Genomic DNA, 113,702 nt, shown 5'->3' with positions numbered 1-113,702 from the left:
GGCTTCCACCTGTGTTAGGGCCGGCATGCGCCATAGAGAGAGCTCCTTTAACGTGACGGTGGGTATTGAGTGCCGTTTCACACGGAATCGCCCAACCCGGTCCGCCGGTACCTGTACCGTGAGGACACCCGCCCTGAGCCATGAATCCCGGAATAACGCGGTGGAAGTTAAGGCCGTTGTAGTATCCGTCGTTTACGAGTGCAGCGAAGTTGGCTACGGTATTTGGGGTTTCATCGTTATACAGTTTAATCCACATAACCCCTTTAGCGGTTGTCATTTTCGCCCATTGGTAGCTTGCCATCTCTTCGGCAGTAGGGGTGTAGGTTTTAAGTTCTTTTCGTCCGAACATGTTTGTGAATCCTTGAGGGAATTTTTTGAAATTATAGTGGATTTATCTTAAGAGGCTTGGATGAACTTGTTATAATGCACGCAATTAATTTATGTAAAGCGGGAAGAGCATGGGAGATTGGTTTAGTCGCAGATGGTCACAAATCAGTCTGAATCAAGTCAATTTTTATACGATTGTTTTTATTTTGCTTTTTACGGTCGTTTTTGCCTCTTTGCTGATATTTGACGAGTATAAGGGATTTGAGAAAACGGTTCATCTTGAAATATTGGTGAATGACGATATCAATGTAAGCAAGCCGGCGGCGTTGAGCCATGATGCGATGAAGGGACGATTGATTAAAATCGTCTTGGAAATTTCGACATTGGCGTTGATATTATTCGGATTTATCGTCGGAATCTCTAAGATTGTCAACAGTATGATCGCTCAGGATATCGAGAGGTTTCTGAAATTTTTTGAATCGCTGCATGATAAGACAAAACCGATTGAGATGGATGAACTCTATTTCGGTGAATTTCGGCGGATGGCCGGATATGCCAATGAGATGGCGCTAACGCTCGAAGAGCAAAAAGAGTCGCTGCAGCAGCTCAATGCAAGTCTTGAAGAGAGGGTGCGCTACAAAACACAGGCGCTTCAAATCAAAAATGACGCTCTGGAAAAAGAGCAGAAATTTTCACAGGAGCTTCTCGAATCACATAAACAGTTTATCCGCTATGCCATTCATGAGACCCATACGCCCCTCTCGGTGATTATGGCCAATATCGAACTTTTTTCGATGAATGAGGGGCGTAACCGCTATCTTGCCAAGATCGAAGCGGCGGTCAAAAATATTTTCAGTATATATGATGATTTGAGCTATCTGGTCAAAAAAGATCAGATCGAGTATCCGCAGCGCCCTATCGATATGGGAGAATATGTCGAAAAGCGGCTTGAATTTTTTGATGAGGTAGCCCAGTTTTCGAATCTCAGTTTCGACTTTGCCAAACCGGAGTTTCCTGCATGGATCATGTTTAACGAGACGAAGCTGCAGCGTGTGATCGATAATAACATCACGAATGCGATCAAATATACCAAAAGCGGCGAAGTGATCCATGTCGGAGTGGAATGCGATACACAAAAGTGCCTTTTTTGGGTCGAGAGCAGGTCGCAAAAAATTCATGACGAGCAAAAGATTTTTGAGGCATACTATCGGGAACGGAAAAAAACAGACGGTTTCGGGTTGGGGCTGAGTCTGGTGAAATCGATTTGCGATGAAGACGGAGTGGAAATCAAAATCAGTTCGGACAATTTGTCGACACGTTTTGAATATCATTTTATAAAGGGGAACGGTGAAAATACTTCTGCTTGAAGACGAACAGATGCTCAGCGAAGCGATACATGAATATCTGTTGTCGCTGGGTCATCGTGTCGAGCTGTTTTTTGACGGTGCAGAAGCATTGGATGCGCTGAAAAAAGAGACGTTCGATCTGCTGATACTTGATATTAACGTTCCTGGTATCGACGGATTGGATTTACTTGAACAGCTGCATGCACTAAAAATACGTCCTCCAGCCATCTATATCAGTGCATTGGTCGATATCGAAGGGATCAGTCGAGCGTATGACCTAGGGTGCTACGATTATCTTAAAAAACCGTTTCATCTTAAAGAGCTCGCACTCCGTATCGATAAAGTGATGCAAAGCTGTGCTATTCCCCAAAATCATCTCCGTCTTTCAAAAAGTTACGGTTACGACGCATCGACATCGACCTTGATGTGTGATAACGTAACACAAACCCTTACTAAGCGGCAGCTTCAGATTATTGATCTTTTAGCGCGCAATCGAGGCAGAGTGGTCGATTTCGACCAGTTTCGTGCCTATGTATGGGACGAAGAATACGTAGATAACGCGACTATACGGGCTGAAGTGAGCCGATTTAAAAAATCTCTCAAAGAAGATTTCATCCAAAATATCCGCGCATTAGGTTACATGATCGATATTCCACGTACTCAGTAAGTTACTTTTTTACACATCTCTCTCTTTTCTTTTCACTTTCTGACGATAATTTTTTCTAATTTAACAATTGCTACGTTCATGCTACGTTTCGTTTTCATAATGACAGTGACGAAAAATTAGTTCAAGGAGTCAGCATGAGAGGTACAGTATCTCTATCGCTTTTAGCGTCGGCTTTGGTAGTCAACGCTTTTGGAGCGGATGATGTAATCGGAATGTTTAATGAGGGAAAAGTAAGCGGACAATTCCGTGAATTTTCAATCAGCAGAGAAGTAGACGATACCCGTCCGGCTGCAAACAACGATTATACGCGTAAAGCAAATACGATCGGCGGTTATCTTAAATACGAAACCGGCGCATGGAATGGCTTGAGCCTCGGTGCTGCCGTATACGGAACAATCGGTGTCCATTTGGGGAACCGCAGCAATGTAAACGACGTTGACCCGACGTTGCTAAGCAAAGACAACCAAAACGATTTTTACTTAGGCGAAGCGTATCTCCAATACAAAAACGGGAATACTACCTTTAAAGCGGGACGCCAAAAACTTGATACTCCGATGGTGGGCAGCGATGATGCACGTATGCTTCCGAACCTTTTTGAAGCGTATGTATTGACCAATACGGATGTCAAAGATACGACATTGGTTGCGGCTCATGTAACTAAATTTGCGCAAGGTACGTTCGGACGTGCTTACACAAGCGGAATTCTCAGTGCGACTTCCGGATACTCTTTGGTTGATGCTCGCGGACAAACCGGTGATTTTACCAATATGGGTGAATACGCTATCGGCGAAAAAACAGACGGTGTAAGTGTTGCCGCAGCGATCTACAGCGGTATCCCGGGGCTTAAACTCCAACTTTGGGACTATTACGCGCACGATATCTTGAACGCTGTATATGCCGAAGCAAATTACGGTTTTTCTATGGGTAACGGTGTAGCACCGTACGTAGCGGCACAATGGATCAACGAAAGAGATGTCGGTTCCAATAACGTAGCGGCACTTAATAAAGTTGAAAGTGATTTCGTTGCGGGAAAAATAGGGGTAAAAGTAGCAAACTTCGATGTTTACGCTGCTGTCTCACATAACAGTAAAGACTCTGCTTCTGATAACGGGACACACGGCGGAACTATTTCTCCATGGGGCGGAATGCCGGCATATACTCAAGGAATGGTAACGCGTCATCAGTTTATGGCGGGAACCGATGCTTGGAAAGCGGCAGCGAGCTATGACTGGAAAAATTTCGGAGTTAAATTGAATACAAGTGTTTACTACGCTGAATTTGATATGGACAAATTAAACGGTTATGCGGCAAACCATGCATGGACGGCGAAAGAAAAAGGGTTTGATGTCATTTTCAATCCGGAAACCATTAAAAATCTTCAGCTTCGCCTCCGTGCAAACTATACAGACGATTTTTATGATGTTACAACCGGTTCAGTTAGCTGGGACGAATATCGTTTCATCCTCAACTACAACTTTTAAAGGAGGTTTATTATGAAACAAGAGATGGTTGATCGTATTAAGAACGATCCTGATTTTATTCATCTTGTCAAAACACGCAGTAAATTTGCATGGACATTAACGATCGTTATGTTGGTTATTTACTTCGGATTCGTTTTGACAATCGCATTTGACCCGTCGATCTTGGGGACTCCGTTGTCTGCCGGATCGGTTACTACCGTCGGAATTCCGGTCGGTGTCGGCGTTATCGTCATCGCATTCGTATTGACGGGGATTTATGTCCGTCGCGCAAACGGTGAATTCGATGAATTGACCGCAAGAATCAAAAATAAAGCAAAGGGAGAGTGATGAAAGCGTTATTCTTAGCTCTTTTCTCCGTCGCTGCGTTTGCCGGTGAGGCACTCAGCGGTGCGGTAGAGAAACAACCGCTTAATATGTCGGCTATTATCATGTTCTTGATCTTCGTTGGGGCAACTCTCGGGATCACCTATTGGGCGGCAAAACGCACCAAAACGGCAAAAGATTTCTATACAGCCGGCGGCGGAATCACAGGATTCCAAAACGGTATGGCGATCGCGGGTGACTATATGTCAGCAGCATCATTCCTCGGGATTTCTGCTCTTGTTTATGCAAAAGGGTATGACGGTTTGATCTACTCTATCGGATTCTTGGTCGGTTGGCCGATTATCTTGTTTATGGTAGCTGAACAGCTTCGTAACCTCGGTAAATATACGTTTGCGGACGTTGCGTCGTATCGTTTGCGTCAAACGCCTATCCGCACATTGGCGGCATTCGGGTCTATTTTGACGGTTGTTTTGTATTTGATCGCTCAAATGGTAGGGGCTGGAAAATTGATTCAGCTTCTTTTCGGTTTGGATTATGAGATCGCGGTTATTTTGGTCGGTGTATTGATGATTCTCTACGTAACATTCGGTGGGATGCTTGCGACAACGTGGGTTCAAATCATCAAAGCATTCTTGTTGCTCTCGGGTGCGACATTTATGGCGGTTGCGGTTATGGCACACTATAACTTTAACTTCGAATCGTTGTTTGCAACGGCTGTAAGTATGAAAGATCAGTCCATTATGGCTCCGGGTAAATTGGTCAGCGATCCGATCTCGGCAATTTCACTCGGTATTGCATTGATGTTCGGTACGGCGGGTCTTCCGCATATTCTTATGCGCTTTTTCACCGTCAGCGATGCGAAAGAGGCACGCAAATCGGTTTTCTATGCGACAGGATTTATCGGGTACTTCTATATCTTGACGTTCATTATCGGTTTCGGTGCGATCGTTATGGTTTTCCAAAACCCGCAATATCTTGACCTTGCGAAACAAGCGGTAGACGGCGGTGCTCCGATTCTCGGCGGCGACAATATGGCGGCAATTCACTTGAGCCATGCGGTGGGTGGAGACTTCTTCCTCGGATTTATGTCTGCGGTAGCGTTTGCAACCATCCTTGCGGTTGTATCGGGTCTTACCTTGGCGGGTGCTTCGGCTATTTCACATGACTTGTATGCGAGTGTTCTTCGTGCAGGACGTGCGGACGGGATGATGGAGATGAAAGTTTCTAAAATCTCTACGGTTGTTTTGGGTATCGTTGCGATCTATCTCGGTATTGCATTTGAAGATCAAAACATCGCGTTCATGGTCGGATTGGCGTTTGCAATCGCTGCGAGTGCGAACTTCCCGATCTTGTTCCTTTCAATGTTCTGGTCAAAACTCACGACTCGCGGTGCATTGCTCGGCGGATCATTGGGTCTTTTGACAGCCGGAGTACTGGTAGTTCTCGGACCGACCGTATGGGTAGACGTATTGAAAAACGCGGAAGCGATTTTCCCTTACAAATATCCGGCTCTTTTCTCTGTGAGTGCGGCATTTATCGGAATCTGGTTCTTCTCGATTACCGATAAGAGTGAAAACTCTGAAAAAGAGAAAGAGGCGTATGAAGCGCAATACATCCGAAGCCAAACCGGTATCGGTGCTGAAGGTGCTGTTGAGCATTGATAAGTTGCCGTGTCTGAAGATATCAGCCTCGAATGAGGCAAGCTTCAGTGCCACAGCGGCTAGCGTAGTCAAAGGGGGTTTGCTCCTTTGGCGTTTTAAATAGGAGTAGACTTGAGTCTTTTTGACCAAAAAGCACTATTGATGTCGATCCATCCCTTTGACTTGCTAGGGGAGAGGATGATCGAAAAACTGATGACCCAGATGGATATCGCCTATTACCCTAAAGAGACGGTCTTGATCGCTCCGAGGGTACGGGCGGAATCACTGTACATCATCATCAAAGGCGTTGTCAACGAAACCATCGAGGGTGAACTCCAAAACGTATACGGGGAGCGCGACAGCTTTGACGCGAACTCCCTGATATACGGAAATACCCAAAGCACCTTTATCGTTGCCGAAGATCTGATCTGCTACGAACTCCCCAAAGAAACTTTTCTCAACCTTCTTCAAGATGTCGAACCGTTCCAAAACTACTTTATGCAAGATTTCATTACCAAACACCAAAATCTTAAAGAGCGTCAGCACCAAAACGAGCTTACCCCTTTTATGGTTTCCCGTGTCGATGAAATCTATCTGCATACTCCCTGTTTCGTAGATGCGTCGTTGAGCATCAATGCTTCATTGCGAAAAATGAGCGAGCAGGGGGCAAAGGTTATTTTGGTCCGTCGGGGGGAAGAGGATGGAATCGTCACCGATACCAATCTTCGCGAACGTGTTCTTTTGGCAGGAAAAAGTACCGCAGAGCCGATCGGAGATATTGCGACTTACGGTCTTTTGACGATTGAGCGGAGCGATTTTCTCTTTAACGCATTGCTTCTTTTCACCAAATACGGTATCAAGCGGCTTGTGGTAACGGAAGGGGATGCAATTGTCGGTATTTTGGAGCAGATTGACCTATTAAGCCATTTTGCCAACCATACCCATCTGATTGCCGCATCGATTGAACGTGCAAACAGCATTGACGAGCTTCACAGTGCTCAGCGTTCGTTGACGCACTTGGTTCGCTCACTAACGAACAAAGGGGTGCGTGTACGATATGTTTCTAAACTGGTCAGTGAGCTGAATGCAAAGCTGTATCACAAAGTTTTTGAGATGGTCGTACCGGCATCGATGCAAAATAAATGTGCGCTGATCGTCATGGGAAGCGAGGGGCGCGGAGAACAGGTTCTTCGTACCGATCAGGACAACGGTCTCATTTTCCGTGACGGAGAAGATGAAGAACAGTTTGCCCCGTATATGATGGAGTTAAACCGTCAACTGCTGCAACTCGGATTTCCCGAATGCAGCGGAAACGTTATGGTTTCCAACCCGTATTGGCGCCGCAGCGTAGCGGATTATAAAAAATTGATCTCAGAATGGATCGAGACGTTCAATGAAGAGAGCCTGATGGGCTTGTCGATTTTCCTGGATGCGCAATGCGTCGCAGGAGATAAATCGCTGCTGGATGAGTGCCGTGAATATCTGTATGAGCACTTTGAAGGGAGAAGCGACATTATGGCCCATTTGGCAAAAGTGACGCTGGCATTTGAAACGCCGCTAAGCCTTATCGGAGGTTTCGTCTTCGGAAGAGCGGAACACGGCAGTGAACTTGACATCAAAAAGGGGGGGATTTTTGCGATCGTACACGGTATCCGTGTGTTGGCGCTGGAACATAAAATCAGCTCAACCAATACTACCGAACGGATCAAAGAGCTTAACAACATCGGTTTGTTTGATAAACGGTTTGCGAGCGAGCTGATAGAAGCGTATGATACACTGCTTAGTATCCGTTTGCGGGTGCTGCTCTCGCAAAAACAGATCACCGATATTCAAAATTACGTCAACCCGAAACTTCTTGCCAAGGCTGATCGCGATTTGCTCAAAGATGCGTTTAAAATCGTCAATACGTTCAAAAAATTTCTGACCTATCATTTCCATTTGGGGATGGTGGTCTGATGTTTGAGAACTTCAAACGTTCATGGTGTCGGCGTTCACTCAAAGATGAGTCGTATGCATGGCTTTTTGAGCCCTATGAAGGAGACGAAGCGGTCGTATTTGATACCGAAACGACGGGATTGAATACCAAAAAAGACGAAGTCCTCAGCATCGGTGCCGTCAAGATAAAAGGGGATAAAATCCTTACGTCGGAGAGTTTTGAACTCTTCTTGAAACCTTCACGCGAAATCAGTGTCGAAAGTATCAAGATTCACCATATCCGTCCGTGTGATCTTGAGAACGCGATCGAACCCGTCGAAGGGGCGAAAAAGTTTCTCGAATTTGTGGGAAATCGCCCGTTGATAGGGTATTATTTGGAGTTTGATATGGCGATGATGAATCGCCTCATAAAACCCTGGATCGGGGTCAATTTGCCGAATCGTCAAATCGAAGTCTCAGGACTCTATTTTGATAAGAAAATTGAGCTTATCCCGCAAGGAAATATTGATCTACGTTTTGATACAATTTTACGTGATTTAAACATCCCTCGGATGGGACAGCACAACGCGTTGAATGACGCGATCATGACCGCAATGGTCTATATAAAATTACAACACATTACTAAACTACATTAAGGAGCCTTACTTATGAGCGATATCGTCAAACCGACTTTTCATCCAAACCGAGAGTTTGCTAAAAATGCACGCATTAAAAACATGTGCGAATACCACGATTTACAAGCGTGGGCAGAGGAAGATTATGAAGGATTCTGGGCCCATTTTGCCAATGAAAAAATTGACTGGTTTAAACCGTATACTCAAGTTCTCGATGAGAGTAACGCACCGTTTTACAAATGGTTCGTGAACGGAAAACTTAACGTTGCTCACCAATGTATCGACCGTCACCTCACTTCACGCAAAAACAAAGCGGCGATCATTTTCGAAGGCGACCGCGGTGACAAACAAATTATTACCTATCTTGAACTTTATTACAACGTCAATAAGTTCGCAAACCTCCTTAAAAACGAGTTCCATGTCAAAAAAGGCGACCGTGTTGTAATCTATATGCCGATGATCCCGGAAGCGGCGTATGCGATGCTTGCGTGTGCCCGTATCGGAGCGATCCACTCGATCGTTTTCGGCGGATTCTCATCCGAAGCGCTGAAAGACCGTATCGAAGATGCGCAGGCTAAATTGGTAATCACTGCAGACGGTGCATACCGCAAAGACAAACCGTACATGCTCAAACCGGTCGTTGACCAAGCGATCGATGCCAATTCTCCGGTGGAAAAAGTTCTCGTGGTCGAGCGTAACAACGAAGACGTTACCTGGGTAGCGGGACGCGATTACTCGTACAACGAATTGATCAAATCTCAATCAAGCATTTGTGAAGCCGAAGAGATGGATGCGGAAGATCCGTTGTTCCTCCTCTATACGTCAGGTTCTACCGGAAAACCGAAAGGGGTACAACACAACTCTGCGGGGTATATCCTTTGGGCTCAAATGACGATGGAATGGGTATTCGACGTCAAAGAAAACGACACTTACTGGTGTACTGCCGACGTCGGCTGGATTACCGGACACACCTACATCGTTTACGGACCGCTTGCAATGGGTGCGACGACGGTCATGTTCGAAGGAGTTCCGACCTATCCGGATGCGGGACGTCCGTGGAAAATGGTCGAAGAGTACAAAATCAACCAATTCTACACTGCTCCGACGGCAATCCGCGTATTGCACAAAACGGGTGAAGATGAGCCCTCTAAATACGATCTCAGCAGCCTGAAAGTCCTCGGAACCGTCGGTGAGCCGATCGACCCTCCGGCATGGAAATGGTACTATGAAGCGGTCGGCGGAAGCAAATGTGCGATCGTCGATACCTACTGGCAAACCGAGACGGGGGGACACATCGTTTCTCCGCTTCCGGGGGCAACTCCGATCAAACCTGCGTGTGCGACATTCCCGCTTCCGGGGATCATCGCTGAGATCCTTGATCCGCAAACCGGTGTCAAAGTACCGGCGGGCGAGGGCGGTTATATGTGTGTAACCCGTCCTTGGCCGTCAATGATCCGCGGCATCTGGGGCGATCCTGAGCGTTTCGTGAAATCGTACTTCGGCGATGTTAAAAAAGACGGTCAGCCGGTCTACTTCACCGGTGACGGCGCAATCTACGACGAAGAGGGCTACATCACGATTACAGGACGTACCGATGACGTTATCAACGTATCCGGTCACCGTATGGGAACTGCCGAAGTTGAAGCGGCATGTAAAAAACACCCTAACGTTGCTGAAGTAGCCGTTGTCGGTAAACCGCACGATATCAAAGGTGAGGGGATCTTCGCCTACATCGTTCTCAAAAGCGAAGATACCGTCGGTGAAGAGATGGAGATGGTCAAAGAGATCAACAAAGTGATCATGAAAGAGATCGGTAACATCGCTATCTGTGATGACATCGTTTTCGTTCCGGGCTTGCCGAAAACACGTTCAGGAAAAATCATGCGCCGTATCCTCCGCTCAATTGCGAAAGGCGATGCGATTACTCAGGATATCTCGACTCTCGAAGATCCGTCGATCGTTGCTACTATCGAAGCGAAAGTCAAAGGCTAATAGCTTCTTTCTCCCTCCCGCTTCGGCGGGAATCCACTCCCATTATTTTTCTTAAAAACTATTTTCTTCTGACATGCTATAATTCTCTATCGATAGAGGAGTCATAGAATGCAATCATTAACGATTAATTTTCAAAACCCGCAAATATTTGACAAATTTTTATGGCTGTTAGAGCACTTTAAAAAAGACGGTGTAGAAGTCGTTTCCAAAGACGATATCGAAGATTTAAAAGCATTGTCAAAAACACGTGAGGAAGAGAGTATCCCGTTTGAGGAATATTTAAAAGATGCGCATTGAGATTCGCAAAAGTGCGATCAAAGACCTCCAAAAAATAAACGAACCTTTCAAAAGTAAACTCCACGAAAAAATCATCTCTCTCAAAAATTTCCCTGATGTTTCCAATATTAAAAAACTGACCAATTTCGAACCTGCGTATCGTATGCGAGTAGGGGATTATCGGGTTTTGTTCGATGTAGTTGAGGATACGATTTTTATCGGTCGTGTGTTGCATCGGCAAGAGAGTTATGAATAAAGTTTAAGGTACGATTGTGAAATGGAAATATAAATATTTTTTTGCAGCGCTTCCTCCATTTTTACTCTTCGGTGGTTGGAAATTATCTGACTGGGCATATCACTATTTTGGTTGTCAAGGGGGATTGAAAAATCTTCAACATTGTTATGTTGGAACGGTTGATATTATGCCTTATTTAGGATTTGGACTTTTTTGGTGCCAGCTTTTATGGATACCAGCGATTGTTTTTTCTGCTTGGTTGTTATTACGAATAAAGCATAAAGAAGAAGAATTTAACAAAGAAAGGTTCTAAGCCCCCTTATGCCATAATTCGACATTTACAAGGGAGTTCTTATGGCCGCAGGTTCCACGATCTACAAAGCACAGCTCAGTATTTCCGATATGGATCGCAACTACTACGAAACCCATGAGATTACGATAGCCCAGCACCCCTCGGAAACCGATCAGCGTCTTATGATCCGTCTCGCTGCTTTTGCCCTGAACGCCAGTGATCGCCTGATTATTACCAAAGGGATCGGGGGAGACGACGAACCCGAACTGTGGGAGAAAAACTACGGCGGAGAGATCGAGCTGTGGATCGATCTGGGACAGGTGGACGAGAAACGGCTGCGCAAGGCGTGCGGACGCAGTGAACAGGTAATCGTCTACACCTACAACTATAAAAGTGCCGTTGCATGGTGGAAACAGTACGGCTCCACGTTTGCACGGTTTAAAAACCTTCGCGTTATCCATCTGCATGCCGAGGGGATAGAGACACTGTGCGAGCGCTCCATGCGGCTTCAGTGCAACATCAGCGACGGTGAACTCAGTTTTCACGGCGACTCGGGAGATGTTACGATAATGCAAGAAGAGTGGCAATAATACGTCACTATTCTTCACACAGGTTAGAGCTTTATCTCTAAATCTGTTACCTTTGGCTATACTATCTCACTATTATCTCCCTTAACGGATAAACCTATGAAACGAAAAATCGGAAAATTTAAAAGCTCTATCGCTACCCTCGAACTTCAAGACCGTGTATTACGCGAAAATACCCTTATTCTGGCAGAGCCGGGTTCAGGAAAGACCCATTTGGCCAATAAAATCCGCGAATTTGTCATCGCAGCCGGTATTCCGACCCTGTATCTTGATTTCTCAAATCCTACCCCGGACGAGGTAGAGGAAAAATTCAAAAAAGGGAGCGATTTTCACTACATGTGTTTTGAGGAGAGTGAAGCGTTCAACACCGCTTTGGATGAAGCGATCGCACAGCGCCAGAACATTTACATGGCGGTCAGCCCTTCGTTTTTTGCCAGCAAACGGGAGATTAAAAGTAATCTCTCAAAAATGATGCAAAAGCGCGAACTCTTGGAAAATTACTATTACATCATGCAGGAAATCGCGAGTTTGGAAGGGTTCTATACCAAATTCGAAGACTTTATGTTCTACATCTTCGACCTTGTCAATCTCAAAAAATTCGGCCTTACCTTTTTGGCGCAGCCGCATGAGATGTTTGAAAATCCGCGTATCAAACTGCTCTTTTCATTCCTCTTTATCGGGCGCTGTTCGAACGCCTATTATTACAATACGACTGTTTTGCGTTCTATGGAGCCGAATACGTTCTTATATCAGCACCGGGTAGATAACCGCTCGCTCCTCTTTAACAACATCCAAAGCGATATCGTTTTTATCGACGATTAAACCTCTGCCTTGATTCCCCTCCCTTTTTTAATGATCCTTGCGATGATGCTCTGGGGAGGGGGATGGCCCGCCCTTAAAATCCTCACCGAAAGCGTATCGTGGGAAGTGGCGACATTTTGGCGCTTTGCGCTGATGAGTATTGCATTTCTCCCCGTACTGTGGTGGCACAAAAAACCTCTTCGCGTCTCTTTACATGCTTTAGGATGGGTCACTCTCAGCGGACTTTTAAATGCCGTTTTCATGGCCCTCTCTTTTTGGGGAGTAGCGGCTGGGACTGCCGGAGCGGGAGGGGTGATTATCACGACGCTCAGTCCGGTCATCACGGTAGGAATCGCCGTGGCATTTTTGGGCTTTAAACCCTCACAGCGCCATGTTACGGGCTTAATGATCGGATTGGTCGGCGGGGCGGTTATGCTTCAAATCACTAACAGCGATCTGCTTTTTCACGGGGGGAACCTTATTTTTCTTTTGAGTGCGTTGGTATGGGCCGTTTTGACCCTCTCCGCTCAGCGTTCCCATCTGCATCTCGATCCGATCCACTATACCTTTTTTCTGGGGCTTATCGCTACCGTTTTTATGTTTTTTATAGCCTATCCTCTAGGAATCGGAAGCGTCTTTAACCAAGACCTCCGATTCTGGGGCGCATTGCTGTATCTGGCGGTATTGGGCCAAACGGTCGCTTCGAGTATCTATTTTATCGCTTCGGGGGCAATGGGATCATCGAAAGCGAGTTCGTATATGTTCTTAGTACCGGTCAGTGCTCTGGGGACGAGTTATCTGTTATTGGGCGAAATACCCTCATTGACGTTGATTTTAGGAGGGCTTATCAGTATTGCTGCTGTTTATCTCATCAACAATCCGCTCAAAAGGGATTTGTCTTAATCCCCTAAAACAGGTATAATTCGCTAATTTTTTTGAGTTAAGGCAGAGGAGCATACCGTATGGGAAGAGCGTTTGAATATCGTAAAGCGGCAAAAATGAAGCGCTGGGGAAATATGTCGAGAGTATTTCCTAAACTGGGTAAAATCATCACAATGGCGGCAAAAGAGGGCGGATCAGATCCCGATATGAACCCGAAACTCCGTACGGCGATTTTGACCGCTAAAGCGCAGAATATGCCCAAAGACAATATCGACGCGGCAATCAAACGGGCGACCGGAAAAGATGCGATTACCCTCACCGAAGTCAATATCGAAGGGAAAGCTCCTCACGGTGCATTGATCTTCGTTGAATGCGCGACTGATAATAATACCCGTACCGTTGCGAATATCCGCAGTTATTTCGGAAAAGCCAAAGGTGAGATGCTCAACAACGGCTCTTTGGAATTTATGTTCAGCCGCAAAGCGGTATTCAGTTTCCCGACACCGGAAATGGATCTCGAAGAGCTTGAATTCGCATTGATCGACGCAGGGCTGGAGACACTCGAAGAAGAAGAGGGGGAAGTGACGGTATACGGTGATTACACCGCATTCGGTACCCTCTCGACTGCCCTCGAAGAGTTAGGGATCGTCCCGGGCAAAGCGGCGCTGGAGCGTATTCCGAATACGACGGTAGAGTTTACCGACGAACAGATGGTCGATATCGAAAAACTGATCGATCGTATCGAAGAGGACGATGACGTCCAAGCCGTTTATACCAACATCGGTTAAAACTCCTCTTTTCTCCCCTCGGGGATCCCCCTTAAATGTCACATCATTATCACAAATTGTAATATCTTTTGCTATACTTATTATGTAATAGTTATTGAAGAGGAGAAAGAATGAGATTTTTACCGTCCGCTAAAGCGGCCCTTTTGGCATGTGCGCTGATCGGTTCTGCCGCAAGTGCAAAAGAGTTTAAAATGCTTCCGATTTTGGATAAAAACTTTTGTCCGAATATTCAAGTCGGGGTATCAATGGGGTATATGAACCTGAAAAATATCAGTGCGGCAGGTATGACGGAAGGGATTGAAATTTCACTGGATTGTCCCGTTTTTACCCTTCCGTGGGATAATCTTAGACAGCAAATCATGTTAAATCATTTTAACAGCGACGGCGTAGAGATGACGAATCTCGAGTTTAACCCTTATTATCTTATTACATTGGACAACAATGTGGAGTGGGGATTCGGTCCCGGGTTCGGAGTTATTTTTTCGGATGCGCGGAAAGACGATACGGTATTTACCCTGCAAGCCGGAACCGGTTTAAAATACAACATCAGCAAGAGCGTGTATACGGGTGCGGATGTCCGGTATCAATGGACGCAAAAAGCGGATCTGTCTACCGGTTACAAAGAAGACCTGGATAACTATCGTGCACAAGTTAAAATCGGATACCGATTCTAAAGACTTCCTAATACTCTCCCTTTCCGTGGGAGAGAATCACTCAGCCGCTTTTTCGTTTCCTGCGGGTTTTGCATAATGGATTTTAGCGTCCAGCAGCAGCGTTTTGGCAAAATGGGCTTTTGTCCCTGACGGGAAATGGGGATCTTTGAGGAGTACCGATATTTTCTTGCTTCCGTTTCGCTGAATAAGGCGGCGCAGTGTCCCTTCTCCCATCGCATAGGCAAAATCTGCCAAATACCAGCTTCCGAATTGTTGTTTCAAACTTTTGATATACCGTATCGCCGCATCGGTTGAACGGTCGGCATCGAGCCTCTCATCATTGTTTTTGGTTACACACAGCCCGAAATTTCGGGCACTTTGTTTACTGAACTGCCATAAGCCGGCTGTGCCGTAGCCGCGGGAAGATGGATTAAATTTGGATTCGGAATAAGGAATCAGGGCAAAGAACCGGGGAATTCCCTCTTTTTCAAATTTGGCTTCGATGCGTTGATACTCTTCGGTCGTCGCCAGATAGCGTTTATACAAAGGGGATATGGTTCCGCGATAGTTATCGAGCGTATTGTCCAATACGGACGTATCCAGAAGGGTCTCCTCGCTTTGGAGCGATAGGAGAGAGAGATTGATGGCTTCGACATCGCTGCGCCCGTATAGGATGAGTGAACAAAACAGAATGGAAATTAAGAAAGAAAATTTCATCAGACTAAAGACGGTTAAAAAGGGATCCGGGTATACAAACCGACAAAATTCCCGTTCATCCCATTTTGGCTTATGACAGGCGTCAGCAAGTATTTATCCGTAATGACAGCGCCAAGTGCCGATCCGGCGGTATGCGCGGCAACATCTAGTAGGTTGCCCCATAAATTTCCGTGTTTAGCCGTCACGACTATCTCTTCGATGGCAAATCCGACACTGCTTACCCCGAAACCGAACATTGCACGATTTTCGGGATAGTAGCGATCTCCCACCGCTGTCAACGCACCGGCAATAACAACACCTCCGCCGAAATGGCTTATTTCACTGTTGAAACTCTCATTGGCCGTAAGCATTGTTGCGAACATTAGCGGGATAAGGATAAGTTTCTTCATTATTTTTCCTTTTGGAACTTTATAAATTATTATAGTATATTGATTATTGTATTTTAGTCGCGGTTAAAAACAGGTACTCTTTTCCGGTTACCGTGACCCGAAATTTCTTTTGCTGCAAATATTTTTTGCAGTAGTAGATATCTTTGATGAGAATTGACATCTCCGAGTAGGGATAGTTGGGTGCTTTGGCTCCGTAGATCATCTCTCCGTCCATCCAGCGGCAGTTTGGAAATCCTAAAATGAGCGATCCCTCTTTGGTCAGGTATTCTTGGACTAAAGACATAAAAAGAGGTTTGAATTCCAGAGTGCTGCTCTGGAGCGTTCCGATCGTGATGATGAGGTCGAAACGGCCTAATGAGAGCGATACGAGATCGTTAATGTCATGGACGTAAAAGGTTGCATTTCCTTCCTTAAACTGTTCGCGGGCAACGCTGATGGCGCTGTGCGAATGATCGATGCCGACAAGGGAGAGGTTCATATACTGATCATGCGGAAGGATACGGCGGATCAGGTCGAACTCTTCCCCCGTATTGATCCCCAGATTGAGAATCCGTAAACGCTCGCCGACACGGACACTTTTCAGTGCGCGCAGATAAGCACTTAAAAATGCGGGTTCTTCGTTTTTATGTACTCGTGCAAAGGACGAATCGGTACCGTATTTTTCTTCGCTCAAAACAGCATGATGAAATGAGTCGCTGAGGTCAAGTTTCTCATAAGTGATCGCAACGGTATGCTCGCTGAGAGGTTTTGGGGTCAACATTCGGCAAAACAGGAGTTCTCCGAGATCACTGAGGGCTTTATAGCTGCGGTAGAGGTAGGTGATGCCGTCGAGAGTAATCTTTTCTCCCGCGTACCACCCTTGCCGAATATCCGGATTGAGAACTTCGAAGGTGATCTTGTCGGAATGCTTGAGCGACTCCTGCGCCCAGGAGAAGATATCGACCATAGCGTCACTCGAAAAAAGTTTCATTATGCGGTGGCTGCAGTGTTGCTTGAAGCGATTTTATTCGGAAGCAGGGGGATATGCGAAAGCCAAAAGTCTCTGTTTTTTGGGGTCAAATGCGATTGGGAGAGATCGGGAACAACCTCTTTTTGTTTGGCTTTTTTGAGCAAATTGCGCAGTTCCGTGTCGATGCCGAACAGTTCGCAGTAGGTGATGATACCGGCACAGAAAGCTTCGCTATCCGTTTTGAGGAGTTTTTTGAGCTGCACGTGATAGGCCGTTCGCAAGATGTCTCCTATCCGTCCGTATCGATGCGGGAGATCAAAAAGATCGCCCAGCTCGTTTTTGATGTAGGAAATATCTCCCTTAATAGCGTATTGTTCGGCTAATGAGAGTTTTTCATTCCATTGTGTATTGAGCTCTTCGCCCCACGGGAGCATCAAAAGTTCGTGGTGGTTATCGATTAAGTGATAAGCGGAACGCAACTGCTCGTGGGTAAGGGCCCGATGCAGATTTTTGGCTAATGAATAGAGTTTTTTGAGCTGAAGATATTCGGATTCGTATTGGACGACATCTTTCAGTTCGTTCAACAACAGTTCCGCCTGTTCAAATGAGCGTTCATTGAGTGCCTTGATCGTGGCACCCACGATCTCTCCGGTCTCTTTGATGAAATTTTGGTAGGAGGGGAATTTTCGAAGCAGAGGAAAACTTACCGTCAGGTTGCGCAATTGGTAATAATTTTTGGTTTGAATCGCTTTGGAATAGATTTTAAGAACGGCGGAATTCTGAAGAAGCAGGAGAATAAACGGCCGTTTGGAACTGACCGTCGTAAACAGGTGAAGTTCCTCTTGAATCTCCCTCTCTTTATTAAGAAACATCAGTCTTTGGGCATTCATAAATTTTTCAGCCCACAGTTTTTCCGCTCGCTGATAAACCGGAGTCTCTTGCAAAAGAGGGTATTGTTCGGCATGGCCGTAAAAGGCCGCTAATTTGTTTTGCTCAAAAAGATTGGTAAATCGGTCCATAAACGAGTAGACTTGAAATACCTCGGCTATCTCTTTCGCCTTTGCGGTTTTGAACGGTTCCAAAACGAGTTTGGCGTCCGCGATCAATTTTTGGGTCAGATACTCTTTCGCTTTTTTTAAATGTTCGTCATAAATCGACTCGAGTTCTTTATACAGGTCGCTTTGCAGCAGCAGCGGCTCATTCGTGCAATAAAGATAAGCCTCGGCGTACTCATGATCTTGAATCAGTTTTTCAAGATGCTCAAACGGCTGAAGGTCGAATTTCAGGAGTTCATTGTTTTGGTTCGCGGCGATTAGAGTATTGTCGCGGTCGAGTACGCATAAAGCGCTCAACGGTCCGTCCAGCTCAAGATAACGTTCCTGAATAACTTTAAAAGTATCCCCGTTTATGAGGGTGACATACGGCAAATCGGAAGCGACGATCATATACGGTTCCGGCCCTATCCGTTTCAAAAATCGGATATTTTTATGGGATGTTCCGAGTCGTTGATTCGGAATACTCCCTTTTTGATCGATTTTGATTAACGTCCCTTCCTGATTTCCGGTGATGATGGTATTGGCGTTATAAATCAGCAGAGCCGTATTTTTTAAATAGCCCGGAGAGTAGCGCTTTAAAAACGTTTGGGTACGGTAATCGGTGACCACAATGCTTCCGCCGTATCCGGTCGTGGCCAACGTCATCCCATCAAACGTCAATGCCGAGACATAATTCGTTTTCGGTTTCGTATAGGCACTGGTGTATTCGGGAAAAGAGTGAAGTCTCGAAATCAGGGTATTAGAATCGCAGCGCCATAGCAGAACCCGCCCCTGATCGGTTCCGCAGACGAAATACTGGCCGTCGGGAGAAAAAGAGATAAAGGTCGGCGTCTGTTGGTCGAGATCATATTGGTTGATAACTTTTTTTTGATTCAAATCGATCAGATTGAGGGCTGAGGCTTTATCGCTCCCGAAAAGGAGACGATTGTTGTGCGAATCAAAAGCGCAGATAAGGGTAGTCCTCTCAGCGATGTTGAGGTGAAATACTTTGGTCGATTCTCCGCTTTCGAGATCGTAGGTATACACCGTATTGTTTTGCGTAACAAGACCGATTTTCGGATATTCTAACGGTTGGATCAAAACGATCGGCGAATCAAATTGGGTTAAAGAAATTTTTTGAGGCATTGAATCGAGCCTTATCTTCTACATTTTATGACAAAGTATAACATGTTTTAATCTAACAAAGTTACGCCTCAGAGATAAAGCCAGAGACTTATCGGTAAAAATCATCTCCCGTAATAGGAGACAATGGTCGCTTTTGCAATCGAATGGGCATTGATCATATACCCGACGAGGGCAGGGGAAGCCTTTTCATCCAGATCGATGTGAGCGACATTCAGCGCATGGACGGTAAACATATAGCGGTGAGGACGATCACCTTTGGGAGGGCATGCCCCTCCGAAACCGGCTTTGCCGTAATCGGTGATACTTTGGGTGGCTTGTATGAGGTGTTTTTGGGCGGTATCGCCGAAACCTGATGGAAGCGACACGGTAGAAGCGGGGATGTTAAAGACGATCCAGTGCCACCATCCGCTTCCCGTCGGAGCATCCGGATCGTAGACGCTGAGCGCAAAACTTTTGGTTCCTTTGGGTGCATCACTCCAATGCAGTTCGGGAGAGATGTTTTTTCCGTCGCATCCGAATCCCGAAAACTCCTGTGTTTTAGTGAGTTGACCGGAGAGGTCGTTGCTGTGCAGGGTGAATTCTCCGGCGTTAAGAGATAGTGCTCCTAAAATCATCAGAGGAGAAAGAAGAAGTGGTAAACGCATATCGGCTCCTTGAAATGAGTGAGATGATTGTATCATTTTTTAATCGCCTCTAAATAAAATATTATATAAGAGAACGATTTTTGCTTGTCTATAGCATTAAATTTACTGTAGGAGCTTAGTATGAATGTAGCCTCTGTTTCCTCACATACAGCGACAACGCCGTTTTCTGCGACGAAAGACGAGAGTGTCGATCAAAATTATGCGGCACTCATTGCCCAGTTTTATAATGTTGAAGAGTATAAAAGCCGGGATGAGATCAGTTCCGATGATACCGAACTTCAAAAGTTCAAAGACGATTTGATCACAAAAGGGGCGGCGATTTTCCTCAAAGATCTGAATGAGGAAAAAATTGACGCATTGGTCGAAGAGTATCGGCAAAAACTGCTCAAAGAAAAAGAGAGCAATCCCGATCAGCCGATGGATATTAACCAAATGGTGAGCGATTTTAGAAAGCAGCTCCTCAAAGAGATGATGGAAGCGCAAAAAGCCGAGCAGCAGGATAAAAATAATCAGGCTGCGACATTGACGAGCAGCGATATTCTCGAGAATATCAAAAATGTTAAAAGCGATGACAAAAAGTCGGCTCAGAATACGATAGGGTTTTTGGAGCAGATGTTAAATCCCAATCATTCTGATACCCGAAAAAGATCCGACATCATTAATTAGTATAAGTTTTTTTATGTTTATGATGTATTAAGAAATAGAATACTACTATGTAAGCCAAACTCGCTTTGTTGAGTAAAAAAGGTGGAGGGGCTTATGAATATTTATAAACAGTTAGTCGTATTGGTGAGTGTTGCGTTAATCGGGCTGATCGGCGTTTCAGTATTGGCGATCGTTAAACTCGATTCTGTCTTTGAAGAGACCAATTTCGGTAATGTTAATTCGATCCCCTCATTATCGGCATTAAACGAAGCGGTTGATCAAATTGCCGCAATGCGTGTAATTGCCTATAAATACCATGTTGAGACCAATCCCGAACAAAAAAAGAAAAACGAAGAGAGACTGTTCACCGCACAGGCTGATTTGGAAAAGGCGTTTAAAACCTATGAACCCTTAGTTGCGGGAGAAAAAGACAAAGCGATGCTGCAAGCCGACAGAGAAGCGGCAAAAGAGTATATGGCTTTGTTGACCGAGATTATGAATTTGAGCAAAAGCGGCCAAGAAGAAGAGGCCAAAGCTTTATTGCTAAAAAAACATAAAGAGACGGTAGCCACACTGAATGATGCTATAAAAAAGCATGTGGAATTTAATGCAGAGTTGGCAAAAAATGAAGCCAAACATGCGGAAGAAGATAAAAAGAGCGCCGATGCGACGATGATCGCTATCAGTCTGATTGTGATTGTCTTCACTTTATTTTTGAGTATTTCGATTGTGAAAAGTATTCTAAACGGTGTAAATACTATTCATGACGGTATAAAACTGTTTGTTCAGGATAAAGAGCTGACCTTTAGAATCAAGTACGACCAGAATAATGAGATCAAAGATATCGTAAACAGTTTCAATGAATTGGTCGAAACACTAAAAGCGATGATTGATGACGCAAAACAGTCTTCCAATGAAAATGCGTCCGTTTCACAGGAACTCAGCAGTACCAGTCTGCATATCGGGAAAAATGCGGAAGAGAGTGCCAAAATCGTCAATAAGACGATAGATGATATGAGTTCTATCAAAGCATTCGTACAGCAGACGGCGGAAATGTCCGAAGAGACGAAAAAAGAGATCGTATCTGCCGGAGAAAAGCTCGAACGCTCCAAGAATGAAATTATTACGCTCCGCGGAGAGGTAAATTCGGCTAGTGAAGCAGAATCGGCATTGGCGCATAAACTCGAAGAGATGAGCCGGGATGCCGAACAGGTTAAGCAGATTTTGACGGTTATCTCAGATATTGCCGATCAGACCAACCTGCTGGCGCTTAATGCGGCAATCGAAGCGGCACGTGCGGGTGAACACGGACGCGGATTTGCCGTTGTCGCCGATGAAGTACGAAAACTGGCGGAACGGACTCAAAAGTCTCTATTTGAAATCAATGCAACGATTAACATCATTGTGCAATCCATTATCGATTCGGCCGAACAAATGGGAAAAAATGCCGAAAATATTTTACGTTTGGTAGAGGTGTCTGCGAATGTGGAAGAGACAATACTCGATACCAGTATTATCATGAACTCAAGTGTTGAAGCGGTATCCGTGAGTGCCGTCAATGCACTAAAAATTTCCGATGATACCGAAAAAATTATGGAGATGGTCTCTAATATCAATGATTTGACCAATCAAAATGTCCGTAGTGTTGAAGAGATCGCTTCCGCGGCGGAGCATTTGTATCAGTTGACAGAGGGATTAAACGGTAAGCTTAACCAGTTTAAATCGTAGTTTAAACGGAAGCGAGATGTTTGCGCATAACGACGAGCGCCAATTTGTCTACTTGTTTCTCCCACAAATCGGATTCGGGAAACGGGATTATTTCCCCGGTTTTCCGGTAGCCTCTTCGTTCATAATACTCGATTAATTCCGTACGGTGGGTAATCACTTCCATAACGGCGGTATCGATTCCCCAGCGCTTATGGGCCTCAGTCTCTGCATAGGATAAAAGCACTTTTCCGATTCCGTTGCCTTGTTGTGTCGGCTCAACGGCGAACAGCCCGAAATGGACGCTATCAGCTTCACGATGGGCATGGAGTGTAGCTGTAATCGTTTCGTCGGATCGGGCGATCAAAATCAGAGAATCAGGGTCATTCAGCAGTTGAAGCAGCCCTGTCTCATCGATCCGCTTACCGCTGAGAAGATCGGCTTCGGTCGTCCATCCCGCGCGGGAACTCTCACCGCGGTAAGAACGGTTAAGAAGAGACGTAATAGCGGGTATATCTTCTATCTCTGCGTTTTCATAAATCATGATATTATTCTATCACAATTGATACGGCTGATTTTGCGTATCGGATAAGTGAGATTGAAACCGAACATGGATAATACGAAAAACACGACGAAATACATCCTATGGATGATCATCGCGATGCTCTTTTGGGGGTTTGCGTGGACGGCGGGCAAGGTTGCCGCGGAACACTCCAATGCGCACGTTGCCGCTTTTTGGCGCTATGCGATCTCTTTTATCAGCATCATTCCCGTTATTTGGTTCTTAAAGACGCCTCTTAAAACGGATCGGATCGGATTTTTGTATATGCTCGGGGCGGGTGCGTTAACCTCACTCTTTAATTATCTGTTTTTTGCCGGGCTTGCCCACGGCCAAGCGGGGTACGGCGGTACGATGGTTACCTCGCTCGCTCCGATCATCACCTATATACTCTCGATCTCATTTCTAGGAACCGCGGTATCGTCGCGTCAAATCGGAGCGCTTTTTATCGGAATTTTTGGAGCGTTGATTTTGCTGCGTGTTCCGTTTGAGGGATTCGGATTTTTAAATATCGACAGCTCCTATTTTCTCGGGTGTGCGTTCGTCTGGGCATTGGTTACCGTAATCGCTCAAAAGGCGGCCAAGCGGGCGCATCTGATGTTTTATACGCTGGTCGTATTCGGTATCACCGCGTTGATCAATATGCTGTTTGCTATGCCGTATCGCCCTTTTGATTTCAAAGCCTACGATGAGACATTCTGGATCACTATATTTTTGATCGGGGTGCTTCCGGGGACGTTTAGCACGGCGCTTTATTTTGTATCGGCGGGAAAAATCGGTGCGCATCGGACAGGGGTATTCATGTTTATCGTCCCCGTAGGGGCGATTGTATCGAGCTGGGTTGTGTACGGCGAGGCATTGGAGATGACGACGCTTATCGGATGTCTGATGGCGTTTGCGGCGGTGATCTTGTTTAATATGAAAAAAGCGAAAGGAGCTATGTGAGTATTTATGCTTTGCAATCGCCGGCAGGCGGATTTTTAGATGAAGATCTGAACCATTTTAATAAAGTTTTTGATGATTGGTGCGTACAGTTTGATAATTTTGAGGATGCTGCCACCATTGCGAGTACATTGGATAAGAAAAGGTATTCTGAGGTCGTCGAAATCACTCCTCTGAGCTATCCTAAGTATTTTTTTCATAATTTGCAGGGGATAATACACGCGACACGCGAAGTAGAGGGGAATATTGTCTGTATTGTGGAACCTTTTATGGGATCGAATTTTCGTATCGCGGTTTGTAATCTGGAGACAAAAGCGGTGAGATTAACGGCAACAAAGTATAAAAATACGATGAGTGTCGAAGGTGCATTTGCGAACTTTTCGATCAGAGATGAAAAAGATTTTTAAGGAAAGAGTATTACGTAAGTGAAAAATTTTGCAGCGTGTGGGAAATGTCGGAGGCAAAAAACCAGATCGTTTCAAAGAGGATAAATTGAATTGTTAGTATGGTCCAGAATGTATAACGGTATTTTGTTGATTTGTGACGAAAGATTTTTTGGGCGAAAACAGCTCCCACACTCCCCCCGCAAAGAGCGAGATTCAAAAGCGTTTTTTCACTCACCCGCCGACGGTTGGACCGTGCCAGATATTTGTCATACCCAAATACAAAAAACGTAAAGAGATTAAAAAGTAAAAAAAGAAGAACGAAAGCTTTCATTGCCGGGGATTATAGCATATAAGGATTGTCGATTGTAGGAATGTGATTTGCTTTGGATAATGAATACCAAGGAGAAAGAATGCGAGCCGTCTATAACTCTTACAATACTGCCAATACTGCTAATGTAGCAACCAATTCCTATCAACAAGATAAAGATCAATTGAATACCTATATGGACAAAATGAAAAAAGCGATTGAAAAAGGTGATTTTGACACCGCACAGTCGTTATTGGAAGAAGCTTCCAAATTGGTAGAATCGAACACTACCCGAAAAAGAAGCACCAAGATAAGTCAACAGCAAGAGGAACTCAAAAGCCAGATGGATACACTCTCCGATACCCTCAACAAACAAGACAAAAAATCGGCGTTAGAGAGCATCGCGAACATCAAAGATGAGCTCAAAAATAATAAAAATCTTGTCTTGAAAACGCATAACCCATCGGACATGATTGCCGAGATTCGATCGCAATATTTATTTTCGGCATACGCGTAGGATATGCACAGAGAAGATTTCGGAAATTTATGATGTGATGTTGGGTTTACAATTAAACAACATCAAATGAATACATAATCTATTTTTTTGTTCATAGTGTTGGATAGGACAGTTTCTCGTTGTGAGATTGAGCATCATCTTCCCAAAGTAGTCGAACAACATGTTTTCGTTTTGTTTGCAGATGCACTGTAGCTATGAGCTCGACAGACTGGTGCCTTTCCAAGCTTTCCATTGGGAATTTATCTGCCACTTCTGAATCAATTACCACATCGTTTCCGTCAGGAAACTCAATTCTTACGTTTCTAGCGGTCGATGCACCTTTGTTCCATATCTTTAGCCGATATTTAGTACTACCTATTTTTATAAAAGATGCTCCGAGATCAGCTCTTTTTTCTTTTAATGAATCCTCGTTTTCTTTTTCCATCAGAAGATAATTCAGCTTCTCTTGGCTTTCAATGAGTGACTTCTGCTTTTTATTAAAACTGACCGTTTGCCAAGTTGCATAGCCAGATAACAAAAATGCAAAACCAGCTATTATATCCCCAGCATCAATTATTGCTGGCATCATTTGATCCTAATATTTTTGCTACCAGAAAATGCCTTTATCAAAGACTTCCGAAGTTTATCAGCTATATCTTTTGTAACTTCTTCCTTCATTTCAGAAAGATGTTCATCAATATTTTCACTATTCTCGCGGATTAGTTCATCTTTATTGAACTCTCTTTCGCATGAGGAACAGGTCATTATCTGGATCGTTTCATCTACACCATCATAGTATGAAAAATCAGAACACCCACATGTGGGGCATAACATCTTTACACTTCTATTGTATTTCTCAGGGTTCATTGAGTCTTTCCTGTTTGTAATGATATGTAACTTTATATTTGTTTCAAAATATACCATTATCCTAGATAAATCAATCAGTATCTTACAAATTGACATATTTTTAAACATTTTACGTTGTTATTCTTAAAATTATCTCCGCAACCCCTTTAACACGAGCCAAAGCGAAAAAAGAGGACAATTTCCCCATTAGTTAGATACAGGAACCCCCAAAAAAATGAAAATGACAGCCGAAAACTTTAACCTCTCCGACTACCTCTCCCGCATCGGCTATGAGGGGGAAGTGCGTGCCGATCTCGCGACATTGACAAAGCTGATGCAGTGTCAGCTCCGAGCAATCGTATTCGAAAACACCGAGGTGCAGGCGGGGAGAATTCCCTCACTAGTACCTGAAGATATCGTGAAAAAAGTGATTATCAATCGTCGCGGCGGGTACTGCTACGAGATCAACGGCGTGTTTGCGATGGCGCTCACGGCTATCGGGTTCGAGTGGTATTTCGCGGGGGCGCGCTCGATGCTCTATCCGACCCGCCGTCCCAAAACGCACATGGTTTTGATCGTCCGTGTCGAGGGAAGAGACTACCTCTGCGACACCGGATTCGGCGGATACGCCCTGCGCGCACCGATGGTGATCGAAGAGGGCGAGGCCGTTCAGGACGGTGATCGTTTTCGGCTCGAAATACTCGATGGCGAGTACGTCCTCGGTGCGATGGTGCAGGGAGAGTGGCAGCGTCTGTACGGCTTTGCATTACAGCCGCAGGAATGGATCGAGTTTAGCCTCGCGAACTATTTCAACGCTACAAGCCCCGATACGGTTTTCACGCAGAAAAAGCTCGCTATCATGCAAACCCCGCAAGGGCGTAAAATCCTCGTGGATAATGAGCTAAAGCTGATCGAGAACGGCAAGCTCGAAAAACGCGAAGTTGAGTATGCAGACGCACTCAAAGTGTATTTTGGATTGGAAGTATTTAAAATATGACCCCCGCCATCAATATCGCCAAAAAAGCAAAAATCGCTTTTCAAATCCATTCGTATACGCACGATCCCTCAAACCAGTCGTACGGTCTGGAGGCTTCAGAGAAGTTGGGACTTGAGCCTGAGAGAGTGTTTAAAACACTCATCGTGACGGTTGATACCAGAGAGCTGGTTGTGGCTATTATCCCCGTATCATCTATGCTCTCGATGAAACAAATCGCCAAAGCCGCAGGGGGCAAAAAAGCGGAGATGGCTGCGGGAGCGGATGTTGAACGCTCCAGCGGATATATCCTCGGTGGGGTGAGTCCGTTGGGGCAGAAAAAGAGACTCAGGACATTTATCGATAGCTCGGCGGAAAATTTCCCGACGATTTATGTGAGTGCAGGGCGCAGAGGATTGGAAATAGAGTTATCGCCTGAGGATTTAAAAACGGTGTGTTCGGCAGAGTTTTACGATTTGAAGGCTTGAAAGAGAAAAGTTAAAAGTCTTTGCATTTCGTATTTAATAGTGTATTGGTCGGGGCGGATTCCGTTGCGATCACGTATACGTCGGTATTGGATAAAAAGGCGGTGGAGGTTTTCTTTTTCGATGGGAACGGTAAAGTGGTGAAAGCAGCGGCGCATTATTCATTCCCATTGTTAGATTGATTTTTAAGACAATCTAGGTCTATGGAATGAAAAAATTCTTAAGGATTTTATTTCACCAAAATCATCTTAAAAATAAACTATAATTTAAATAGACCAATAGTTTAAATAATAATTAAGGCTTATTTACTTAATATTAGACCACTAGTCTAAAAAGGTTTGGAATGCCAAAAATAGTTGATTTCGAAAAGAGAATTGAAGAAATATGCGATTTAGCATATTTCACATTTATAGAGGTAGGTGTTAAAAACTTTTCATTAAATAGTTTTATTTCGTCTCTCAAAATGTCCAAAGGACAATTTTACTATTACTTTAATACAAAAGAGGATTTGGTGTTTGAAGTAGTAAAACGCAAAAGTTACAAACTAATAGAGCATGCGAAAGATGAAATAGCAAAGCAAACTAGCTTTAGAGATAAACTATTTAAGTTTTTTACACGCCACATCGATGATGTGGGTCAGGCACATCAAATGTGTAACAAAATTATCAACGATGTATTGCATATGTATCTTAATACTACAAACCCTCAGATAAGAAAATTTAACGAAGAGATTTATGCCGTTATGTTTGAGATAATCGACAAAATTTTTGAAGATGAAATTATAAAAAAGGGGTTACCGCAAGAATACAAAAAACATGCCAGAATAGCCATGGCTGTATCAGATGGGATGTACTTACAGTCACTAATTCTAAGGGATTATGATGTTAAAAATGAGTTTGAAAACTATCTAAACTACATAGTAAAAATATTTGAAGGATAAGAGTTGAAGAAAATCGTTTTAGTATCACTTGCAGCAGTTGTTTGTGTTTTTGCACAAGATTACACAAAAGTAGGATTAGGTATTGCATATATGCAACAACCTTACAAGGAAACAAAAAGTAAAGTATTAGCGATTCCGTACCTTGAAGTGAAATATAATGGATTCTATTTAAGAGGAATAGAAGCTGGATATGAGCAAAAAATAGATGACTATTTTAGCGTAGGTGCATTTACAAAAGGCAGGCTAGATGGCTACAAAAGCTCAGATTCCGATTATCTAAATGGAATGCAAGAGAGAAAATATGCCGTTGATGTAGGTGCAAAAGTTACATTTGAGAAAGATAAAATAGGCAAAATATCGGCTTTTGTGCTGAATGATATTTCAGGTACTTATTATGGATATGAACTTGGTATAGAGTACTCAAGAAGGTACACCTATGAAAAATCGATATTGATCCCGTTTATATCGCTGAAAAAAGAGAGTAAAAAGCTAACCGACTACTACTACGGTATAAAAAAATCGGAAGAAACGCTACAACGCCCGGAATATTCGACTAATGGGGCTATAAACACAGAAATAGGCATCAGGCATATATACACTATATCAAAAGATATGGAGCTTATAAGTGTGGCATCATACACAAAATTAGATGAGTCGATATACAACAGTCCAATTGTAAAAGACAAAGAAATACTCAAAGCTTTTATTGCATGTAGTTATAAATTTTGAAACGTTGATTCAGATTTAACATATACAAAAAAAGTTATATAGAATGGAAATATCCTCGGCGGAGTCAGCCCTCTGGGACAAAAAAAGAGGCTCAAAACATTTATCGATAGCTCAGCGGAAAATTTCCCGACGATTTATGTGAGTGCAGGGCGCAGAGGATTGGAAATCGAGCTAAGGGCGAATGATCTCGCAAAGCTTATTGATGGGGAATTTGCATCGTTGTGTTGATAAAGATATATAGGATATTGAAACCATGTTAGAGAATATTTTAAACTATATGCAGGTTACGGAGAACATAGCATCATCGGGACAGCCTAATGCGTGAAAGTTTGGGTACATTGTGTAAAAAACTACAGAGCATCGGCTTTTTTGTATCATTATTTACGTAAATCACGAGGTCTTAACTCTACGGAAGCACAAAAAGCGATACTTCCGTCATGGAACCGAATGAAATATGGCAACGGTTTATGAATCTTGATCAGGAATAGAAAAATAAGAAGAAGAATACGATGAATCTGAAAAAACTCAAAGAGGCCGAAGCCAATTTTTTCGCCTTTTATCCCAAAGGGTTTGAAGATGAAGCACTGCTACCGATCATCAAACGGCACAATACCGAGGGGATAGGCAAAAGTGTGCGGGAACTTTTTGCACAGGAGAAGTTCCGAAATCCTGACGAGATATGCGAGAGTTTTGCGAAAATCGTTTCCAAATCGTCCCTCATTTCGCTGTTTGAAAAACCGAAAGTACGCGATATGATCAAGCAGATGAGGATGGATCAGCGCGATATGCTCTCTATCGCTCTGTATGAACTGCTGCACGGCAAACAAGAAAAGGGATTTGAGATGATCGTCGAAGTTCTCGCGATCTACACTCTGGCAAAATGGTCGATCGTGACGCTGATCCCGTACTATTACGACCGAGAAAAGAACTTTTTTATTAAACCGACTACCACAAAAGACATCATCAAATTTTTCGAGATCGACGGACTGACGTACAAACCCCGTCCGACGTACGAGTTTTATGATAGATATACACAGGTACTGGGAGAGATGAAATCGCATGTCAGTCCAATGATCGGCGAAGATAACGCGGGATTTACCGGATTTTTGATGATGGCGATGAAAAGAGAATGAGTATACTAGAAAGGTTACGAAATAAATTTGCAATCTATGAAAAAAAGAGAGACAATACTACTCAATACAACTGATTATTTTAGGAGTCAATATGTTTATTATCTCATTAAACTATATAAAATCGCTTGAGGAGGTGGATAGCCTGCTTGAAGATCACGTCGAATATCTCAAAGAACAGTATAGACTCGGAAATTTTCTCGCATCGGGGCGAAAAGTTCCCCGTGATGGAGGGATAATTTTAGCACGCGCCGTTTCCCGCGAAGAGATCGAGACGATTATCACCCTCGATCCGTTTTATCGCCATCAAATCGCCTCCTATGAAATCACCGAATTCAATCCGACGATGACCGCGGATGAATTGGCCTGTTTGAAAGAGTAAAAGTTTTTACGTTAAATTGATACTTCTTGTATACGATTTGACAGACTATAAAAGGAGTTCATATGTTTCAGCGTATCATGACATTCTCCGCGGCTTTTTTGTTTATCTCGACACTTTCTGCCGCATCGCTCCCGGATATCAAAATGGCCGATACGGGGTTGCCGTTTCAAAAAATCGAGGGGTATGAGGACTATCGAATCGTTGCAACCCACTGGCGCACGGATAAAAAAGAGCTTCGCTATGTTCTTGCCAATCCGATTGCCTATGATGCCATCAAAGCCAAGAAACTCCCTATGCCTGAGGGGAGCATCATGGTTAAGATCGGATGGAGCGTCAAGCCGATGGGTGCTTTTCCGCTCGCTCTTGAAGCGGATAAACTTCAGCGGATCGAATACATGGTCAAAGACTCCAAGCATTTTGATCAAAACGGCGATCACTGGGGATATGCACGATTTGTCAAAAAGGGCGACACTTATGTACCCTATGCGAACGGCTCCGCGGAATGTGTCGCCTGTCATTCTTCAGTCGCTTCGGATGATTACCTGTTCTCATCCTTTCAGCCGACGTTTTAAGATTGCTGTTTATGAAAGAATACCTAAGATTGGTAGCCTATAATATAGCCTTAAAATTTTTACGAAGCAAAGGACTTTAATGGCACATATAGCATTACCCGAATTTGAAGAGATGTCTCCCGCAATTGCGGAGAAAGCACGTCCTATTTTGGAAAAAACGGGGAAACTCGGTGAAATTTTCAAACTGTTGGCATTGGATGAAAATATCTATTTCGCAACGGACGGGATGGTTCAGGGGTTCTTGCTCAATCCAACACACCTCTCTTACGATATCAAAGAGGCGATTGCCCTTTTGATTTCAAAAGAGAACGGCTGCAAAATGTGCGTTGACGTCCACAAAGGAATCGCCAAAATGCTCGGGCTTACTGAACAGCGGATCGAAGAGATACTGCAAGGGGTTGATGCCATTAGCACAAGCGATGCGGAAAAAGCGCTTTTGAACTTTTGTATCAAAGCCTCTAAAAAAGATAACTACAAAATCCTCAAAGAGGAGATCGATGAACTCAAAGCGCTGGGATACACCGACGTTCAGATCGTCGAAGCGGTAGCAATTACCGGCTATTTCAACTACATCAATACCCTCTCCAACGTCTTCGCTCTGGGGCAATAGCCCTAGCGAGAGCTTTGGTCGCTCTCTAACCGCAATAAAAACTCTTTTTTCTCTATTCCCCCTCTGTAGCCGCCGAGCCCTCCGCCCGTAGCGATAACGCGGTGGCAGGGGATCAAAATAGCGATGGGATTGCGGCCGTTGGCATTGGCGACGGCGCGGATCGCTTTGGGATTTCCGAATTTTTGCGCTTCCTCGGCATAGGAGATCGTTTTTCCGTAGGGAATACTCAGGAGGGTTTTCCAAACTTCTTTTTGAAACTCAGTGCCCTCTGGATTAAGCGGGAGGGTAAAATGATCCCTCTCTCCTGCGAAATACTCTGCCAGCTCTTTTAAGAGCTGACGCAGCAGAGGATGCTCAATGGGCTCGATTGTAGGATCATCATCTACAAAATCCACAGAGGTGATCGCATTTCCGTCCGTAATGGCGAGCACAGTAGCAATCGGCGTTTTGATAAAGCATTTAGATGGTTTCATAATTTAATTATAGTGATTTTTTAAAGACGTTGATCCGATTCATGTCATAGTGTCATACAAATGATCGGTTGAATCTCTTATGCTATGATATTTATAAATAAAGGGGTGGAGATAATTATGTCTGTTTCACGATGCGGATGGGTCAAACTGAGTGATCCGGTGTATGTGGCATACCACGATGAAGAGTGGGGGAGAACGTTGCACGATGATCGTAAACTCTTCGAACTTTTTTCTTTGGAGACCCAATCGGCGGGGCTTAGCTGGCTGACGATCCTCAAAAAATGCGAAGGGTATCGCGAAGCGTTCGAGGGGTTTGATCTGTATAAAGTCGCCCATTACGGCGAGGCAGATATTGAGCGTATTCTCAACAGCGGACTGGTGGTCAAAAGCCGTCCGAAAATCGAGGCAATTATCGGTAATGCACAGGGGTTTTTAGAGATTCAAAAGGAATTCGGCTCGATAGACAACTATTTTTGGGGAAAAGTAGGCGCAAAAGCGATCGTCAATGATATACCTGATTACAAAAAGGCGGCATGTACCTCTGAAATTTCCGATACGATTACCAAAGGGCTCAAAAAGCGCGGATTTAAATTTATAGGATCAACAACGATTTACGCATTTATGCAGGCGTGCGGGATGGTAAACGATCATGAGAACGGATGTATATGCAAAAACCGATGAACCGAATAGTTTTTTTCGAAAATGTCGAACTTCGATATGAGACAAGTGCCGTATTAAAAAATATCTCACTGCAGATTGAAGCGGGTGAACATTGCGTCATTTTGGGGGCGAACGGTTCGGGGAAATCGACATTGATCAAGCTGATCAACTGCGAGCTCTACCCTTCCTACAAAGACGAGACGTTTAAACGGGAGATATTGGGCAATGAGCGGTGGGTCGTATCCGAACTGCGCAAACACCTCGGAGTCGTAACGAACGATCTGCATACGAGGTTTGCGTTGGACGGAGGATATCTCAGCGGTTTTGAGACGGTGCTGAGCGGTTTTAACGGGACGCTCGGATTGTTTGATCATTTAGAGGTGACTCAGGAACAGATCGAAGCGGCTGAGGGCGCTCTAAAACGGTTGGGGATTGAGCATTTGAGGGATAAGCGTTTGTGCGAGATGTCGACGGGAGAGCTGCGCAAATGTATCGTGGCGCGCGCACTCGTCCATCCGGTCAAAGCGATTTTGCTGGATGAACCGACGGTAGGACTGGATATCAAAGCGCAGCTTGATTTTATCGAGATGATGCGTTCCCTAGCACGCAGCGGAACGACGGTGATTCTGGTCACCCATCATATCGAAGAGGTCTTCGAGGAGATAAAAACGGCCGTGCTCATCAAAGAGGGGACGATCTATGCGGCGGGGGAAAAAGAGGCGGTGTTAAGCAGCGCCAATCTATCCGAAATCTTTAATACGCCGCTCGACGTCCAAAAGCTGCAAGGGCGTTATTCGATCCATCCTGTGAGATAAAGGAGAATAGATGAATCCCGCTAAAGTTATCCGAGAAAAAGTCGAAAAACTGACCGACCTCCCCAATATCGGCAAGACGGTGGCAAACGATTTTGCGCGTATCGGCATCACGTCACCCGATCAGCTCAAAAATCAAGACCCTTACGATCTGTACATACGGTTTTGCGAAGCGTTCGCAGAGTTGCAAGACCCGTGCATGCTGGATGTGCTGATGTCGGTGACCGACTTTATGGACGGGGGAGAAGCGCGTGTCTGGTGGGACTACACGCCTGAGCGCAAACGGCGCTACGGAAGCGGAAGAGTAGAAAAATAAATTACTTTGCTATCGGTGCGTCTACCGCTTTTAAAAATGCGATCAGTTGATCGAGTTGTTGCGGTGTAACGGATGAACGGCTTTGGTATTTGACCATGATCTGCACCGCTTCTTTCAGTGTCGCGACGTTGCCGTTATGAAAATACGGAGCGGTTCGGACAACGTTTCGCAGCAGCGGGACGCGAAAATAACGGCTCGGCTTCTCTTTCCCCAAAAATCCCCCTTTGTTTTCAAAGGCAAATGCCGTCCGCTTTAAGATGGCATTTTCGACTTTGAACGTTTTATCCAGATGGCACTCGAAGCACCCATTGGCGCTCATGATACGGCTGCTCTCTTTTTGATTGTAATGTTCGAAATACCCTAGACGAAGCAGCTCCGTATCGTCATTCCCCATGGTTTGGATCAAGGCGTCATAACGGTTGAGTGCGCCGGATGGCGGAGCGGATAAAAAGGCGAGATATTTTTCGCGGAGCGCATTGATTTTTTTCTGCTTTGCCATACTCCAGATCGGATGGTGCAGCAGAGGAAATTTACGAATCTCCTGACCGCCTAACCCGATTCCGTTATGACAGCCGATACACCCTTTTTGAATGAATAGATTGAGACCCGCTTGTTCATTTTCATTCAACGCACTCAGATTTCCTTCTAAAAAACGGTCATAGCGTCCGTGGGTCACCAGTGTATCTTCGTAGGCGCTGATCGCTTCGACGGTTCGATCAAATGTGATAGAAGAATCGCCGAACACTTTTTTAAATTCATGAGCATATGCGGGTATCTTGGAGAGCCTTTTTTCGATAAGTTTTGGGTTGGATGCCATTTCAAACGGGGCTTGAAGCGGCCCTTTTGCCTGATCGGCGAGACTCGCACTTCGTCCGTCCCAAAAATAGTGTTTTGAAAATGTCGTGTTTAATACCGTAGGGGTATTGAGATGATGGGGATTGCTTTGCCCTTTATCTCCGATGGCGGTAGGGCGTCCGTCCGCACCGCCGTGTTTGGTACTGTGGCAGCTTGCACAGCTGATATCACCATTCAGCGATAACCGTTTGTCAAAAAAAAGCTTTTTGCCCAACTCGGCTCTCTTATTTTGCTCTGCTGCGACGGTGTAGCTGTAGGGTATCGGTTTGAGACCGTGTTTTAGCGCCGTCTGATGCAGGGCTTCGTTTGCATGAAGCAGCGTTAGTGAAAAAAGTCCTGTAAGTATCACAATAGCTTTCATAATTGTTTCTCCTTATGAACGATGCATACGGCAATTCCCGATGCGATAAAGACGATGTTTTTGATGATGTATTGTCCGACAATCGTAAGTGTAAACGGCGGTTCGGTAAAACAGATGTCGGGAAATAAAAACAAAGGGGTAAAGGTCAGTACCATGTGCAGCATAAATATCCGCACGAAAAACGGGATAAAACGGCCGCTTAAAAAACCGATTCCGATCAGTACTTCCCATATCGCAAGCAGTTTGACGGATAATGGCGGAAGAATAAGTCCCAGAGTCAATTTTTGTATGGTCAATGCCGCCAAAGTTTCAGCGGGACTGACCCCTGGGAAAAATTTCAACATCCCGAACCAAAAGAAATTGACCCCTAAAAAAATACGGATCAAATTCACGGATTTTTCTATTTTCATGTTGTCTCCTTTTTAGAGACTATTGTAGAAAAACAGGATGATCGGGGTATGTGACCAAAGTCACATAAAAGCTAGATCGGTTCGATAATTTTGATCGAACCGCGTCCGAGGGAAATAATTCCCTCTTTTTCGAGATTTTTAAGGATACGGCTGATCACTTCGCGGGAAGTGCCGAGGATTTGGGCGATTTGTTCATGGGTGGTGAGAATGGTATCGCGTCCTTGGACAAAAAGCCAGTTTAGGAGGCGCTGATCCATCCGTTTGAAACGAAGCTCTTCGACGAGATGCATGATTTGCGATAATCTTTCCGCACAAAATGAAATTTTGAAATTGCGGTATGCGGGAGAGTTGTCGATGAGCCAACGGATCGTTTCGGCGGGAACAAGCCATCCTTCGATACTTTCATCGACGATAGCGGTAGCGGTAGCCGGAGTTTGGGAAACGGTACTGAGGGTGTTGACAAGACACTGCTCGCCCGGAGTGATATAGTAAAGGGTGATCTCCCCTTTGCCGATATCTTCGGCATGTAGGAAGACTTTCACACACCCTTTGGTCAGAAAAAGAATGCCTTGATTGACGTCCCCTTGATAATATAGAAAGGTTCCGACGCCAAGAGAGACTTTTTTGGCTTCTGAACGTACTTTCTCAAGCGATTCAGGTTCCAATGATTGAAAAAACCGGTAGTGATCCAATTCCATGAAAACTCCCTTTTCTTTTGAAAAAGTATAGCTGAGTGCGATTAAAATGTCATTGATTGCGCATTCGGTGCGTATAAAGCACCTGCAAGATCGGCCGGAGCCGCGATCTCGATCCCCTCAATGATGTCGGATTGTTTGATGTTGCCTAGTTTGACGAATCCTTCGCAGATTTTGACGTGTCCCCCTTTACGGATCAGTCCGCCCATCAACTCTTTGGGGGTTGATCCGGCAAATTTCGGCTGATCTCCTTTATTGAGTGCGAAATTAACAGCGTCGGCTGCGATGAAAACGGTGCTTTGCACTCCCGCATCTTGCATTGCATTGGCCACTGCAAGAGCGAATCCGGCTTTGACGATGGAACCTTCCGTAATCGTGATTACGATGCTTTTGGATGCTTCGGTATTGCACTCGCCTGCTTCGGCGCTTGAAATCGCCAACATCATTCCCAACATTCCCGCCACTAACGTTTTGAGGTTCATAATACCCCTCCTGATTTAAATTAGCATTTTTAATGCAGTTGAATTGTAGAGTAGAGGGGCAAGCAAATTCTGTGACGAAAGTCACAGAGACGGAGAGATTTAGAGGTACGTTTTGTAAAGGGTTCGGAGAGAAGATAAAAATTTAATTAAGCATTTTGGAGTATCTCTGCGATGGTTGCAGCGGAGTAGTCTTCGCCCATTCCCCACAATAGTGCTAATCCATGCGCATTCTCGGCAATGTCGCCGATACGCTCACGAGAAATATTTGCCGCTGAGAGGGTCACCGGTGCGCCGATAGAGTCAAACCAGTGTTCCAATGCAGCGATTCCCTCATCTGCGGTCTTCAGGCCGAAAACCTCTTGGGCAAAGCGTTCAAACTGAGCCGGATTTTGCCCTTTATACCATTTCATCCATGCCGGAATGACGATAGCCAAACCTGCGCCGTGGGCAATATTAAAGAGTGCGGAGAGGGCGTGCTCGATCATGTGGTTAGGAAAACTTCCGCCGCCCGTTCCGGAGTTCGTCAACCCGTTGAGCGCTTGGGTGGATGCCCATGCAAACTCGGCGCGTGCGTCGTAATTGAGCGGATCTTTCAGGAGAATTTCGGTCGTTTCGATAACAGTTTTGATGATAGATTCGACGAGACGGGATTGAAAACGGGGATGCTCGGTGGCGGTAAAATAGACTTCGATCGTATGGGCGATGATATCGGTTGCCGAATAGGCGAGGTATTCGGGGGTTACGCTCATCATCAGTTCGGGATTGATGATGGATATTTTCGGATTGACCAGTACGGAACTGATAGAGTATTTTTGCTTAGTGGCGTCGTTCATGACCACGGAGTTTCCGTTCATCTCGCTGGCGGTTGCCGCGAGCGTCATAACGGCATAGACGGGAAGAGCAGCTGTAATAGAGGCTTTTTGGATGAAAAAATCCCATACGTCTCCTTCGTACAGAGCTCCTGCCGCGATCGCTTTTGCCGAATCGACGACTGAGCCTCCGCCGACTCCGAGAACGGCCTGGAGATCATGCGATTTTACCATTTTGATGCCGTCATGGACACGGGAGAGGAGGGGATTGCTTACGACGCCGCCCAGCTCTTCAAAAGCGATTCCCGCTGTTGTGAGACTTTGAATGACTCTGTCGTACAAGCCGTTTTTTTTGATCGAACCGGTTCCGTAAACGAGAAGAAGACGTTTTATTCCCAGTTCGGCGATCATTTCTCCGATATTGTTTTCTTTGCCGCGTCCAAATTCGATACGGGTCGGATTATAGTAGGTAAATGTATTCATAATATTCCTTGTTTATAGATAGGTAATAAGCTCGGAAAGTTCACTGCGATGGCGGCTTTGCTGCTCTTTGACGCGGTATCCGAACGGGATCAGCAAAGGGATACCGTAGGTATCGGTATCTATCCCCATGATTTTTTCCACCGCGTCCCGGTCAAATCCTTCGATCGGACACGAATCGATACCGATGGATGCGGCGGCGCTCATCATGTTGGCAGCCGCGATGTAGACCTGTCTGGATGACCAGCACTCAAGCGCTTCATCACTTCGCGGGTCCATAAAGCTGGCGTAAAGCTGACGGAGAGGTTCGGGAAAGTGAAATTGGTTGAATTGGCTTTGGATATAGCCATCAGTGCTTCGGACCTTTTTTTTGTATCCGATCGCGATCAGTTCGGACGCGGTCGTAATCTGAGGCTGATTCCATGCGACGGTTCGGATTTCTTCTTTCATTTCGGTATCGCGGATTACGAAAAATTGCCATTGCTCCATTCCGAACGAACTGGGGCTGAGGCGTCCCGCTTCGAGGATAAATGTTAAATCTTCGTTACTCATCGGTTTGGTTGCATCGAACAGTTTGCACGCGTGGCGGAAGTGCATCGCTTTTTCAAAATCGTTTCGCATAGGGTTCTCCTTAGAGGGTGTTTTTTAAATGGTCTTGCAATCCGTTTAGGGCACCGTTGATGTCAAAATCGGATTTATAGATATCGTGTACCGCATAGCTCGGGTACGGTGTTACGCCGCAGAACTGGAAGGTTTTATGGAGGGCGATATTGGCTTCATCGACACTCATTCCCTCGAAAAATCCTTGGGGATTGTTAAACTCGCTCTCGGGACAGTTGTAGGTGAAGCTCAGCATATAGTGCTTTCCTCCCATCAGCCCGCCGCTTCCGTAAGTTTTTGACGGATCGTTTCGGCTCCGTCCGTCGCTGGTGTAGGTAACCGTATTGGCTCCGCCGGAGAAAATATCGTCGATGTATTTTTTGCCCAGCCACGGCAATCCCATCCAATAGACCGGAGATTGGACGAAAAAGAGATCGGCCCATTGGAATTTTTCCAACTCTTCGGCGACATCGTATCCCTCTTCGATAGTTGTCTCCCGGACTTCATATCCGTGATTGAGAAAAAATGTTTTCGCCTCTTTGAGAAGATCTCTCGTCAAATTCCCATTGGCGAATCCTTCGTATTTTTGGTGCAGGTTCAATAGTAATACATGTTTCAAAACAGTTCCTTCAAGGTTGTATCAGGTGAGATTTTATAGAATACAGTATATTTAGTCAAGAACGCACTAAAAAGTACTGTACATACTAAAAGGTAACTATAGATGATCAACTCCCCTTTTAATTGCCACTTTGAACTTACCCTCGAACTGATCGGCGGAAAATGGAAAGGGCTTATATTATGGCATCTGCACGATAAAAAAGTGTTGCGAAACGGAGAGATGCTTCGTCTCATGCCCCGCATCACTCAAAAGATGCTGACACAGCAGCTGCGCGAGATGGAGGAAAACGGTCTGATCCGACGTGTCGTCTACGAGCAGGTTCCGCCGAAAGTGGAATACTCTCTGACCCCGCACGGAGAGGCGATTCGTCCTATTTTGGAGATGATGATCGATTGGGGCGTAGAGTATGCGCGGGATAAAAATATACTCATCGCCTGTACACAGCAAAAAGGCTAAAGCCGCTTTTGCCCGTAAACAGGCAATGAAGATCGCATTCAAAATGTGACATCGTTGTTTTAAGAGGCGGGAAGATCCTGATAGGTATCGATTATGAGTAAAAACTGATCTACGTTAGCCAAAAGCAATTCTACTAACTTCGGTTCAAACTGCTTTCCGCTTTGTTGACGGAAATACTCTAAAATTTCATCGATTTCCCATCCCCGTTTGTAAACTCTTTTGGTTCCCAATGCATCGAATACGTCGGCGATTGCCGTAATTCGTCCGAATATATGGATATTTTCTCCGCTGAGTCCTCGGGGGTATCCCAGACCGTCCCAACGTTCATGATGTTCGTGGGCAACGATGGCTGCCGCCTGAAGCAAAGGACGGGAAGAGTTTTTGAAAAACGAATAGCCGGTTTCGGCATGCGTTTTCATAATCTCAAACTCTTCATCGGTCAATTTGCCGGGTTTGTTCAAGATATGGTCAGGGATTCCTACTTTGCCGATGTCGTGCATCGTTGCGGTAGACCATAGGGTTTCGCATTCGGAGGGGCTTAATCCATAGGCGGCGGCAAGAATTTTCGCGTATTCGGCGACACGTCGGACATGTGCCGCCGTCTCCTTGGAACGGTTTTCTCCTACATTACCCAACATCAAAATCAACTCTTTTTGGGTTGCTTCGATCTCCTCTTTTAGTTCAACAAGCGGAGTGATGTCTTTACGAAGGCTGATATATTCGACGATTTCGTCTTTGCTGTTTAGAATAGGGCTGACAACGGCATCGACAATATAGACTTTTCCCTCTTTGGTAAGATTTTTGACGATTCCTTGCCATGGGCGTTTTTCACGAATCGTATCCCACATCTCTTTGTAAAAAGATGATGGAACTTCGGGATGCCGAACGATGCTATGGGATTTTCCGAGAAGCTCGCCATGCGAATAGCCGCTGATAGTGCAAAAATTATCGTTCGCATAGGTAATGCGGCCGCTTGGATCGCTTTTGGTGACGATTGAGCTTATGTCGACGATCTCTTTATACTGTTTGAGCAGTTCTTTGTTTTCGGAGAGTTCAAAAGAGAGCGTTTTTTGTGCCGATCGGAGATTGAGATGGGTAGTGACACGGGCAATAAGTTCACGCCGCAAAAACGGTTTTGAAATGTAATCTACCGCTCCCGCTTCAAATCCTTTTATAAGGCTCTCTTCATCGTTTTTTGCAGTGAGAAATACGATAGGTATGGAGCTGTAGCGTGAATCGGCTTTTAGACGTTTACAGGTTTCAAGCCCGTCTAGAAGCGGCATCATCATATCAAGCAAGATAAGATCGATCTCGTTTTTTTCGACCCGCTGTAATGCCTGCTCACCGTTGACTGCATAGATTATATGGCATTCATTTATCTCTTTTAGGACGTTAGATACGACTTGAATATTACGCGGTTCGTCATCGACGACTAAGATGGTCGGTACGGATGAACTTATCATGAAATGCTCCATAGTTTTTGGTTCTTTTGATACTCTTTTAGCAAGCTTTCGACGCTTTCTATGTTGAAGCTTTCGCAATTTTCTTTAAGTAATGACGCATACTTTATAATGGCTTTTGTTTCGAATTCGTTTCCTATATTAAACAGCTTATCGGCGAATCCTTCGGCTAATTCGATATCCCCGGATTCCAAAATGGCATCTACCTCTTTAGCGCAATCGGAAAGGCTGTTTTTTAACCGCTCCTGCTCATCGGGGGTAAGTCCTGAAATGGCAAAAGAACTCTCTTCCTCCGGCAGAGGTATATTTTGCGTGTAAGGTAAAAAGCGTTGAAGTGTTGAGATCAGTAATGATTTATTGACCGGTTTTTCGATAATTCCGTCAAAGACTTTCATCAGGTGTTCATAATCTTCTTTCATCACCGATGCGGTGACTGCGACTACGGGGAGGGTATGATTGCTTAATTCATCTCTAATAAAGCGGATAGCCTCCCATCCGTCCATACGCGGCATACGAATATCGGTCAATACGAGATCATAGGCGTGTTCACGGATGAGCTCGGTTGCCTCCAGCCCGTCTACCGCTTCTTCGATCTCGAATCCGAATTCGTTCAAAAATTCATGAAGCAATATCCGGTTTTCTTCAATATCGTCGACAATCAGGATTTTGGAGGATGAGAAGGTGATGGTGTTTTTCGTCGGTGCTTCTTCTGCCTCCGCGAACAATGCTTCCGAAATTTCGATATTTGCTATTGTGAACGTAAATTCGCTCCCTTGGCCCAGTTGGCTCTCAATGGTAATATCCCCTTTCATAAGCTGTGCCAGTTTGCGGCAGATGGCAAGCCCTAAACCGGTTCCGCCGAATTGTCGGCTGTCTTGTCCGTCATTTTGGATGAAAGCATCAAATATTTTTATTTGATTTTTCGGCGAAATACCGATTCCCGTATCTTTGATCGAGAAAATGAGATCAACAAAGCCTTCGTTTTTGGAAGGGGTAGACAATACACTGAGGCGAACGGAACCTTTTTCGGTGAATTTGATGGCATTGGAGATGAGATTGAATAATATCTGTCGAATACGGATTTCATCGGCAATAATCCATTCGGGGAGATTCTTTTCTATTTCATAGGTGACTTCAAGCCCTTTTTTCTTTCCGGGCTCGATAAACATATTCATGATTTCTCGAAGAAACGGTTTGAAATGGAGCGGATGCAATTCCACTTTCATATGTCCCGATTCGATTTTGGAGAGATCCAAAATATTATTGATCAACGAAAGGAGGGCTTTTCCCCCGTTTTTGATGGCATGCAGATACTGTACCTGCTTCGGCTCCTTGACCTCTTGTTCCAGCAAATCCGAAAATCCGATCACCGAATTAAGGGGCGTGCGGATTTCATGGCTCATATTAGCCAAAAATTCAGATTTAAGCTGGTTTGCCGAGACGGCTTCTTCTTTGGCCATTTTTAAATCTTCGGCCATCCCGATGTGCTTTTGAAGGGCAGATTCAAGCTCCTGCGTACGCAAACGTACTTGCTCTTCGAGTGTGATATTGAATCGGCTTAGCTGTTGATTGGATATATCAAGCGCTTCTTGCGCTCGGATCACTTCGATAAATTGTTGGGCTGAATTTTTGATGATATAGGTCAGGAGAACCGTTTCTGCAATGACCATTACCCCGTGTAAAATAACATATTCTGTCCCGCACCCGTAACTGAATATCATCACCGGCTCATTGCCGAGTATAACGTGGAGAGATTGCATCCAGTTGAACAGCAGATGGTGAATGAGAATCGCCGCAGTCGCGATAAACATCGGCACTACATCTTTGTAAATGGTCAATATGGCCAAACCGATAAAAACATGAAAATGCATCTCTATCCGACCGAGATGCTGTTGTATGTAGATAGCGGAAAAGAGCATGATGGCAACAGCGGCAATCAGACGAAACCACAGTGTTCCCCGCAGCAGAATGAACGCTGCACTGCACAGGGTAAGAATAACGGCACTTCCGACTATTCCGAGCCAGTAGGTATTGTAATAATTGGCTGTTACGAAAATCGCGACAAATGCATGAATGAGTAAAATCCACATCATCAGTTTGTCTGCTTCGTAATAATGCGATTGTAATAACAGGCGCTCTTTAGTCCCTAAAACTGTAAATGGAATCATACGATTAAGCTTTCTAAATCATCGATGATCACATCTTCAGAATAGGGATGGGTCACATAGATTCGTTTCAAAACATAGTGATTTTGTTCACGGATCAATAGATAAAGGTTAGAGGAGTGGGACATCTCCTCATTGTACGGTGTGAGGGCAAGATGAAAATTGCGCTCAAATCGGTCAACTTCGGATGCGGTTGCATAGATGCCGTGAAATGTCGGATCAAAACTTTTTGCGAACGGCTCAACCCATTCCTTCGGCTGTGTCGGATTAAGATTGACAAAATAAAATGCAGTATCGGGATAGTGTTCATGTATTCGGCGGTACATAGGGGTGAAATCATTGAGTGTCGGGATACATATGGCGGTGCATCCGACATATCCGAAATAGACAAAAACCGCCTTTGTCGTCTCGTGTTCCAAAAACGGCACAAAAATATCCGATTGGTTTATTTTGACCGAGCGGGTCTCTTCGGTAAAAAAATTGGCAGTCAGAGGAAAAATCATCAACAGAGAAAGCATTAAGAACAGAAGTATAAAGCCTGCAATATTTTTTTTCAAATGAAACCTTTGCTTTTGTTTGTAAAAGTGTAATATAGAAATGTTGGGTGAGTGTTTGATGGAGAATGGATATTTACAGTTTTCGAAGACGATAACCGACTCCTCGGACGTTGACAATCATACCGCTTTTGAGTTTTTTCATCAGACGGTGAACCCAGTAGCGCATGGTTGAAGGTGAAATCTCTTCGTTGTTCCAAACATAGTTTTGTATGGTATCCGAGCCGACGACATTGCCGATATTTTGTATCAGAACACGGAGCAGAAGAGATTCGATTCGCGTCAATTCGACAAGGATATCATGGTAATAAAGTTCGCCGGTGATCAGCGAATAGGTATATCCTTGCGAAAGGGCAAGTCTATCGTCCCGCTGCTGCGGATTTGAGAGGCGTAACGCATTATGAATACGGATCATGAGTTCTTCCATCTCGAAAGGCTTTTTGAGGTAATCGTGGCAGCCAAGGGCGAATCCTTTTTTGAGGTATTCGATTTCCGAATGGGTCGTGATAATGAGTGCGGGAGTGTTCGCATAGCGTTCCCGGATATATGTGAGTACTTCGAAGCCGTTGAAGGAGGGAACATTGATATCGATTATATAGAGGTCATGCTGTTGTGTATAAACGGCGTTTATGGCGCATTCTCCTTCGAAACACGAATCGACTGAAAACCCAAGACGTATCAGCTCTTCGGCAATGAGAGTATTGAATGCATAATCGTCTTCAAGAAGGAGTGCTCTCATCGTTTTTCTTTCATTTCCTTGCTTCTATTTTGCGGAGTATAGCATCGGACTGTTTGATGGATGTTTGACGTATGAGTGTTTCGGGAATGTTGTAAGTAAAGGAACTGCCTTCCCCTTTTACGCTTTCAACACGGATGGAGATGGCGTTGGCGTCACAGATATCTTTGATAATACTCATTCCTAACCCCAATCCCTGATGATGGGCATTTCCGCGATAGTAAACTTCGAAAAGTTTTTGCCGCTCTTCTTCGGACATACCGATACCGTTGTCTTTGAATGTGAGCAGAAGTCCATCGGATTCTTTGGAGATGACGATGATGATAATTTCGCCGTGTTTCTGCGTATATTTGACGGCATTGGAGAGATTGTTGTCGATGAGTCTTTGTAGTTCCGTACGGGACATATGAATTTCATACCCTTCATCGATCTCCATTTCGATCACGATCTCTTTAACCGAGAGCATGGCATCAAAATAGAGGATGCGGTCCGCAATAAACTCTTCGATATTGATCCATTCGGGTACAGGGCAAAGGAATTCTTTTCGGGATAAAAAGGCAATATCGTCATAGATCGTCGATAGAATACGGGCTGAGCTTTTGATCATCTCAAGATTGCGCACATTGGGATAGTCGCGCATCATGACGGAAATATTGAGCTCGATTGCACTGAGAGGCGTGTTCATTTCGTGAACCATTTTGCGGATGAAAAAATCCTGCTGTTTCTGTAAAATATCCCTCTCTTCCAATGCCTGTTGTTTCTGTGCAATTTCCCCGCGCAACCGCCCATTCCAATAGATTAACATTGCCAGTAAAAGAAGAATGATACCTATCGAATAGGTGATTGTTAAAAGCGTTAAATCCAAATCAATCCTTTGCTCTACATATAATACGTTTAGTATACACCCAACACTCATCAAACATATCTATTTTATACTTGCATGAATACTAGAGTGTATTTTATGTTTCCTAAAATAACGGGATAACAATACAACAGTGGTAGCCGCAAGAGATGAAGCACCGCATTGGATCAATCGAGAGGATATGGCAATGATAAAAAATGTACATGAACAACATGTTCAAATTACCGAAAATATTAAAAATAAAATTAAAGCGCTCAAAGTTGTTTTTCCGTCTTATTATGGGAAATTGTATGCAGAGGAGGCCCATTTACTGAATCTTGATCTTCAGCCTGAAGAGCTTCTTGATGCTGATATGCTGGATGAAAAAGTTGTCCATCATGTGCTTCGATTATCCGCCTGTGCTGAGCAGGCTATTGAAGCGATTGAGTCTGAGGACAAAAAAAAGCTCTCTGCCGTTTTGTCTGAAACAAAGGTATTGCGTGATGAGATTCAAGCACTTCAGCAAATTATCTATGAAGACGCCCTGACCAAAAGCTATAACCGTAAATGGTTTGAAGATCATTATCTTAATAGCGATAAACACACTATGCGCGGAAACGGAGTCATGGTGATGATTGATTTGAATAAATTTAAAGAGATTAACGATACTTATGGACATATTATCGGTGATAAAATTTTAGTACACATAGCGCATAAACTTAAAGAGATTGGAGGAGATGTCATCCGATTTGGAGGAGATGAGTTCTTAGTCATGTTCGGCAGCGGCGAACCGGTTGCTAAGATAGAAGAAAAAATTGATCATATGCTTATGAACTGTGGAAAAAAATCTTTCAAAGTTGAAGAGGATACCTTTAAAGTCAGTTTTGCTTATGGTGTTGCTTCATTCAAACAAAGAGATGAATGGAGTTCGGTTATCGATACTGCCGATAAAAAGATGTACCAACATAAAAGACTATGAGATCACCGTAGACCGGTGATAAAGATTACGGTGATACTTTAAAGGAGAGGTTTATTATTTCAAATAGGAATTACTCAATATTATTCATAATTGTATAAATCTGTTTGTGGGACAATAGTCTCACAATCTTTGATGAGGAGTATATTATGGATCTGTTCTCTCCTGTAAAAATCGGTAATTACACTTTGCAAAATCGGATATTTATGGCTCCGATGACGCGGTGTCGAAGTTCGGAGGGGAATGTTCCCAATGATATGATGGTACGCTACTATGCCCAAAGAGCCTCTGCAGGACTCATCATCACCGAAGCGACCCAGATTTCGACGCGCGGGATCGGTTATCCGCATACTCCGGGTATTCATACCCAAGAACAGGTAGAGGGGTGGAAAAAAGTGACCAAGGCGGTGCATCAGAGCGGGGGGAGAATCTTTTTGCAGCTTTGGCATGTCGGACGAATCTCGCATCCCGCATTTCATAACGGCGAACTCCCCTTTGCCCCTTCGGCTATCAAGCCCTCCGGCAGTATCTATACTCCCGAGGGGATGAAAGAGTTCGTAACACCCCATCCGCTCACTATCGAAGAGATCAAAACGGTTGTTGCACAGTATGTTCAAGGGGCCAAAAATGCGATCGAAGCAGGATTTGACGGGGTTGAAATCCATGGGGCCAACGGCTATCTGATCGATCAGTTTTTACGTGACGGTACCAATCACAGGGAGGATGCTTACGGCGGTACGATCGAAAAGCGTGTTAAGTTTCTTTTGGAAATCATCAGAGGGGTGATTTCTGCGGTCGGTTCGGATAAAACGGGGGTGCGACTTTCTCCCAGCGGTACGTTTAACGATATGAAAGACTCCGATCCTGCGAACCATTTCTCGTATATCTGTGAACTACTCAATGAATTTGATCTCGCCTACCTGCATATCGTCGATGCGTTGGAAGGAGATATCCGTCACGGGGCGAATGTCGTTGACTTGAGTGTGTTGAGCGAAGCGTATAAAGGGGTCTTAATAGCCAACGGCGGCTACACGAAAGAGAGAGGAAACAAAGCTATTCAAAGCGGACTGGCGGACGCGGTCGCATTCGGAGCGCTCTTTTTAGCCAATCCCGATCTTCCCGAACGCTTTCATGCCGATGCCGAGCTGAATGCGCCGAATCCTGAGACTTTTTATACTCAGGGGGAAGAGGGGTATCTGGATTATCCTACGCTCTAGAGATTTTTTAGACTTCGCTCCCCATTTTTAAATGTGGAGTTTGTATGCTTTTTCGAAGCAGTCAAACGGTATTAAAAATGTATGGTGATTAGGTGTTTTCATTGATAATTTGAAGTGAAGCTGCATTCAGATTATTGGCACTTACCCCTATTATTTTTACGGCGAACTGCCAGTTATTAAGAACAGAGCTACCATCGCTGTCATAGAAAATATTAGTGTTTCCTCCCCCGTCATTCACGGCAATCAGATGGCCTACTCCTGGACCAGCCAGGGTGCCGGCCAAACCCAATATGGTGTCATAGCCTATTGATGAATCGTTAGCTGAAGCGGCATCACCTCGAATAAACGAGTTATCCGTCAGGATTAGGATACCGCCAGGTGCGGCGGTACTCATATTGAATCCGGCTATTCCTGCACTGCTGATAGTAGCAATGCCGTTTGCAGCAGTAATGCCGGTAATCCCTGAACCGCTTATAATGGATTCAAACTTCAGTACATCATTGGCACTCTCGAAACCTACGATAACATTTGGGCCTCCGATGAGGGCAGTATCCGTTGTAAATTTTATTACGTCGGTTGCACCGTCTGTTGTAGAAGGCGAGGTACTGGAGTAAAGACTGATAAAGTCCGTATTATTATCAACAATAACAGTGTCTGCCCCATCGCCAGGCATTATAAAATCTTGTCCCGCTCCACCTGAAACCGTGTCGTTTCCGCTTTGAGTATTGATAAAATCGTTACCGGCTAATCCATCAACCGTATCGTTACCCTCATCACCGGCGATAAAATCACGTAATGCTCCACCTGTAATCGTATCATCACCGGCAGCTCCAGAAATAAAGTTGGTGCCGTTGCCGCCGATAATGGTGTCGTTATAACTGCCACCCCGTAAAAATGCAGAATTATTGCCAGCCATAATGACATCGGATGCGGTCTGTGAACCTAAATACAGATTCATGGTGGCGACATCAAGGTTTACGGTGTCCTGTGTAGTATACCCTGGTACGATTGCTAAAAGAGTATTCATTGAATCAACGAGAGAGGCTACACTCGTAACAACCGTATTAAGATGGGTTATTACACCGCTCATTTGGTCTAGGGTACCAACCGTCACACCATTCGCATCTTTGACACTGCCATCTCCGTAAACAGTTTTGCCGGTAAAATCAAGAGACCCTTCATCAGCTTGAATATAGGCATCACTGTCGACTGCAACCGTTCCTATCTGGTCAAGTCCCAATTGTGAAATTTGTGCCGTTAAACTTTGTGCCAAATCAAATTGACCGATCGCTTGAAGTTGTATATTGGACATATCTGCTGTAGCACCGGGAGCTCCTGTGACTCTCATGATACTGGAGCCGTCACCTTCGATAGAAGCTCTGGCTGCATTTAATGCATTGATTTGCTCATCAGTAAACGTGACATCAGAGTGTAGTATGACTTTTTGAATATTAGTGAGAGTTACCCCGCTCAAATCGGCAATTCCATACACATGCAATACATTGTAACCGGCTCCGCCGTTGAAAGAATCACCGCTATTTATTTGCGATGTACTAGAATTGTTTATAGTTGTTAAATCGGTAAAATTGGTATCGGAACCGGAATATTGTCCCGCAGCAGTAATCCCAACGGCTACAAATACATCATTTGCGGCTGTTCCTGAAATAGTGTCTATCCCTGTTGTTGCCTGTGTGTGTATCAGTGTTGCTGTTGATGCTGTTTCTATAGCCGAATCGATTGTACTTGGAGATGTAACACTGCTCGTTCCTAAACTGATTGCACTTCCTAAAATAGTGGTGTCTATCGCCGCACTTGCTGTAACAGAAGTAACTGCATTTAAGACATCTGCAATAACTGCTGTCGGATTGGCTGTGATTTGTGCCACTACGGTCTCAAGGTATTGGACCATATTGGTAATGGCGGTAGGTGATGCAGCAATTAAATCTGCCACATGATTGATGATTGAAGTAATGGCGGTCAAGTTAGCCGAGGTTGGATCGGCAGGGACCAGATTGATGATAGCAGATGCAGCTGCTGTTGTTTCTGGATCGGATGTAACGATTGATTCAATATCGCGTGCCACGGTGGCATCGTTTAAGTTCGCTGCGGCAAATGCGAGACCCACTTCGGCACGATTATTTAAGTAGGCTGCATCGGTGGCGCTTCCCGAAGCCGCTTTGGCGCCATTAATGATGGCGTTGACAAAAATGCTTCTGGTAACATTGCCGTTTTCTAGCTCTCCACTCCAGTAAATGAGCCCTGCCGCTTCTGCACTTCGTCCCAAAACATTTTGATAGATAGCATCAATAAAAGAATCGGTGGCTAGAGTTGATGGGTATAATGCTACCACCTCCGGCTGTTCGTTCATCCAGTTGGAACCGAGCTGTTCCAATGTTATCGTACCTTGAGTAAGCTCATTCACCCAATAGGCCAGTCCGGCAGCGTCCGGTGCCCGATTTAATATCGAAACATAAAGTTCGGATAGCAATAAATCATTCATATCTAAATCCTTCCTCATTCCCATTAAAATTTGACATTTCCAAATATACACCAATAAGTATAAAAAAAGTTAGAATTTTTAGAAAAACGTCATCATGGATGTCACCCTAAAAAATATGAACTGATTTTAAGAAATAATTTGGAAAAAAAGCATATTATTTAAGTAAGGTTCATAAAAAATTCAAAGTAGAAATAAGGATTTCAGATGGCTTCTTTAAATGATGTTACAAAACTATATGTTGCTACCTTTAATAGGGCACCGGACTCAGCAGGGCTTGATTACTGGGTCTACAGCTCAGGATTGACGTTGGAACAGATAGCTCAAAGCTTTTTCGATCAATCTGAAACTCAGAGTGCCTACCCTGCAGGGACATCCAATAGTACGTTTGTAAATACTATTTACAATAACCTTTTCAATCGGGATGCTGAGCCGGCCGGCTTGCAATATTGGGTTGGAGAACTTGACGCAGGGCGGGTATCGAGAGATACGGCAATTTTAGCCTTTATCGGAGGCGCTCTTGGAGATGATGCTACGATTTTAACTAATAAACAGACGGTTGGTCTGAGCTTTTACAACAATAATTTAAATGATACTACATTGGCACGTTCAGTAATGTCAGGAATAGATGCAACTACGGCATCGGTTACGAGTGCATTGAATATGATTTCACAAAACAGCGGAAACGGGAATGCTACCGATATTTCTCTCGTTTCAATTACAGCGGATGGAACGATTGGAGATTCCAGTTCGTTGTCTTCATCTATTTCGTCAGATGGCAGATATATAACATTTGAGAGTTATGCCACAAATCTTATTAACGGTGATACTAATGCCAAGGAAGATATTTTCCTAAAAGATACGCAAACAGGGACGGTCTCTCTTATATCCTCCTCTTCAAGCGGAACAATCGGAAATGACGCCTCTGTATCTCCTGTTATAAGTGCGGATGGCCGATACGTTGTTTTCGAAAGTTACAGTAGCAATTTGATATCGGGAGCAGGGGGAATCAGCGATGTTTTTCTAAAAGACACACAGACTGGTATTACAACGTTGATCTCTCAGAGTATTTATGGTTACGGTGGGAATGATGATTCATACAATACCGCTATCTCTTCGGATGGCCGATACGTCGTATTTAGAAGCGATGCTTCAAATCTTGTGAATGGTGATACTAACGGGTATGGGGATATCTTTTTGCGAGATACGCAAACCGGCATTACGAGTTTGGTATCATCGAGTTCAAGTTCAGAGATAGGGAACCGTGCTTCCTGGTATCCGGACATATCGGCAGATGGTAATTTTGTTGTCTTTGAATCTGCTTCATCAAACATTGTAGCAGGTGATGTACCTCAAATATTTGATGGAATTGAACTATGGTTTTCGGATATTTTTCTCAAAAACACTATAACCGGGGCGGCTACTCTGATATCATCGAATTCCAGTGGGGCGTTTGGAAACAGCGATTCATTCAATGCATCCATCTCTTCGAATGGGAGATATGTAGTATTTGACAGTACTGCCACCAACCTCGTCAGCGGCGATACGAATAGTCAGTCGGATATTTTTTTAAAAGATACGCAAACCGGAATTACCACTCTTATCTCTTGTACCGCAGCGGGGGAACAGGGAAATAACGGTTCTTATAGCCCATCTATCTCGGCTGATGGTAGATTCGTAGTCTTTTATACGTCTGCTACCAATTTTGTTAGCGGAGATACTAATGACAATGGTGATGTTTTTCTTAAAGACACTCAAACTGGAGCATTGGAACTCATCTCAAAAAGTTCTAGTGGAGAGATTGGAAATAACCGTTCGATATATCCATTTATATCTGCAGATGGTAGCTATATCACATTTAGCAGTGAAGCTTCAAACCTTGTCAGCAATGACACAAACGGATCATTCGATGTCTTTATTGTCGGGAATCCACTTTATGTTGATACTTTAGTATGAAAAAAATTTCAACCAAGTAGAAGTTAGTTGATAATTTGGCTTCAGGTGACGATCCAAATCAACCTCTCGAAATAGATAGGGAGATCAGGGAGTAGCTGCGACAATAATTATGGTTCTTTTTTAAAAACCAGATTTTTCAGGCTCCGCTCTTCCTCTTTTTCGGGGAAGCTGTCCAAGTTTTTCAGCCTTTCAACATAGCGAAACTCGGGTGCATTGTCGCAAAAAAGGGTTTTGATAAATCCGCTGTTTAGTTCGGGAGCGTTGAGTGCCGAGAGGACGATGCACTCCTCTGCGGCGAACTCATGAAGCCGTCGGATGATTTTCTCGTAATCGGACGTGGCGGCAAACGAACCCTTCTGAAAGCTGGGGGGATCGATGATGATCAGATCGTACGGCCCCTCTTTGCGGATACGGCTCCACGACTTGAGGATATTGTAGGGCATAAATTCCACTTTCTTCGTATCAAGGGCGTTGAGACGGTGGTTTTCCCGTCCGACGGAGAGGACGTTTTTGTTCATGTCGACATTAACGACCGATACCGCACCTCCCGATATTGCGGCCACGGAGAACGAACAGGTGTAGGAGAAGAGGTTTAAAACCTTTTTCCCTTGGGCATGGTCACGGACAAATTCCCTTCCGAGTTTCATGTCAGGGAAAAATCCGATGTTTTGGGCATTGAGAAAGTTGATACGGTATTTGAGGCCGTTTTCAATCGCATAGGTTTCGTTTGGAAACTCTCCTTCTATAACACTCGACGGGGAAGAGGGGAGATAGCGCTGCTGTACTACAAGCGCTTCCCATTTACCCTCAGCGCAAAAGAAATCACGCAGTATCGATACGATGGCATCTTCCTCGTCGCAAGGCTCAAACAACACGGCAAACAGCACTTTGTCGACACTGTCTACGGTAAGAAACCGATACCCCTCGTAGGTATTTCCCCGACCGTGAAAAATACGCGTGTACTCTTCGTTTATGCCATGGGAATTTGAGACTAATAACTCTTTTAAATCGCCTAAACTCATATGCATCAGGCGGTAAGATCGAGTAAATTACCCCGCCGCTCTTGATTCAGAGCCATAGCCGAAGGATTGGCTGTTAGATAATTCTGCAATGCCTTAATAGAGTTCTGCTCCTCCTGGGAATCGGGCGGATACAATGTTGCCAAATCCTGAACAAGAGATTCACCCGTGAGGGTATCTGCGTTATTGTCGTGATATATACCTGCCGCTCGCATAAATCCGACCGTCACTATCCCTTTTGCGGCTTCATAATTTTTTTCGCTTAAAAGGGTGTTATAGAGTTTCCGTTCAGAGGGGTTCAGCTCTTGGGAAATCATACTGAAGTCGTCTTTGAGTTTGTCGAGTTCCCCGGTTTGGGATATCTCTTTATAAGACGGCGGAGGCGAATAGGAGGATGTGCCAAAAGGGTTTGAAAACGGATATGAACTGTTTGATAGAACCTGCATTTGTACTCCTTATAAATATTGTTATAAAAGTACTAGCAAAAAACAGTCCATATAGGGGTTTTAGCCTCGAAGAGGCTATTTTTTAATCGTATAGAGCTTACGAATTTTATTATCCAGCGGTGCAAGGACTTTATAGAGCGCCGGAACGACGAGGAGACTGGTCAGCGTCGAGAGGAGCAGTCCGCAGATAACGGCAACCCCCATCGGCCCCTTGACCCCCGAACCTTCCCCGACCGAGAGGGCGAGGGGGAGCATCCCGAAACACATCGCCGTCGTGGTCATCAGAATCGGGCGCAGACGTGCCACCCCCGCCTCGACGATCGATTCATCAAGCTCATGACCGCTGTGGTAGAGACGGTTGGCGGCATCGACGACGAGGGTGGAGTTTTTCCCCACCAGTCCCAGCAGAAGCATCAGTCCCATCATACTAAAGAGCGACATATTCATCCCCGCAGCCCACAGACCGATAAACGCCCCCGTAAAACTCAGCGGCAATGCGCTCATGATGATGATCGGCTGCAGCGGCGATTCGTACAATGCGGCGAGGATCAGATAGATCATCACGAGTGCCGCCCCGATCGCGACCCCGAACGCTTCGTTACTCTCCTGCATATGTTTGGCATCGCCGTCGAGTTCGAATGCTACCCCTTTACCCAGCCACTCACCCTGACGCTCGTTGACGATACTGACCAGTTTATCGAGCGGGAGGGCTTTGGTGATGTCGGCTCCGACGATCACTTTTTTGAGGCGGTCGAACCGTTTGATCGTCGTCGGGGCGTAATCTTGGGTGATCGATACGACCGCAGAGATCGGTACCGTTCCCCCTTCTGAAGTACGGACATTGAGGGAATTTAGGGTGTCAATGCTCATCCGTTTGGTGTCATCCAGACGCATTACGACATCGTACTCTTTGCCCCGCTCTCGGATAAACGTGATGGTTCCGTCCCCGGAGTACCCATCGGCGATTACGCGGGCTATCTCATCGACATTGACCCCGAGCCTCGTAGCGTTTTGGGTGAGGACGGTGATATTCAGCTGCGGGGCCTTGGGTTGGATGTTGCTTTGGACGTCGGTTGTCCCCTCTATGTTTTTGAGCAGTTTCATCAGCTTTTTGGCAGAGGCTTCGGCATCGTCCATGTTCTGGGCTTTGAGGATCACCTGATAGGGGGTGTTGATCTCGTAGCCTCCGATATCATTGACTTCGGTGACGCTCGTCATCGTAAATCCTTTGAGGCTACCCAGCATGGTACGGGTCTCTTTCATGATCTCGCTTTGGCTTCGGGTACGCTCGTGCAGAGGTTTGAGGCGGACATACAGCGCCGATTCGTTTGCTTTTTGATCATCGCCACGCCCGACGTAGAGGGTGCAGTACTCCACTTCGGCAATTTTGCCGATGCGGCGCTGAACATCGAGCGAGAGATGTTTCATCCCTTCCACACTCGTCCCTGCCGGAGCTTTCAGCGTAATATCGAACTGGCTTTTGTCTTCTTTGGGCATGAATACCATCCCTAGCGTCCCCGAGAGGATGATGGAGACGATAAAGATACCCAATGCACTGAAGAGGGTCGTCTTTTTGTATTTTAAGACGGCGTGAATGAGGAGACGGTATCGCTCTTCCATACGGACAAAGAAGTGTTCCGTTTTGTGATAAAAAGGGCTGTGCTCCCCTTTGGCGATCTGCGAGGCGATCATCGGGATGAGGGTGACCGCGATGACGAAGGAGACGACGATGGCGGCGATGATCGTCACGCCGAAGCTGGTAAAGAAACGCCCGACGATCCCGCTCATTTTGGCGATCGGGACAAAAACGGCGAGGAGCATCGCGGAGATGGCGATGATGGAAAACAAGATTTCGCTCACCCCTTCGATAGCGGCATTGAGGCGGTCGCGCCCCGCTTCGAGACGCTTGAAAATATTTTCGATGACGACAATAGCATCGTCGATGATGATCCCGATAGCGAGGGTGAGGGCGGTAAGGGTGAGGAGATTGAACGTCTGACCGCTCCACCCCATGATCGCAAATACCCCGAAAATCGATACGGGGAGGGAGACGGCGGCGATAAGGGTGAGGGTAAAGTTGCGCAAAAAGAGAAAGATGACGAGCGAGGCGAGGAGTGAGCCTAGCATAAGGTCGAATTGAACGCCGTGCAGGGTGTCGCGGATATATCCTGTCGCATCCTGCAGGGGTGTGAGGCTCATCGTCGGTTCCAATGCCGCCAATGCGGGAAGCTGTGCACGCAGTGCATCGGCGATCGCGATTTCGTTGGCTCCCGTCATCTTTTTGACCATGAGCAGAACCCCGGCTTTGCCGTCCAGCGAAGCGTAGCTGCGCTCTTCGGCCAGCGTATCGCTCACCGTGGCTACATCGCCCAAGCTCAACCCCTCCCGTATCCGAAGGTCGCTGAGAGCTTGCACCGTTTTGCTGTCGTTGTCGATGAGTATTTGATATTCATGACGCGGATCAACGGTTTTTCCGCCGTCCATCCGGATGTTTTGGGCTTTGATGATGTTGGTCAGGTCGTTCATCGTCAATGAATATTTGGCAAGAAGGGCGGGATCGGGGGAGATGAGAATCTGCTTTTTACGCAAACCCTTAAGGGTGACTCCGCCGACCCCTTCGATGCGCTGAAGGCGGGGTTTGAGTATCTCATCGGCGTGTTTCATCACTTTTTGGCTGTCGGTGCCGGCTAAAAAGAGGGTGATGACGGGAGAAGAATTGAGGGCATATTTATCGACCGAGGGTTTATCCACTTCGTTGGGGAGCTGAATACTGGAGACTTTATCACGGACGTCGTTAACCGCTTCGTCGAGGTTTTTAGAGAGTTTGAACTGAGCGACGACGATACTGATCCCTTTGGAACTGTCCGAGCTTAGGGTATCGAGCCCCGAGATTCCGCTCACCGCCTCTTCGATCTTGTCGCTCACCTTGCTCTCGACGATGTCGGCATTGGCCCCTTTGTAGGTGGTGGTGACGATGACGATCGGGAAATCGACGTTCGGATAGAGTGCCGAGGGCATACCGTTGCGTTCAACCAGCCCGAAAAAGATCAAAGCGAGGGCGAACATAACGGTCGTTACGGGACGGAGAATGGCGGTTTTATGCATAGTATCTCCTATTTTGACATGATCATGCCGTCACCGAACGTGCCGGGACGGAGACCCGATCCGTCGGCTTCGGCGGTCATCTGACGGTTTTTGGTGTTGATCGAGGGGTAGATTTTAATGATTTTTGAACATTTTCCCGTCGGTTTGCCGTCGATGGAGCTGCAAAAACGGTCTCCTGCTTTGACCTGCGAAGCGAATTTGGAATCGTACTGGATGAGGAGTTTGGTCTGGTCGCTGATGAGTTTAAACAACGGCGTCCCCCCCATCGAAGAGACCATATCTCCCAGTTCGATATTTTTCTCGGAGATGCTTCCCGCAAACGGAGCCGTGAGCTTCATTTTGGAGAGCTTTTGTTCGGCATAGGCGATTGATAGACGGGCACGATCACGCTGTGCGAGCTTTGTCCCTAGTTCGGATTTGAGTTTGTCGAGGGTATTTTTATCGAATACCTGTGCGCTTTTTTCATAGCGGGCGTATTGATCGCTCAAAAACGTCGTCTCTTTGGAGAGTGCCTCCAAATCGGCTTTTGCCATCTGCAGCGAAAGCTGCTCTTCGGCACTGTCGAGTTCGAGGAGAAGGGATCCTTTTTTGACATGATCGCCTCTTTGGACATAGAGATTTTTAACAATCCCCGATGCGTTCATCCCCAGTGAGGCTTCGCGATACGCTTGCGCTTCAAAGGTGGCGTAGACATCGCCCCATAAGCTTAAGGCAGAGAGTGCCGTCATTAGTAAAAGTTTCATTGTTTCCCCTCGATTAGTGTCATAAGATCGGTTCCGTAGGCGTAGGCGAGATTGGCTTTAGCCATTTGGAGGCTGTGGCGTGCGCTCTGGACTTTTGCACGCGATAGGCTCAGGTCGCTGAGCTCGCTCAGATAGGTCGTGGTATTGACCAAACCCGCTTCAAAACGTTTTTTGACAAAGCCAAAGGCCTCGCTTCGCGCCTCTTCTTCGGACTTTGCCGCATCATAGGCACTTTGTGAGGCCTGGAGGCTGAGGCGGGCTATATCGGCTTCGTTTTGGATGCTTTTGGTTTTATATTCGATCAGTTTTTGCGCTTTGAGTGTCGATAGACGGGCCTGTTCGCGCTCTTTTGCGATACTTCCCATATCAAATAGGGTCATCGAGAGCGATGCGATAATCTCGTTTTGGCTTGAGGGTTGGATATTGCTTCCCCCCATCGTGTCGTAATCGTTGTAATCCATTTCACGGTGTTTCCCCTGAACGCTCAGCGTCGGCAGATAGGTGTAAAACCCCTCGGAGTGCCGGAGCGTTTCGACCGATGAGATATCCGCTTTTAGATCGTGACGATCAATCTCTCTCGTTTGCGGCGTAGCGAGTTCTGTGTATTCGAGGCTTTCGACGGAACTTCCGGTGAGGAGTTCGAGATTTTTGCGGCTCCGTTCCAGCATGACTTTTTGATTCTGTTCGTCATAATCGGCTTGGAGTTTGGAGGCGATGAGCGATTTTAGAATATCGGACGTGGCAAGGTCGTTTTGGACAAGGATGCTAAAGCGTTCAACCTGTGCGGAGAGTTCGGTCTTTTTGTCTCGGATGGCGTCGAGCGATGCTTTGGCGTTAAAATAGCCGTAGTAGGCTTGAATCGTCTCAAACAATACGTCCTGCTCTTTTTGCTGGAGGGATTGCTGTGCCGAATTTATCGAAGAGTGGATCGCGTCAATGGTCGATTCACGGCGCAATCCGTCGAAGAGGGTGATTTTTGTCCCTAGCTCCAATCCCTGGATCGTTCGAGGTTCAAAAGCGGTTGCTTTGTCTTTTTTTTGATACAGGGCGGTAGCGTCGAGCGTCGGGAAATAAGCGGTTTTTGCCTGTTCCAACTGCTCTTTTGCCCTCTGTGCTTCGATTCGGGCCGATTCAACGCGCAGATTTGATTTTGCCTGCGGTAATAACGTGATGAGGTCTGAGGCGATCAGCGGCAAAAGGGTGAAGGAGAGGAGAACAAACGGTCTCATGGTTATCCTTGACGAGTTTAATGTTGACAATGTTAACATTAAATGTGGACAATGTCAACATATGGGTGATAATCTGATACAATATCGTCATGAAAGAGAAAAAAGCCGCCCCCTATCATCACGGAAACCTCAAAGAAGAGCTGTTGCAAACGGCATTGGAGATGATCGACACGGATGGACTCGACAGTATTACCCTTCGCGATCTGACGCAGCGGCTCGGGACATCACGAACGGCGGTTTACCGCCATTTTGAGAGCAAAGAGGCATTGATACTCGGGGTGATCGAAAAAGGGTATGAGCAGCTGAATCTGATATTTACTCCTATTTTTCAGGATAAGAGCCGCAGTGTAGATGTTCGGTTTGAAGCGATGGGGAGGGCGTATCTCGATTTCGCGATCGAGCATCCGAATCTCTATCGTCTTCTTTTCGGGGAGATGTACCGAAAAGAACGCGCAGAGATCTGCGACTACAAAGACGAGACGCAGGCAACGGGACTGTATGCCCTGATCGGTCTTTTAACCGAGGCTCAGGAAGAGGGGATAATCGCTCGGGAGAATCCGATGGTACAGGCGGCAACGGTGTGGGCATCGATCCACGGCCTCGCGTCGTTGTTGATCGACGGCCACCTGCTGATGAGCGACAATCTTGAAGAAATCTATAGCTACAGCCAAGCGGTGTTGCTAAAAGGTTTGCGTTAAAACTTCTTATACTAAATCGGGGATGGAAACTTAGGTCAATGAGTACATCGGTAAAGCAGAAAAATTCTGTCAAAAGATTTTTTCAGAACAATGTGCTTGCTTTGTTTTTTATTCGATTGGGTGTTATCTCTGTCACCGTAACCTTATTAGGAATCAGCAGTATTTATTGGTACATTGAACGAGAAAATGCGAAACGGATCGATGCGCTTATCAATAAGGAGTTCATCGATTTTGAAAAACATTTAAAGGGATTGGAACTCGGCAATCTTGAAACCCGGAAGCTATTCATTTCCCGTATGAATGAATTGATGGAGTCTCATCAAATGTTAATACTGGATATACGTGAAACGGATGGAACAGAGCTGTTTGCGGTTGCCAAAACACCCGACACCGATATGGTGCAATTATTCCGCCGTTTTGATCCGGATGTTTCGGAAACAATTAGTTACCACTTGGTCCCTGCCGATCCCGACAACCTGATATTGATATTCGCAAAAAGTCTTCCGATAAATCATACATCGACGATTGTACTGAAAGCTGCCATTCCGTTGAAATCTGAAACCGTACTTGCGATGCGCAAAGGGATGAGGATCGTATTCATCGGTACGACGGTCATTTTATTATTGGTCATCGTGGCGATTTTTCCGATAATCTACCGGCAATATCGGCAGCTTCAATCGGATAAAACGGAGCTGTTATACAGCAATTTTAACTTAGTGCGGGTTTTAGGAGATGTGGTGGCTATGCGTGATAGCGATACATCGGAACACAACTATCGCGTAACCTACTACACCATCCGACTAGCGGAAAAAATGAATGTGCCGCCGGAAGCATTGCCTGCATTAATCAAAGGGGCATTTCTGCACGATGTCGGTAAGATCGGAATAAGCGATACGATTTTGTTAAAACCGGGCCGTTTGGACGAAAACGAATTCAGTATCATGAAACAGCATGTGGATTTAGGAACAGCGCTTATTCAAAAGATCCCGTGGTGCGATGACGCTTTAGCGGTTATCGGTTTTCATCATGAAAAATTTGACGGCAGCGGTTATCCCAACGGTTTAAAAGGGGAAGAAATCCCTTTGACAGCAAGAATATTTGCGGTCGTTGATGTTTTTGACGCACTTGTATCCGTACGGCCTTATAAACAGGCATTTACTTTTCAACACGCTATCGAGTCTATCCGTGAGGGGAGCGGAAGGCACTTTGACCCGATGGTAGTGATTTCATTTTGTGACATTGCGGAATGTATCTTGAATGATGTTTCCGATAAAAATATCGATGAACTTGAAAAACTGATACGTGAGGCTATTTCCCCTTACGCCCTTATATTGGGGTATGGAAGAATGACGGATTAAAACAGCTCCCACGGTTTATTCCATGTTTCTAGCTGACTTTTACACTCCACACTCATAAACCGTTCCCCCTCATCAGGGGGTGAGACAAAACAAAATTCCTCCTCACCCAGACGAAACCGCAGTGCATAGGCGTGCAGATACCCCCGATCCTCTTTGCGCGCTTCGTCGGCCTGCGCGTAGCGCTCGTCTCCCGCGATGGGAGAACCGAGAGATTTGAGAGCGACGCGGATCTGATGGGTCTTCCCCGTATGGGGCTTGATCAAAAATCCCCGTTCATGGGTCCGCAGTGCGCAGCTGATGAAGCGGGTTATGGCAGGGTTGTTCATCGTTACGAGGAGTTTATAGTCTCCCCGCCGCGCACTTGCCATGTCCCCTTTTATCCACCCCATTTTTTTCTTCGGTTTGCGCATGCTGATGGCAAGGTAGTATTTCTCAATCTCTCGGTTTTCAAACATTTTTCCGAACCGTGCGGCGGTTTCGGAGTTTTTGGCAAGGATGACGAGACCGGAGGTCATTTTATCGAGGCGGTGGACGGGAAAGAGGGGGCATCCGAGCTGTTCGGAGACTTGTACGACGAACCCCGCTTCGCCTTCGGAGTGGAAGTTGACTCCCTCAGGTTTGATCGCAACGACGAACGTATCATTTTCAAAAATAAGTCTCATTTTTTCCATATGAGAGTTTATCCAATCTCCCCTTTTGAAATTCGTATCGGCAGTTTTTTATTTCTTATATCTAGGGAATGTTTTTTGCTTAAATATAGAAAATTTATGATCCTTTAATCTATAAACAGATCGAGCGGAGTCTCTAAAAATGCGGATATTTGCCAATAGAAACATGATTCTGATCCATGCTAGACGTGATTCTATCCAAGAGAAAGTGATTGTCGATTTTGTAAACCGCCACTTCAAATACAAGGTTCAGGGCGAATCGGGTATTTTCATCCATCACTGCAATGAAGAAGTAAACAGTAAAAATAGGTTCTTTCATTGGCTCTATTGGAGCTATCAACAGATGCACGGCAAAGAGCCTAATGATTTGAGAGAAGAGATCGAATCAAAACCGCAGCGCCCGATAAAGATCAAGTGGATCGAAAAAGCGAATATCATCACCAATGTTCCGATTTCAATCGAGGTCATTAACAAGATTTATGTCAAGTTTGCTTTTAAACAAGAGAATGCCACAACGTATATGCATAACTTTTTACGCGCCTATTTTAGAACCCACATTATCAGCCTTGCAGGGGATAGAGATCACTATCTTGTTAAGGTGGACAGCGAAGCGGTTAAAGAAAAATTGCTCATACTTCTAAAGCGTACGCGCATCATGCAGTATCACGTCAGTTTTATGTATAACCGACAGCACATCTCGCAACTACTTGCATCCAATAATTATTTTGAGTCTCAAAAAGAGAGTGAACAATCGAAGATAGAAAAAGCCTATAAACTCCTGAATGTTTCACCGAAAGAAGAACTTTCCGAGATCAAAAAAAGATGTAAAAAACTTCTGCACAAATACCATCCCGATCGAGTGTTTAACCAAGGCCAAGAGATTATCGACAAATACACTCTCACCTTTCAATCGATCCAAGCGGCATTTGAAACTATTCAAACGGACAAAAACGCTCAGACAACACTGAGAGCGTCGTAAATCAGTAATATAAATTCTTTATGATCTTGACATGATGTGGCATTATGTATATAATCATTCCATACATTTTGAAAAAGGTGAGTAATGTTTGATTGTCTCGATGTCGAACGATTACGCGGGTTTGATTGGGATGATGGCAATATCCAGAAAAACAAACTCAAACACGGGCTTGATTTTTGGCTGATCGAAGAGATATTTTTCAACACCCCGTTACTCATTTACGAGGACAATGCCCATTCGGAGCAAGAGTGCCGATGCTATGCGCTGGGAAAGACCGATAATGGACAAATGCTGTTCGTCGCTTTTACCGTGAGAGGGCAAAACATCAGGGTGATTTCGGCACGACCTATGAGCAAAAAGGAGAGAAGCTATTATGAAAAAAATGCCTGAATTAAAAACCGAAGAAGAGATCGCAGAGTTCTGGGACGAACACGACTCGACCGAGTATATCGATTGGGACAAAGCCAAGCCGGTACGCCTCACAAAGCTGCAAAAAAGTGCGAAAACGATTTCGATCCGTATGCCCGTTGATATGATCGAAACGCTGAAAATTCAGGCGAATAAAAATGATATTCCCTATCAGTCGTATCTAAAGATGTTGATTGCGGACGGGTTAAAAGCGCATGGGTAAAGATGCCAATTCACATCTGAATTTTTAACATGATCCCTATCACCGACAACATGGACGTATTCGCCGAGAAGTTCGAGGGTATCGACCTGCACGGCAAAAAGATCACCAAAGCCGAATTCGATGACTGCACCTTCGTCTCTTGCGATTTCAGCGAAACTTTTTTCTCCTCCTGCAAATTCACCGAATGCCGTTTCGAAAACTGCAACCTGAGCGTCATGAAACTTACCAACACCAAAATGAGCGATGTCGATTTCGTCTCGTGCAAGATGGTCGGGATCGACTGGACGATGGCGGACTGGAAGAGTTTGCTCAATGCCGATCCGATCCTTTTTCGCGAGTGTATCCTCAATGACAGCAACTTTTTCGGTCTGAGCATAGAGGGATTGGTGATGCGGGAGTGTAGAGCCAAAGAGGTCGATTTTCGCAACGGAAGTTTTATCAAAGCCGATTTTAGCCGAACCGATTTCAAAGGGGCGCTGTTCGGCAACACCCATCTGGAGGCGGCCAACTTTACCGACGCTTCCAACACCTCTATCGACCTTCGCTCCAACCACCTCAAAGGCGCTATCTTCAGCCGCTACGAAGCGCTCTTTTTACTCGAATCGATGGGGATAGTGCTGGTTGATTAATGATTAATGTTCTCCCGTATCCGAAAGATACGGGTAGCTTTAGGGGGTTGTAGGGACATTTGTCCCTGCCACTTGATGGGCTTTGCCCAGAAAGTGCATAATATTAATTATTTTGACAGTGATTGTGCGTCGATGAGGCGGTATTCCCCCGCCTTTAAATCGCCGAGGGTAAGTGTCCCGAAAGAGCAGCGGTGCAATGCCGTGACATGATTCCCGACCGCCGCAAACATCCGCCGCACCTGATGATACCGCCCCTCGACGATCTCCAGTGTCACATGGGTATCATCGATGACGGTGAGTTTGGCGGGGAGGCACGGGGTTTTTTCGCCGTTAAGCATCAGTGTTCCCGAGGCGAATATCTCTGCTTCGTCCCCTTTGAGCGCTCTATCGAGTCTCGCTTCGTACACTTTCGGCACTTTATGTTTGGGAGAGGTGAGGCGGTGGAGCAGGGCGCCGTCATCGGTGAGGAGCAATAAACCGCTCGTATCCTTGTCGAGCCGCCCGACGGTGGAGATTTTCGGATCGCGAAGCCGCCACCGTTCGGGCAATAGATCATAGACAAGCTTCCCCTCGCCGTCGTCATGACTGCAGACCAGACCTGCGGGCTTGTGCATCAGGATCACGATCCCCTGCGGCGGATCGAGAGGTTCCCCCTCACAGAGGATTTCGTCATGGGAGACTTTCGTATCGCTTTTGAGGGGGAGATTGTGGGCATGGGTGATGATCCCCTCTCGGATGAGGAGTGCGACCTCGCGCCGACTGCAATACCCCAGCGAGGAGAGGAGCTTGTCGAGGCGGAGTTTAGAGCTCACTCAACTTTTCCTCGTATTCAGCTTCGATACGTGTGATCTCGTCGCTGGCGATCTCGAGCCGCTCGAACAGCTCTTCGATCATCTTCTCATCCTCACCGACCTGTTTGGAGAGTTCGAGGAGTTTGGATGTTTCTCCCTGATTGGAATAGGTCGTTAAAAGCTCATGGGAAGTTTTGAGCTTCTCTTCGAGTTTCATGATCGTGTTTTCGCAATGCTCGACCTCTTTTTTGAGGGGACTGAGGAGTTTGGAGCGCTCTTGGATGAGGGCGGCTCGAAGCTGTTTGTTCTCTTTTTTATTGACGTTCGGAGTCACTTTGGCAGGTTTCGGCGCATCGGTGATCTCTTCGTCCCATCCGATTTTTTCCAAGAACTCATCATAGTTTCCGTCGAAAAACTCGGCGTTCCCCTCACGGAAAATGACGAGCTGATCGGCAAGCTCGCGTAATAGCATCTCGGAGTGGGTGACGATGACGACGGAGCCTTCGAAGCGTTTCAGCGCGTCGCAGAGCGAATCGATCGACTGCATATCGAGGTGGTTGGTCGGCTCATCGAGAAAGAGGAGGTTGGCGGGGGTGGCGATGATTTTGCCCAGCATGACGCGGCTGCGCTCTCCCCCGCTAAGGATGGAGATCTTTTTATCGGCATCGTCGCCGCTGAACATCATCGTCCCGCAGATACCGCGGATACGGACGTTTTGCAAAGTGTTGTCGGCGCTTTGGATCTCTTCGGTAATGGTGCGGTTTTTATCGAGTCGGTCGATGTTCGTTTGCCCGAAATGGGCGATGGCGGTGGAGGGGTGAGCGGTAATCTCCCCGTTCGGTGTCAAAACCCCCGCGAGGGTGTTGAGCAGCGTCGATTTCCCTTTGCCGTTTTTACCGATGATGGCGAGGCACTTTTTTGCCTCCAGCGCAAACGAGAGGTTTTTGAACAACAGCTCATCAGGGGTATATCCGAACGAGAGATCTTTGACCTGCATGATCACTTTGGCGGGGGTAGGTTTATACGAGAATGAAAAAGAGAGGTCTTTTTCTCCTTCCAGATCTTCCATAATTCCCATCTTATCGAGCTCTTTTTGTTTGGACTGCGCGAGTGTCGCCGTAGAGGCGCGGGCTTTGTTGCGGGCGACGAAGTCTTCCAGCTCGGCACGCTTTTTATCGTGGTTGATTTTGGTCTTGACGTAGAGTTCGTCTTCCTGTGCCTGGTTGGCGTAATATTTGCGGGTGTCGCCTTTGATGATGCTGACACTTCGTCGGCGCAATCCCATCGTATGGGTTGTTACCGAGTCCATGAAATCGCGATCATGGGTGATGAGGATCACTTCCCCCTCGAACGATCTGATGAACGACGCCAGCCAGCGCAAAGAGACGATATCGAGGTAGTTGGTCGGCTCATCGAGGAGCAGGAGATTGGGTTCGGTGACGAGGAGTTTGACGAGGTTGAGTCGGATCTGATATCCCCCCGAAAAACTCAGCGGGTCTTTCTCCAGATCCTCCTGCGTAAACCCCAGACCGAAAAGGATCTTCTCGACCCGGTAGACTTCGTGCTCCATATCCCCCTCTAGGACGGAGGCACACTCTTCACGGACACTCTTATGGGTAAAATGCAGATGCTGGCGCAGCGTACCGATACGGTAGTTTTTCGGGATGATGATTTCTCCCGAATCGTAAGGCTCTTCGCCGAGGATAATTTTAAAAAGGGTCGATTTTCCGCTCCCGTTGCGTCCGACGAATCCGACTTTGTTTCCGGCGTTCAGTTTAAGGGAGAGGTTTTCGAACAGGAAGCGTGTCCCGTAGCTTTTGGTGAGATTGTTGATCTGAATCATAAAACGGTACTTATTCCTCTATTTTATGGGGGAGTTTTCCCGGCATCGCCTCTTTGTTGGAGAGCATATCTTCCATCTGCCGTTTCACTTTATCGAAGCGAAACTGCTCTTTGAACCCCTGGATTCTGCCGCCCGCCGCGTTCGGATGTCCGCCGCCGCCGACCCATTCGCCCGCCATGAGAGCCACGTCCACTTTATTATGACCGCGCAGACTCATCGTACCGCGTGTACCGACATCGACGATGAAGTCAAAATCACTAAATTCGGTCAAAAAGCCGTTTCCGATGATCGAGGTATTCCCCAGCCCGTAGCTCAAGAATCCTCTCCACCCTTTGTAATAGATGGTCATCGTGGATCGTTTGGTCCCCAGTAACGCGACGATATATTTGGTTGAGAGATTGTCGAGGGTATCATCGACACCGTCTTTGAAAAACTCTTTTTTCATTTTATGGAGCGCTTCATCGAGAATGATGTTGGCGTTGGTGACGTTACGCATTTGCGCCGCCTGCTCAAGCATAGCGAGCTTATAGGCGCGGTCTTCGTCGGCAAACATGACGCGGCTGAGTTCTTTGGCGTCAGAGATGAGGCGCATGCACACCTTGCCGTATTCGAAATCTTCCACTTCGTCCTGGTGCCACAGATCGACGGCATTGACCACTTTGACAAATGCTTCGAGCCATCCGCCCGCTTCCAGACCGTAATGTTCCATCGCGTATTCATAGACGATTTTCGTCGCGCAGCGCTCGGTATCGAGGAAATACCACGGATACTGTGCCGCCGTATCTTTCCCGCTGCCGTGGTGGTCGAGGAGGGTGATGGTGATATTCCATCCCCCCTCGTTGAGGCGGTTGACTTCATTATTCAGCCATTTGGCTTCTTCGGGGTAGAGGTTGAGATCGGTGATCAGGATAGTGGCGCTCTGTTTGCTTTTTTTGATCGTATCGATGATCTCTTCGAGGCGATCCATCACTTCGGCACCGTAGTTGGCGTTGTAGCTGAACATGGTATGTGAGGTTTGCGCCATGACGAGTTGGCAGCTGTAGCCGTCGAGATCGATGTGGGAGAGGTGGTAAAAAGTTTTGGTCATGGTTTTCCTATTTGGTATCTAAAGTGATGGAGCCGAGCACTTCGAATTTGGCGTTCGAATCGATTTCGGCATGGGAGAGGGTCACGATGTCGAGACTGAACCGTTCGTAAATCTCGGCCAGCGGGCGGCGGAGTTTCGGATCGACGATGACGATGATCGGCGAAATCCCTTTTTGGAGCAGTTCGGTCGCTTTTTGGCTGGTGGCCTGGATCAGCCCGTTGATCTCACCGACGTTGAGGAGGAGCTGGCGGGTTCCGTCTCGCTCTTGCGATTTTTCCAGCATCATCTGTTCGCTCATCGTATCGAACGTCAGGAGTTTGATGACACCGTCAGGACTGGTGTAGGCCTGTGTGATGATACGGGAGAGTTTGGCACGGACATGTTCGGTAATGATGTCTACGCTTTTGGTGTATTCGGCGACATCGGCCATCGTCTCGAGGATTGTGATCATATCTTTGAGAGGGATACGCTCGTGCAAGAGGGCTTTGAATACCCGCTGGATAAGACCGATATTTGCCACTTTGAGAAGATCGTCGACGACAACCGGATAGTCGTTTTTGATTTTTTCGATGAGCGATTGGGTCTCTTGGCGGGTGAGAAGCTCTTCGGCATGGCGTTTGATCAGTTCGCTCATATGGGTCGAAATGACGGTTGCCGGGTCAACAACGGTATAGCCGTTGATAATGGCGTCTTCTTTCAGCTCCGGGACGATCCACAGTGCATCGAGGCCGAATGCCGGCTCTTTCGTCGGTTCCCCGTCGATTTCGGCCATCGCCATGCCGCTGTCCATCGCGAGGTAGCGATCCGGCTGGATGAATCCGTCGCCGATATTGACCCCTTTGAGGAGAATTTCGTACTGGGTCGGTTTGAGGTGGAGGTTATCACGGATACGGACCTGCGGCATCAAAAAGCCGAAATCCGAAGCGATTTTACGGCGCATCGAGCGGATACGTTCGAGTAAATCACCCCCTTGAGCGCTGTCAGCCAAACGGATAAGCTGATACCCGAGGGTAAGTTCGAGCATCTCGATTTTGAGGATATCTTCGAGGGCGGCCTCTTCCTCTTTGGCGATCTCTTCGTTTGTTTTCTTCCTCGGTGCGGCAGCAGCGCCCCCTTCTGTAGCCCCTGGGACCCCGGCACTCGGCGAACCGTCTTTTTTCGCAACGGCGGGTGCGGAGGTGAGGACGAGTTCTCCCCTCTCATATTTATAGAGTGCGTATCCCAAGCCGGCGAAAACAAGCCCGACAAAGCCCAATGAGAGTGTCGGTAAACCCGGAACCAAAGCAAAAAGGAGCATGATGAATCCGACGATGATCATGACACGGGCATTTCCCATGAGCTGGTTGATACTGCCTTCGGCGAAGTTTCCGCCCGTATCGCTGGAACCGCGTGTGATCATAATACCGGTTGCGGTGGAGATGATCAGCGCAGGTACCTGCGCTACCAGACCGTCCCCGATCGTGAGGATCGTATAGGTTTGGGCACTGGTACCGACATCAAGATTAAATTGAAAAATCCCGATCAGAAATCCGCCGATGATGTTGACCATCGTGATAATGATCCCCGCGACGGCGTCCCCTTTGATAAATTTACTCGACCCGTCCATTGCTCCGTAGAAATTGGCATCCTGCAAAATCTCCGCACGGCGCCGTTTGGCTTCGGATTCGTCGATCAGTCCGCTGTTGAGATCGGCATCGATCGCCATCTGTTTTCCGGGCATCGCATCGAGGGTGAAGCGTGCTGCAACTTCGGCGACGCGGCCTGAACCTTTGGTGATAACCATGAAATTGATCAAAACCAAAATAATAAAAACGATAACCCCGATGACGATATTTCCGCCGACGACGAAATTTCCGAAACTGGTGATGATATCGCTGACCGCTTCGGGCCCCTCGTGGCCGTGACTTAGAATCATCCGCGTTGTGGAGATATTAAGCGAGAGGCGAAAGAGGGTGATGACCAGCAAGAGTGTCGGAAAGGTCGTCAAATCGGTCGGTTTCGGGATATAAAGCGATATTAGCAGGATAAGAACCGATATGGCGATGACGATTGCCAAAAGAAAATCGAGCATACTGCTCGGCATCGGGACGATAATAATCGCCAAAATCGCCATAACAAAAAAGACGACGCTGAGGTCACGGGAGGCAAAAAGTGCCGATAATACCGTTTTAACGTCGGGAGTTCTATTCTTTACTTTTGCCAAACATTACTCTTCTAAAATGGCTTCGAGGGTGAGGGTGCCTAAAAAGGCATCCACTTTTCCCTGCAATCGGTTTAGAAACGGCCATAATCCGCAACTCATCGCTTTATTGGAGGGGCAATCCTCCTGCGACGGGGAACAGCTGAATACCGCCGGGCTTTTCCCCTCGGCCGCTTCCATCACTTCCAGTACGGTGATTTCGCGGGAATGGCGGGCAAGTTCGAACCCTCCGTTTACCCCTTTGTAAGAGTTGAGAATTCCCTGCCGTGCCAAAGACTGCAGAATCTTCGCCAAAAAGCTTTTGGAGATATCGAGCTCTTTGGAGAGGGTGTCCGCATCGAGGGGATGCCCCGCTTTGGCTAAAACGATCAGAGACAACAATGCGTATTCACTCGCTTTAGTCATTAGCATCTAAAACACCCTCCTGCAATAAAAAGGTTATTATAGCTAAAAATCATAAGAGGCTACTTGCAGAATTTTTTAGCGTAAAACGTGATTTTTTTCGCTATAATTCCGACCCTGCTTGAACGGATTGTCTTTCAAGTAAAATTTTATACCCATCAGGAGGCTATTATGGCTTTAGATACGGCGAACAAAACGCAAATTATCAAACAATACCAAAGAACTGAAGGTGACACAGGTTCAAGCGAAGTGCAAATCGCGCTTCTTTCAACTCGTATCGCTGCTCTTACTGAGCACTTGAAAACATTCAAAAAAGACCACAGCTCACGTCTCGGTCTTTTGAAACTTGTCGGTCAACGCCGCCGTTTGATGCGTTATTTGAAACGTACAAACCGCGAAAGCTACAACAAATTGGTTGCTGATCTCGGTATCCGCGACAACATCTAATTCTTCTTCCCCGATCTTCGGGGATCTCCTCTCTTTACCCATATATTAAGCGCATACTATCTTTTTAATAACACTCTGTCTGTTTATTGTACAGCCGTTGTTTATTGCTTTAGTGTAAATTGTGTTATCCTTTGCCATCATCCAGTAGATTGCCTAAAGGAATCCGATGTCGCTCAAAGTCGTTCTCTCACACAAGACCCATTATGCTTTCGATAAACCGATCAATCTTTCTCCCCATGTGATACGTCTTCGTCCCGCCCCTCACAGCCGTACGCCGATTGAAGCGTATTCGCTCAATATAAAGCCGGAAGATCATTTTATCAATTGGCAGCAAGACCCGTTCGGAAACTATCTGGCACGGATCGTTTTTCCGGAGAAGACGACGGAACTCTCTATCGATGTGGAGGTTTTGGCCGAATTGGTCAGTATCAACCCGTTTGATTTTTTCGTCGAAGAGTATGCGACTGATTTTCCGTTCAAATATAAAAAAGAGCTCAAAAAAGAGTTATCCCCCTATCTGGAGATTACCGAAGAGGGTAAAAAACTCAAAAAGTTTCTCAAAACGCTCGATTTGACTCCCCGAAATATTAACGATTTCCTCGTCGATCTGAATATGGCGGTCCATAAATATCTCGACTACACAATCCGTATGGAACCGGGGGTGCAGAGCTGCGAAGTGACGCTGGAAAACAAGCTGGGTTCATGCCGCGATTTCGCATGGCTGTTCGTGCAGGTGCTTCGACATCTTGGGCTTGCGGCACGGTTTGTTTCGGGGTATCTCGTTCAGCTCTCCGCCGATGTCGCTTCATTGGACGGCCCTAGCGGCCCTGCGGAGGATTTTACCGACCTGCATGCGTGGACGGAGGTCTATATCCCGGGTGCGGGATGGATCGGGCTGGATGCGACGAGCGGACTGTTCGCCGCCGAGGGACATATACCGCTGGCATGTACCCCGAATCCTGAGAGTGCCGCTCCCGTCGAGGGGGCTATGGATAAGTGCGAGGTCGAATTTACCTATTCCAACACTGTTACGCGCGTTTTTGAATCTCCCCGGGTTACAAAACCTTACCGAGCCGAGCAGTGGGAAGCGATTGACAAACTGGGGCATCTGGTGGATCAGGAATTGGTGAAAAACGATGTCCGTCTCACGATGGGGGGAGAACCGACGTTTGTCTCCATCGACGATATGGAATCGCCAGAGTGGAATACCGAAGCGGACGGCCCTCACAAACGTGAGTTGGCGAATGTCCTCTCCCGCCGTCTTTTAAGATCGTTTGGAAAAGGGGGAATGCTTCACCATGCGCAGGGCAAATGGTATCCGGGTGAACCGCTTCCGCGATGGATGAGCACGATTATTTGGCGGCGTGACGGCCAAGCGATCTGGAATAACCCCGAGCTGCTGGCGAGTCTGGATCAGACGTTCGATTACACTCCCGAAGATGCACGGAAATTTTTAGCCAAGCTTTGTCTGAATCTGGGAATCAGCGATCAAAACATTCACGATGCCTACAACGACCCTCTCATCGCACTCCTGCAAGAATCGCTGCTGCCGATCGATGTCGATCCGATGAAAACATCGATGAAAGATTCATTAGAGCGGCGCGCATTGGCAGAGAATCTCTCCAGCGGCATCGATAAACCTGCCGGATTCGTCCTCCCGCTGAATTGGGGGACGACCCGCTGGGTAACATGCCGTTGGGAATTTAGACGTGCGCAGCTCTTTCTCGCACCGGGAACCTCTCCGGTAGGCTTGCGTCTGCCGCTTGATTCGCTGACCCATAAACCGCAGGTGGAGCTGGAACAGAGTTTCGAACCCGATCTTTTTGCCGCTTTTCCCTCACTGGGAGAATACCACAGTGCGGTAAAAGCACGTGCGGCAAAGGTGAAAAAAACGACGAAAAAAACACCGGATTACGAGGTGTTCGTCCGGACGGCTCTGAGTGTCGAGATACGCGAATCCAAACTCTTTATTTTCCTCCCTCCGATCACCGATACCGAAGCGTTTTTAGACCTGATCGCCTCGATCGAAGAGACGGCTGAAGCACTGAATATGGCGGTCATGATCGAGGGGTATGAGCCTCCGAACGATTTGCGTCTGGAGAAGATGCGGGTCACTCCGGACCCGGGGGTCATCGAGGTGAATATCCATCCAACCTCAAGCTGGGAAGAGCTCACGGATGTCATTGATACCCTCTATGAAGATGCCCATTTCTCCCGTCTGGGGACACTCAAATTTATGCAAGACGGCAAGCAAAGCGGAACGGGGGGAGGAAACCATGTTACGATTGGAGGGATTACACCGAGTGACAGTCCGCTGCTGCGCCGTCCCGAACTTTTGCGCTCGCTTATTACGTTTTGGCAGCATCATCCGAGTCTCTCATATCTGTTCTCAGGACAGTTTATCGGGCCTACTTCTCAGGCTCCCCGCGTCGATGAGGGGCGGTTGGAAAACCTGTATGAACTCGAGATCGCGTTTAACCAAATCCCGGAAGAGGGAGAGGTACCGTTTTGGCTCACCGACCGGCTGTTTCGCCATATGCTCACCGATTTGACGGGGAACACCCACCGAAGCGAGTTTTGTATCGATAAACTCTATTCCCCAGACTCCTCCACGGGGAGACTCGGGATTTTGGAATTAAGAGGGTTTGAGATGCCGCCGCACGCCCAGATGTCGTTGGTGCAGATGCTTCTGATCCGTACCCTCGTGTCGCTCTTTTGGAAAAAACCGTACAAACATAAATTGGTTCGTTGGGGGACACAGCTGCACGATAAATTTCTGATCGAACATTACGTCCGCGACGATATCCGTGATATCGTCGCATTTTTGCGTGCCGAGGGGTACGGGTTTGAGAACGACTGGTTCGATCCGTTTTTCGAGTTCCGTTTCCCGTTGTACGGGATGAGTACGATCGAGGGGATACATTGTGAACTGCGTGGCGGGATCGAACCGTGGAACGTACTGGGGGAAGAATCGAGTTCGCAGGGAACTGCCCGATACGTCGATTCTTCGGTAGAGCGGGTACAGATCAAGGTCAATGATTTCGTCAGCGAACGCTATGTCATCACCTGCAACGGGGTACGGGTCCCTCTCGTCTCGACGGGTGTGGAGGGGGAATTCGTCGCTGGCGTGCGCTACCGTGCATGGCAGCCGTGGTCGGCACTCCATCCGACGATTGGGGTCGATACGCCGCTCGTGTTTGATATCGTCGATACGTGGAACCGACGTTCCATGGGAGGGTTTACCTATTTTATCGCCCACCCTGGCGGTCGTGCCTACGATACGTTTCCGGTCAATTCCCTCGAAGCGCAATCACGCCGTATCAGCCGCTACTGGGGATTCGGACATACCCAAGGGGAGATCGAAGAGGTGCATGAACCGCTTATCCGTTCCCAAGAATCGGGTGAAGAGACTGCTTCGCGGGTTGTCCGAAATCACCCTCAGAAAAAAGTGTTCGCGTATCAAGAGCTTCCGGGGTCGCTGGAATATCCGCATACCCTCGATTTGCGCCGAAAATGGAGCCCTAATGCACAATAGGGTAAAATCCGCTACACACTTAATAAGTAAAAGGTAATCTGCTTTGGACTCTATCTTTGAACGCTATTCTCAAAGTTCATCGTACGATGAGATGTTTGACGCGGAAAAAAATATTCGCCCTCATTGGGAGAAACTGAAATCGAATCTTGAACGGATCGGTTTGGAACAGTTGCTCGTCAAGCAAAAAGAGATCGACTGGCGTCTGGAAGACAACGGAGTTACCTACAACGTTTACAATGATCCCGGCGGATTTAATCGCCCGTGGAAACTTGATCCGATCCCTTTGATTATCGAAGAGGAACAATGGAATCTGGTGGAAGAGGGGCTTAAGCAGCGGTGCAGACTGTTTAATCTGCTGCTGCAGGATATCTACGGCGAACAAAAAGCGATTCAAGAGGGCATTATCCCGATGGAAGTGATCTATGCGCACGGCGGGTTTATGCGCGAAATGCACGGGATGAAAATGCCGTTGACGATCTATGCCGCCGACATGGCACGCGGGCCTGACGGAAAAATCTGGGTGGTCAATGACCGTACACAAGCCCCTTCGGGTTTGGGATACTCGATCGAAAACCGCCTGACGATGAACGGGGCAATGCCCGATATGTTTGAGGGGATTTCGGTCAAACGGCTGTACGATTTTTTCGAAACGTTTAAATCGATTTTTCAAGGCGAGGGTTCCGGACGCCACAGTGAGACGCTTAACGTCCTTCTTTCGCCGGGGCCGCACAATGAAACCTATTTCGAACATGCCTATTTGAGCTCTTTTTTAGGGCTTACTTTGGTTCAGGGACAGGATCTGCTGGCTAAAAACGGAGCCGTCTGGCTCAAAAGTCTTAAAGGGCTCCGCCGTGTGGATACGATTTTACGCCGTGTGGATGAGAGCTACTGTGATCCGTTGGAACTGCGTCAGGATTCGCAGCTCGGTGTCGCCGGATTGGTTCAGTCGATCAGAGCGGGGGGGGTAGAGATGCTGAACCCGCTGGGAAGCGGCGTACTGGAAAATTTGGGGCTGAATCCGTTTATGTCCCATTTGGCACGCTACTTTTTGGATGAAGAGCTCATATTGCCCCAGATCGCCACATGGTGGTGCGGGCAGAGCAAGGAAAAAGAGTTCGTTTTGGATAATTTGGAACGTCTTATTATCAAAACAATCGATCGGCTGGGGGAAAAACACACCTATATCGGCAAACAGCTGAGTAAAAAAGAGCTGAAATCTCTCCGTCAGGAGATATTGGATCAACCTCACCGCTATGTCGGGCAAGAGGAGGTTGAGTTCGCGAGCTGTCCGACCCTAGTAAAAGAGTCGATTGAGCCTCGAAAAGCGGTTATCCGTGCCTATACGATTGTTCAGGATGATCGCTATACGGTGATGCCGGGAGCTTTGGTGCGGGTAGGGGCGGGGAATGATTCGCTCGTCGTATCCAACCAATTTGGAGGGAGCAGTAAAGATTTATGGGTTTTGGGAGAGTCTCAAAGCATCCCTCCGACCCCGCTGTTTCACTCCAAAACGGCTGCGGAAAATTCGTTGGAAAATATCCCGAGCCTTCGTGCGGAGAACCTTTTTTGGCTGGGACGCTATCTTATGCGCTCCATCATTACCGCTCGAATGATCCGTACAACTCTCAAATATATGACAAACGCTTCACGCTATGATCAGGTCTCCAATCATCAAACCTTGGAGATGCTCACCAAAGCGCTTACTCACGTGACGATGACCTATCCGGGGTTTTTAGATGAGGAGAACACTCCATCGGCGTTTGACGAGATTGCTTCGGTGAGTTTTAACGCGACAAGAGTGGGGAGTTTGGCGCAGATTATTACGATGCTCTCTAATGCTAACACGTATGCCAAAAGTATTTTACCGCTTGAAGCGTCCCGTATATATGAACGGATGAACCGTGAATGGAATCAGTTTTGTTCCGAAGCGACGGCGAATCCGCGATTGATGATTCATAATCTTGATCAACTGCTGATGCAGCTGATGGCCTATAAAGAACTGATTCAAGAGTCTTTATTTGTCGATCAGGGATCATTGCTGTACGAGATCGGAGCCCGGATCGAGCGTTCTCAGCTGCTTATCTCCAAAGCACGGGCGTTGCTTACCCCTGCCCATGACGAACTGAGCGAATATGAAATTTTAGAGACGCTGCTCAGTACGTGCGAAAGTCTCAATGCGTATCGTGCACGGTATCGCTCATCGTACGAGATGAGAAATATTATCGAGTTTTTGCTTCTCGATATAAATTTCCCGAAATCGTTGATCAGCGAGGTGGATGGATTGATGAAAATCCTCCCTCAACTGCCGAAATTTAAAAATGCCACCTATCTAAGCCGCTATGAAGAGCCTATTTTTGAAGTCTTTTCAATGTTGCGGCTCAGTAAAATCGATACCCTTTGTTCGTTAGGCGCTAATGAATATATTCGAAGCGAACTCGATTCGCTCCTCTCCGAACTCTCGGCCAAGCTGTTGTTGGCCTCTTCGGAGTTGTCCAAAACCTATTTTGCCCATTATGACGAGTAACCGATGATATATACCGTTTATCACAGCACCCGATTCATTTATCAGCATGAAGTCGGGTTCAGCCATAACCTTATCCGTTTGCAGCCGCGAAATACCGCTACCCAAAAAGTGCTCAATTTTGATCTCACGATCGAGCCGATTGCGGCAGAGATTGAAGGGTATGACGATTTTTTCGGAAATCATCTGCATCATCTGCTGGTGCGCGAGCCGCATACCGTTTTGAACGTTGCGGCTCAGTCGAGGGTAGAAATCGATTTTAACGCGATAGAGCGGCTTCAGGAAAATCGCCAGAGAGCCGCTTCGCTTACGTACGCGCAGGCACAGGAGAGGATGATGTTTCTTACCCCTGAGATTATCGAAGCCAAACAGTTCGCGCTTAAAAGTCCGCTGCTCCCTATCGCCTCCGCTGAGATTTTGCAGTATGTTCTGCACTCCATCAAGCCGGAGCGCTCTTTGTATGAGGGAATTATGGAGTTTATGGAACGGATATTTACTGATTTCTCGTTTGTAAGCGGTTTTAGCGATCTCAGTACTCCGGTTGAGCGGGTATTCGCCGAAAAAAAAGGGGTTTGTCAGGATTTTGCCCATTTTGCCCTTACCGCGTTGCGGGGAGCGGGTTTATGTGTCCGTTATATGAGCGGTTACATTGAGACTAATCCACAGGAGGGTTCGGAGAAACTATTCGGTTCCGATGCGTCTCATGCATGGATCGGGGTATTTTTCCCGGGATTCGGATGGTTCGAATTTGATCCTACCAATAATTTGGTTCCGATCGATCAGCATATTCTTTTGGGATACGGTCGTGACTACAGTGATATCTCTCCGATGCAGGGGGTCGTCGTCGGAAGCGGCTCGAGTCATTTAGGGGTGATGGTGGATGTTTCCAGAGAGTAGATTTTTATAAATAGGTTCTTTTTGCATGATTAATGCGTAATTGTATTTTTTTTAAGCAACCCATGAGATCAGATTAGGATATCATTGAATAAGTCCTAATTTTCAAGGGGTATTGATGCTCGAGCCCGTATGTCCTGAATTACAAAAGTTTTATGATATTTTTGATCAAGTCGATCAAAGTAAAGTCTCTGAGTTTAAAGAGTTTCTAGAAGCCAATGCGGTCAATTTCAATCTGTTTAAAGACGGAACTTTTATTGAACGCTCTTTCCCTTTCGATATGATCCCCCGTATCATTCCCAAGTCTGAATTCGACGAGTTGGAAGAGGGGATTATTCAGCGTGTCAAAGCCCTCAACGCTTTTTTAAACGATATTTACAATGATCAGAAAATTGTCAAAGACGGTATAGTCCCGCGTGAGTATGTCGATTCGGCAAAAGCGTTTTTGCCTGAATTTATGGGTGTCAATCCCCCAAAAGGGATTCGTACCCATATCAGCGGTATCGATTTGGTGAAAGACGCCGTGAGCGGTAAATGGGTGATTCTCGAAGATAACCTTCGCGTTCCCAGCGGAGTGAGTTATCCCCTCACTATCCGCCGTGCGTTTCGCCACACCTATCCCGAATTTTTCGAATCGATGAAAATCAGCAAAATCAAGCATTACGGTGATGAACTCAAAGCGGCGATGGATTACGTCAATACGGGGGGACTCAATGTCGTTCTCACCCCGGGTCGCTATAACTCCGCCTATTACGAACACAGCTACCTGGCAAAAATTACCGGAGCCACGCTCGCAACCGGGGATGATTTAATCGTTCAAAACGATGAAGTCTTCTTATGCTCGTACGACGGAGAACGCCAGCGGGTCGGAGCGATCTATCGGCGGCTGGATGATGATTTTCTCGATCCCGAAGAATTTGAACCCGATACCCTCATCGGGGTAAAAGGGATCACGCGCGCTTACCGAGCCGGAAACATCGCTATTATGAACAGCATCGGCAACGGCGTCGCCGATGACAAGGGTATTTATTATTTCGTCCCCCAAATGGTCAAATATTATTTGGATGAGGAGCCGATACTCTCGAACGCTCCGACCTATCTTCCGTATTATGAAAAAGACCGTGAATACGTTCTGGCGAATATCGACAAACTCGTTATCAAAGACGTTGCGGAAGCGGGAGGGTACGGCGTATTGTTCGGGAACCGTTTAACGAGCGAAAAACGCGCTGAAATTATCGAGATGATTTTGGCGGAGCCGCGCCGATGGATCGCTCAGGAGGTGATCGAGTTTTACGATCTGCCGTGTATGATGGAAGGGGGTATCGTCCCCCGCAAAGCCGATCTTCGCGCCTATGTCATCCATGGGGAAAAAGTGACCGTCAGTATGGGCGGGTTGACCCGCTATGCGATGGAAGAGGGGAACTATTTGGTCAATTCGTCCCAAGGGGGCGGCTTTAAAGATACATGGGTGGTGGAATTATGATTATCAACGGGATGGCTATTTCGGTAAATACCGCTCAGCGGCTCTATTGGTTCGGACGGTACGTTCAGCGTGCCGAGACAATGCTTAGAGAACTGGTCAACGCCTATGATTATATTATTGATCGGGATTTTGAGGAGGGGCATAAGCTCTATAGCAAACTGGGTGTTGAAATCGAATATAAAAATGCTCTCGATTTCCTGAAACAAGGGGTATACGGAACCTACGGCGGGAGTATCGAGCAGATTATCAGCTGGGCCAGAGAAAACGCGATTGAGACGCGCCACTTGCTTGATGAGAGAGGGTTTGCCACCCTCAATAAAATTTACAATCAATTGGTTGAGCGGCGAGAGCGTGCGGTGAGTCCGTCCAATCTCGAAGAGATTATCGATGACTGCAGCTTGATTTTAGGGATCTTTTCGACCGAGTTGGATCGTACGCGCGCTTATCAATTGATCCGTTTCGGACAGCAGATCGAGAGATTTGACCTTATTTTACGGCTCTACGGAGAGATTGAGATGGTGGCGGCCGATATTGATGTGATCAATGCGATCGCGCGTCAGTTGAACCGCAACTACCGTCCGATTAATGTGACAACGTCCGATATCTCGAAGTTTTTGGTATTTCTTAACGGCGTTGTCGATCGGGTGATTCAAAAAGATACCTGCGCTTCGGTATCGCTCCAAACACAATCATGATGGAGACATTATGGGCGTTATAGAAGAAGTTTTTTCGATCGATCTTCCCGTAGGGGAGCAGTTTCGGATCCAGCGGTGCCGATACACGCCCAAAGAAGGCGAAACGTCAAAGCGCATCTCCATCGTCAGCGGGATTCACGGAGACGAGTTGGAAGGTCAGTACGTCTGTTTTTTGCTCGGAGAGTGGCTTCGCGCTAATCCGGACAAGATCAAAGCGACGATTGATATCTATCCCGCCATCAACTCTTTGGGACTTGACAGTATCACCCGTTCGGTTCCTTTCTATGATGTCGATTTAAACCGCATTTTTCCCGGAAGCAAAAACGACTTCCTCCCCGCACAGATTGCCGATGGGGTCATCAGTGCGATGAGCGGATCGGAGATAGCGATTGATATCCACTCTTCCAATGTCTTTTTACGCGAAATACCGCAGGTGCGCATCGCCAAATCCCAGGAAAAAACCCTCGTCCCGCTCGCCAATAAGCTTAACATCGATTTTGTCTGGGTACACGATGCGGTCACGGTTTTAGAATCGACCTTTGCTCATGCGATGAATACGCTGGGGACGAAAACTCTCGTGGTCGAGATGGGGGTCGGTATGCGTTTGGGCAAAGCGTACGGGCATCAGCTGCTGGACGGTATTTTAAATCTGATGGCGGAAGAGGGTTTTTTGGCGATAGAACCGCTGAATGTCCGTTTTCCGATTCAGTCGCACGTCGGGGAAGTGGCATATCTGAACGCTTCACAGCCGGGATTGTTCGTTCCGTCCATCGAACACTGTCAGATGATCGAGAAAGGTTCCGTCGTAGGGACAATCGTCGATCCGCTCAGCGGCGCAACGCTCGATGAGGTGATCGCTCCGATCGGAGGGATACTGTTTACACTCAGGGCCTATCCTATCGTTTATGAGGGATCCTTGGTCGGACGTATATTTGGAGAAAACGGATGAAGCGGCTCGAAATACTTAATTTTAAATCTCCCAACCGCGCTCCGCTCAAAGTCGAGGGGTTTTTATTCGGTGAAGAATCAAAGGGCCCTTCTATCGCGATCGTAGGAGCGATGAGCGGAGATCATATTAATCAGCTTTATGTTGCTTCCCGTCTGGTCGATTATCTTCGTCAAAAAGAGGAAGAGGGGAAAATCATCGGCAAAATTCTGGTAATACCGGCGGTCAATACCTATGCTTTGAATATGGGGGAGACGTTTTGGCCGCTCGATAAAACCGACATCAATATGATGTTCCCCGGCTATGCACAGGGTGAGACGACACAGCGGATTGCCGCAAAGCTGTTTCAATCCCTTCAGGGATTCGATTACGGCATTATCTTGGAGGGGCGTCGGGATCAGGGGATGTGTCTGCCTTACGTCAAAATCATCAAAAGCGGCTATGAGGATATCGAATCGGCACGGGATTTGGGGATGCGTTTTATCCATTATCGCCCTTACAGCCCGATCGAGACGGTAATGCTCCAGTATAACTGGCAGCTGTGGGAGACAAAAGCCCTCTCCATCGTATTCGGTAAAAACGGTGCGATTAATAATACCACCAGCAGTGAAGTCCACGAAGCGCTGGTGCGTTTAATGACGAAGCGCGGGATGCTGGATCTTCCGATGTTTGAGGGATATTCGAGCAATATCATACAGCCCGAATATATTACGGTGCTAAAAGCTTCCCGTGCGGGTATTTTCGATTCGGTGGTTTCCTGCGGTGCGACAGTGGAGAAAGGGGATATATTAGGTCGTATTACCGATGCACTCAGCGGGGAAAAGCTGGAAAAAATCGTAGCACCGATTGGCGGGGTGTTAACATGCCAGTATGCCAGCCCCCTTATTTTTCAAAATTCAATCGCTTTTCGGATCGCTTCGGTCGAAAAATAAGAAAAAGGGCGGATGCCCTTAAATGTCGTGGTGGTAATGATCCAAAATCCGCGTATACTCTTCATACACTTGTTTTGGAGTAAGCGACGTTTTATACATTCGGAGAATCTGGCGCGTAAATTCGATAGGATATTCGATCGTCAATCCTTTGTTTTGTGCATAAATTTTAGCTAATGTAGCGTACATACCCTCATAAATTTCGGGCTCTTCAGCTTTTAGGCGGTCCAGATTTTCTTGTGCTTGAATAAGTTTGGCATCGTTAAATTCGCCCCGTTCATTGATCGTCTTTCGGGCTTCGACATACTCTTTGAGGCTTTTGCGGTTGAGAACGTAATCGGTAAACGTTTCGATGAGTGACATTTCTTGTCCTTTATTCGTTTTAATAATTCTACGACTTAAGTATAGCAACAGTATAGCAATTAAAAACCTTTTATATCAAACGCCGAAAATCTTCTTTGCCCGCTCCAAATCTTCCACCGTATCGATCCCGAATCCGGCACTCGCCACTTTGATCATCGAGATTTTTTTGCCGTGATAGAGGGCGCGTAACTGTTCGAGCTTTTCGATATCTTCGAGGGGTGCTTCGCCCAGCGCACAGAAATCATGGAGCGATTTTTTCGTAAATCCGTAAATCCCGATATGTCCGAAATAGTTCGCTTCCCCGCTGCGGTTGAACGGGATGGGTGAACGGGAGAAATAGATCGCGTTATGATCCGCGTCGGTGATCACTTTGACGAGGTTCGGGTCCTGTGCCGATTCGGTATTGATCGCGTTGTAGCAGCTCGCCATAATGAACGGAGCATTTTGCTTTTTCAGTTCGTTCAGACGCTCTATCAGCAGTTCCAGCACTTCGGTTTCGATAAACGGCTCGTCGGCTTGGACGTTGATGATGAGTTCGTCATCTGGTACGTCGATAATCTGGGCGCACTCGTTGATGCGGTCGGTTCCGCTTTTGTGCGTCGTAGAGGTGAGACGCGCTTCGACGCCGTACTGAGCGCAGATATCGAGGATTTTTTCATCGTCGCAGGCGACCACGACACGGTCGATCCCCTCTACCCGTTTGGCGGTGCGGATCACCATCGGCAATCCGCCGATATCGGCGAGCACTTTTTCGGGAAAACGGGTGGAGGCGAGACGGGCAGGGATAATAATCATAGTTAAACCTATAGAGAGATATAATTGCCTAAATAATAACGCAAAGAGACGTAAATGCTCCTTTATCAACCCGACGGCGGCTACTGTTACAACAGCGATTCGATACTGCTGTACGGGTTTATCTCCCGTTTCGCACCGAAGGGAAAAATGCTCGATGTCGGAGCGGGGAGCGGGATCGTCGGATTGCTGGTAGCGCGCGATTTTAAAGAGGTCGTGCTGGAGGGGAGCGAAAAACAGAGCCTTTATGCGGAGTTTGCCCGCCGCAACGCACAAATCAACGGCATCGGCTATACGCTCCACGAGGGGGACTTTTTGGAACTGGGCGGTCACGGAAGCTATGACTGGATCGTTTCCAATCCCCCGTTTTACCATGAGGGTTCCGCGCGCTCGGAAAATCCGATCCTCCATCAGGCACGCTATAATATCCATCTCCCTATCGAAGCGTTTGTCACCAAGATTTCGAAACTTCTGAAATCTTCGGGTGAAGCGGCGATCTGTTACGACGCGCGTCAGTTCGCTGAGCTTTGCAGTGCGTTTGAGAGTAGAGGATTAAGAGTCGTTGAGGTACAATTCGTCCATTCCAAAGCGGACCGTCCTAGTATCCTTGTGATGATCCATGTTAAAAAAAACAGCAAATCGGCGCTTACCGTCTTGCCTCCGTTGATAACGTTTGAGGAAGAGGGGAGGTATACTCCGGCCGTGCAGGCCATCTACGACAAAGCAAAGGCGCACAGTATCAAATGTCTGATTTCATGACACAGGAAGGTTTCAGCTACGCGTTCGACCCCTCTGCCTGCGCCTCGTGCGGCGGAAATTGCTGTACCGGAGAGAGCGGCAGCATATTCGTCTCTGTGACCGAAATTGCCGCCATCGCAAAGCTTTTGGAAATGGACGAGGGGGAATTTCGCCGTACGTTTTTGCGCAAAGAGGGGTTTCGCTTTTCGCTCAAAGAGCGCCTCGTGAACGGTTCGTACGACTGCGCGTTTTTTGACCGTTCACAAAACGGATGTAGTATTTACGAAGCCAGACCGCTGCAGTGCCGAACCTTTCCCTTTTGGGATTATTTTCGGCACCGTATCGATGAGCTAAAAGCCGAGTGTCCGGGGATAATCCATGACTAGATATCTACTGCCTTTTATTGTAACGGGATGTGTACTCAGTGCCGCACCGATGAGCGTGAGAAACACGCAAGCATTGGAAGATACCCTTTCCCTCTACGCATTGGATGCTCAAATGCACCAAAAATACCACCGATCTTCCGGTTTTTTTACAGAACTTTACAAACAAACCTCCAAAAAAGAGTACCTTTACCAATCGTTTAAGATGCTGGAACAGGCCAACGATATCAAAGGACTGTCCAAACAGGTTGCCGCGGCCCTTGCCGTATCACCCGAGGATGAGATATTAAAACGCTTTGAGATCATTGTTTTGCTCAAAGAGGGGAATTTCGGCGAAGCGTCCCAAAAATCTCTTGTTCTGAGTGAAAAGAGCAAGGAGTCGGCGAATTACCTTCTGTATGCCGAAGCCCGTTTGAAACTCGCCGATTATGCGGGATCGGTGGAAGCGCTCAAAAAAGCGTATGCGCTCAATTATGACGAAACGACGGCTGAGAGGATCGCATTGATCCAATATACGCAATTGGGTGAAAAAAACGAAGCGATAGACTTTTTGAAAGCGCATATTGGAACCCACGGCAACTCTCAAATCCTCGGCAAACGGTTGGGAAGTCTGTATGCGGACAGAGGCGATTTGGACGATGCGGCACAGATGTACGAGCAGACCTATGAGGCGTTCCAAGACCCTTCATCCGCCGACGATGCCCTCAAAATTTACCTCTACCAGCAAAATTTTTCCAAAATGACGGCATTGTTGGAAAAATCCCACACCAACGATCCCCTTTTGCTCGATATCTATGTCAAAATCAAATCGTTTGACAAAGCTTCAACCCTTGCGCAAAAACTGTATGAACGTGAAGACAATCCGCTCTATCTGGCCCAAAGCGCCGTTTTCAAATACGAAGGCTCAAGCGACCGTAACGATCCCTCTATGCTCGCAAGCGTGGTCGAGGGGCTGAAAAAAGCCAACAAAGACTTGGAAGAACCGCTCTATTTGAACTATCTGGGGTATTTGATGATCGATCATGATCTCAATGTAACCGAGGGGATGGGGTACGTCCGCCGTGCCCTCGAAAAACAGCCCGATTCGCCGTTTTATCTCGATTCCCTCGCCTGGGGAAATTATAAACTGGGCGAGTGTGCGGAAGCGCTGCGGCTGATCAAACAGGTCGAGTCGATGATCGGCAGTGACGAAGAAGAGGTCAGAGATCATCTCAAAGCGATTGAAAAGTGTAAACCAAAGGAGAAAAATTAATGATTTTAGATGAGATAATCAAAAAAACCAAAGAAGATTTAAAAGAGCGCGAAGCGGCGTTCAGCATGGAATGGCTGGGACGCTCTTTGGCATTTAACGCCCGTGCACCGCGTGACGTGCGCCCCTATCTGACCTCGACTCCGCAGGAGCCGTACCGTATCATTTCCGAAGTGAAAAAAGCCTCTCCGTCCAAAGGGGTGATCCGTGAAGATTTCGATCCCGTAGCGATTGCGCAGGCGTATGAGCGCGGCGGTGCGAATGCGATCTCTATTTTGACCGAGCCCCATTTTTTCCAGGGGAATCTCGATTATCTCGCCGAAATCCGTCGATACGTCAGCATCCCCCTTTTGCGCAAAGATTTTATCGTCTCCAAATATCAGCTTCTCGAAGCGCTCGTATACGGAGCCGATTTCGTACTCCTCATCGCCGCGGCGCTCTCTACGAGCGAACTCAAAGAGCTTCTCAACTACACCCGCCATCTGGGAATGGAGGCGTTAGTCGAGATTCATGATAAATCCGAACTCACCAAAGCGATTGCGGCGGGTGCCGATATTATCGGGATCAACCACCGTAACCTTCAGACGTTCGATATGAACATGAATCTCAGCTATGATCTTATCCCGTTGATCCCAAACGGAAAGATCATTGTCGCCGAGAGCGGCATTTATGAGCACGGACAATTGGAAGATCTGAACAAAGCGGGAGTCGATGCGTTTTTGGTCGGTGAGTCTTTGATGCGTCAAGAGGATGTGGAATCGGCACTGAAAACTTTGAAAAACGGATGAAATCAACGATTAAAACCATTTCTGGGATACTTTTAGTTATCATTGGATTTGGTACGATTGCGGGATTGGCATTTCCCGCATTGAGCGATCCGAAGCATGCGGGCAGAAGCGAAGATATAAGAATTGTTGATTTTCCTTTTTTAAAAGGGGAAACATCGGAACTTATATTGGTCTATTTCGGCTATGTCGGATGTACCCGTGTTTGTACTCCGGCGTTGAACGATTTGTCCGGAATTGATGACGAGATACATAAGAGAGGGTTTGAACACGTCCCGTCCGTATGGTTTGTCAACATGACCCCACAAATGGATCCTTCGTCGGTGCAAAGCTGGGCGGAGCATTTTAACCAACGGTTCAAGTCGTACGCGCCTACGGACAAGGAGCTTCAAGAGATGGTACATACCCTCAATCTGGTGTATACGAAAATGGGTGTGGAAGCGGAGCATATGCCGTATCTGTATTTAATACAAAAAAAAGGGGAAAGATATGAGTTGGTCTATATCTATACCTCTTCGCCGTACAATCGATCGCTAATTTTAGAAGACATAGGAGCGTTACAATGAATCTGAGATTTCTTTTCCCTGCGCAGGATCCGACACTCAGTCCCGAGATAAAAGAGAGATTGAGAGCCGATTATATTAAAGCGGATAAATTTATGCTCCTTATCGGGGTTCTTGCTTTCCTAACGGTGGCTTTTATCACGTCGATCCGATATTCGACCTATCAATTCGGTCTTATTAACGGAGCGGTAGCTCTGGCTCTGATCGTTGCCGCTTATTTGGGCTTTCGGGGGACAACCCTCGGACGCAGTATCATCGGAGTCGCCCTCACCATTTTTCCAATGATTATGATCCAGCAGCAGCTGGGAATGATCGAGATGCACTTCGCTCTGTTCGTTATTGCGGCATTTTTGGCGATTTATAAAGACATTATCCCTATTTTGCTGGCTACGGTTGCGGTCGCGTTTCATCATATCCTCTTTTTTATCCTTCAGTTGAATCATGCGACGATGTTCGGCTTGGATGTCATTGTATTTTCGAGCGGTTGCGACATCTGGATTTTGTTGACTCATATCGTTTTGTTTGCGACGCAGGTTGTTGGTCTGGTCTATATCATCGTTACCAAATCGCATCAATTTATCCAAAGCAACAAGCTTCAAATCCAAGCGGACAATAACGTCAAAATGCTTGAAGAGGGGATCCGTGAAGATGCCATGATGGTAAACGAAGCCGTCAGCATCGCCGCTGAAGTTTCAAAAGGGATTATTGAGCGGACATTAAGCGCCAATCCTTCCAATGCTCAGCTCAAAGAACTTCGGGAAGTATTTAACAGCATGCTCGGGGCCTTGCGTCAAATGGTGGGGCAGGATCTGCAGGAAATCATCCGTGTCGTCGAATCGTACGGCAAGCTCGATTTTACGCAGCGTATCGCTAAAAGCAGCGGGAAAATTGAGCAGTTAGTCAATAACTTAGGGGATGATATCGCCGCAATGCTCCGTACCAGTCTGAGTAACGGTACCTCAATGGAAGAGAATGCCCATCGTCTTCAAAAGAATGTCGAAGAGTTGGATAATGCTTCTCAAAAACAAGCAGTCGAGATTCAAAAAACGGCGTACGAAGTTGACCGAATGACGCAAAGCGTGCATGATGTTCTTCAAAGAACGCAAGAGGTAATACGCCAATCCGATGACATCAAAATGATTATCACCATAATCGGCGATATCGCCGAACAAACCAATCTTCTTGCCCTTAACGCCGCCATCGAAGCGGCGCGCGCCGGCGAACACGGAAGAGGATTTGCCGTGGTAGCGGATGAAGTACGCAAATTGGCCGAACGGACCCAAAAATCGCTTTCGGAGATCAATGCGAACGTCGGTATATTGATCCAATCCATTACCGATATCGGTGATGCGATTGAAGGTCAGGCCAAAGGGATTAATGAAATCAATCACATTGTGGCGGGCTTTGAAGAAGAGACGAAAAAGAATGCCGATATCGCTAAAAATACCGATGAGATCGCCAATGAAGTCTTTGTTATGGCTGATCGCGTCCTGAGCGATGTCAAAACGAAAAAGTTTTAGCAGCGGGTGTTGAGGAACAAGGCCAATTATGTTAAAAACTGTGGAACAATAAATGAATATAATTTTTTTGATTCAAAGATTTAATGTTATAATAATTTAATTTATCGTCATGTCAGGAATGGGGAATGAAATCATACACAACGTACAAACAGCTTATTGCTAAAACGGTTATACTCTCGCTGGTGACCAGTTTGGCCGTCGCATTTTTGTACGGTGTGTATATCAAAAAGCAGGCGATTGACGATCTTGCCCGCGTGGATGCGCGTAAAACCAGCCGTTTGGCATTTGAAGCGCTTTATTCGGCCATGGAAAAAGGGTGGAGCAAAGAAGAACTTGATGCGATTATTGTCCGCTTGAATAAAGTTGAGCCGCAAATGCGGATCAGCGCCTATCGAAGTCCTATCGTTGCAGAGCTTTTCGGGGACCGGACGATAGACAAACAGGTTCGTGAACACGATCCGATGGTCGCTCAGGCAATGCGGGGGAACGAGATATTGACCGGTGAGGACGATATCCGCTACCTTTATCCGATCGTCGTTAACCAAGAGTGTATCAAATGCCATACCAATGCAAAAGTCGGAGACATTAACGGCGTTATTGACGTCCGCTTCCCGGTTGCAAACCTAAAAATATCGTTGACGACGATGATCAACTCGTTTATCATCTTTTTTATCCTGTTCACCGTCATCATTTTTGCCGTTTTGTATTACAAACTCAATTCATTGTTGGTTCAGCCGATTAAGCAGTTCATTCTGATGATCCAGGATATTATCAGCAATAATGACATGGCAAAACGGATCAGCCTCAAAACAAAGATTTTGGAAGTCAAAAATATCGAGAACTATTTCAATAAAATGCTCGATTCGATTCAAGACTATTATGAAAAGCTCCAGGAACTTTCCGACCGCGATTATTTGACCGGATTGTATAACCGCCGAAAGTTCGAAGAGTTTTTGAGTTACGAGGTAAAACGGTCTCTCCGTCACCGCCATAAGTTTACGGTGCTGATGATCGATTTGGATAATTTTAAATACATCAATGATACCTACGGGCACGCATCGGGTGATTTGGTACTCAAAGAGGTGACCGAAATTTTCGGTTCCAAACTTCGCAATGCGGATATTCTTGCCCGTATCGGAGGGGATGAGTTTGCGGTGATTTTGCCGGAGACGCCGTACGAGAACGGGTATGCCGTAGTCGAAAAACTTCGCGCATCCCTTGAATCGACGCCGATTTCGTTGATGTTCGATCAGGTATCGCTAACAGCGAGTTTCGGAATCGCGGAATATCCGGAACAGGGCGAAAACATCGAGTCGCTTCTTACGGGATCGGATTTGGCGATGTACAAAGCCAAACGGGCGGGAAAAAATACGATCGCCCGCGCCGATCAGAGCGATCAGGAGATGGCGAGCGAGATTCAGAAAAAAGGGGAGTTCCTTCGCCGTGCCATCGACGAAGATCGGATTGAGCCGTTTGTTCAGCCGATTTATAATGTACGAAGCGGAGAGATATTCGGTTATGAGGTATTGGCACGTATTCGTGACGGCAAGCGCTATATGGCGGCCGGGCAGTTCATCGATGTTGCGGAAAGCTTAGGATTTGCGTCGAAGATCGATCAGATTATTCTGACAAAAGGGCTGTATGCACGGGAAGAGAAAGGGTTATGGGATAAACGCTTTTTCTTTAATCTTTCAACCAAAAGCCTCTTTGGAGACACGTATGTCAGTGTTATCGAAGATCACTACAAACGCTCTCCTCATCCGGACAAAAACACGGGTGTCACGATCGAAATCTTGGAACGCGAAGCGATTCATAACGTCAACGGATTGATGGATATCATCGAGCAGATGAAACAAAGAGGGATCAGTTTTGCGCTGGATGATTTCGGTTCAGGCTTTTCGTCGTTTGTTTATCTGAAGTATTTCGATACCGATTTTGTTAAAATCGACGGTGAGTTTGTCAAAAATATCGTGGTCAATGAAAAAGACCGTATTTTTGTAAAACATATACACCAAATCGCAAAAGAGTTTGGAAAAGAGACGATAGCCGAGTATGTCGAAGATGAAGAGACACTCGCTATCCTAAAAGAGATCGGAGTCGATTACGCGCAGGGGTTCCATCTGGGCCGCCCGCATCAGTTGAGCTAAGGATTTAGCTCAAAAGTTTTTTAGCGCATTCGTTGATCCGTTTTCCGTCAGCCTGAGCACCGAGTTCTTTGGAAGCGGCTCCCATGACTCTACCGATATCTTTCATCGTTTCGGCACCGGTTTGGGTGATAATGGCGCGGATGGCATTTTCCAACTCTTCGTCGCTCAGTTGTTTCGGCAGATACGTTTCAAAAATAGCCGCTTCGGAAGCCTCTTTTTCATACAAGTCTTCCCGTCCCGCATCACGGTACTGGCTCATTGCGTCATTGCGCTGTTTCACCTGTTTTTGGATAATTTTAATAATATCTTCATCACTGAGTTCTTTTCGCTCATCCACTTCGATTTGCTTCATGGCGCTGCTTAGAAGACGAAGAGCATCGCGTAACGGAACATTTTTCTCTTTCATAGCCGTTTTGATGTCATTATTGATTTGTTCTTTTAAACTCATTTCTATCCCTTGGAACTATTTTTGCTTATTATAGCCAAATATCAATTGGATGGAATAATGCGCATATCCCTTTACTTATCAATTTTATCTGCGTCATTGTTGCTGAGCGGTTGTACTGCGCGTCTGACAGAGCCTGAAATCACATTTACCCCTCCGAAATATGTCGAAGAGATGCCGTCGCGTGAAGAAGAGAACAGTTTTGTCGCCCGAGGCAGCCTGTTCGGTCAGGGGGACAGTCCTCTTTTTTCCGATCATAAAGCAATGCATGTAAACGATGTGGTCACGGTCGTGATCTCGGAGACGGCAAGCAGCTCGAATGTCGGTAAAAAAGCCCTTTCCGAAGCTGATACATTAGGCTTGAACGGTGGAGTATTCACTTCAGCCGGAGCAAACTCGACGGTTAATTCGGCGGTCAATAAACTGAACGGATTATCGAATATCGGATTCACCGGCGGATCGACCTCTTCGTATGCCGGATCCGGCAGTGCCACTAAAAACGCTTCGTTTACCACGACGGTTTCTGCTAGAATCGTTAAAGTTATGTCAAACGGAAACTATTTTATTACCGGGCGCCGAGAAATCATGGTGGATGATCAAAAACAGATCATGCAGCTAAGCGGTGTCATCCGTCCGTATGACATCGATCAGAATAATCAGATTAACTCGGCAAAAATTTCCGATGCCAAAATCCTATATGCCAATGAAGGGGATGTAGATCGCTCAACCCAGCGCGGCTGGGGAAGCAAACTGGTCGAAGCGGTTTGGCCATTTTAAGAAAATCTTCCCTCTTACCCCGAATAGGGCGATAGTACGCTAATATAACTCTTTGCAGCCTCATAAGGCAGTAAAGAGGCAATAATGAACAATTCTGATTATTCGTATACAAAAACCCCTGAAGAACTGTATGATTTATTAAAAAGCTCCCCGTCGGGTATTGAAGCTAATGAAGCGGATAAACGTCTTCGTATATACGGGTTCAATACGCTTAAAGAAGAGGAGCGCTCTTACTTCTCAATTTTTTTAGGACAGTTTAAAAGCCCTATTGTTGCTATTTTGATCGTTGCGGCAGTGTTATCGTTAATGATGGGACATCGAACGGACAGCATGATAATCGCAGGGATTCTCATCATCAACAGTCTATTGGGGTTTGCTCAGGAATACAGGGCTGAAACCTCCATCAGAGCATTGAAAAAATTGACCGAAACACATGTGAATGTTATACGAAGAGGACTGGAAGCACTGATACCTTCCCATGAAGTTGTCTTGGGCGATGTTGTTTTGTTAGGGGAGGGAGATCTTGTTCCTGCTGATATCCGCCTGATCGAATCGCATGGTCTGCAGGCAGACGAAGCGATTTTGACGGGAGAATCGGTCCCGAGTGCTAAAGAGGCAAATAGTATCCTCCCGATCGAGGCGCTTCCGTATGAACGGAACAATATGCTTTTTTCCGGAACGCATATCATCAAGGGAACGGCAAGGGGTATTGTTACCGCGGCGGGAGAAAATACCTACTTGGCGTCCATCGCACGAAGTGCAAAAGAACAATCCCCCCATTCTCCCCTCACGCGCGCGCTGGCCATATTTTCCAAACGTTTGATGATCGTTCTGATCGGAATGCTTTTCCTTGTCGGGATTGTAGGGGTACTGCAGGGGCGGAGCCACGGAGAAATGGCTTCTATTTTGATTGCCGAGCTGGTTTCGGCAGCTCCGGAGGGGCTTCCTATCGTTGTGACCCTTATTTTGGCATTGGGCGCATACCGGCTCAGCCACCATAAAGTACTGGTCCGTCATCTCCCCTCGGTCGAAGCGTTGGGAAGCGCATCGGTGATTGCCACCGATAAAACCGGGACCATTACCGAAGGGTTTTTATCGGTTCGGCAGACGGAGGCATTGGATCACGAGGAGTTGAAAAAGTGTGCCGTATTATGCAACGATGCCACCGCAGAGCGAGGCGATGCTGTAGAGACGGCACTGGTTCGATGGATCGGCGAAGAGTACATTTCGATCCGAAACAGCCATCCCCGTATTTTTTATCATCCGTTTGATCCGCAATCGCGTTATATGGCTACGATCAATCAAAACGAAACGAAAGAGCGCCTCTACATAAAAGGGGCGTATGAAGCGCTTAGGGCTATGGCGATAAATCCCGATGTTGAGTTGCAGACGCTCGATAATGCCCACGATGTGATGGCTCACGCGGGTCTTCGCCTGCTTGCGTTCGGGATCAGCGATGATAAATGGGAAGATGCATCGGCATGGAACATTCGCATCGTCGGTTTGATCGGCTTTGCCGACGCGGCGAAAAGCGGTGTTACGGATGCGGTCGCTCAGGCACAGGAGGCGGGAATCCGTGTCGTGATGGTGACGGGGGATAATCCGATAACGGCACGCGTCATAGCCAAAGAAGTGGGAATATGGAAGGAGGGGGAGACTATTCTCAACGGCAGTGAAATCGAAAGGATGGAGGATGCAGAGCTTCATACCGCACTTTTGGGGTGCACGGTCATCGCCCGGGCACTGCCGGAGCATAAATACCGTATCGTCAAACTACTTCAGGAACACGGGGAAATCGTCGCCGTAACCGGGGATGGGGTTAACGATGTTCCGGCTCTGAAAGCGGCCGATCTGGGAATCGCGATGGGCAACGGCAGCGAAGCGGCAAAATCGACGGCAAAAATGGTGATAACGGACAATAATCTCGGGGTTATCGTCGATGCAATCCGGCAGGGGAGAATCATTACCGCCAATCTACGAAAGGTTATTTTTTATCTTCTCGCCACCTGTTTCGATGAAATACTTCTTATCAGCGGAGCGATCATCATGGGGCTCCCGCTGCCGATACATCCGACTCAGATACTTTGGATAAACATCGTAACCGACGGGGTAACGGATAAGACGTTTCCGGTGTGCCGGGAAGAGGGGAACGTGATGAAGAGGTTTCCGAGGCGGCTGGAAAAACAGTTTTTTGATCGCTGGCAGGTAGCCAGGATCGGATGGGTTTCGGTTGTCAACGCATCGGTGACGCTGGCCGTTTTTTATCATATGCTAATGGAAGGGTACAGCTATGAGATAGCCCTTACGGTATCGTTTTGTATCATCGTGACATCGCAATGGGTAAACGGCATCCTGGCCCAGAAAGAGGAAGAGCCTTTTTTTTACAATATCCGAAACAGTATAACGATCAATCCGGCTATTTGGATCGGAATCGGAATCGGATTGGCGCTTCAGGCCGTCGCCCTCTATGTTGTGCCACAATGGTTCCATGCCGTCTCTCCGGATGGGGAAATGCTTGCCTGGATCGGTGCGGCTACCGTTTTGGTCTTTATATTGATCGAGAGCTATAAATGGCTGGAATGGGGTCTGAAAAAGAACCGTAAAGTTCTCAACGTATCATCTGCATCGGATCGATGTGGGCATTGCGCTGGGTGACCTGGAACATCAGCTCTTTTCCGACCCTTCCGATGATCGAACCCTGTTTTAGCCGTTTGCCTACCTCTACGGTAGGGGCGATGATGTTTAGGTGGGCATAGATGGTGTGCAGGCCGTTATCGTGCTCGATAATAATGACGTTTTCAAGCATAGCCGTCGGTTTGGCCAAAATAACTTTGCCGTTCAGGACCGATTTGACTTTGGCATCCGATTCGGTCGGACGCAAAGAGACGGAATCGTTGAAAATTTTGATGCCGTAGATCGGATCGGTATAGGGACCGAACCGTTTGGTTACGACATACCCGTCCAGCGGAGCGATGGTACGTTCACCCGAATAGGCCGCAACGCTGGAAGGGCTGTATTGTGCCACCGCTTGCTGCACGTCAGCAGGGATCGGTTTGCTGCCCGGTTTTTGAAGCGGAGGAGGTGCTTTTTTAGGTTTAAGCTCTGCGCGTTTTATAATGTTGAGACTGGCAAGAGTATTTTGTAGCGAACGCTGCTGATTGAGAATCTTATCTAACGATTTTTTATACTCACTTTTCTCTTTTTCGAGTTTGGCAATCGCCTTTTCATTCTCTTTTTTAGTTTCTAAAACCTTGTTTTTTTGCTGATCGATTACGGCAATCGATTTTTTAAGGACGGTCGTTTGGGATGCGAGCCCGTTAATCTTTTCATTATTGGCAACAAAAATAGCGTTGAGATCTTTGATCTCCTGATTGATCTGTTTAAGATGAAGCTTCAGTGCCTCTTCGGTGATGATGGCATCAGCCTCTTTTGCCCGATCATCGTTGATCAGCAAAGAGATGGAGGTGTTACGTGCAATGGCGAAAACCAGCCGCTGCTCTATTTCGTTTTGGGTTTTGATCAGGAAGTTTTGCTGTGTTTCCAGCCCTTTGAGGGTTGATTTGTTGGATTGATAGATTGTCTCTTTGGATTGAAGCTCTTCGACAAGAGAATTAATATGTTCCTGCTGGGAACCGACGATTTGGCGCTGCTGAATGATTTTGGAGGCTGTCTCTTCCAATTTCGCATTGAGCGTGGAATAGGTCTGTTTTGTTTCAATCAACTTTTTGGAGGTGGTTTTGATCTTCTCATCGATTTTTGCCGAATACAGCGATGTAGAGAGCAATGCAATGAGAACAAGGGAAAAAGAGGTTTTCATTTATTCCTCTTCTTCGCTTCCGATTACGATTGTCAACGTCAGAATAATCGATACGCCCAGTGCGATCAAGAGCGAGCGGAAGCCGTCATGGATAAAATCGAACAGCTGAATACTGATCCCTACCGTTCGCAGCAAAAGATCCATCCATCCGTATTGGTCGATCATGAAAAAGGCGAGACACAAGACGACGGTCGCGATAATGGCATCGACGATGGCAAGACGAAACAGTACCGCGGAACGGAGCCAGACGGGTGCACCGAAAAGGGCCATGATGGACATCCGATCGGCATGCTGAAACTGCCAAAGGCGCATCTCTTTGAGGATCAAAAGAGACGTAACCGCCGCAATGGCGATAGAGAAAATCTGAACGACGTCTTTAAACAAAAGCATCAGCTTGTAGACGGTATCGTGGGTCTGGGCATACCCTTCAACCCGTTCGATCCCCGGATTTTTTTCGAGTTTTTTCTGAAGTTTTTGTATCTCTTCGGGAGTCGGAAAACGGCTCAGATAGACGCGGTAAAATTTCGGCAAAGTGAGCTTCAATAAGTCAAGATTTTTTTTCGTCATCTCCCCTTGAAGACGCTTGAGCACCTGATCGGTCGCGATCGGCTCGCTTCTCTCGATAATCGAATCCATCGCTTTAAAATCGTGCGGATTGAGAACTTTATTGGAAACGACGACAATGGAATAATCGTTTTTCAGACGGTTCTCATACGCACCGATAGTACGGTCGACGGCTACATAAATCTGAACCGAAAACAATACGGTAAAGAGGGCTATGATGAGTGAGATATGATTTTTAAGAGACTTCATGGATATTCCCCATCTCAATATGATAATGTTTATACGGAACTTTTATGGAAGAGGGGATGCGGTGGGTTACGACGACGATGGTCGTTTTGAGCTGGGTGTTCGCCCCCTCCAACAGATTCCAGATCACTTCGGATGAATATTCGTCCAAGTTTCCGGTCGGTTCATCCGCCAGAATCAGGATCGGGTTGTGGGCGAGGGCACGCGCCATGGCGACACGCTGCTGTTCTCCTCCGGAGAGTTCAGGGGGATATTTTCCCGCTTGATGGATCAGTTTAACGTGGCCGAGGAGTTTTTGCACCTGCGGTCCGCTGATGTCTTTGGTATAGCCTGAGATGATGAGCGGAAGCATCACGTTTTTCTCAATTGTCCACTCTTTGATCAGCTTATAATCTTGGAAGACGATTCCGATATGTCGGCGGAGAAAATTGAGCTTCGAGGTACTGATGCGGTTCATCTTCACCCCGCCGACCATCAGCTGCCCCGCACGTGGTTCGATCGCACCGTAGAGCGATTTCAACAAGGTGGATTTGCCGCTTCCGCTGGCACCGGTGACAAAAACAAAAGCCCCCGCATCGATCGAGAAACTTGCTTTGCTGATGATGGTTTCAAACTCTTTGTACGAAAGGGAGAGATTTTCGGCGATAATAACTTTATCCATGGATCAACTCGTCTAATAGGATGTGGGCTTGGAGATTTGCGGAGGAGCGGACGGGAAACGAAGGGTAGTATCGGGCAGCACCGTTTTCGATCAAAACATAGGTGCTTTCGGGACGATCGAAACTCCCCATCGCCAGACGGATCATACTGCCGTTTTCACCGACGGTGAAGGTGCGCTCGACATGCAAAAATCCCCACTCGCGTTTGTAGGTCTCAGTGGAGAGACGGTCGATAATTTTCGGATCGACTGCACCGCCGGAGAATGTAAAATTTCCGATGATATCAGGTTCGGGAGACTCTGCTTCGCAGGTGAAGGTGACGTCATAGATGTTTTTTTCCATCTTTTTCCAGCGATCTTCATATTTGCTCACGATAGCGATCTCTTGGTTTTTACGCACGTCGAAACGGCTGATCGCGGGCGAACTGAAAGTTTCCAGCGCAAAACGGTAGTAGTTTTCGCTGTCGGTGCGCAGTTCCAGCGTACCGCCGACGCGCAAGGCACGTTCGGATTCTTTCAAAAACGCTTCGGAGATAACGCGGCGGTGCGGTTTTTTATCCCACGGCACCGGAAAATGGACGTAGATTTTGCCGACGATGTTGGAGGGGACGAATTCTAAAAACAGCCGTGCGTCGTAATCGATGATCATGATGTTGGTGATGTTTTGAATCACGATCTGTTTGAGCGCCTGCTCGATGGAAGGTTTATGAATCTCCAGCCCGATAAACAACACATCGGGATTTGCGGCCGCCTGATGGAGCAGATGGCGGGCGGAGCCGAAGCCTACCTCGATACGCACTTCACGATTCTTAGGGAAATTTTCGGCGAAATAGGAGATGGTTTTCAGCGCGTCGTGCGTTTTGAGGTGGGTGTTTTCCGGTGCGTTATCGACGTTTGAATCGAGGATAGGGGAACCGGAGCACTCCGCATATGCCAGCAATGCGTGTTTGAGGATAAAATTAGGTGAAGGACGGGTGATCTTATCGCTTTTGAGAAGTTTTTTTGCGCCGTTTTTGTAGACCAAAAAGAATTCTCTTCCCTTATAACGGGTAGCGATCAGTGCCCCCTCATCGGGATTTTTGTAGTCCGCTTGGAACAGAAATTCAACCTCGCCGCATTGCGTCGGATAGGTGAGGGGCTTAAATGATTCGAGATTTAAATGCGGCATTCGTTATTTGGCCTCATAGCTGAGTTCGACGGCTTGCGTCGGAAGCGAACGGATACCGTTCTTGTCGACGCTTACAATCTCATACAGATAGCCGGTATCGGGTTTGATATCGGTATCGCGGAAGCTGGTTTCGGTGATGTTGTTGATATCGATAGTCTCTCGGGTGACCCAGCTCGTTTTTGTTGTTTTGATGACGGTATAGCTGACACTCCGCGGATCGGTATTTTTCCATTGCAGCTCGACTACTTTATTGTTTATTTTCCCCTCATAGGCGATCGGCGTCTGAGGTTTTGAGAGGGTTGAACCCTGTGTGGCAACGGAGGGCTGGAGGCTCTCTAAACCGTCTTTGTCGACTGCGGTGATTTTATAAAAGTAGAATTTCCCGTCTTCGGTGATTTTGTCGGTAAAGGTAGTAGTTTCGAGTTTGACGTAGTACTCAAATTTTCCGTTCGGCGTTGATGAACGGTAAATGTTGTAATGGCTCAAATCGCTGATCATACTCGGTTCCCACGTTAGCGTAATGGCGCGCGGAAGATCGTTGGTCGAGGTGATGTTGTGAATTTCCGGAGGGAGCGGTTTGGTGATGATTTTGCTCTCTTCGCTCGGCTCGGTCGTGAGTTTGTCGAACGTCGTCGCTTTGACGTGATACAGATATACCTGCCCGTCTTTTAGGTCATGGTCGATGTATTCCGCATTCAGCCGTCCTGAAACGGTAGCGATAGCGTTCCATTTTTGTTCGGTTGCATCTCTTCGTTCGACGATATAGCCGTTGATTTTGCCGTTCGGATGCGGGCGCCAGAGAAGTTTGGCACTGCGCGGCATGTTACCGACCGCTTGAAAAAAGCTGACCGGAGCGATCATCGGCTGGGTTGCGACGAGCATGGTTTCACTCGCTATCGATTCTGTCCCCTCTTTGGTGATGGCGGAAAATCGGTATTGGTACTCGCATCCGGGTTTGAGGTCGCTGTCGACGAAATGGGTTGCGAAACGGCTGTCGATCGTAGCGATGCGCTGTAACTTCTGATCTTCGGCACCCGGAGTGTTGCGATAAACGTAATAGCCGCTGATGCGCGGATCTTCGATCAGTTTCCACTCAAACGCGATCGACGTGATATCGGCAATAAAACCGTTTAATGAGGGGGTAGGAAGGGATGAGTCGATCGTAACGGTTTTTTGTGGTGTGACAGGCTGAGGAGCACAGCCGCTAAAGAGACTCAGTGCTAAAGAGGCGCTCAATGCGTAGCGGATCGATGAGTTCATGCAGTTCCTTTGAATCAAAATGTTTAGTTAAATAATCTTCCATCACGTCTCCCAGAGGAGCGGTGAAATTCACCCTCTTTAAGGTCGTCGGATGGGTAAAATAGAGGTTATAGGCATGAAGCAATATACGTTCCATTTTATCGCTTTTTGCCGAAGTTCCGTAGAGGTGATCACCGATGATATGGCGGCTTATTGACTCCAAATGAACCCGTATCTGATGGGTCCGTCCGGTGTAGAGTTTGCAGGCGATCAGTTCCTCGGTCTCATCATGGCTTGGGAGAAGTTTGGCAAATGCCGTTTTGGCATTTTTCCCGCTCTCGCTGATGGCCATTTTGAGGCGGTTGTTGGCGCTTCGTCCGATAGGGCGGTCGATAACGGTGATGGTCTCTTTCATCGCGGGGGTAATGATCGCAAGATAGTATCTCCCCATCGTTTTGTCCTGCAGCTGAAGCGAGAGGGCTTCGTGGGCTTCGTTGTTTTTGGCGATGACCATCGCTCCGCTCGTACCGCGGTCGAGTCGGTGGACGATGCCGTGGCGCTCTTCGCCGCTCAGCGTCGAGAGGGCAATCCCTTTGTGTTTGAGCCAGTCGACGAGGGTCGGTTCTTTCACACTCGGTGCGGGATGGACGGTGAGGGAGCTGGGTTTGTTGATAACGAGGATATCATCATCCTCGAACAAGATATCGACGTCGAAATCGATCTCCTGCGCCGGAGTCGATTTTTGTTCGGGGAAGCGGATGATTACCGTTTGGGAAGGTTTGAGTTTCAATCCTGATTTGGCGGTTTCTTTACCGTCCACGCTAACGCAGTTTTGTTCGATGAGCTGAGTGATCTGGTTGCGTGTCTGTCCCAGCTGCTGTGTTAAAAAAACGTCCAGACGAACAGCTTCGTCGGTCGTAAACGTTGAGTCTTCTTGTGTCAAAATAGGGTGCCTTTAGTTTATTGTTTTTAGATTCATTTAGACAATGTAAACTTCTGCCTTAGAATAAGGCAAGCTTCAGTGCCTTAGCGGCCAGCGCAGCAAAAGGGATTTTATTCCTTTTGCGTTCAAAAAAAATTAGTATAAGCCCGCTATGCTACAATTAGCAAAAATTAAAGAAGGACCGTAGTGCTTAATATTGATAGACGAATTTTAGCACACTTTGATTTTATCACGGTTATCTTATTGATTCCGCTCATATTCACTTCAGGTTGGCTCATCTACGAGATACATCCGACTCTCGGGCAAAAGCAGATGTTTTATGTTTTTGTCGGGGTCGGGGTGTTTATTACCCTTTTTCTCCTCCCTATCCGACGGATGCTCTGGATGATCCCGATTGCGTATTGGACGAGTATATTGCTCTTAATCGCGGTAGAGTTCGTGGGGCATAGCCGACTGGGGGCGAAGCGGTGGATCGAGATACCGTTTATCCATTTTACCCTCCAGCCCTCGGAGCTGCTTAAACCTGCGTTTGTACTGATGCTGGCGTACCTGATCAGCCGAAATCCCCCTCCGCGCGACGGGTATCGGCTCAAAGATTTTATAAAACTCTCGTTTTTCATTCTGATGCCGTTTTTCCTGATCGCCAAAGAGCCCGATTTGGGGACGGCGACGGTACTTATGATGCTGGGATACGGAATCTTGTTCATCGTCGGGGTACATTGGAAAGTGTGGATCGGTCTGATCGTGTCGTTTATCATCTCTTTGCCGCTGATCTATTCGCAGCTGCATGATTACCAGCGGCAGCGTCTGACCGACTTTGTCAGTGAAAAACCGAGCTATCACGTCGAGCAGTCGATTATCGCCGTAGGTTCGGGTGGCTTTTTCGGAAAAGATAAAGAGGACGCCACCCAGACGCAAATGAAGTTTTTGCCGATCGCATCGAGCGACTTTATTTTCGCCTATGTGGTGGAGCGGTTCGGATTTTTCGGGGCGTTTTTACTGATACTTCTGTATTCGGCACTGATCGTCCATCTGCTTATCATCGCCTTTTGGACGGAGGATTATTATATAAAGGTCGTCGCAGGGGGATTATCGCTGCTCTTTTTCATCTACATGTCGGTCAATATCGCCATGACGATCGGATTTGCCCCCGTCGTAGGGGTACCTCTGCCGATGTTCAGCTATGGGGGGAGCAGTTTTATCAATTTTATGGTCATTCTGGCGATTTTGGAAAATCTCCTCGCCTATCGTTTCCGATATCTTTACGGGGATACGGGTAAAAAAAGCTTCGTCTAATGATAGAGCGTTTATAATTGCGCTCTTTCAAAACCGGGTCAATAGTTCAGTGGTTAGAGCCCCCCGCTCATAACGGGGTTGTCGCAGGTTCAAATCCTGCTTGACCCACCACCTTCAAACATCCTAAATAACGCACTTTCTTCGGATTTAAATCTAATGATATAAAAACTGATTTTATACAGGGGACGAATCGGGGGACGAATAGTACTTCTTAATCGTAGAATCCGCAAATAGTTTCAAGAATTTTAATATCTTTTCAAAGTATCAATCAACGTCGATCGCTTCACTTCAAACGTTCGGCAAACGGCCGCTTTTGACATTCCATTATTCAAGGCTTCCAAAATAGCATCCATCTTCTCTTGAGGAATTGCTCGCGGTCGCCCGCCGATACGTCCTCTTTTACGTGCTGCTGCCAATCCGGCATTGACCCGTTCTTGTATAAGTGAACGTTCAAACTGTGCCAGTGCTCCAAATACATGAAACAATAGTTCTCCTGACGCACTGGAGGTATCCATCCCCTCGGTCAAAGATCTGAATCCGACACCTTTAGATTTGAGTTGTGAGATGATTTCGATCAAGTGGGGTAGGGACCTTCCTAATCGATCCAATTTCCAAACAACAAGTGTATCACCTTCTTTGACATACTCCAGTGCTTTTGCCAAACCGACACGATCATCTTTGGCTCCCGATGCTTTGTCTTCAAAAATATTTCGCTCATCCACTCCAGCACTAATGAGTGCATCTCGTTGTAAATCAGTACTTTGTCGATCACCATCGGTTGATACTCGCATATATCCTATTAGCATGTCGGAAAACCTCAAATGTTAGTATTCAACTATTATATCATTCCGATAGGGTTTTTCGTATAGTTTATGGCAGCTTTTTCGCTTCTAAAAGCAGGGTAGGGCATAGTGTACGGAAAACACTTGATATCCAATCGTTTTGTAAGACCATATAATTTTTTCATTTATTGGACAAAACCTGTCTACCAATTTTGATAGTATAAATTGAAATTAATATACGGGTAGCGTTATGGATAAAAAAAATGTTAGCATCGGCGAATTAATTATTGAAGAGCTTGAAAAACGGGTAAATCCAATTGATTTTAAACGCTACATCAAGCAACTTAAATACAATGAAGCATTATCTAAACCGCATAGTGTCGTCTTTGACACACCAAATGCACTGATTGCCAACTGGATACAATCAAAACATGCAGAGTTAATTGCAACACTCTTCGAAATAAAGACAAATATTAAACCAGCGATATCGTTTCGCATAAGTGATGATGAAGTCTTATTGACATCATTTATGGAAAGCTCAAATGCTTCAAAGACAGCCACCATCGGATCACCTCTCAACCCTTTATATACCTTCGATAACTTTATCGTTGGAGGTTCAAATGAATTTGCTTATCGTGCAGCAATTATGGCTAGCAAAAAGCCTGGAATCGTATATAACCCGTTATTTATTCACGGTGGTGTAGGTTTAGGTAAAACGCATTTGATGCATGCAGTTGGGAATGTATTGAAAGACTATGGCAAAGAAGTCATCTATACATCCGTTGAAAATTTTCTCAATGATTTTTCACGCTATTTACGAATTGGCGAAATGGAACAATTCAAAAATAAATACCGGAAGTGCGATTTACTCCTTATTGACGATGTTCAATTTCTCAGTGGAAAAGTGAAAGTTCAAGAGGAATTCTTCCACACCTTCGAAGCACTAAAAAATGAAAACAGACAAATTATTATTACTTCAGATCAACATCCTAAAAAAATAAAGGGCATTGAAAAGCGTCTTATTAGCAGGTTTGAGTGGGGTCTTGTAGCGGATATTCAGTCGCCTGAATTGGAGACAAAACTGGAAATTATCAAAAAAAAGTGTGAAATCAATCGTGTTAGTTTTAGTAACGACATTATCCAATACATTGCTACGATTATTGAAAACAATACACGAGAAATTGAGGGAATCATTACCAAGCTCAATGCCTATTCACAGCTCATGGGAATTGAAGTGGATCTTGAATTCGCACGCAGTGTAATGAAAAATCAGATTGAAGAGAAAAAAACTGAAATCACGATCGATTCTATTTTAGAACTGGTAGCAAAAGAGCTGAACGTAAAGCAAAGTGAAATGCGTTCTAATAATCGTACTGTGCCAGTAGTCCATGCTCGCCGTATAGCCATTTATCTATCTCGAACATTAACTCCAAATTCTATGCCTCAATTAGCGAGTTATTTTGGGCTAAAAGATCATACTGCTGTCAGCCATACCATGAAAAAAATTAAAGATATGATGGAAAATGATGATGATTTTAAACTAAAGATCGATGAAATGATCAATAAAATTTCAAATATTTAAAAAACACAAATACCATTTGTTAGGACATATTTGTGTCTCGTATTCTCCGTATCATTGAAATAATTAAATCATAAGGATTATTTCTATGATGCTTACAGAAAGCATGAAACTTGTTGAAGTCGATAAGGGATATTTTTTTCAGGATCATCCAATTGAGCATACCAGTGAGTATCGTTTTTGGGTGGATAACAGTTTTTATGTTCTACTGAGAATAAAATATAAAGCCGTTGGGGAGAGTTTGCGATGGCATATACCCATTGTCAATTTTGGATATCAAATAGAGATTGAAAAACATGATGAAAAGCAAGCCCGGTTTTCAAAACTAAGTGATGTAGATGCTCAATCGGGGCTATCTACAAAGCATTATTTCTCTGATCCGGTAAATCGCAGTATCGTGCGTAAGATTATCGGAAAAAATCTAATCCATTACATTCGCCGTAAAAACCCTCCTGTCATTATTCGTGGACCGATGACGACCATAAAGAGGGGATTGCGACGTTATTATGAGATAAGCGAGATACTGGACTCAATAGGATTTAATGAACGAATCTTTAGAGCGGATGAAATGCCAAAAGATCTTTGGACAGTTGAAAATAACAAGTGCGAAGCGGATGATGAGATGTGGATGTATGTTCGTGATGAAGTCTTGTGGAAAGAATTGGAAGGGTGGAAGGTGCTTTAATCGACTTAAAGCCCTTTTGTATAGGTTGCAATTTTCTCCATGAGCATCTCATTGATCCACTCCGGTTCCAAAATACGAACATGCGGTAGATACCATTGAACGATAGGGAGGATTTCCATTTCATCGGTTATTTTCAAAACGACTTCGATGGAGCCATCCGGATCTCGACCCTCGATGCTTTGCCCGTGGTAGGGTTTACGTTCGAAGTAGGGGGCGATGGTTTTATCAACCCATAAGCGTACTTCAAATGAGTCATTGAGCGAAAACCATACCGAGTATGCTTTTTCGATAGCTGAAGCAACATCTTTGGGATAGATAAACGATTCTTCGGTTTCAACGATAGCAGCGAGTGATTTTAGATGGAATTTTTTAAACGTATCCTTGTCTTCGGCATCAAATGCCAACAAATACCAATAGCCATCAAAAAAAGCGAGACGAAGGGGTTTTAGTTTGACAGTACGCTTGCGTTTGTTGACTGCTGTATACATCGCGGTGATTTCATGACGAGCTTTAATAGCGTTTTCGAGAAGTGAAAAAGTCTTAATATGATCTTCTGAGAGAGTTTCAGTATCGAGATTGGCAAAGAGGGGATGATCGAGCTGGCAGGTTACCTGTTCCAAAAGCTGATGGGCTTTGTTGTAAAAAGCAGAACCAGCTTGTTTGGCTAAAGAATCAAGAACACCAAGAACGATACGTTCTTCGTTGGCTAAGCCGTCTTCTGCACTGTTTCTGCTAAGTTTCCAACGCCGTCCGTCGCAATAAACCCCACTTCCTGACAGTGCTTCATGCAGGTCACGCTGTACAGTTTTCGTACTGACTTTGAGTTCTTCGGCTAGGTCTTTGATGGTTACTCCATCAGGTGAGCGAGAGAGGCGGTCGTAGATATAAGAGAGACGGTCGTATTTTGAACCCGTCTTTTCGAAATGAAGAGGCATGGTTATTATTTCCTTTTCTTTCGACTTGTAGAAAAAATATGTGTATCGTCAAATTCCAACTCTTCAATATATATTTTTCCTGATACTTCTGGCATCAAGTTTCTGTGGTTATCATAATTATAGATTCGAATATTTTTGAATGTTTCAAGCATTTCTTTTTTTCGAGAAATGGAATTTATATTTGATGAATTACCAGCTGGCCAATGGCTAAATATCAATAATTGCTCTGCTAATGATATCAAGTGATTCCAATCATCTTCATTTGGTTGATTTTTTCCAAATAATCGCCCTACATATATTTGTACATGGTCTTTATCAGAATTCAAATACCAACCCTCTTGTCCAATTCTTTGACCAAATGTTTGTTCTGCAGCTTTACCAATATATAGTAATACATGGGAACCATATACAGGATGCGTTCCATATATTTGATAAACACCGTAATCTTTATTGTCATCTTTTAATGTATTTAATTCATCTAAGGTATATGGTCCTTTCCACTCGATGAATATTTCTACAGCATCATTGACCATATTTTCCATTTTTATTTTCTCCATTTTTAGTATAAAGATTCTATCCTATTCTATCAAAATGCGTACGGCCTATAATATTGAGTGCCATGGTATCATCAATAATTTCATAAGTCGCCCCATTAAATGTCAATGATTCATATATTTGCCCATGCGTAAAGTGCTCATTGCTTTCTCCGACATATTGAAGCTTTCTTTTGTATTCTCGTCTTTCAAACAATCCGTCGAGCATTGATGTGTTGAGAATACTCATAATATGTTTTAAATCTTTTGTCTGGAATCCTGGATACCGTTCACACATATATCCAAGTGCATTATGGAATTTTTCTTCCGCTTTAAACTCCATTGTCGTGCTCCTTTGCATCTATCTTTAAATCAGAATACATTGTTCACTGGTACCATGAGTACTTTCTCGAAGCCAGTAGCAATGATAGTGATTTGTATAAAATCGATAGGGATATTTTTATCGGTAGTAGTTCCAAAGATAACATCAGCCGATTCACCGACATTGCTATGAATAATATCAATTGCAGTACTAAGTTTTATAAAGTCGAATTCTGGATGCAACGTAAAATGAACCAGAACTCCAGTTGCATTTTTAATGGAGAGATCATCAGTGCTCATCAAATCAATCGCTGATGTGATGGCTTCATATGCTGCATTGTTACCCTGATTTTCTCCTATGCCTACAATCGCACTCCCTTTTTTACTCATGATAGTTCGAAGATCGTTAATATCCAGATTAATATCATTGTCTCCGCTTGAAAAAATCACCCCACTTATACTAAATATCACGTTGGAAACGATGCTATCAACGAATTTAAAACTATCTTGTATTTTAGTAGTTGGATCTATGCTTTCGAGTAGTTTGTCACAGGGTATTACCACAACTGAATCACATATATTTTTCAGTTCCATTAGACATGAATCGGCAATTTGACGTCGTTTTTGTCCTTCAAATCGAAAAGGTTTGGTCACTACAGCTATCGTTAATGCACTTGATTCTTTCGCGATTTTCGCGATGATTTGAGAAGAAAGGCTAGTTGTATTTCCACCCAGGCCAAATGTGATAAAAACTATGTCTGCATCAGATAATGCTTGAGAAAGCTCTTCACTACTCTCCTGATACCACGAATTGACGATTATTAGTTTTATTCCTTGAACTTTTTGTCTTTGGATGTATTCGATAATGTTTTCACCACTACTTCCAACCCCAATCGCAACGATTTTGAGTTTATTTTGCAAGTTGGTTTCATTAAGATCAAATGGATACATAAGCAATTTCCTTTGTTAGAGATTAAAGAAGTGTATCGATTTATCTAGACAAAAAATGTCTCGTTTTAAGATTATTAAATGGACAAAAAGTGTCCAATTGTAGCGTTATAGTTCGATAATCTCAAAGTCGGAGCTTATCATGAACACTAAACAAACCACACTAGATTTGTCTATCAATGAGACTTACTATGTAGAATCACACAGTAAAGAGCTTATCGCTTATTGGTCGTTAATGTGTATTGTAAAACTCGGAGGTATGCGAAATTTTATGGATGATAATCGGATCCATTATGATAATGTCGCTGATTTTTTAGGATTTGGTGAATACATTAACAGTGATGAACCAAAGAAGAGACAAGTAGTTTTAGGAAGTCTAGAAAAGCTATTGCGTAAACTGGAAAAAAGTCCTAAGCCTTCTTCACCTATTTTAGAGGTAAATATTGCGAAACTATCTTCATTGGTCGGGTTGGATGGGATAGAACAAGACGTTCTCCGTTTTGTGGTGTATCTAAACTACTATAGGATATTTGATGAAGCGACTCGAACGATAGGGGATTTAACCGCCGAACAGTTGCAGATTGTATTAAGTGTATTATTAGGACGCAGTATAGAAGAAATTAAAAAGGCTTTATCACCAAGGGGGCGTTTAGCTCAGGCGGGACTTTTGAGTATCGATCGCAATAGTAGCCATTCGATGCGCCAGAAAATAGATGTAGCATACAACGGATTTATAGAAAAAATGATGACTTGCGATGATGACGATGTCGAATCAATGATCAAAGACTCCGTTCGACGCTGCGAGATGAATGATCTTACATTGAATGATTACACACATATCGCCGAGCAGCTAAATATATTAGTTCCCTATATGCGTGAAGCGATTGAAGCAAAACACAAAGGGGTCAATATCCTCTTGTATGGTCGACCCGGTACAGGCAAAACTGAACTGGTCAAAACCATAGCCAAAGAACTCGACATTGAGCTTTTTGAAGTGAGTTATGCTGATGAGGATGATGATCCTATCGATGGAGATCGACGACTACGAGCCTACCGAACGGCTCAAACATTATTGCAAAAGAAAAAGATCATTTTAATGTTCGATGAGATCGAAGATGTAATGCAAGATGAAGAAATCGGACTTTTTGGTCCACGAAAAAAACAAAATAAAAAGGGGTGGTTCAATCGCATTTTAGAAAACAATGTGGTTCCCTCTGTGTGGATTACCAACAATGCAGGAGCTATCGATGATGCAACCATTCGACGCTTTGATATGGTCATTGAAATCCCGGTACCTCCGAAGGCTAAACGACGTGAAATTATCCAAAACAACTCAGGAGATTTTTTAAGCGATACCGTTATCGAAAAGATAGCCAAAAATGAAAATGTTTCACCGGCAATTATTACACGTGCCGCCAAAGTGGTTCAAGCGATTCAAGATCATATGCAAGAACCATCAAAAGCATTTGAAATGATTGTTGAGAATACATTGAAAGCACAAGGGTTTAGAGGTCTTGAAAAAGAGGGGATAATTGAGCTTCCCTCAAGCTATGATCCATCATTCGTCAATACGGAGCATGATCTGAAAGCTCTGGTTGCAGGTATTGCTAAACATCAAAGTGCCCGTATCTGTTTATACGGTGCTCCAGGAACAGGAAAAAGTGCATTTGGGCAGTGGATAGCACGTGAACTCGATCGACCATTTTTACTCAAAAAAGGATCGGATCTGATGTCGATGTGGGTTGGTGGAACTGAGAAAAATATCGCTCGTGCTTTTAAAGAAGCAATGGAAGAAAATGCTGTTTTGATCTTCGATGAAGTGGACAGTTTTTTGCAAGATCGTAGATCCGCTAAGGCATCATGGGAAGTGACGCAGGTGAATGAAATGCTGGTTCAGATGGAAAACTATAACGGTATTTTTATAGCAACTACCAATCTAATGGATGGACTGGATCAAGCATCTTTACGACGGTTTGATCTCAAGCTTGAATTTGGGTATCTCAAGCCCCAACAATCATTGGAGCTCTTTACGAAAGAGACCATATTGATGGGGATTGACACCATTTCAAGATCTGTTGAAAATGATATTAAAAGTTTGAGCAGACTCACTCCGGGAGATTTTGCGGCAATTCGAAGACAGAGTCGGTTTTCCCCGATAATAACTGCAAATGATTTGTTGGATCGATTGATAGATGAAGTCAAAATCAAACAGCATGATGATTTGAAAAAAATGGGATTTTTACGATGAGATGCATGGAGTGGAAACTGTATCTTGACGACATACGAACACCCAAAGATCCAACCTTCGTCATTTCAAGAACAGTTAAAGATGCTCAAAATTTGATTCTTACCTGCGGGGTACCTATGTTTATCTCATTCGATCATGATTTAGGAATGGATAATACGTTGAAAGTGCATCCATCAGGTTATGATTTTGCAAAATGGTTGGTGGAGATGGATATGGATGGGATCATCAGTATTCCGAAAAATTTCACGTTCATCGTTCATTCTGCCAACCCTGTTGGTGCAGAAAATATACGAATCTATTTACATACTTATATGGAGTTCAAATATAATGAAGTGAAAGCACAATAGATTTATTGTGCCTGTTCTAAAAGAGTATCGAACAGATTTAAATAATGCTTTCTCGTATTAAATCCAATCAATATCGCATCTAAATCGCTTCCATCATTTCCGCCAAACTCAGATATGAGCAGATTAAAGGCTGGATTAATTGGAGCGACATCAACAAAATAGGCTTTTACAAAATTCCATTGAGGGATATTTTTGCCATCCAATACCGTGATAGGTTCGATACGAAGATGAGATAGATTATTTAAAATGTATGTTTGAAACGCATCATCCAAAGCAGGATTAGAGTGCGGGATACCAATAAATACAATAGGGGTGTTGATAGACATAGGTGACCTTTGTAGTGAAGTGATATGGGAAGTATAGGATGGAAAGTGGACAGTAAATATCCACTTCACTAAGAACGAATAATGATATGATGTCAACAATAATGATTGGAGCTTGATATGACAGATTTGGAGAAAAAATATTTTGACACAGTGTTTATCGAACGAATTTGCACTTATGCGCAAATTGCAGAGAAGATTGAGATTTCAGCAGAAAAACTGAAAGAAATGTATGCTAAAAATGGCGGAATTGACAAATGTATTGCAGATCAAATCTTTAATATAGACATTATTGAATATTTAAACCTTAAAGATTCAATGTCTACAGATAAAGTAACAATTGATGAAATATATCAGAAATATAGTAATAAAAAAAGTAGTGCTAACGAAGGTGAATTTCAATTTCATGATTGGAAAGAATTTTATGGATGGTATATAGAACAGATTAAAAATGGTGAAACGTGTTGTTATTGTGGAGTGAATCAAAGCAAAATAAAAATTTCTTTAGATGGTGTCAATAATTTAAGTACTCCATATGTCAGATTAAAGCGAAAAACACGAGGTGTATCCTTAGAAATAGAACGAGTTGATACTTCTGATGGTCATAATTTATACAGTGTGGAAAATTGTAGGCTTGCATGTCATGTTTGTAATAATGCAAAAAGTGATTTTATTACTGCACAAGAATTTGAACCTATTGCTCGTGGTATTTATAATTTCTGGAAAGAAAAAGTAGGTGTTCAAGACATAATATTTCCTACAGAAGTATATAAAACCTTTAAATAGATTGGAACCATTTTGTCCACTTTTCAAATTACACTTATTCAAAATATCGGAGATAAAACATGATATCCATTGGCAGTTCAAATCGAAAAGTCGATTATAAAAATATCTATGAAGCCATCATGGGAGAAGTGACAAAAAAATCAGTCTATTTTGATCGAGTCTATACGCAACCGCTGGGATGGGCGCGATTTATCGAAGAAAACAAATGCTGTAATAAATATTATCTCAATCTTAGTAATCCTGAACTGCATAATGATGGTCAAATCGTTTTTGATTTTGATTTGGACCAAGAGGACGATCCTGAGCTGGAAGATGCGGAGTTGCTCTATTGCATCTGCAATTTTGAAGACTCTCTCAAAGTGTTTGAAGTTGAGCGAAACGGCGGAAACGGAATCCGAATCCAATTTGTTAATGCTGTAGCGGAATTTTTGACTCGTGGACACGGCAATATTGAGATTAGAAGATCGTTCATTATCCCGCTCGACACTGAAATGAAAAACTTGTTGACATAAAACTGTCCACTTTCTCTTCTATACTTTGATTATCAAATCAGAGGAGTACGCTTATGGACATCCAAATACAACCCCTGCATATATCGACATTAAACAGTGTAATCGCTTTGCGTGATGCCGTTTTTCCTGACCTTGGTAAATATGAATATGAGACACTTCAAGCCTGTTTAAATCCAGTAAAACACCAAGTACATAAAAAGCTTGGAATCGTAGAATTGGCATATTGGACTGCTATTGATCCGAATACAGATAGTCTCTCAGGTTTAATCGGATTGTATACGGAAAACGATGTTGAGGATACTGTTTGGCTGGGATGGTATTGTGTCGATCCTCAATATCGCGGACAAAAAATAGGCTCAAAACTTTTGGCTTTTGCAATCAATGAAGCAAGAAAGCAAAATAAAAAGTATTTGAGCCTTTATACCACTGCCGATGAAGAATACACAACTGCACGCATACAATACGAAAAAATCGGCTTCGCACATTACAAAAGCGTGAAAAAAAATCTTTTTTATAGATTGGCTTTGCAGAACTAATCTAGACAAATTATGTCCAAATTTGAAGATATACTATTGACAACATAAATGATATACAGGAAATAAAATGGCACAAATACTTGCAACAATTGAAGAATATATCAGTCAGGTTCGCAAAAAAGACACCATCTTCATCTCATTTAATGAACCCTACGCCAAAGCAAGGCTCGGCATTCGTATCGAAGAAGAGAATGGATTTATGGGGTTTTTGGATAAAAAGAAGACGAATTGGGAAAAACGGGATGAATTCATCCAATGGATGAAAGAGAATTACCCTCATATTGCAATTGTAGATGTTTTTGACAATGTGCCGTTAGGATATTTGGAATGGCCGTTTTTGGGAACTATCGCGATCGATGTTGAGATAGATAGTCTCGAATATCATGTGATCAACAATCGCTATGAAGATGAAAATGGTGAACCAAAATGCCTTGATGCGGTAGTTTGGATTATGTCATATGATGTAGCAAAAGAGCTGCATGCAAAAAAAGAAGCAATGTGGGCGGCTGAGCTTGAAGACTGATGAGATAGAACGCTACATTCAGCAAGCAAGTGCCATTATAGAATCAGCTGACGCGATCCTCATCACCGCCGGAGCAGGAATGGGTGTGGATAGCGGACTCCCCGATTTTAGAGGCAATACCGGATTTTGGCAAGCATACCCTGTTGCAAAAGCGAGAGGACTATCGTTTGAAGCTCTCGCCAATCCCGAATGGTTTGAACGGGACCCATCTCTGGCGTGGGCATTTTATGGTCACCGTCTAAACCTCTATAGTGAGACTATTCCTCATGAAGGATTTTCGAAGCTACTAGAATTATGTCATTCCAAAGGGGATAACTATTTTATCCTTACCTCAAACGTCGATGGGCAATTCCAAAAAGCAGGGTTTGATGAAGCTCAAATCTGCGAAATACATGGAAGTATCCATCATCTACAATGTACAGCGAGTAAAGATCATGGAATATGGTCTGCTAAGGAGACGAAGATCACAGTAAATATGGAAGTGTTCCAAGCACAAGCACCGTATCCACTCTGTCCAAAATGCAGTGCGTTGGCCCGCCCAAATATATTGATGTTCGGCGATTGGGATTGGATAAGTGAACGCAGTGATAAGCAGATGAAACGTTTTGGTCGTTGGAAATTGGATATGGCTAATGAAAAGAAGAAAGTTGCTGTCATTGAAATCGGTGCCGGAACGGCGATAGCATCTATTCGTCGTATGAGTGAGAGTGCCGCGAAACAGTTTCATACCTCTTTGATACGCATTAACCCACGAGAATATCAAGGACTGCATGGGACGATAAAACTGCCATTTGGTGGATTGGAAGGAATTAGACAAATTCTGTCCATTTAAATCAGCATACTGTTTCTCAAATAATAGATTAAGAGAGACAGCATGAATGACAATCCAAATCCCCTACAAATTGAAATAGTACACGAGTATATCGGTGAAACTGCTCCAAAATCCAAACGGCTAAACTATGAGCGCATCAAGGAACTTTGCACGGAGGCTCAGTATTTGCGAGTTGAATTGAATAAATCGCAAACAGAGGATATTACAAAGCGATTAGATACTTTTATTGAAGAGTTAAAACAATTGCAAAAATCAACGTCTAAGTACCTTGACAGTGATGAGGTCATGTCAGATTTGGAATGGATCGTCGAATATATTCACAAAGAGGAATGGATTAATGTGACGCGATGGTTAAGCAATATCGACAGTTCGATTAGAGAGATGTGGTCGCATTATATTGAGCAAATCATAAAACATAAAAAAAGCACTGAGATGAAGAATAATATAGATAAAAGCGTTTAAGTTTGTTCTCAGGACACAAATTTTTGATTTTTATACAATCTCATCATATAAAACCTAGGAGTCTCAATGGTATCCAGTACACAGAATGATGTTGAATTTACATTGGAAGAAATTTCGTTGGTGCTAGAAATCCCAAAAGAAACTTGTCGTCAGGTTTTATTGATGGCATTGCGTAAACTGAGCACACCGAAGAATCAGACAAAATTAGAAGAGATTGCCGAACTTGTCGCTATGATCGAAAGAGTCTAAGGATGTATGAATCAACTGTAAGATACGAAAAAGATTTCGTGATGCGAGAACTGCTAGGCTGTAATGGTAATGTCACGTGTATTCTAATTACACTGGATAGACTTGGTTTGCATGGATGCGATTTTACATTGAGCGAAATTGGTGAAGTTTTGCATGTGACAAGAGAGCGTGTGCGTCAAATAGAAGCGAGCGCAATTAAAAAACTGAAGCACCCTAAGATGGGTAGAGTCATTAAAGCATATATGGAATCCTAAGTTGATTGATTAATAGTATAG

At 45.6% G+C, this 113,702-nt stretch carries 122 protein-coding genes, 1 tRNA gene and 1 pseudogene (1 of these 124 cut by a window edge); 74 read left to right on the top strand and 50 right to left on the bottom strand.

Annotated features, from left to right (window positions below):
* On the bottom strand, positions 1–349 hold the 5' portion of the coding sequence (locus SULKU_RS09215; protein ID WP_013460694.1) for a peptidylprolyl isomerase. It extends 158 nt beyond the left edge of the window; only the first 349 of its 507 coding nucleotides appear in the window; it begins with the start codon at positions 347–349; the stop codon falls past the left edge of the window.
* A 109-nt stretch (positions 350–458) separates the two neighbouring features.
* Here SULKU_RS09215 and SULKU_RS09210 point away from each other — a divergent pair, with 109 nt between their 5' ends.
* From SULKU_RS09210 to SULKU_RS09135, 16 genes are all read left to right on the top strand, one after another.
* Positions 459–1,694 carry a sensor histidine kinase gene (locus tag SULKU_RS09210; protein ID WP_013460693.1) on the top strand — a complete coding sequence of 412 codons (1,236 nt, stop codon included), beginning with the start codon at positions 459–461 and terminating at the stop codon, positions 1,692–1,694.
* Positions 1,675–2,340, top strand: coding sequence for a response regulator transcription factor (locus tag SULKU_RS09205; protein ID WP_013460692.1), 666 nt, complete (start codon positions 1,675–1,677; stop codon positions 2,338–2,340). The genes SULKU_RS09210 and SULKU_RS09205 overlap by 20 nt, the downstream gene beginning before the upstream one ends.
* Positions 2,341–2,474: 134 nt before the next feature.
* Complete coding sequence (locus SULKU_RS09200) at positions 2,475–3,821, top strand: OprD family outer membrane porin (RefSeq protein WP_013460691.1); 1,347 nt, start codon at positions 2,475–2,477, stop codon at positions 3,819–3,821.
* A 12-nt stretch (positions 3,822–3,833) separates the two neighbouring features.
* Positions 3,834–4,148, top strand: coding sequence for a DUF485 domain-containing protein (locus SULKU_RS09195; protein WP_013460690.1), 315 nt, complete (start codon positions 3,834–3,836; stop codon positions 4,146–4,148).
* Positions 4,148–5,806, top strand: a complete 1,659-nt coding sequence (locus tag SULKU_RS09190; RefSeq protein WP_013460689.1) for a cation acetate symporter — start codon at positions 4,148–4,150, stop codon at positions 5,804–5,806. Before SULKU_RS09195 ends, SULKU_RS09190 begins: the two co-directional genes overlap by 1 nt.
* 111 nt (positions 5,807–5,917) lie before the next feature.
* On the top strand, positions 5,918–7,741 hold the full coding sequence (locus SULKU_RS09185) for a putative nucleotidyltransferase substrate binding domain-containing protein (protein WP_013460687.1): 1,824 nt from the start codon (positions 5,918–5,920) through the stop codon (positions 7,739–7,741).
* Complete coding sequence (locus tag SULKU_RS09180; protein WP_013460686.1) at positions 7,741–8,355, top strand: 3'-5' exonuclease; 615 nt, start codon at positions 7,741–7,743, stop codon at positions 8,353–8,355. The genes SULKU_RS09185 and SULKU_RS09180 overlap by 1 nt, the downstream gene beginning before the upstream one ends.
* Before the next feature lie 12 nt (positions 8,356–8,367).
* Complete coding sequence (gene acs, locus SULKU_RS09175) at positions 8,368–10,326, top strand: acetate--CoA ligase (RefSeq protein WP_013460685.1); 1,959 nt, start codon at positions 8,368–8,370, stop codon at positions 10,324–10,326.
* A gap of 108 nt (positions 10,327–10,434) precedes the next feature.
* Positions 10,435–10,623, top strand: a complete 189-nt coding sequence (locus SULKU_RS09170; RefSeq protein ID WP_013460684.1) for a hypothetical protein — start codon at positions 10,435–10,437, stop codon at positions 10,621–10,623.
* The gene (locus SULKU_RS09165) at positions 10,613–10,858 is read left to right on the top strand and encodes a type II toxin-antitoxin system RelE family toxin (RefSeq protein WP_013460683.1); all 246 of its coding nucleotides are present in this window, start codon (positions 10,613–10,615) and stop codon (positions 10,856–10,858) included. The genes SULKU_RS09170 and SULKU_RS09165 overlap by 11 nt, the downstream gene beginning before the upstream one ends.
* Positions 10,859–10,874: 16 nt before the next feature.
* Positions 10,875–11,150, top strand: a complete 276-nt coding sequence (locus SULKU_RS09160) for a hypothetical protein (protein WP_049766974.1) — start codon at positions 10,875–10,877, stop codon at positions 11,148–11,150.
* Between the two features lie 41 nt (positions 11,151–11,191).
* On the top strand, positions 11,192–11,719 hold the full coding sequence (locus SULKU_RS09155; RefSeq protein WP_013460682.1) for a YaeQ family protein: 528 nt from the start codon (positions 11,192–11,194) through the stop codon (positions 11,717–11,719).
* 96 nt (positions 11,720–11,815) lie between these two features.
* Positions 11,816–12,538 carry an ATP-binding protein gene (locus tag SULKU_RS09150; RefSeq protein WP_013460681.1) on the top strand — a complete coding sequence of 241 codons (723 nt, stop codon included), beginning with the start codon at positions 11,816–11,818 and terminating at the stop codon, positions 12,536–12,538.
* A gap of 9 nt (positions 12,539–12,547) precedes the next feature.
* Positions 12,548–13,420 carry a DMT family transporter gene (locus tag SULKU_RS09145; protein ID WP_013460680.1) on the top strand — a complete coding sequence of 291 codons (873 nt, stop codon included), beginning with the start codon at positions 12,548–12,550 and terminating at the stop codon, positions 13,418–13,420.
* 59 nt (positions 13,421–13,479) lie between these two features.
* Positions 13,480–14,187, top strand: a complete 708-nt coding sequence (locus tag SULKU_RS09140) for a YebC/PmpR family DNA-binding transcriptional regulator (protein ID WP_013460679.1) — start codon at positions 13,480–13,482, stop codon at positions 14,185–14,187.
* 110 nt (positions 14,188–14,297) lie between these two features.
* Complete coding sequence (locus SULKU_RS09135; protein WP_013460678.1) at positions 14,298–14,861, top strand: outer membrane protein; 564 nt, start codon at positions 14,298–14,300, stop codon at positions 14,859–14,861.
* A 36-nt stretch (positions 14,862–14,897) separates the two neighbouring features.
* On the opposite strand, the gene SULKU_RS14525 is transcribed toward SULKU_RS09135, so the two are convergent.
* The 5 genes from SULKU_RS14525 to SULKU_RS09110 all read right to left on the bottom strand — a co-directional run bounded on the left by SULKU_RS14525 (position 14,898) and on the right by SULKU_RS09110 (position 19,719).
* Positions 14,898–15,557 (bottom strand): lytic transglycosylase domain-containing protein, encoded by a 660-nt coding sequence (locus SULKU_RS14525; RefSeq protein WP_013460677.1) that lies wholly within the window; start codon positions 15,555–15,557, stop codon positions 14,898–14,900.
* A 14-nt stretch (positions 15,558–15,571) separates the two neighbouring features.
* The gene (locus SULKU_RS09125) at positions 15,572–15,946 is read right to left on the bottom strand and encodes a hypothetical protein (protein WP_013460676.1); all 375 of its coding nucleotides are present in this window, start codon (positions 15,944–15,946) and stop codon (positions 15,572–15,574) included.
* 43 nt (positions 15,947–15,989) lie between these two features.
* A complete protein-coding gene (locus SULKU_RS09120; protein ID WP_013460675.1) occupies positions 15,990–16,916 on the bottom strand; it encodes a class I SAM-dependent methyltransferase in 927 nt (308 codons plus the stop codon).
* Complete coding sequence (locus SULKU_RS09115) at positions 16,916–19,075, bottom strand: WD40 repeat domain-containing protein (protein ID WP_013460674.1); 2,160 nt, start codon at positions 19,073–19,075, stop codon at positions 16,916–16,918. The genes SULKU_RS09120 and SULKU_RS09115 overlap by 1 nt, the downstream gene beginning before the upstream one ends.
* Before the next feature lie 101 nt (positions 19,076–19,176).
* Entirely contained in the window at positions 19,177–19,719 is a 543-nt protein-coding gene (locus SULKU_RS09110) for a YbhB/YbcL family Raf kinase inhibitor-like protein (protein ID WP_013460673.1), read from the bottom strand.
* A gap of 120 nt (positions 19,720–19,839) precedes the next feature.
* Between SULKU_RS09110 and SULKU_RS09105 the strand changes: the two genes are divergently transcribed.
* A complete protein-coding gene (locus tag SULKU_RS09105) occupies positions 19,840–20,385 on the top strand; it encodes a hypothetical protein (RefSeq protein WP_013460672.1) in 546 nt (181 codons plus the stop codon).
* A gap of 93 nt (positions 20,386–20,478) precedes the next feature.
* Entirely contained in the window at positions 20,479–22,092 is a 1,614-nt protein-coding gene (locus SULKU_RS09100) for a methyl-accepting chemotaxis protein (protein WP_013460671.1), read from the top strand.
* A gap of 1 nt (position 22,093) precedes the next feature.
* On the opposite strand, the gene SULKU_RS09095 is transcribed toward SULKU_RS09100, so the two are convergent.
* Positions 22,094–22,612 carry a GNAT family N-acetyltransferase gene (locus SULKU_RS09095; RefSeq protein ID WP_013460670.1) on the bottom strand — a complete coding sequence of 173 codons (519 nt, stop codon included), beginning with the start codon at positions 22,610–22,612 and terminating at the stop codon, positions 22,094–22,096.
* Positions 22,613–22,678: 66 nt separating this feature from the next.
* Between SULKU_RS09095 and SULKU_RS09090 the strand changes: the two genes are divergently transcribed.
* Both SULKU_RS09090 and SULKU_RS09085 read left to right on the top strand, forming a co-directional pair.
* The gene (locus SULKU_RS09090; protein WP_013460669.1) at positions 22,679–23,572 is read left to right on the top strand and encodes a DMT family transporter; all 894 of its coding nucleotides are present in this window, start codon (positions 22,679–22,681) and stop codon (positions 23,570–23,572) included.
* The gene (locus SULKU_RS09085) at positions 23,569–23,976 is read left to right on the top strand and encodes a hypothetical protein (RefSeq protein WP_013460668.1); all 408 of its coding nucleotides are present in this window, start codon (positions 23,569–23,571) and stop codon (positions 23,974–23,976) included. The genes SULKU_RS09090 and SULKU_RS09085 overlap by 4 nt, the downstream gene beginning before the upstream one ends.
* Positions 23,977–23,986: 10 nt before the next feature.
* Here SULKU_RS09085 and SULKU_RS09080 read toward each other — a convergent pair whose 3' ends face one another.
* Positions 23,987–24,286 (bottom strand): DUF1294 domain-containing protein, encoded by a 300-nt coding sequence (locus SULKU_RS09080; protein WP_013460667.1) that lies wholly within the window; start codon positions 24,284–24,286, stop codon positions 23,987–23,989.
* A 79-nt stretch (positions 24,287–24,365) separates the two neighbouring features.
* On the opposite strand from SULKU_RS09080, the gene SULKU_RS09075 reads away from it, so the two are divergent.
* Positions 24,366–24,779 (top strand): DUF4175 family protein, encoded by a 414-nt coding sequence (locus SULKU_RS09075; RefSeq protein ID WP_013460666.1) that lies wholly within the window; start codon positions 24,366–24,368, stop codon positions 24,777–24,779.
* A 91-nt stretch (positions 24,780–24,870) separates the two neighbouring features.
* On the opposite strand, the gene SULKU_RS09070 is transcribed toward SULKU_RS09075, so the two are convergent.
* Together SULKU_RS09070 and SULKU_RS09065 are read right to left on the bottom strand one after the other, a co-directional pair.
* A complete protein-coding gene (locus SULKU_RS09070; RefSeq protein ID WP_223175447.1) occupies positions 24,871–25,347 on the bottom strand; it encodes a hypothetical protein in 477 nt (158 codons plus the stop codon).
* A complete protein-coding gene (locus SULKU_RS09065; RefSeq protein WP_223175446.1) occupies positions 25,344–25,733 on the bottom strand; it encodes an ECs_2282 family putative zinc-binding protein in 390 nt (129 codons plus the stop codon). The genes SULKU_RS09070 and SULKU_RS09065 overlap by 4 nt, the downstream gene beginning before the upstream one ends.
* 112 nt (positions 25,734–25,845) lie before the next feature.
* Here SULKU_RS09065 and SULKU_RS09060 point away from each other — a divergent pair, with 112 nt between their 5' ends.
* The 9 genes from SULKU_RS09060 to SULKU_RS09020 all read left to right on the top strand — a co-directional run bounded on the left by SULKU_RS09060 (position 25,846) and on the right by SULKU_RS09020 (position 31,425).
* Complete coding sequence (locus SULKU_RS09060; RefSeq protein WP_041667090.1) at positions 25,846–26,601, top strand: arylamine N-acetyltransferase family protein; 756 nt, start codon at positions 25,846–25,848, stop codon at positions 26,599–26,601.
* On the top strand, positions 26,598–27,065 hold the full coding sequence (gene ybaK / locus SULKU_RS09055) for a Cys-tRNA(Pro) deacylase (RefSeq protein WP_013460662.1): 468 nt from the start codon (positions 26,598–26,600) through the stop codon (positions 27,063–27,065). Before SULKU_RS09060 ends, ybaK begins: the two co-directional genes overlap by 4 nt.
* 340 nt (positions 27,066–27,405) lie before the next feature.
* Positions 27,406–28,002 (top strand): TetR/AcrR family transcriptional regulator, encoded by a 597-nt coding sequence (locus SULKU_RS09045; protein ID WP_013460660.1) that lies wholly within the window; start codon positions 27,406–27,408, stop codon positions 28,000–28,002.
* A gap of 3 nt (positions 28,003–28,005) precedes the next feature.
* On the top strand, positions 28,006–28,731 hold the full coding sequence (locus tag SULKU_RS09040; RefSeq protein WP_013460659.1) for a MipA/OmpV family protein: 726 nt from the start codon (positions 28,006–28,008) through the stop codon (positions 28,729–28,731).
* Positions 28,732–28,782: 51 nt separating this feature from the next.
* Positions 28,783–28,959, top strand: a complete 177-nt coding sequence (locus SULKU_RS14790) for a YbaK/EbsC family protein (protein ID WP_281047862.1) — start codon at positions 28,783–28,785, stop codon at positions 28,957–28,959.
* Between the two features lie 281 nt (positions 28,960–29,240).
* Positions 29,241–29,864: a hypothetical protein gene (locus SULKU_RS09035; protein WP_013460658.1), complete on the top strand. Its 624-nt coding sequence runs from the start codon at positions 29,241–29,243 to the stop codon at positions 29,862–29,864.
* A 91-nt stretch (positions 29,865–29,955) separates the two neighbouring features.
* Entirely contained in the window at positions 29,956–30,243 is a 288-nt protein-coding gene (locus SULKU_RS09030) for a YciI family protein (RefSeq protein WP_013460657.1), read from the top strand.
* A gap of 62 nt (positions 30,244–30,305) precedes the next feature.
* Entirely contained in the window at positions 30,306–30,815 is a 510-nt protein-coding gene (locus SULKU_RS09025; RefSeq protein ID WP_013460656.1) for a cytochrome P460 family protein, read from the top strand.
* 79 nt (positions 30,816–30,894) lie between these two features.
* A complete protein-coding gene (locus SULKU_RS09020; RefSeq protein ID WP_013460655.1) occupies positions 30,895–31,425 on the top strand; it encodes a carboxymuconolactone decarboxylase family protein in 531 nt (176 codons plus the stop codon).
* A gap of 2 nt (positions 31,426–31,427) precedes the next feature.
* Here SULKU_RS09020 and SULKU_RS09015 read toward each other — a convergent pair whose 3' ends face one another.
* On the bottom strand, positions 31,428–31,898 hold the full coding sequence (locus SULKU_RS09015) for a methylated-DNA--[protein]-cysteine S-methyltransferase (RefSeq protein WP_013460654.1): 471 nt from the start codon (positions 31,896–31,898) through the stop codon (positions 31,428–31,430).
* A 117-nt stretch (positions 31,899–32,015) separates the two neighbouring features.
* On the opposite strand from SULKU_RS09015, the gene SULKU_RS09010 reads away from it, so the two are divergent.
* From SULKU_RS09010 to SULKU_RS09000, 3 genes are read left to right on the top strand one after another with little or no spacing between them, the layout of a single operon-like run.
* Positions 32,016–32,579 (top strand): DNA-3-methyladenine glycosylase I, encoded by a 564-nt coding sequence (locus tag SULKU_RS09010; protein ID WP_013460653.1) that lies wholly within the window; start codon positions 32,016–32,018, stop codon positions 32,577–32,579.
* The gene (locus SULKU_RS09005) at positions 32,576–33,373 is read left to right on the top strand and encodes an ABC transporter ATP-binding protein (protein WP_041667088.1); all 798 of its coding nucleotides are present in this window, start codon (positions 32,576–32,578) and stop codon (positions 33,371–33,373) included. The genes SULKU_RS09010 and SULKU_RS09005 overlap by 4 nt, the downstream gene beginning before the upstream one ends.
* A 10-nt stretch (positions 33,374–33,383) precedes the next feature.
* On the top strand, positions 33,384–33,686 hold the full coding sequence (locus SULKU_RS09000; RefSeq protein WP_013460651.1) for a helix-hairpin-helix domain-containing protein: 303 nt from the start codon (positions 33,384–33,386) through the stop codon (positions 33,684–33,686).
* Between the two features lies 1 nt (position 33,687).
* Here SULKU_RS09000 and SULKU_RS14520 read toward each other — a convergent pair whose 3' ends face one another.
* The 7 genes from SULKU_RS14520 to SULKU_RS08965 form a co-directional block, all read right to left on the bottom strand.
* Positions 33,688–34,902 carry a cytochrome-c peroxidase gene (locus tag SULKU_RS14520; protein ID WP_013460650.1) on the bottom strand — a complete coding sequence of 405 codons (1,215 nt, stop codon included), beginning with the start codon at positions 34,900–34,902 and terminating at the stop codon, positions 33,688–33,690.
* A complete protein-coding gene (locus SULKU_RS08990; RefSeq protein ID WP_013460649.1) occupies positions 34,899–35,312 on the bottom strand; it encodes a DoxX family membrane protein in 414 nt (137 codons plus the stop codon). Before SULKU_RS08990 ends, SULKU_RS14520 begins: the two co-directional genes overlap by 4 nt.
* 71 nt (positions 35,313–35,383) lie before the next feature.
* Positions 35,384–36,010 (bottom strand): Crp/Fnr family transcriptional regulator, encoded by a 627-nt coding sequence (locus tag SULKU_RS08985; RefSeq protein ID WP_013460648.1) that lies wholly within the window; start codon positions 36,008–36,010, stop codon positions 35,384–35,386.
* A 41-nt stretch (positions 36,011–36,051) separates the two neighbouring features.
* Positions 36,052–36,489 carry a DsrE family protein gene (locus SULKU_RS08980; RefSeq protein ID WP_013460647.1) on the bottom strand — a complete coding sequence of 146 codons (438 nt, stop codon included), beginning with the start codon at positions 36,487–36,489 and terminating at the stop codon, positions 36,052–36,054.
* 146 nt (positions 36,490–36,635) lie between these two features.
* Positions 36,636–37,781 carry an iron-containing alcohol dehydrogenase gene (locus SULKU_RS08975; protein ID WP_013460646.1) on the bottom strand — a complete coding sequence of 382 codons (1,146 nt, stop codon included), beginning with the start codon at positions 37,779–37,781 and terminating at the stop codon, positions 36,636–36,638.
* 12 nt (positions 37,782–37,793) lie between these two features.
* Positions 37,794–38,399 (bottom strand): NAD(P)H-dependent oxidoreductase, encoded by a 606-nt coding sequence (locus tag SULKU_RS08970; RefSeq protein ID WP_013460645.1) that lies wholly within the window; start codon positions 38,397–38,399, stop codon positions 37,794–37,796.
* A gap of 10 nt (positions 38,400–38,409) precedes the next feature.
* Entirely contained in the window at positions 38,410–38,997 is a 588-nt protein-coding gene (locus SULKU_RS08965; protein WP_013460644.1) for an NAD(P)H-dependent oxidoreductase, read from the bottom strand.
* 102 nt (positions 38,998–39,099) lie between these two features.
* Here SULKU_RS08965 and SULKU_RS08960 point away from each other — a divergent pair, with 102 nt between their 5' ends.
* Positions 39,100–39,453 carry a winged helix-turn-helix transcriptional regulator gene (locus SULKU_RS08960; protein WP_013460643.1) on the top strand — a complete coding sequence of 118 codons (354 nt, stop codon included), beginning with the start codon at positions 39,100–39,102 and terminating at the stop codon, positions 39,451–39,453.
* 59 nt (positions 39,454–39,512) lie between these two features.
* On the opposite strand, the gene SULKU_RS08955 is transcribed toward SULKU_RS08960, so the two are convergent.
* The 5 genes from SULKU_RS08955 to SULKU_RS08935 all read right to left on the bottom strand — a co-directional run bounded on the left by SULKU_RS08955 (position 39,513) and on the right by SULKU_RS08935 (position 45,233).
* Positions 39,513–40,916 (bottom strand): HD domain-containing phosphohydrolase, encoded by a 1,404-nt coding sequence (locus tag SULKU_RS08955; protein WP_013460642.1) that lies wholly within the window; start codon positions 40,914–40,916, stop codon positions 39,513–39,515.
* Complete coding sequence (locus SULKU_RS08950; protein WP_013460641.1) at positions 40,913–43,081, bottom strand: ATP-binding protein; 2,169 nt, start codon at positions 43,079–43,081, stop codon at positions 40,913–40,915. The genes SULKU_RS08955 and SULKU_RS08950 overlap by 4 nt, the downstream gene beginning before the upstream one ends.
* Positions 43,078–43,635, bottom strand: coding sequence for an SCO family protein (locus SULKU_RS08945; protein WP_013460640.1), 558 nt, complete (start codon positions 43,633–43,635; stop codon positions 43,078–43,080). Before SULKU_RS08945 ends, SULKU_RS08950 begins: the two co-directional genes overlap by 4 nt.
* 73 nt (positions 43,636–43,708) lie before the next feature.
* A complete protein-coding gene (locus SULKU_RS08940) occupies positions 43,709–44,371 on the bottom strand; it encodes a response regulator transcription factor (protein WP_013460639.1) in 663 nt (220 codons plus the stop codon).
* A gap of 10 nt (positions 44,372–44,381) precedes the next feature.
* Positions 44,382–45,233: a sensor histidine kinase gene (locus tag SULKU_RS08935; RefSeq protein ID WP_013460638.1), complete on the bottom strand. Its 852-nt coding sequence runs from the start codon at positions 45,231–45,233 to the stop codon at positions 44,382–44,384.
* Positions 45,234–45,417: 184 nt separating this feature from the next.
* On the opposite strand from SULKU_RS08935, the gene SULKU_RS08930 reads away from it, so the two are divergent.
* Both SULKU_RS08930 and SULKU_RS08925 read left to right on the top strand, forming a co-directional pair.
* Positions 45,418–46,188 carry a GGDEF domain-containing protein gene (locus SULKU_RS08930; RefSeq protein WP_013460637.1) on the top strand — a complete coding sequence of 257 codons (771 nt, stop codon included), beginning with the start codon at positions 45,418–45,420 and terminating at the stop codon, positions 46,186–46,188.
* Positions 46,189–46,334: 146 nt separating this feature from the next.
* Positions 46,335–47,402, top strand: a complete 1,068-nt coding sequence (locus SULKU_RS08925; RefSeq protein ID WP_013460636.1) for an alkene reductase — start codon at positions 46,335–46,337, stop codon at positions 47,400–47,402.
* An 88-nt stretch (positions 47,403–47,490) separates the two neighbouring features.
* On the opposite strand, the gene SULKU_RS15025 is transcribed toward SULKU_RS08925, so the two are convergent.
* Positions 47,491–49,902 carry a DUF4214 domain-containing protein gene (locus tag SULKU_RS15025; RefSeq protein WP_013460635.1) on the bottom strand — a complete coding sequence of 804 codons (2,412 nt, stop codon included), beginning with the start codon at positions 49,900–49,902 and terminating at the stop codon, positions 47,491–47,493.
* Positions 49,903–50,106: 204 nt separating this feature from the next.
* Between SULKU_RS15025 and SULKU_RS08915 the strand changes: the two genes are divergently transcribed.
* Complete coding sequence (locus SULKU_RS08915) at positions 50,107–51,855, top strand: DUF4214 domain-containing protein (RefSeq protein WP_013460634.1); 1,749 nt, start codon at positions 50,107–50,109, stop codon at positions 51,853–51,855.
* 107 nt (positions 51,856–51,962) lie between these two features.
* Here SULKU_RS08915 and SULKU_RS08910 read toward each other — a convergent pair whose 3' ends face one another.
* From SULKU_RS08910 to SULKU_RS08890, 5 genes are all read right to left on the bottom strand, one after another.
* Positions 51,963–52,877, bottom strand: a complete 915-nt coding sequence (locus SULKU_RS08910) for a class I SAM-dependent methyltransferase (protein WP_041667083.1) — start codon at positions 52,875–52,877, stop codon at positions 51,963–51,965.
* Between the two features lie 5 nt (positions 52,878–52,882).
* Positions 52,883–53,320 (bottom strand): hypothetical protein, encoded by a 438-nt coding sequence (locus tag SULKU_RS08905; RefSeq protein ID WP_013460632.1) that lies wholly within the window; start codon positions 53,318–53,320, stop codon positions 52,883–52,885.
* A gap of 75 nt (positions 53,321–53,395) precedes the next feature.
* Positions 53,396–56,425, bottom strand: a complete 3,030-nt coding sequence (locus SULKU_RS08900; protein ID WP_013460631.1) for an efflux RND transporter permease subunit — start codon at positions 56,423–56,425, stop codon at positions 53,396–53,398.
* A gap of 8 nt (positions 56,426–56,433) precedes the next feature.
* Positions 56,434–57,168, bottom strand: coding sequence for an efflux RND transporter periplasmic adaptor subunit (locus tag SULKU_RS08895; RefSeq protein ID WP_013460630.1), 735 nt, complete (start codon positions 57,166–57,168; stop codon positions 56,434–56,436).
* Positions 57,165–58,397 (bottom strand): TolC family protein, encoded by a 1,233-nt coding sequence (locus tag SULKU_RS08890; protein ID WP_013460629.1) that lies wholly within the window; start codon positions 58,395–58,397, stop codon positions 57,165–57,167. Before SULKU_RS08890 ends, SULKU_RS08895 begins: the two co-directional genes overlap by 4 nt.
* 89 nt (positions 58,398–58,486) lie before the next feature.
* On the opposite strand from SULKU_RS08890, the gene SULKU_RS08885 reads away from it, so the two are divergent.
* Both SULKU_RS08885 and SULKU_RS14515 read left to right on the top strand, forming a co-directional pair.
* On the top strand, positions 58,487–59,095 hold the full coding sequence (locus SULKU_RS08885; RefSeq protein ID WP_013460628.1) for a TetR/AcrR family transcriptional regulator: 609 nt from the start codon (positions 58,487–58,489) through the stop codon (positions 59,093–59,095).
* A gap of 38 nt (positions 59,096–59,133) precedes the next feature.
* Positions 59,134–60,453, top strand: a complete 1,320-nt coding sequence (locus SULKU_RS14515; protein ID WP_013460627.1) for an HD-GYP domain-containing protein — start codon at positions 59,134–59,136, stop codon at positions 60,451–60,453.
* On the opposite strand, the gene SULKU_RS08875 is transcribed toward SULKU_RS14515, so the two are convergent.
* Positions 60,450–61,124 carry a TIGR01621 family pseudouridine synthase gene (locus tag SULKU_RS08875; protein WP_013460626.1) on the bottom strand — a complete coding sequence of 225 codons (675 nt, stop codon included), beginning with the start codon at positions 61,122–61,124 and terminating at the stop codon, positions 60,450–60,452. The genes SULKU_RS14515 and SULKU_RS08875 overlap by 4 nt on opposite strands.
* A 163-nt stretch (positions 61,125–61,287) precedes the next feature.
* Between SULKU_RS08875 and SULKU_RS08870 the strand changes: the two genes are divergently transcribed.
* From SULKU_RS08870 to SULKU_RS08855, 4 genes are all read left to right on the top strand, one after another.
* Entirely contained in the window at positions 61,288–62,100 is an 813-nt protein-coding gene (locus SULKU_RS08870; RefSeq protein ID WP_172633608.1) for a J domain-containing protein, read from the top strand.
* 84 nt (positions 62,101–62,184) lie between these two features.
* Positions 62,185–62,490, top strand: a complete 306-nt coding sequence (locus SULKU_RS08865; protein ID WP_013460624.1) for a BrnT family toxin — start codon at positions 62,185–62,187, stop codon at positions 62,488–62,490.
* Positions 62,474–62,731 carry a BrnA antitoxin family protein gene (locus SULKU_RS08860; RefSeq protein ID WP_013460623.1) on the top strand — a complete coding sequence of 86 codons (258 nt, stop codon included), beginning with the start codon at positions 62,474–62,476 and terminating at the stop codon, positions 62,729–62,731. The genes SULKU_RS08865 and SULKU_RS08860 overlap by 17 nt, the downstream gene beginning before the upstream one ends.
* A gap of 29 nt (positions 62,732–62,760) precedes the next feature.
* The gene (locus SULKU_RS08855; RefSeq protein WP_013460622.1) at positions 62,761–63,360 is read left to right on the top strand and encodes a pentapeptide repeat-containing protein; all 600 of its coding nucleotides are present in this window, start codon (positions 62,761–62,763) and stop codon (positions 63,358–63,360) included.
* Positions 63,361–63,467: 107 nt separating this feature from the next.
* Here SULKU_RS08855 and SULKU_RS08850 read toward each other — a convergent pair whose 3' ends face one another.
* The 5 genes from SULKU_RS08850 to SULKU_RS08830 are packed head-to-tail and all read right to left on the bottom strand — an operon-like array spanning position 63,468 to position 69,692.
* Positions 63,468–64,172 (bottom strand): pseudouridine synthase, encoded by a 705-nt coding sequence (locus SULKU_RS08850; RefSeq protein WP_013460621.1) that lies wholly within the window; start codon positions 64,170–64,172, stop codon positions 63,468–63,470.
* Positions 64,162–65,994, bottom strand: coding sequence for an ABC-F family ATP-binding cassette domain-containing protein (locus SULKU_RS08845; protein WP_013460620.1), 1,833 nt, complete (start codon positions 65,992–65,994; stop codon positions 64,162–64,164). Before SULKU_RS08845 ends, SULKU_RS08850 begins: the two co-directional genes overlap by 11 nt.
* A 10-nt stretch (positions 65,995–66,004) precedes the next feature.
* Positions 66,005–67,081: a DHH family phosphoesterase gene (locus SULKU_RS08840; protein WP_013460619.1), complete on the bottom strand. Its 1,077-nt coding sequence runs from the start codon at positions 67,079–67,081 to the stop codon at positions 66,005–66,007.
* A gap of 7 nt (positions 67,082–67,088) precedes the next feature.
* Positions 67,089–69,284 (bottom strand): flagellar biosynthesis protein FlhA, encoded by a 2,196-nt coding sequence (gene flhA / locus SULKU_RS08835; RefSeq protein ID WP_013460618.1) that lies wholly within the window; start codon positions 69,282–69,284, stop codon positions 67,089–67,091.
* A gap of 3 nt (positions 69,285–69,287) precedes the next feature.
* Positions 69,288–69,692: an RrF2 family transcriptional regulator gene (locus SULKU_RS08830; RefSeq protein ID WP_013460617.1), complete on the bottom strand. Its 405-nt coding sequence runs from the start codon at positions 69,690–69,692 to the stop codon at positions 69,288–69,290.
* Between the two features lie 162 nt (positions 69,693–69,854).
* Between SULKU_RS08830 and rpsO the strand changes: the two genes are divergently transcribed.
* From rpsO to SULKU_RS08790, 8 genes are all read left to right on the top strand, one after another.
* Complete coding sequence (rpsO, locus tag SULKU_RS08825; RefSeq protein ID WP_013460616.1) at positions 69,855–70,130, top strand: 30S ribosomal protein S15; 276 nt, start codon at positions 69,855–69,857, stop codon at positions 70,128–70,130.
* A 166-nt stretch (positions 70,131–70,296) separates the two neighbouring features.
* A complete protein-coding gene (locus tag SULKU_RS08820) occupies positions 70,297–73,665 on the top strand; it encodes a transglutaminase family protein (protein ID WP_013460615.1) in 3,369 nt (1,122 codons plus the stop codon).
* 43 nt (positions 73,666–73,708) lie between these two features.
* Positions 73,709–76,189, top strand: a complete 2,481-nt coding sequence (locus SULKU_RS08815; protein ID WP_013460614.1) for a circularly permuted type 2 ATP-grasp protein — start codon at positions 73,709–73,711, stop codon at positions 76,187–76,189.
* Between the two features lie 3 nt (positions 76,190–76,192).
* Entirely contained in the window at positions 76,193–77,083 is an 891-nt protein-coding gene (locus SULKU_RS08810) for a transglutaminase family protein (RefSeq protein WP_013460613.1), read from the top strand.
* A 115-nt stretch (positions 77,084–77,198) separates the two neighbouring features.
* A complete protein-coding gene (locus SULKU_RS08805) occupies positions 77,199–78,563 on the top strand; it encodes a circularly permuted type 2 ATP-grasp protein (protein WP_013460612.1) in 1,365 nt (454 codons plus the stop codon).
* Positions 78,560–79,258 (top strand): alpha-E domain-containing protein, encoded by a 699-nt coding sequence (locus SULKU_RS08800; RefSeq protein WP_013460611.1) that lies wholly within the window; start codon positions 78,560–78,562, stop codon positions 79,256–79,258. Before SULKU_RS08805 ends, SULKU_RS08800 begins: the two co-directional genes overlap by 4 nt.
* Before the next feature lie 10 nt (positions 79,259–79,268).
* Positions 79,269–80,207 carry a M14 family metallopeptidase gene (locus SULKU_RS08795; RefSeq protein WP_013460610.1) on the top strand — a complete coding sequence of 313 codons (939 nt, stop codon included), beginning with the start codon at positions 79,269–79,271 and terminating at the stop codon, positions 80,205–80,207.
* On the top strand, positions 80,204–81,136 hold the full coding sequence (locus SULKU_RS08790; RefSeq protein ID WP_013460609.1) for a M14 family metallopeptidase: 933 nt from the start codon (positions 80,204–80,206) through the stop codon (positions 81,134–81,136). Before SULKU_RS08795 ends, SULKU_RS08790 begins: the two co-directional genes overlap by 4 nt.
* 18 nt (positions 81,137–81,154) lie before the next feature.
* On the opposite strand, the gene SULKU_RS08785 is transcribed toward SULKU_RS08790, so the two are convergent.
* Both SULKU_RS08785 and kdsB read right to left on the bottom strand, forming a co-directional pair.
* Positions 81,155–81,496, bottom strand: a complete 342-nt coding sequence (locus SULKU_RS08785; RefSeq protein ID WP_013460608.1) for a hypothetical protein — start codon at positions 81,494–81,496, stop codon at positions 81,155–81,157.
* A gap of 75 nt (positions 81,497–81,571) precedes the next feature.
* Complete coding sequence (gene kdsB / locus SULKU_RS08780; RefSeq protein ID WP_013460607.1) at positions 81,572–82,291, bottom strand: 3-deoxy-manno-octulosonate cytidylyltransferase; 720 nt, start codon at positions 82,289–82,291, stop codon at positions 81,572–81,574.
* Positions 82,292–82,345: 54 nt separating this feature from the next.
* On the opposite strand from kdsB, the gene SULKU_RS08775 reads away from it, so the two are divergent.
* The 7 genes from SULKU_RS08775 (at position 82,346) to SULKU_RS08745 (ending at position 89,673) form a co-directional block, all read left to right on the top strand.
* A complete protein-coding gene (locus SULKU_RS08775) occupies positions 82,346–83,047 on the top strand; it encodes a tRNA1(Val) (adenine(37)-N6)-methyltransferase (protein WP_013460606.1) in 702 nt (233 codons plus the stop codon).
* A complete protein-coding gene (locus SULKU_RS08770; RefSeq protein ID WP_041666791.1) occupies positions 83,032–83,412 on the top strand; it encodes a YkgJ family cysteine cluster protein in 381 nt (126 codons plus the stop codon). Before SULKU_RS08775 ends, SULKU_RS08770 begins: the two co-directional genes overlap by 16 nt.
* A complete protein-coding gene (locus SULKU_RS08765) occupies positions 83,405–84,661 on the top strand; it encodes a tetratricopeptide repeat protein (RefSeq protein WP_013460604.1) in 1,257 nt (418 codons plus the stop codon). Before SULKU_RS08770 ends, SULKU_RS08765 begins: the two co-directional genes overlap by 8 nt.
* Positions 84,661–85,446 carry an indole-3-glycerol phosphate synthase TrpC gene (trpC, locus tag SULKU_RS08760; protein WP_013460603.1) on the top strand — a complete coding sequence of 262 codons (786 nt, stop codon included), beginning with the start codon at positions 84,661–84,663 and terminating at the stop codon, positions 85,444–85,446. The genes SULKU_RS08765 and trpC overlap by 1 nt, the downstream gene beginning before the upstream one ends.
* Positions 85,443–86,009, top strand: coding sequence for an SCO family protein (locus SULKU_RS08755; protein WP_013460602.1), 567 nt, complete (start codon positions 85,443–85,445; stop codon positions 86,007–86,009). The genes trpC and SULKU_RS08755 overlap by 4 nt, the downstream gene beginning before the upstream one ends.
* The gene (locus SULKU_RS15315) at positions 86,006–87,526 is read left to right on the top strand and encodes a methyl-accepting chemotaxis protein (protein WP_013460601.1); all 1,521 of its coding nucleotides are present in this window, start codon (positions 86,006–86,008) and stop codon (positions 87,524–87,526) included. The genes SULKU_RS08755 and SULKU_RS15315 overlap by 4 nt, the downstream gene beginning before the upstream one ends.
* Before the next feature lie 125 nt (positions 87,527–87,651).
* Positions 87,652–89,673 carry a diguanylate cyclase gene (locus SULKU_RS08745; protein WP_013460600.1) on the top strand — a complete coding sequence of 674 codons (2,022 nt, stop codon included), beginning with the start codon at positions 87,652–87,654 and terminating at the stop codon, positions 89,671–89,673.
* A 4-nt stretch (positions 89,674–89,677) separates the two neighbouring features.
* On the opposite strand, the gene SULKU_RS08740 is transcribed toward SULKU_RS08745, so the two are convergent.
* Positions 89,678–90,121: a GatB/YqeY domain-containing protein gene (locus SULKU_RS08740; RefSeq protein WP_013460599.1), complete on the bottom strand. Its 444-nt coding sequence runs from the start codon at positions 90,119–90,121 to the stop codon at positions 89,678–89,680.
* Between the two features lie 57 nt (positions 90,122–90,178).
* Between SULKU_RS08740 and flgH the strand changes: the two genes are divergently transcribed.
* Both flgH and SULKU_RS08730 read left to right on the top strand, forming a co-directional pair.
* Positions 90,179–90,895, top strand: a complete 717-nt coding sequence (gene flgH / locus SULKU_RS08735) for a flagellar basal body L-ring protein FlgH (protein WP_013460598.1) — start codon at positions 90,179–90,181, stop codon at positions 90,893–90,895.
* Between the two features lie 84 nt (positions 90,896–90,979).
* On the top strand, positions 90,980–93,550 hold the full coding sequence (locus SULKU_RS08730) for a cation-translocating P-type ATPase (RefSeq protein WP_013460597.1): 2,571 nt from the start codon (positions 90,980–90,982) through the stop codon (positions 93,548–93,550).
* Here the strand turns inward: SULKU_RS08730 and SULKU_RS08725 are convergent.
* From SULKU_RS08725 to SULKU_RS08700, 6 genes are read right to left on the bottom strand one after another with little or no spacing between them, the layout of a single operon-like run.
* A complete protein-coding gene (locus SULKU_RS08725; RefSeq protein WP_013460596.1) occupies positions 93,504–94,712 on the bottom strand; it encodes a murein hydrolase activator EnvC family protein in 1,209 nt (402 codons plus the stop codon). The genes SULKU_RS08730 and SULKU_RS08725 overlap by 47 nt on opposite strands.
* On the bottom strand, positions 94,713–95,525 hold the full coding sequence (locus SULKU_RS08720; protein WP_013460595.1) for a cell division FtsX domain-containing protein: 813 nt from the start codon (positions 95,523–95,525) through the stop codon (positions 94,713–94,715).
* Positions 95,512–96,183 (bottom strand): cell division ATP-binding protein FtsE, encoded by a 672-nt coding sequence (locus SULKU_RS08715; RefSeq protein ID WP_013460594.1) that lies wholly within the window; start codon positions 96,181–96,183, stop codon positions 95,512–95,514. The genes SULKU_RS08720 and SULKU_RS08715 overlap by 14 nt, the downstream gene beginning before the upstream one ends.
* Positions 96,176–97,348 (bottom strand): tRNA (guanosine(46)-N7)-methyltransferase TrmB, encoded by a 1,173-nt coding sequence (trmB, locus tag SULKU_RS08710; protein ID WP_013460593.1) that lies wholly within the window; start codon positions 97,346–97,348, stop codon positions 96,176–96,178. The genes SULKU_RS08715 and trmB overlap by 8 nt, the downstream gene beginning before the upstream one ends.
* 3 nt (positions 97,349–97,351) lie before the next feature.
* Positions 97,352–98,608, bottom strand: a complete 1,257-nt coding sequence (locus SULKU_RS08705; RefSeq protein ID WP_013460592.1) for a fibronectin type III domain-containing protein — start codon at positions 98,606–98,608, stop codon at positions 97,352–97,354.
* Positions 98,553–99,530, bottom strand: a complete 978-nt coding sequence (locus SULKU_RS08700) for an RluA family pseudouridine synthase (RefSeq protein WP_013460591.1) — start codon at positions 99,528–99,530, stop codon at positions 98,553–98,555. Before SULKU_RS08700 ends, SULKU_RS08705 begins: the two co-directional genes overlap by 56 nt.
* 186 nt (positions 99,531–99,716) lie before the next feature.
* Between SULKU_RS08700 and SULKU_RS08695 the strand changes: the two genes are divergently transcribed.
* Both SULKU_RS08695 and SULKU_RS08690 read left to right on the top strand, forming a co-directional pair.
* On the top strand, positions 99,717–100,826 hold the full coding sequence (locus SULKU_RS08695; protein WP_013460590.1) for an FtsW/RodA/SpoVE family cell cycle protein: 1,110 nt from the start codon (positions 99,717–99,719) through the stop codon (positions 100,824–100,826).
* Positions 100,827–100,861: 35 nt separating this feature from the next.
* Positions 100,862–100,937: transfer RNA gene (locus SULKU_RS08690), tRNA-Ile, on the top strand.
* A 134-nt stretch (positions 100,938–101,071) separates the two neighbouring features.
* Here SULKU_RS08690 and SULKU_RS08685 read toward each other — a convergent pair.
* Positions 101,072–101,617 (bottom strand): recombinase family protein, encoded by a 546-nt coding sequence (locus SULKU_RS08685; RefSeq protein WP_281047843.1) that lies wholly within the window; start codon positions 101,615–101,617, stop codon positions 101,072–101,074.
* 241 nt (positions 101,618–101,858) lie between these two features.
* Here SULKU_RS08685 and dnaA point away from each other — a divergent pair, with 241 nt between their 5' ends.
* Positions 101,859–103,190 carry a chromosomal replication initiator protein DnaA gene (dnaA, locus tag SULKU_RS08680; RefSeq protein ID WP_013460588.1) on the top strand — a complete coding sequence of 444 codons (1,332 nt, stop codon included), beginning with the start codon at positions 101,859–101,861 and terminating at the stop codon, positions 103,188–103,190.
* An 85-nt stretch (positions 103,191–103,275) separates the two neighbouring features.
* Positions 103,276–103,872 carry a hypothetical protein gene (locus SULKU_RS08675; RefSeq protein ID WP_013460587.1) on the top strand — a complete coding sequence of 199 codons (597 nt, stop codon included), beginning with the start codon at positions 103,276–103,278 and terminating at the stop codon, positions 103,870–103,872.
* A gap of 5 nt (positions 103,873–103,877) precedes the next feature.
* Here SULKU_RS08675 and SULKU_RS08670 read toward each other — a convergent pair whose 3' ends face one another.
* From SULKU_RS08670 to SULKU_RS08655, 4 genes are read right to left on the bottom strand one after another with little or no spacing between them, the layout of a single operon-like run.
* On the bottom strand, positions 103,878–104,807 hold the full coding sequence (locus tag SULKU_RS08670; protein WP_013460586.1) for a helix-turn-helix transcriptional regulator: 930 nt from the start codon (positions 104,805–104,807) through the stop codon (positions 103,878–103,880).
* 5 nt (positions 104,808–104,812) lie between these two features.
* Positions 104,813–105,349, bottom strand: coding sequence for a hypothetical protein (locus SULKU_RS08665; RefSeq protein ID WP_013460585.1), 537 nt, complete (start codon positions 105,347–105,349; stop codon positions 104,813–104,815).
* Between the two features lie 31 nt (positions 105,350–105,380).
* The gene (locus SULKU_RS08660; protein WP_013460584.1) at positions 105,381–105,683 is read right to left on the bottom strand and encodes a hypothetical protein; all 303 of its coding nucleotides are present in this window, start codon (positions 105,681–105,683) and stop codon (positions 105,381–105,383) included.
* A 29-nt stretch (positions 105,684–105,712) separates the two neighbouring features.
* Positions 105,713–106,612, bottom strand: coding sequence for a cell division protein FtsZ (locus SULKU_RS08655; RefSeq protein ID WP_013460583.1), 900 nt, complete (start codon positions 106,610–106,612; stop codon positions 105,713–105,715).
* Positions 106,613–106,751: 139 nt separating this feature from the next.
* On the opposite strand from SULKU_RS08655, the gene SULKU_RS08650 reads away from it, so the two are divergent.
* Entirely contained in the window at positions 106,752–108,857 is a 2,106-nt protein-coding gene (locus SULKU_RS08650; protein ID WP_013460582.1) for an AAA family ATPase, read from the top strand.
* A gap of 5 nt (positions 108,858–108,862) precedes the next feature.
* Complete coding sequence (locus tag SULKU_RS08645) at positions 108,863–109,204, top strand: cyclic-phosphate processing receiver domain-containing protein (protein ID WP_041666790.1); 342 nt, start codon at positions 108,863–108,865, stop codon at positions 109,202–109,204.
* Positions 109,205–109,206: 2 nt separating this feature from the next.
* Here the strand turns inward: SULKU_RS08645 and SULKU_RS08640 are convergent, their stop codons facing one another.
* Positions 109,207–109,530, bottom strand: a complete 324-nt coding sequence (locus SULKU_RS08640) for a hypothetical protein (RefSeq protein ID WP_013460580.1) — start codon at positions 109,528–109,530, stop codon at positions 109,207–109,209.
* A 117-nt stretch (positions 109,531–109,647) separates the two neighbouring features.
* On the opposite strand from SULKU_RS08640, the gene SULKU_RS14505 reads away from it, so the two are divergent.
* From SULKU_RS14505 to SULKU_RS15160, 8 genes and pseudogenes are all read left to right on the top strand, one after another.
* Positions 109,648–110,313 (top strand): hypothetical protein, encoded by a 666-nt coding sequence (locus tag SULKU_RS14505; protein WP_013460579.1) that lies wholly within the window; start codon positions 109,648–109,650, stop codon positions 110,311–110,313.
* 59 nt (positions 110,314–110,372) lie between these two features.
* Complete coding sequence (locus SULKU_RS08630; RefSeq protein WP_013460578.1) at positions 110,373–110,825, top strand: hypothetical protein; 453 nt, start codon at positions 110,373–110,375, stop codon at positions 110,823–110,825.
* Between the two features lie 53 nt (positions 110,826–110,878).
* Positions 110,879–111,361: a GNAT family N-acetyltransferase gene (locus SULKU_RS08625; RefSeq protein WP_013460577.1), complete on the top strand. Its 483-nt coding sequence runs from the start codon at positions 110,879–110,881 to the stop codon at positions 111,359–111,361.
* A 67-nt stretch (positions 111,362–111,428) separates the two neighbouring features.
* The gene (locus SULKU_RS08620; RefSeq protein WP_013460576.1) at positions 111,429–111,884 is read left to right on the top strand and encodes a hypothetical protein; all 456 of its coding nucleotides are present in this window, start codon (positions 111,429–111,431) and stop codon (positions 111,882–111,884) included.
* The gene (locus SULKU_RS08615) at positions 111,841–112,716 is read left to right on the top strand and encodes an SIR2 family NAD-dependent protein deacylase (protein ID WP_049766973.1); all 876 of its coding nucleotides are present in this window, start codon (positions 111,841–111,843) and stop codon (positions 112,714–112,716) included. The genes SULKU_RS08620 and SULKU_RS08615 overlap by 44 nt, the downstream gene beginning before the upstream one ends.
* 42 nt (positions 112,717–112,758) lie before the next feature.
* Positions 112,759–113,178 carry a hypothetical protein gene (locus tag SULKU_RS08610; RefSeq protein ID WP_013460574.1) on the top strand — a complete coding sequence of 140 codons (420 nt, stop codon included), beginning with the start codon at positions 112,759–112,761 and terminating at the stop codon, positions 113,176–113,178.
* 66 nt (positions 113,179–113,244) lie between these two features.
* Entirely contained in the window at positions 113,245–113,427 is a 183-nt protein-coding gene (locus SULKU_RS08605) for a hypothetical protein (RefSeq protein WP_013460573.1), read from the top strand.
* 119 nt (positions 113,428–113,546) lie between these two features.
* Positions 113,547–113,681: pseudogene (locus SULKU_RS15160) on the top strand (sigma factor-like helix-turn-helix DNA-binding protein); the annotation flags it as partial.
* Between the last annotated feature and the right edge of the window lie 21 nt (positions 113,682–113,702).

This window comes from Sulfuricurvum kujiense DSM 16994 (assembly GCF_000183725.1).
GTDB classification, from domain to species: Bacteria; Campylobacterota; Campylobacteria; order Campylobacterales; family Sulfurimonadaceae; genus Sulfuricurvum; species Sulfuricurvum kujiense.
The sequence above is the reverse complement of the archived record's forward strand: the minus strand, read 5'-3'. Positions and strand labels throughout refer to the sequence as shown.

Bases quoted from the DNA above. Each gene is read 5' to 3' on its own strand.
- SULKU_RS09210 (WP_013460693.1), top strand. From the start codon at position 459: ATGGGAGATTGGTTTAGTCGCAGATGGTCACAAATCAGTCTGAATCAA.
- SULKU_RS09200 (WP_013460691.1), top strand. From the start codon at position 2,475: ATGAGAGGTACAGTATCTCTATCGCTTTTAGCGTCGGCTTTGGTAGTC.
- SULKU_RS09195 (WP_013460690.1), top strand. From the start codon at position 3,834: ATGAAACAAGAGATGGTTGATCGTATTAAGAACGATCCTGATTTTATT.
- SULKU_RS09190 (WP_013460689.1), top strand. From the start codon at position 4,148: ATGAAAGCGTTATTCTTAGCTCTTTTCTCCGTCGCTGCGTTTGCCGGT.
- SULKU_RS09180 (WP_013460686.1), top strand. From the start codon at position 7,741: ATGTTTGAGAACTTCAAACGTTCATGGTGTCGGCGTTCACTCAAAGAT.
- acs (WP_013460685.1), top strand. From the start codon at position 8,368: ATGAGCGATATCGTCAAACCGACTTTTCATCCAAACCGAGAGTTTGCT.
- SULKU_RS09170 (WP_013460684.1), top strand. From the start codon at position 10,435: ATGCAATCATTAACGATTAATTTTCAAAACCCGCAAATATTTGACAAA.
- SULKU_RS09165 (WP_013460683.1), top strand. From the start codon at position 10,613: ATGCGCATTGAGATTCGCAAAAGTGCGATCAAAGACCTCCAAAAAATA.
- SULKU_RS09155 (WP_013460682.1), top strand. From the start codon at position 11,192: ATGGCCGCAGGTTCCACGATCTACAAAGCACAGCTCAGTATTTCCGAT.
- SULKU_RS09150 (WP_013460681.1), top strand. From the start codon at position 11,816: ATGAAACGAAAAATCGGAAAATTTAAAAGCTCTATCGCTACCCTCGAA.
- SULKU_RS09140 (WP_013460679.1), top strand. From the start codon at position 13,480: ATGGGAAGAGCGTTTGAATATCGTAAAGCGGCAAAAATGAAGCGCTGG.
- SULKU_RS09135 (WP_013460678.1), top strand. From the start codon at position 14,298: ATGAGATTTTTACCGTCCGCTAAAGCGGCCCTTTTGGCATGTGCGCTG.
- SULKU_RS14525 (WP_013460677.1), bottom strand. From the start codon at position 15,557: ATGAAATTTTCTTTCTTAATTTCCATTCTGTTTTGTTCACTCATCCTA.
- SULKU_RS09125 (WP_013460676.1), bottom strand. From the start codon at position 15,946: ATGAAGAAACTTATCCTTATCCCGCTAATGTTCGCAACAATGCTTACG.
- SULKU_RS09120 (WP_013460675.1), bottom strand. From the start codon at position 16,916: ATGAAACTTTTTTCGAGTGACGCTATGGTCGATATCTTCTCCTGGGCG.
- SULKU_RS09115 (WP_013460674.1), bottom strand. From the start codon at position 19,075: ATGCCTCAAAAAATTTCTTTAACCCAATTTGATTCGCCGATCGTTTTG.
- SULKU_RS09110 (WP_013460673.1), bottom strand. From the start codon at position 19,719: ATGCGTTTACCACTTCTTCTTTCTCCTCTGATGATTTTAGGAGCACTA.
- SULKU_RS09105 (WP_013460672.1), top strand. From the start codon at position 19,840: ATGAATGTAGCCTCTGTTTCCTCACATACAGCGACAACGCCGTTTTCT.
- SULKU_RS09100 (WP_013460671.1), top strand. From the start codon at position 20,479: ATGAATATTTATAAACAGTTAGTCGTATTGGTGAGTGTTGCGTTAATC.
- SULKU_RS09095 (WP_013460670.1), bottom strand. From the start codon at position 22,612: ATGATTTATGAAAACGCAGAGATAGAAGATATACCCGCTATTACGTCT.
- SULKU_RS09090 (WP_013460669.1), top strand. From the start codon at position 22,679: ATGGATAATACGAAAAACACGACGAAATACATCCTATGGATGATCATC.
- SULKU_RS09080 (WP_013460667.1), bottom strand. From the start codon at position 24,286: ATGAAAGCTTTCGTTCTTCTTTTTTTACTTTTTAATCTCTTTACGTTT.
- SULKU_RS09075 (WP_013460666.1), top strand. From the start codon at position 24,366: ATGCGAGCCGTCTATAACTCTTACAATACTGCCAATACTGCTAATGTA.
- SULKU_RS09070 (WP_223175447.1), bottom strand. From the start codon at position 25,347: ATGATGCCAGCAATAATTGATGCTGGGGATATAATAGCTGGTTTTGCA.
- SULKU_RS09065 (WP_223175446.1), bottom strand. From the start codon at position 25,733: ATGTTTAAAAATATGTCAATTTGTAAGATACTGATTGATTTATCTAGG.
- SULKU_RS09060 (WP_041667090.1), top strand. From the start codon at position 25,846: ATGACAGCCGAAAACTTTAACCTCTCCGACTACCTCTCCCGCATCGGC.
- ybaK (WP_013460662.1), top strand. From the start codon at position 26,598: ATGACCCCCGCCATCAATATCGCCAAAAAAGCAAAAATCGCTTTTCAA.
- SULKU_RS09045 (WP_013460660.1), top strand. From the start codon at position 27,406: ATGCCAAAAATAGTTGATTTCGAAAAGAGAATTGAAGAAATATGCGAT.
- SULKU_RS09035 (WP_013460658.1), top strand. From the start codon at position 29,241: ATGAATCTGAAAAAACTCAAAGAGGCCGAAGCCAATTTTTTCGCCTTT.
- SULKU_RS09030 (WP_013460657.1), top strand. From the start codon at position 29,956: ATGTTTATTATCTCATTAAACTATATAAAATCGCTTGAGGAGGTGGAT.
- SULKU_RS09025 (WP_013460656.1), top strand. From the start codon at position 30,306: ATGTTTCAGCGTATCATGACATTCTCCGCGGCTTTTTTGTTTATCTCG.
- SULKU_RS09020 (WP_013460655.1), top strand. From the start codon at position 30,895: ATGGCACATATAGCATTACCCGAATTTGAAGAGATGTCTCCCGCAATT.
- SULKU_RS09015 (WP_013460654.1), bottom strand. From the start codon at position 31,898: ATGAAACCATCTAAATGCTTTATCAAAACGCCGATTGCTACTGTGCTC.
- SULKU_RS09010 (WP_013460653.1), top strand. From the start codon at position 32,016: ATGTCTGTTTCACGATGCGGATGGGTCAAACTGAGTGATCCGGTGTAT.
- SULKU_RS09005 (WP_041667088.1), top strand. From the start codon at position 32,576: ATGAACCGAATAGTTTTTTTCGAAAATGTCGAACTTCGATATGAGACA.
- SULKU_RS09000 (WP_013460651.1), top strand. From the start codon at position 33,384: ATGAATCCCGCTAAAGTTATCCGAGAAAAAGTCGAAAAACTGACCGAC.
- SULKU_RS14520 (WP_013460650.1), bottom strand. From the start codon at position 34,902: ATGAAAGCTATTGTGATACTTACAGGACTTTTTTCACTAACGCTGCTT.
- SULKU_RS08990 (WP_013460649.1), bottom strand. From the start codon at position 35,312: ATGAAAATAGAAAAATCCGTGAATTTGATCCGTATTTTTTTAGGGGTC.
- SULKU_RS08985 (WP_013460648.1), bottom strand. From the start codon at position 36,010: ATGGAATTGGATCACTACCGGTTTTTTCAATCATTGGAACCTGAATCG.
- SULKU_RS08980 (WP_013460647.1), bottom strand. From the start codon at position 36,489: ATGAACCTCAAAACGTTAGTGGCGGGAATGTTGGGAATGATGTTGGCG.
- SULKU_RS08975 (WP_013460646.1), bottom strand. From the start codon at position 37,781: ATGAATACATTTACCTACTATAATCCGACCCGTATCGAATTTGGACGC.
- SULKU_RS08970 (WP_013460645.1), bottom strand. From the start codon at position 38,399: ATGCGAAACGATTTTGAAAAAGCGATGCACTTCCGCCACGCGTGCAAA.
- SULKU_RS08960 (WP_013460643.1), top strand. From the start codon at position 39,100: ATGATCAACTCCCCTTTTAATTGCCACTTTGAACTTACCCTCGAACTG.
- SULKU_RS08955 (WP_013460642.1), bottom strand. From the start codon at position 40,916: ATGATAAGTTCATCCGTACCGACCATCTTAGTCGTCGATGACGAACCG.
- SULKU_RS08950 (WP_013460641.1), bottom strand. From the start codon at position 43,081: ATGATTCCATTTACAGTTTTAGGGACTAAAGAGCGCCTGTTATTACAA.
- SULKU_RS08940 (WP_013460639.1), bottom strand. From the start codon at position 44,371: ATGAGAGCACTCCTTCTTGAAGACGATTATGCATTCAATACTCTCATT.
- SULKU_RS08930 (WP_013460637.1), top strand. From the start codon at position 45,418: ATGATAAAAAATGTACATGAACAACATGTTCAAATTACCGAAAATATT.
- SULKU_RS08925 (WP_013460636.1), top strand. From the start codon at position 46,335: ATGGATCTGTTCTCTCCTGTAAAAATCGGTAATTACACTTTGCAAAAT.
- SULKU_RS15025 (WP_013460635.1), bottom strand. From the start codon at position 49,902: ATGAATGATTTATTGCTATCCGAACTTTATGTTTCGATATTAAATCGG.
- SULKU_RS08915 (WP_013460634.1), top strand. From the start codon at position 50,107: ATGGCTTCTTTAAATGATGTTACAAAACTATATGTTGCTACCTTTAAT.
- SULKU_RS08910 (WP_041667083.1), bottom strand. From the start codon at position 52,877: ATGAGTTTAGGCGATTTAAAAGAGTTATTAGTCTCAAATTCCCATGGC.
- SULKU_RS08905 (WP_013460632.1), bottom strand. From the start codon at position 53,320: ATGCAGGTTCTATCAAACAGTTCATATCCGTTTTCAAACCCTTTTGGC.
- SULKU_RS08900 (WP_013460631.1), bottom strand. From the start codon at position 56,425: ATGCATAAAACCGCCATTCTCCGTCCCGTAACGACCGTTATGTTCGCC.
- SULKU_RS08895 (WP_013460630.1), bottom strand. From the start codon at position 57,168: ATGAAACTTTTACTAATGACGGCACTCTCTGCCTTAAGCTTATGGGGC.
- SULKU_RS08890 (WP_013460629.1), bottom strand. From the start codon at position 58,397: ATGAGACCGTTTGTTCTCCTCTCCTTCACCCTTTTGCCGCTGATCGCC.
- SULKU_RS08885 (WP_013460628.1), top strand. From the start codon at position 58,487: ATGAAAGAGAAAAAAGCCGCCCCCTATCATCACGGAAACCTCAAAGAA.
- SULKU_RS14515 (WP_013460627.1), top strand. From the start codon at position 59,134: ATGAGTACATCGGTAAAGCAGAAAAATTCTGTCAAAAGATTTTTTCAG.
- SULKU_RS08875 (WP_013460626.1), bottom strand. From the start codon at position 61,124: ATGGAAAAAATGAGACTTATTTTTGAAAATGATACGTTCGTCGTTGCG.
- SULKU_RS08870 (WP_172633608.1), top strand. From the start codon at position 61,288: ATGATTCTGATCCATGCTAGACGTGATTCTATCCAAGAGAAAGTGATT.
- SULKU_RS08865 (WP_013460624.1), top strand. From the start codon at position 62,185: ATGTTTGATTGTCTCGATGTCGAACGATTACGCGGGTTTGATTGGGAT.
- SULKU_RS08860 (WP_013460623.1), top strand. From the start codon at position 62,474: ATGAAAAAAATGCCTGAATTAAAAACCGAAGAAGAGATCGCAGAGTTC.
- SULKU_RS08855 (WP_013460622.1), top strand. From the start codon at position 62,761: ATGATCCCTATCACCGACAACATGGACGTATTCGCCGAGAAGTTCGAG.
- SULKU_RS08845 (WP_013460620.1), bottom strand. From the start codon at position 65,994: ATGATTCAGATCAACAATCTCACCAAAAGCTACGGGACACGCTTCCTG.
- SULKU_RS08840 (WP_013460619.1), bottom strand. From the start codon at position 67,081: ATGACCAAAACTTTTTACCACCTCTCCCACATCGATCTCGACGGCTAC.
- SULKU_RS08830 (WP_013460617.1), bottom strand. From the start codon at position 69,692: ATGCTAATGACTAAAGCGAGTGAATACGCATTGTTGTCTCTGATCGTT.
- rpsO (WP_013460616.1), top strand. From the start codon at position 69,855: ATGGCTTTAGATACGGCGAACAAAACGCAAATTATCAAACAATACCAA.
- SULKU_RS08820 (WP_013460615.1), top strand. From the start codon at position 70,297: ATGTCGCTCAAAGTCGTTCTCTCACACAAGACCCATTATGCTTTCGAT.
- SULKU_RS08810 (WP_013460613.1), top strand. From the start codon at position 76,193: ATGATATATACCGTTTATCACAGCACCCGATTCATTTATCAGCATGAA.
- SULKU_RS08805 (WP_013460612.1), top strand. From the start codon at position 77,199: ATGCTCGAGCCCGTATGTCCTGAATTACAAAAGTTTTATGATATTTTT.
- SULKU_RS08800 (WP_013460611.1), top strand. From the start codon at position 78,560: ATGATTATCAACGGGATGGCTATTTCGGTAAATACCGCTCAGCGGCTC.
- SULKU_RS08795 (WP_013460610.1), top strand. From the start codon at position 79,269: ATGGGCGTTATAGAAGAAGTTTTTTCGATCGATCTTCCCGTAGGGGAG.
- SULKU_RS08790 (WP_013460609.1), top strand. From the start codon at position 80,204: ATGAAGCGGCTCGAAATACTTAATTTTAAATCTCCCAACCGCGCTCCG.
- SULKU_RS08785 (WP_013460608.1), bottom strand. From the start codon at position 81,496: ATGTCACTCATCGAAACGTTTACCGATTACGTTCTCAACCGCAAAAGC.
- kdsB (WP_013460607.1), bottom strand. From the start codon at position 82,291: ATGATTATTATCCCTGCCCGTCTCGCCTCCACCCGTTTTCCCGAAAAA.
- SULKU_RS08775 (WP_013460606.1), top strand. From the start codon at position 82,346: ATGCTCCTTTATCAACCCGACGGCGGCTACTGTTACAACAGCGATTCG.
- SULKU_RS08770 (WP_041666791.1), top strand. From the start codon at position 83,032: ATGTCTGATTTCATGACACAGGAAGGTTTCAGCTACGCGTTCGACCCC.
- SULKU_RS08765 (WP_013460604.1), top strand. From the start codon at position 83,405: ATGACTAGATATCTACTGCCTTTTATTGTAACGGGATGTGTACTCAGT.
- trpC (WP_013460603.1), top strand. From the start codon at position 84,661: ATGATTTTAGATGAGATAATCAAAAAAACCAAAGAAGATTTAAAAGAG.
- SULKU_RS08755 (WP_013460602.1), top strand. From the start codon at position 85,443: ATGAAATCAACGATTAAAACCATTTCTGGGATACTTTTAGTTATCATT.
- SULKU_RS15315 (WP_013460601.1), top strand. From the start codon at position 86,006: ATGAATCTGAGATTTCTTTTCCCTGCGCAGGATCCGACACTCAGTCCC.
- SULKU_RS08745 (WP_013460600.1), top strand. From the start codon at position 87,652: ATGAAATCATACACAACGTACAAACAGCTTATTGCTAAAACGGTTATA.
- SULKU_RS08740 (WP_013460599.1), bottom strand. From the start codon at position 90,121: ATGAGTTTAAAAGAACAAATCAATAATGACATCAAAACGGCTATGAAA.
- flgH (WP_013460598.1), top strand. From the start codon at position 90,179: ATGCGCATATCCCTTTACTTATCAATTTTATCTGCGTCATTGTTGCTG.
- SULKU_RS08730 (WP_013460597.1), top strand. From the start codon at position 90,980: ATGAACAATTCTGATTATTCGTATACAAAAACCCCTGAAGAACTGTAT.
- SULKU_RS08725 (WP_013460596.1), bottom strand. From the start codon at position 94,712: ATGAAAACCTCTTTTTCCCTTGTTCTCATTGCATTGCTCTCTACATCG.
- SULKU_RS08720 (WP_013460595.1), bottom strand. From the start codon at position 95,525: ATGAAGTCTCTTAAAAATCATATCTCACTCATCATAGCCCTCTTTACC.
- SULKU_RS08715 (WP_013460594.1), bottom strand. From the start codon at position 96,183: ATGGATAAAGTTATTATCGCCGAAAATCTCTCCCTTTCGTACAAAGAG.
- trmB (WP_013460593.1), bottom strand. From the start codon at position 97,348: ATGCCGCATTTAAATCTCGAATCATTTAAGCCCCTCACCTATCCGACG.
- SULKU_RS08705 (WP_013460592.1), bottom strand. From the start codon at position 98,608: ATGAACTCATCGATCCGCTACGCATTGAGCGCCTCTTTAGCACTGAGT.
- SULKU_RS08685 (WP_281047843.1), bottom strand. From the start codon at position 101,617: ATGCGAGTATCAACCGATGGTGATCGACAAAGTACTGATTTACAACGA.
- dnaA (WP_013460588.1), top strand. From the start codon at position 101,859: ATGGATAAAAAAAATGTTAGCATCGGCGAATTAATTATTGAAGAGCTT.
- SULKU_RS08675 (WP_013460587.1), top strand. From the start codon at position 103,276: ATGATGCTTACAGAAAGCATGAAACTTGTTGAAGTCGATAAGGGATAT.
- SULKU_RS08670 (WP_013460586.1), bottom strand. From the start codon at position 104,807: ATGCCTCTTCATTTCGAAAAGACGGGTTCAAAATACGACCGTCTCTCT.
- SULKU_RS08665 (WP_013460585.1), bottom strand. From the start codon at position 105,349: ATGGAAAATATGGTCAATGATGCTGTAGAAATATTCATCGAGTGGAAA.
- SULKU_RS08660 (WP_013460584.1), bottom strand. From the start codon at position 105,683: ATGGAGTTTAAAGCGGAAGAAAAATTCCATAATGCACTTGGATATATG.
- SULKU_RS08655 (WP_013460583.1), bottom strand. From the start codon at position 106,612: ATGTATCCATTTGATCTTAATGAAACCAACTTGCAAAATAAACTCAAA.
- SULKU_RS08650 (WP_013460582.1), top strand. From the start codon at position 106,752: ATGAACACTAAACAAACCACACTAGATTTGTCTATCAATGAGACTTAC.
- SULKU_RS08645 (WP_041666790.1), top strand. From the start codon at position 108,863: ATGGAGTGGAAACTGTATCTTGACGACATACGAACACCCAAAGATCCA.
- SULKU_RS08640 (WP_013460580.1), bottom strand. From the start codon at position 109,530: ATGTCTATCAACACCCCTATTGTATTTATTGGTATCCCGCACTCTAAT.
- SULKU_RS14505 (WP_013460579.1), top strand. From the start codon at position 109,648: ATGACAGATTTGGAGAAAAAATATTTTGACACAGTGTTTATCGAACGA.
- SULKU_RS08630 (WP_013460578.1), top strand. From the start codon at position 110,373: ATGATATCCATTGGCAGTTCAAATCGAAAAGTCGATTATAAAAATATC.
- SULKU_RS08625 (WP_013460577.1), top strand. From the start codon at position 110,879: ATGGACATCCAAATACAACCCCTGCATATATCGACATTAAACAGTGTA.
- SULKU_RS08620 (WP_013460576.1), top strand. From the start codon at position 111,429: ATGGCACAAATACTTGCAACAATTGAAGAATATATCAGTCAGGTTCGC.
- SULKU_RS08615 (WP_049766973.1), top strand. From the start codon at position 111,841: ATGCAAAAAAAGAAGCAATGTGGGCGGCTGAGCTTGAAGACTGATGAG.
- SULKU_RS08610 (WP_013460574.1), top strand. From the start codon at position 112,759: ATGAATGACAATCCAAATCCCCTACAAATTGAAATAGTACACGAGTAT.
- SULKU_RS08605 (WP_013460573.1), top strand. From the start codon at position 113,245: ATGGTATCCAGTACACAGAATGATGTTGAATTTACATTGGAAGAAATT.